110 protein-coding genes and 1 pseudogene (2 of these 111 cut by a window edge) are annotated in these 113,770 nt (G+C 65.2%); 69 read left to right on the plus strand and 42 right to left on the minus strand.

All coding sequences use genetic code 11. The features are described 5' to 3' along the window. Positions 1-465 carry the end of an acyl-CoA dehydrogenase family protein gene (locus F562_RS0102150; protein ID WP_026180935.1) on the plus strand. The gene continues 717 nt to the left of window position 1, outside the view, so the window shows 465 of its 1,182 coding nt (coding positions 718-1,182); its start codon lies off the left edge, out of view; the stop codon is at positions 463-465. Next, entirely contained in the window at positions 462-2,012 is a 1,551-nt protein-coding gene (locus F562_RS0102155) for an acyl-CoA carboxylase subunit beta (RefSeq protein WP_018155274.1), read from the plus strand. Before F562_RS0102150 ends, F562_RS0102155 begins: the two co-directional genes overlap by 4 nt. Before the next feature lie 254 nt (positions 2,013-2,266). On the opposite strand, the gene F562_RS0102160 is transcribed toward F562_RS0102155, so the two are convergent. From F562_RS0102160 to F562_RS0102210, 11 genes are all read right to left on the minus strand, one after another. Continuing rightward, positions 2,267-2,734: a hypothetical protein gene (locus F562_RS0102160; RefSeq protein WP_018155275.1), complete on the minus strand. Its 468-nt coding sequence runs from the start codon at positions 2,732-2,734 to the stop codon at positions 2,267-2,269. Between the two features lie 54 nt (positions 2,735-2,788). After that, on the minus strand, positions 2,789-3,415 hold the full coding sequence (locus tag F562_RS0102165) for a Maf family protein (RefSeq protein ID WP_018155276.1): 627 nt from the start codon (positions 3,413-3,415) through the stop codon (positions 2,789-2,791). 9 nt (positions 3,416-3,424) lie between these two features. After that, a complete protein-coding gene (locus tag F562_RS0102170; protein ID WP_018155277.1) occupies positions 3,425-4,501 on the minus strand; it encodes a pyridoxal-phosphate dependent enzyme in 1,077 nt (358 codons plus the stop codon). Beyond that, positions 4,488-5,717, minus strand: coding sequence for an MFS transporter (locus F562_RS0102175; RefSeq protein WP_018155278.1), 1,230 nt, complete (start codon positions 5,715-5,717; stop codon positions 4,488-4,490). The genes F562_RS0102170 and F562_RS0102175 overlap by 14 nt, the downstream gene beginning before the upstream one ends. Beyond that, a complete protein-coding gene (locus F562_RS0102180) occupies positions 5,714-6,511 on the minus strand; it encodes a Rossmann-like domain-containing protein (protein ID WP_018155279.1) in 798 nt (265 codons plus the stop codon). The genes F562_RS0102175 and F562_RS0102180 overlap by 4 nt, the downstream gene beginning before the upstream one ends. Next, entirely contained in the window at positions 6,508-7,527 is a 1,020-nt protein-coding gene (locus F562_RS0102185) for an ABC transporter substrate-binding protein (RefSeq protein WP_018155280.1), read from the minus strand. Before F562_RS0102185 ends, F562_RS0102180 begins: the two co-directional genes overlap by 4 nt. 42 nt (positions 7,528-7,569) lie before the next feature. Then, positions 7,570-8,322, minus strand: a complete 753-nt coding sequence (locus F562_RS0102190) for an ABC transporter ATP-binding protein (protein WP_018155281.1) — start codon at positions 8,320-8,322, stop codon at positions 7,570-7,572. Further along, entirely contained in the window at positions 8,319-9,404 is a 1,086-nt protein-coding gene (locus F562_RS0102195; RefSeq protein ID WP_245553597.1) for a FecCD family ABC transporter permease, read from the minus strand. The genes F562_RS0102190 and F562_RS0102195 overlap by 4 nt, the downstream gene beginning before the upstream one ends. 65 nt (positions 9,405-9,469) lie before the next feature. Beyond that, positions 9,470-11,332: a Na+/H+ antiporter gene (locus F562_RS0102200; RefSeq protein WP_018155283.1), complete on the minus strand. Its 1,863-nt coding sequence runs from the start codon at positions 11,330-11,332 to the stop codon at positions 9,470-9,472. A 19-nt stretch (positions 11,333-11,351) separates the two neighbouring features. Next, positions 11,352-12,077, minus strand: coding sequence for a uracil-DNA glycosylase (locus tag F562_RS0102205; protein WP_018155284.1), 726 nt, complete (start codon positions 12,075-12,077; stop codon positions 11,352-11,354). Between the two features lie 95 nt (positions 12,078-12,172). After that, on the minus strand, positions 12,173-13,855 hold the full coding sequence (locus F562_RS0102210; RefSeq protein WP_018155285.1) for a DUF885 domain-containing protein: 1,683 nt from the start codon (positions 13,853-13,855) through the stop codon (positions 12,173-12,175). Between the two features lie 95 nt (positions 13,856-13,950). On the opposite strand from F562_RS0102210, the gene F562_RS20000 reads away from it, so the two are divergent. Together F562_RS20000 and F562_RS0102220 are read left to right on the plus strand one after the other, a co-directional pair. Then, positions 13,951-14,166 (plus strand): hypothetical protein, encoded by a 216-nt coding sequence (locus tag F562_RS20000; protein WP_156822480.1) that lies wholly within the window; start codon positions 13,951-13,953, stop codon positions 14,164-14,166. Positions 14,167-14,182: 16 nt separating this feature from the next. Further along, entirely contained in the window at positions 14,183-14,845 is a 663-nt protein-coding gene (locus tag F562_RS0102220) for an MOSC domain-containing protein (RefSeq protein ID WP_040385162.1), read from the plus strand. Between the two features lie 3 nt (positions 14,846-14,848). On the opposite strand, the gene F562_RS20475 is transcribed toward F562_RS0102220, so the two are convergent. Next, a complete protein-coding gene (locus tag F562_RS20475) occupies positions 14,849-15,046 on the minus strand; it encodes an acyl-CoA carboxylase subunit epsilon (protein WP_211206421.1) in 198 nt (65 codons plus the stop codon). Further along, on the minus strand, positions 15,043-16,437 hold the full coding sequence (locus F562_RS0102225; protein WP_245553598.1) for an acyl-CoA carboxylase subunit beta: 1,395 nt from the start codon (positions 16,435-16,437) through the stop codon (positions 15,043-15,045). Before F562_RS0102225 ends, F562_RS20475 begins: the two co-directional genes overlap by 4 nt. A 24-nt stretch (positions 16,438-16,461) precedes the next feature. Between F562_RS0102225 and F562_RS17745 the strand changes: the two genes are divergently transcribed. From F562_RS17745 to F562_RS0102250, 5 genes are read left to right on the plus strand one after another with little or no spacing between them, the layout of a single operon-like run. Continuing rightward, complete coding sequence (locus tag F562_RS17745; protein ID WP_018155289.1) at positions 16,462-17,307, plus strand: biotin--[acetyl-CoA-carboxylase] ligase; 846 nt, start codon at positions 16,462-16,464, stop codon at positions 17,305-17,307. Further along, on the plus strand, positions 17,304-18,365 hold the full coding sequence (locus F562_RS0102235; RefSeq protein WP_156822481.1) for an adenylate/guanylate cyclase domain-containing protein: 1,062 nt from the start codon (positions 17,304-17,306) through the stop codon (positions 18,363-18,365). Before F562_RS17745 ends, F562_RS0102235 begins: the two co-directional genes overlap by 4 nt. Further along, on the plus strand, positions 18,338-19,141 hold the full coding sequence (locus F562_RS0102240; protein ID WP_018155291.1) for an enoyl-CoA hydratase/isomerase family protein: 804 nt from the start codon (positions 18,338-18,340) through the stop codon (positions 19,139-19,141). The genes F562_RS0102235 and F562_RS0102240 overlap by 28 nt, the downstream gene beginning before the upstream one ends. A 51-nt stretch (positions 19,142-19,192) precedes the next feature. Then, a complete protein-coding gene (locus F562_RS0102245; RefSeq protein WP_026180941.1) occupies positions 19,193-19,864 on the plus strand; it encodes a response regulator transcription factor in 672 nt (223 codons plus the stop codon). Continuing rightward, on the plus strand, positions 19,864-20,901 hold the full coding sequence (locus F562_RS0102250) for an ATP-binding protein (RefSeq protein WP_018155293.1): 1,038 nt from the start codon (positions 19,864-19,866) through the stop codon (positions 20,899-20,901). Before F562_RS0102245 ends, F562_RS0102250 begins: the two co-directional genes overlap by 1 nt. Here F562_RS0102250 and F562_RS17750 read toward each other — a convergent pair. Then, entirely contained in the window at positions 20,826-21,356 is a 531-nt protein-coding gene (locus F562_RS17750; RefSeq protein WP_245553599.1) for a GtrA family protein, read from the minus strand. The two genes, F562_RS0102250 and F562_RS17750, sit on opposite strands and share 76 nt — an antisense overlap. Before the next feature lie 92 nt (positions 21,357-21,448). Between F562_RS17750 and F562_RS0102260 the strand changes: the two genes are divergently transcribed. From F562_RS0102260 to F562_RS20005, 6 genes are all read left to right on the plus strand, one after another. Beyond that, positions 21,449-22,621: a 5-(carboxyamino)imidazole ribonucleotide synthase gene (locus F562_RS0102260; RefSeq protein ID WP_018155295.1), complete on the plus strand. Its 1,173-nt coding sequence runs from the start codon at positions 21,449-21,451 to the stop codon at positions 22,619-22,621. Next, positions 22,618-23,172, plus strand: a complete 555-nt coding sequence (gene purE, locus F562_RS0102265) for a 5-(carboxyamino)imidazole ribonucleotide mutase (protein WP_018155296.1) — start codon at positions 22,618-22,620, stop codon at positions 23,170-23,172. Before F562_RS0102260 ends, purE begins: the two co-directional genes overlap by 4 nt. 141 nt (positions 23,173-23,313) lie before the next feature. Beyond that, positions 23,314-23,838 (plus strand): hypothetical protein, encoded by a 525-nt coding sequence (locus F562_RS0102270; RefSeq protein ID WP_018155297.1) that lies wholly within the window; start codon positions 23,314-23,316, stop codon positions 23,836-23,838. A 17-nt stretch (positions 23,839-23,855) separates the two neighbouring features. Further along, the gene (locus F562_RS0102275; RefSeq protein WP_040385190.1) at positions 23,856-25,022 is read left to right on the plus strand and encodes an acyl-CoA dehydrogenase family protein; all 1,167 of its coding nucleotides are present in this window, start codon (positions 23,856-23,858) and stop codon (positions 25,020-25,022) included. Positions 25,023-25,178: 156 nt separating this feature from the next. After that, complete coding sequence (locus F562_RS17755) at positions 25,179-25,646, plus strand: DDE-type integrase/transposase/recombinase (RefSeq protein ID WP_211206422.1); 468 nt, start codon at positions 25,179-25,181, stop codon at positions 25,644-25,646. Between the two features lie 126 nt (positions 25,647-25,772). Next, on the plus strand, positions 25,773-27,251 hold the full coding sequence (locus F562_RS20005) for an HNH endonuclease signature motif containing protein (RefSeq protein ID WP_018155300.1): 1,479 nt from the start codon (positions 25,773-25,775) through the stop codon (positions 27,249-27,251). 107 nt (positions 27,252-27,358) lie between these two features. Here F562_RS20005 and F562_RS0102290 read toward each other — a convergent pair whose 3' ends face one another. Continuing rightward, on the minus strand, positions 27,359-27,850 hold the full coding sequence (locus tag F562_RS0102290; RefSeq protein WP_018155301.1) for an Lrp/AsnC family transcriptional regulator: 492 nt from the start codon (positions 27,848-27,850) through the stop codon (positions 27,359-27,361). 192 nt (positions 27,851-28,042) lie between these two features. On the opposite strand from F562_RS0102290, the gene F562_RS0102295 reads away from it, so the two are divergent. Genes F562_RS0102295 through F562_RS0102325 form a run of 7 tightly spaced genes read left to right on the plus strand, consistent with a single transcriptional unit; the run spans position 28,043 to position 36,688 of the window. Next, a complete protein-coding gene (locus F562_RS0102295; protein WP_018155302.1) occupies positions 28,043-29,542 on the plus strand; it encodes an aminobutyraldehyde dehydrogenase in 1,500 nt (499 codons plus the stop codon). A 3-nt stretch (positions 29,543-29,545) separates the two neighbouring features. Further along, positions 29,546-31,210, plus strand: a complete 1,665-nt coding sequence (locus tag F562_RS0102300; RefSeq protein WP_018155303.1) for an amidohydrolase — start codon at positions 29,546-29,548, stop codon at positions 31,208-31,210. 14 nt (positions 31,211-31,224) lie between these two features. Beyond that, a complete protein-coding gene (locus F562_RS0102305; protein ID WP_018155304.1) occupies positions 31,225-32,397 on the plus strand; it encodes an ABC transporter ATP-binding protein in 1,173 nt (390 codons plus the stop codon). Continuing rightward, positions 32,390-33,541: a polyamine ABC transporter substrate-binding protein gene (locus F562_RS0102310; protein ID WP_018155305.1), complete on the plus strand. Its 1,152-nt coding sequence runs from the start codon at positions 32,390-32,392 to the stop codon at positions 33,539-33,541. Before F562_RS0102305 ends, F562_RS0102310 begins: the two co-directional genes overlap by 8 nt. Beyond that, complete coding sequence (locus F562_RS0102315) at positions 33,538-34,452, plus strand: ABC transporter permease (protein ID WP_018155306.1); 915 nt, start codon at positions 33,538-33,540, stop codon at positions 34,450-34,452. Before F562_RS0102310 ends, F562_RS0102315 begins: the two co-directional genes overlap by 4 nt. Beyond that, on the plus strand, positions 34,449-35,309 hold the full coding sequence (locus F562_RS0102320; protein WP_018155307.1) for an ABC transporter permease: 861 nt from the start codon (positions 34,449-34,451) through the stop codon (positions 35,307-35,309). The genes F562_RS0102315 and F562_RS0102320 overlap by 4 nt, the downstream gene beginning before the upstream one ends. A 2-nt stretch (positions 35,310-35,311) precedes the next feature. Further along, entirely contained in the window at positions 35,312-36,688 is a 1,377-nt protein-coding gene (locus F562_RS0102325) for an NAD(P)/FAD-dependent oxidoreductase (protein ID WP_018155308.1), read from the plus strand. Between the two features lie 3 nt (positions 36,689-36,691). Here the strand turns inward: F562_RS0102325 and F562_RS17765 are convergent, their stop codons facing one another. After that, positions 36,692-37,864: an LCP family protein gene (locus F562_RS17765; protein WP_083915431.1), complete on the minus strand. Its 1,173-nt coding sequence runs from the start codon at positions 37,862-37,864 to the stop codon at positions 36,692-36,694. Positions 37,865-38,080: 216 nt separating this feature from the next. Here F562_RS17765 and F562_RS17770 point away from each other — a divergent pair, with 216 nt between their 5' ends. Genes F562_RS17770 through F562_RS0102345 form a run of 3 tightly spaced genes read left to right on the plus strand, consistent with a single transcriptional unit; the run spans position 38,081 to position 40,823 of the window. Next, entirely contained in the window at positions 38,081-39,160 is a 1,080-nt protein-coding gene (locus F562_RS17770; RefSeq protein ID WP_156822482.1) for a glycosyltransferase, read from the plus strand. 39 nt (positions 39,161-39,199) lie between these two features. Further along, positions 39,200-40,051, plus strand: a complete 852-nt coding sequence (locus tag F562_RS0102340) for an ABC transporter permease (RefSeq protein WP_156822483.1) — start codon at positions 39,200-39,202, stop codon at positions 40,049-40,051. Position 40,052: 1 nt separating this feature from the next. Further along, positions 40,053-40,823 carry an ABC transporter ATP-binding protein gene (locus F562_RS0102345; protein ID WP_018155313.1) on the plus strand — a complete coding sequence of 257 codons (771 nt, stop codon included), beginning with the start codon at positions 40,053-40,055 and terminating at the stop codon, positions 40,821-40,823. Here F562_RS0102345 and F562_RS0102350 read toward each other — a convergent pair whose 3' ends face one another. Genes F562_RS0102350 through F562_RS0102370 form a run of 5 tightly spaced genes read right to left on the minus strand, consistent with a single transcriptional unit; the run spans position 40,824 to position 45,595 of the window. Then, positions 40,824-41,468, minus strand: a complete 645-nt coding sequence (locus F562_RS0102350) for a CoA transferase subunit B (protein ID WP_026180943.1) — start codon at positions 41,466-41,468, stop codon at positions 40,824-40,826. Position 41,469: 1 nt separating this feature from the next. Next, positions 41,470-42,252: a CoA transferase subunit A gene (locus F562_RS0102355; RefSeq protein ID WP_018155315.1), complete on the minus strand. Its 783-nt coding sequence runs from the start codon at positions 42,250-42,252 to the stop codon at positions 41,470-41,472. Between the two features lie 22 nt (positions 42,253-42,274). Beyond that, complete coding sequence (locus tag F562_RS0102360) at positions 42,275-42,982, minus strand: TIGR03089 family protein (RefSeq protein WP_018155316.1); 708 nt, start codon at positions 42,980-42,982, stop codon at positions 42,275-42,277. 13 nt (positions 42,983-42,995) lie between these two features. Next, positions 42,996-44,531, minus strand: a complete 1,536-nt coding sequence (locus F562_RS0102365; protein ID WP_018155317.1) for an aldo/keto reductase — start codon at positions 44,529-44,531, stop codon at positions 42,996-42,998. Further along, the gene (locus F562_RS0102370) at positions 44,528-45,595 is read right to left on the minus strand and encodes a PseG/SpsG family protein (RefSeq protein WP_018155318.1); all 1,068 of its coding nucleotides are present in this window, start codon (positions 45,593-45,595) and stop codon (positions 44,528-44,530) included. The genes F562_RS0102365 and F562_RS0102370 overlap by 4 nt, the downstream gene beginning before the upstream one ends. 129 nt (positions 45,596-45,724) lie before the next feature. Here F562_RS0102370 and pseB point away from each other — a divergent pair, with 129 nt between their 5' ends. From pseB to F562_RS0102385, 3 genes are read left to right on the plus strand one after another with little or no spacing between them, the layout of a single operon-like run. Then, entirely contained in the window at positions 45,725-46,714 is a 990-nt protein-coding gene (gene pseB / locus F562_RS0102375) for a UDP-N-acetylglucosamine 4,6-dehydratase (inverting) (protein WP_018155319.1), read from the plus strand. 7 nt (positions 46,715-46,721) lie between these two features. Beyond that, the gene (locus F562_RS0102380) at positions 46,722-47,858 is read left to right on the plus strand and encodes a DegT/DnrJ/EryC1/StrS family aminotransferase (protein WP_018155320.1); all 1,137 of its coding nucleotides are present in this window, start codon (positions 46,722-46,724) and stop codon (positions 47,856-47,858) included. Next, entirely contained in the window at positions 47,858-48,706 is an 849-nt protein-coding gene (locus F562_RS0102385; RefSeq protein WP_018155321.1) for a hypothetical protein, read from the plus strand. The genes F562_RS0102380 and F562_RS0102385 overlap by 1 nt, the downstream gene beginning before the upstream one ends. Before the next feature lie 10 nt (positions 48,707-48,716). Here the strand turns inward: F562_RS0102385 and pseI are convergent, their stop codons facing one another. Both pseI and F562_RS0102395 read right to left on the minus strand, forming a co-directional pair. Continuing rightward, the gene (gene pseI, locus F562_RS0102390) at positions 48,717-49,769 is read right to left on the minus strand and encodes a pseudaminic acid synthase (RefSeq protein ID WP_018155322.1); all 1,053 of its coding nucleotides are present in this window, start codon (positions 49,767-49,769) and stop codon (positions 48,717-48,719) included. A 20-nt stretch (positions 49,770-49,789) separates the two neighbouring features. Next, on the minus strand, positions 49,790-50,293 hold the full coding sequence (locus tag F562_RS0102395; protein ID WP_018155323.1) for a GNAT family N-acetyltransferase: 504 nt from the start codon (positions 50,291-50,293) through the stop codon (positions 49,790-49,792). A gap of 94 nt (positions 50,294-50,387) precedes the next feature. Here F562_RS0102395 and F562_RS0102400 point away from each other — a divergent pair, with 94 nt between their 5' ends. From F562_RS0102400 to F562_RS20010, 6 genes are all read left to right on the plus strand, one after another. Further along, positions 50,388-50,639, plus strand: coding sequence for a phosphopantetheine-binding protein (locus tag F562_RS0102400; protein ID WP_018155324.1), 252 nt, complete (start codon positions 50,388-50,390; stop codon positions 50,637-50,639). Continuing rightward, positions 50,636-51,907 (plus strand): AMP-binding protein, encoded by a 1,272-nt coding sequence (locus tag F562_RS0102405; protein WP_018155325.1) that lies wholly within the window; start codon positions 50,636-50,638, stop codon positions 51,905-51,907. Before F562_RS0102400 ends, F562_RS0102405 begins: the two co-directional genes overlap by 4 nt. After that, positions 51,900-52,652: an SDR family NAD(P)-dependent oxidoreductase gene (locus F562_RS0102410; RefSeq protein WP_018155326.1), complete on the plus strand. Its 753-nt coding sequence runs from the start codon at positions 51,900-51,902 to the stop codon at positions 52,650-52,652. The genes F562_RS0102405 and F562_RS0102410 overlap by 8 nt, the downstream gene beginning before the upstream one ends. Positions 52,653-52,849: 197 nt before the next feature. Continuing rightward, complete coding sequence (locus F562_RS0102415; RefSeq protein WP_018155327.1) at positions 52,850-53,161, plus strand: hypothetical protein; 312 nt, start codon at positions 52,850-52,852, stop codon at positions 53,159-53,161. Continuing rightward, complete coding sequence (locus F562_RS0102420) at positions 53,154-54,917, plus strand: hypothetical protein (RefSeq protein ID WP_211206423.1); 1,764 nt, start codon at positions 53,154-53,156, stop codon at positions 54,915-54,917. The genes F562_RS0102415 and F562_RS0102420 overlap by 8 nt, the downstream gene beginning before the upstream one ends. A gap of 1 nt (position 54,918) precedes the next feature. Continuing rightward, positions 54,919-56,001, plus strand: a complete 1,083-nt coding sequence (locus F562_RS20010; protein WP_018155329.1) for a hypothetical protein — start codon at positions 54,919-54,921, stop codon at positions 55,999-56,001. Positions 56,002-56,038: 37 nt separating this feature from the next. Here the strand turns inward: F562_RS20010 and F562_RS0102430 are convergent, their stop codons facing one another. After that, complete coding sequence (locus tag F562_RS0102430) at positions 56,039-57,904, minus strand: hypothetical protein (protein ID WP_018155330.1); 1,866 nt, start codon at positions 57,902-57,904, stop codon at positions 56,039-56,041. Between the two features lie 130 nt (positions 57,905-58,034). Between F562_RS0102430 and F562_RS0102435 the strand changes: the two genes are divergently transcribed. The 4 genes from F562_RS0102435 to F562_RS0102450 all read left to right on the plus strand — a co-directional run bounded on the left by F562_RS0102435 (position 58,035) and on the right by F562_RS0102450 (position 61,762). Continuing rightward, positions 58,035-58,916: a glycosyltransferase family 2 protein gene (locus tag F562_RS0102435; RefSeq protein WP_026180944.1), complete on the plus strand. Its 882-nt coding sequence runs from the start codon at positions 58,035-58,037 to the stop codon at positions 58,914-58,916. Next, positions 58,916-59,902, plus strand: coding sequence for a hypothetical protein (locus F562_RS0102440; RefSeq protein WP_018155332.1), 987 nt, complete (start codon positions 58,916-58,918; stop codon positions 59,900-59,902). The genes F562_RS0102435 and F562_RS0102440 overlap by 1 nt, the downstream gene beginning before the upstream one ends. A 115-nt stretch (positions 59,903-60,017) precedes the next feature. Next, positions 60,018-60,845 carry a hypothetical protein gene (locus F562_RS0102445; protein ID WP_156822484.1) on the plus strand — a complete coding sequence of 276 codons (828 nt, stop codon included), beginning with the start codon at positions 60,018-60,020 and terminating at the stop codon, positions 60,843-60,845. After that, positions 60,842-61,762: a DNA-3-methyladenine glycosylase family protein gene (locus tag F562_RS0102450; RefSeq protein WP_018155334.1), complete on the plus strand. Its 921-nt coding sequence runs from the start codon at positions 60,842-60,844 to the stop codon at positions 61,760-61,762. Before F562_RS0102445 ends, F562_RS0102450 begins: the two co-directional genes overlap by 4 nt. 6 nt (positions 61,763-61,768) lie before the next feature. On the opposite strand, the gene cofE is transcribed toward F562_RS0102450, so the two are convergent. Together cofE and cofD are read right to left on the minus strand one after the other, a co-directional pair. Next, positions 61,769-62,803: a coenzyme F420-0:L-glutamate ligase gene (gene cofE / locus F562_RS17780; protein WP_018155335.1), complete on the minus strand. Its 1,035-nt coding sequence runs from the start codon at positions 62,801-62,803 to the stop codon at positions 61,769-61,771. Continuing rightward, positions 62,800-63,777, minus strand: a complete 978-nt coding sequence (gene cofD / locus F562_RS0102460) for a 2-phospho-L-lactate transferase (protein WP_018155336.1) — start codon at positions 63,775-63,777, stop codon at positions 62,800-62,802. The genes cofE and cofD overlap by 4 nt, the downstream gene beginning before the upstream one ends. 146 nt (positions 63,778-63,923) lie before the next feature. On the opposite strand from cofD, the gene F562_RS0102465 reads away from it, so the two are divergent. The 3 genes from F562_RS0102465 (at position 63,924) to F562_RS20015 (ending at position 69,014) form a co-directional block, all read left to right on the plus strand. After that, positions 63,924-64,172: a WhiB family transcriptional regulator gene (locus tag F562_RS0102465; protein WP_156822512.1), complete on the plus strand. Its 249-nt coding sequence runs from the start codon at positions 63,924-63,926 to the stop codon at positions 64,170-64,172. 91 nt (positions 64,173-64,263) lie between these two features. Further along, complete coding sequence (locus tag F562_RS0102470; protein ID WP_018155338.1) at positions 64,264-67,527, plus strand: glycosyltransferase; 3,264 nt, start codon at positions 64,264-64,266, stop codon at positions 67,525-67,527. Beyond that, positions 67,524-69,014, plus strand: coding sequence for a DUF5719 family protein (locus F562_RS20015; protein WP_018155339.1), 1,491 nt, complete (start codon positions 67,524-67,526; stop codon positions 69,012-69,014). The genes F562_RS0102470 and F562_RS20015 overlap by 4 nt, the downstream gene beginning before the upstream one ends. Here F562_RS20015 and F562_RS0102480 read toward each other — a convergent pair. Together F562_RS0102480 and F562_RS0102485 are read right to left on the minus strand one after the other, a co-directional pair. Beyond that, the gene (locus F562_RS0102480) at positions 69,004-69,846 is read right to left on the minus strand and encodes an SDR family oxidoreductase (RefSeq protein WP_018155340.1); all 843 of its coding nucleotides are present in this window, start codon (positions 69,844-69,846) and stop codon (positions 69,004-69,006) included. The two genes, F562_RS20015 and F562_RS0102480, sit on opposite strands and share 11 nt — an antisense overlap. Then, the gene (locus F562_RS0102485; RefSeq protein ID WP_018155341.1) at positions 69,843-70,172 is read right to left on the minus strand and encodes a metallopeptidase family protein; all 330 of its coding nucleotides are present in this window, start codon (positions 70,170-70,172) and stop codon (positions 69,843-69,845) included. The genes F562_RS0102480 and F562_RS0102485 overlap by 4 nt, the downstream gene beginning before the upstream one ends. Before the next feature lie 186 nt (positions 70,173-70,358). On the opposite strand from F562_RS0102485, the gene F562_RS0102490 reads away from it, so the two are divergent. The 6 genes from F562_RS0102490 to F562_RS0102515 are packed head-to-tail and all read left to right on the plus strand — an operon-like array spanning position 70,359 to position 75,721. Beyond that, complete coding sequence (locus F562_RS0102490) at positions 70,359-70,766, plus strand: DUF3499 domain-containing protein (RefSeq protein ID WP_018155342.1); 408 nt, start codon at positions 70,359-70,361, stop codon at positions 70,764-70,766. 45 nt (positions 70,767-70,811) lie between these two features. Further along, positions 70,812-72,218: a phosphomannomutase/phosphoglucomutase gene (locus tag F562_RS0102495; protein WP_018155343.1), complete on the plus strand. Its 1,407-nt coding sequence runs from the start codon at positions 70,812-70,814 to the stop codon at positions 72,216-72,218. A 27-nt stretch (positions 72,219-72,245) separates the two neighbouring features. After that, positions 72,246-72,446 carry a Trm112 family protein gene (locus F562_RS0102500; protein ID WP_018155344.1) on the plus strand — a complete coding sequence of 67 codons (201 nt, stop codon included), beginning with the start codon at positions 72,246-72,248 and terminating at the stop codon, positions 72,444-72,446. 1 nt (position 72,447) lies between these two features. Further along, positions 72,448-73,617 carry an SIS domain-containing protein gene (locus F562_RS0102505; RefSeq protein ID WP_018155345.1) on the plus strand — a complete coding sequence of 390 codons (1,170 nt, stop codon included), beginning with the start codon at positions 72,448-72,450 and terminating at the stop codon, positions 73,615-73,617. A gap of 50 nt (positions 73,618-73,667) precedes the next feature. Further along, positions 73,668-74,462: a tryptophan 2,3-dioxygenase gene (locus F562_RS0102510; RefSeq protein ID WP_245553608.1), complete on the plus strand. Its 795-nt coding sequence runs from the start codon at positions 73,668-73,670 to the stop codon at positions 74,460-74,462. 20 nt (positions 74,463-74,482) lie between these two features. Next, a complete protein-coding gene (locus F562_RS0102515; protein ID WP_018155347.1) occupies positions 74,483-75,721 on the plus strand; it encodes a kynureninase in 1,239 nt (412 codons plus the stop codon). Here F562_RS0102515 and F562_RS17800 read toward each other — a convergent pair. Both F562_RS17800 and F562_RS0102525 read right to left on the minus strand, forming a co-directional pair. Continuing rightward, positions 75,700-76,428, minus strand: a complete 729-nt coding sequence (locus F562_RS17800; protein WP_018155348.1) for a C40 family peptidase — start codon at positions 76,426-76,428, stop codon at positions 75,700-75,702. The genes F562_RS0102515 and F562_RS17800 overlap by 22 nt on opposite strands. Further along, positions 76,422-77,423, minus strand: coding sequence for an EamA family transporter (locus tag F562_RS0102525; protein WP_018155349.1), 1,002 nt, complete (start codon positions 77,421-77,423; stop codon positions 76,422-76,424). The genes F562_RS17800 and F562_RS0102525 overlap by 7 nt, the downstream gene beginning before the upstream one ends. A gap of 71 nt (positions 77,424-77,494) precedes the next feature. On the opposite strand from F562_RS0102525, the gene F562_RS0102530 reads away from it, so the two are divergent. Then, complete coding sequence (locus F562_RS0102530; RefSeq protein WP_018155350.1) at positions 77,495-78,379, plus strand: LysR family transcriptional regulator; 885 nt, start codon at positions 77,495-77,497, stop codon at positions 78,377-78,379. Here F562_RS0102530 and F562_RS0102535 read toward each other — a convergent pair. Next, on the minus strand, positions 78,345-78,827 hold the full coding sequence (locus F562_RS0102535) for a hypothetical protein (RefSeq protein ID WP_018155351.1): 483 nt from the start codon (positions 78,825-78,827) through the stop codon (positions 78,345-78,347). The genes F562_RS0102530 and F562_RS0102535 overlap by 35 nt on opposite strands. A 57-nt stretch (positions 78,828-78,884) precedes the next feature. On the opposite strand from F562_RS0102535, the gene mtr reads away from it, so the two are divergent. Continuing rightward, positions 78,885-80,273: a mycothione reductase gene (mtr, locus tag F562_RS0102540; protein ID WP_018155352.1), complete on the plus strand. Its 1,389-nt coding sequence runs from the start codon at positions 78,885-78,887 to the stop codon at positions 80,271-80,273. Between the two features lie 94 nt (positions 80,274-80,367). Beyond that, the gene (locus F562_RS0102545) at positions 80,368-81,306 is read left to right on the plus strand and encodes a DUF808 domain-containing protein (RefSeq protein WP_018155353.1); all 939 of its coding nucleotides are present in this window, start codon (positions 80,368-80,370) and stop codon (positions 81,304-81,306) included. 141 nt (positions 81,307-81,447) lie between these two features. On the opposite strand, the gene F562_RS0102550 is transcribed toward F562_RS0102545, so the two are convergent. Next, entirely contained in the window at positions 81,448-82,671 is a 1,224-nt protein-coding gene (locus F562_RS0102550; protein WP_018155354.1) for an MFS transporter, read from the minus strand. A 129-nt stretch (positions 82,672-82,800) separates the two neighbouring features. Here F562_RS0102550 and F562_RS0102555 point away from each other — a divergent pair, with 129 nt between their 5' ends. From F562_RS0102555 to mtrA, 4 genes are all read left to right on the plus strand, one after another. Then, positions 82,801-83,472, plus strand: coding sequence for a phosphatidylserine decarboxylase (locus tag F562_RS0102555; RefSeq protein WP_018155355.1), 672 nt, complete (start codon positions 82,801-82,803; stop codon positions 83,470-83,472). After that, on the plus strand, positions 83,463-84,362 hold the full coding sequence (pssA, locus tag F562_RS17805; protein ID WP_018155356.1) for a CDP-diacylglycerol--serine O-phosphatidyltransferase: 900 nt from the start codon (positions 83,463-83,465) through the stop codon (positions 84,360-84,362). Before F562_RS0102555 ends, pssA begins: the two co-directional genes overlap by 10 nt. Before the next feature lie 128 nt (positions 84,363-84,490). Continuing rightward, a complete protein-coding gene (ahcY, locus tag F562_RS0102565; RefSeq protein WP_018155357.1) occupies positions 84,491-85,927 on the plus strand; it encodes an adenosylhomocysteinase in 1,437 nt (478 codons plus the stop codon). A gap of 155 nt (positions 85,928-86,082) precedes the next feature. Beyond that, complete coding sequence (gene mtrA, locus F562_RS0102570; RefSeq protein ID WP_018155358.1) at positions 86,083-86,760, plus strand: MtrAB system response regulator MtrA; 678 nt, start codon at positions 86,083-86,085, stop codon at positions 86,758-86,760. Here mtrA and F562_RS21125 read toward each other — a convergent pair. Continuing rightward, positions 86,757-86,915, minus strand: a complete 159-nt coding sequence (locus F562_RS21125; protein WP_245553602.1) for a hypothetical protein — start codon at positions 86,913-86,915, stop codon at positions 86,757-86,759. The two genes, mtrA and F562_RS21125, sit on opposite strands and share 4 nt — an antisense overlap. On the opposite strand from F562_RS21125, the gene mtrB reads away from it, so the two are divergent. The 4 genes from mtrB (at position 86,914) to hpf (ending at position 91,865) form a co-directional block, all read left to right on the plus strand. Then, entirely contained in the window at positions 86,914-88,446 is a 1,533-nt protein-coding gene (mtrB, locus tag F562_RS17810) for an MtrAB system histidine kinase MtrB (protein ID WP_245553603.1), read from the plus strand. The genes F562_RS21125 and mtrB overlap by 2 nt on opposite strands. Beyond that, positions 88,443-90,272 carry an LpqB family beta-propeller domain-containing protein gene (locus F562_RS0102580; protein ID WP_083915434.1) on the plus strand — a complete coding sequence of 610 codons (1,830 nt, stop codon included), beginning with the start codon at positions 88,443-88,445 and terminating at the stop codon, positions 90,270-90,272. Before mtrB ends, F562_RS0102580 begins: the two co-directional genes overlap by 4 nt. Then, complete coding sequence (locus F562_RS17815) at positions 90,238-91,080, plus strand: ComF family protein (RefSeq protein ID WP_156822486.1); 843 nt, start codon at positions 90,238-90,240, stop codon at positions 91,078-91,080. The genes F562_RS0102580 and F562_RS17815 overlap by 35 nt, the downstream gene beginning before the upstream one ends. A 140-nt stretch (positions 91,081-91,220) precedes the next feature. After that, the gene (gene hpf, locus F562_RS0102590; RefSeq protein WP_018155363.1) at positions 91,221-91,865 is read left to right on the plus strand and encodes a ribosome hibernation-promoting factor, HPF/YfiA family; all 645 of its coding nucleotides are present in this window, start codon (positions 91,221-91,223) and stop codon (positions 91,863-91,865) included. Between the two features lie 70 nt (positions 91,866-91,935). Here the strand turns inward: hpf and F562_RS0102595 are convergent, their stop codons facing one another. Next, positions 91,936-94,212, minus strand: a complete 2,277-nt coding sequence (locus tag F562_RS0102595; RefSeq protein WP_018155364.1) for a GNAT family N-acetyltransferase — start codon at positions 94,210-94,212, stop codon at positions 91,936-91,938. Positions 94,213-94,496: 284 nt separating this feature from the next. Between F562_RS0102595 and secA the strand changes: the two are divergent. Beyond that, positions 94,497-97,017 (plus strand): annotated as a pseudogene (gene secA / locus F562_RS0102600) (preprotein translocase subunit SecA); the annotation flags it as partial. Positions 97,018-97,289: 272 nt separating this feature from the next. On the opposite strand, the gene F562_RS17820 reads toward secA, so the two are convergent. Continuing rightward, complete coding sequence (locus F562_RS17820; protein ID WP_018155366.1) at positions 97,290-97,835, minus strand: Rv3235 family protein; 546 nt, start codon at positions 97,833-97,835, stop codon at positions 97,290-97,292. Then, positions 97,832-98,626: a LysM peptidoglycan-binding domain-containing protein gene (locus F562_RS0102610; RefSeq protein ID WP_018155367.1), complete on the minus strand. Its 795-nt coding sequence runs from the start codon at positions 98,624-98,626 to the stop codon at positions 97,832-97,834. Before F562_RS0102610 ends, F562_RS17820 begins: the two co-directional genes overlap by 4 nt. 96 nt (positions 98,627-98,722) lie before the next feature. Here F562_RS0102610 and F562_RS0102615 point away from each other — a divergent pair, with 96 nt between their 5' ends. Then, the gene (locus F562_RS0102615) at positions 98,723-99,268 is read left to right on the plus strand and encodes a hypothetical protein (RefSeq protein WP_026180947.1); all 546 of its coding nucleotides are present in this window, start codon (positions 98,723-98,725) and stop codon (positions 99,266-99,268) included. Positions 99,269-99,271: 3 nt separating this feature from the next. Here the strand turns inward: F562_RS0102615 and F562_RS0102620 are convergent, their stop codons facing one another. Continuing rightward, positions 99,272-99,526, minus strand: coding sequence for a helix-turn-helix domain-containing protein (locus F562_RS0102620; RefSeq protein WP_018155369.1), 255 nt, complete (start codon positions 99,524-99,526; stop codon positions 99,272-99,274). Between the two features lie 185 nt (positions 99,527-99,711). Between F562_RS0102620 and F562_RS0102625 the strand changes: the two genes are divergently transcribed. The 6 genes from F562_RS0102625 to F562_RS0102645 are packed head-to-tail and all read left to right on the plus strand — an operon-like array spanning position 99,712 to position 104,199. Beyond that, positions 99,712-100,407, plus strand: a complete 696-nt coding sequence (locus F562_RS0102625; RefSeq protein WP_018155370.1) for a CpaB family protein — start codon at positions 99,712-99,714, stop codon at positions 100,405-100,407. Further along, a complete protein-coding gene (locus F562_RS17825) occupies positions 100,404-101,753 on the plus strand; it encodes a CpaE/TadZ family protein (protein ID WP_018155371.1) in 1,350 nt (449 codons plus the stop codon). The genes F562_RS0102625 and F562_RS17825 overlap by 4 nt, the downstream gene beginning before the upstream one ends. Before the next feature lie 19 nt (positions 101,754-101,772). Further along, entirely contained in the window at positions 101,773-103,188 is a 1,416-nt protein-coding gene (locus tag F562_RS0102635) for a WS/DGAT/MGAT family O-acyltransferase (RefSeq protein ID WP_018155372.1), read from the plus strand. Beyond that, entirely contained in the window at positions 103,189-103,596 is a 408-nt protein-coding gene (locus tag F562_RS20020) for a DUF6912 family protein (RefSeq protein ID WP_018155373.1), read from the plus strand. It abuts the gene before it with no gap. A gap of 53 nt (positions 103,597-103,649) precedes the next feature. Then, positions 103,650-103,841, plus strand: coding sequence for a nucleotidyltransferase domain-containing protein (locus tag F562_RS21350; protein WP_425386846.1), 192 nt, complete (start codon positions 103,650-103,652; stop codon positions 103,839-103,841). Continuing rightward, positions 103,777-104,199 carry a hypothetical protein gene (locus F562_RS0102645; RefSeq protein ID WP_169333353.1) on the plus strand — a complete coding sequence of 141 codons (423 nt, stop codon included), beginning with the start codon at positions 103,777-103,779 and terminating at the stop codon, positions 104,197-104,199. Before F562_RS21350 ends, F562_RS0102645 begins: the two co-directional genes overlap by 65 nt. Here the strand turns inward: F562_RS0102645 and F562_RS0102650 are convergent. Beyond that, positions 104,184-104,675 (minus strand): DUF2505 domain-containing protein, encoded by a 492-nt coding sequence (locus F562_RS0102650; protein ID WP_018155375.1) that lies wholly within the window; start codon positions 104,673-104,675, stop codon positions 104,184-104,186. The two genes, F562_RS0102645 and F562_RS0102650, sit on opposite strands and share 16 nt — an antisense overlap. A gap of 9 nt (positions 104,676-104,684) precedes the next feature. Beyond that, positions 104,685-105,278 carry a hypothetical protein gene (locus F562_RS0102655; RefSeq protein WP_156822487.1) on the minus strand — a complete coding sequence of 198 codons (594 nt, stop codon included), beginning with the start codon at positions 105,276-105,278 and terminating at the stop codon, positions 104,685-104,687. A 163-nt stretch (positions 105,279-105,441) separates the two neighbouring features. Between F562_RS0102655 and F562_RS0102660 the strand changes: the two genes are divergently transcribed. Both F562_RS0102660 and F562_RS0102665 read left to right on the plus strand, forming a co-directional pair. Then, the gene (locus F562_RS0102660) at positions 105,442-110,307 is read left to right on the plus strand and encodes an NAD-glutamate dehydrogenase (protein ID WP_018155377.1); all 4,866 of its coding nucleotides are present in this window, start codon (positions 105,442-105,444) and stop codon (positions 110,305-110,307) included. 47 nt (positions 110,308-110,354) lie between these two features. After that, positions 110,355-111,863, plus strand: coding sequence for a sensor histidine kinase (locus F562_RS0102665; RefSeq protein ID WP_018155378.1), 1,509 nt, complete (start codon positions 110,355-110,357; stop codon positions 111,861-111,863). A gap of 55 nt (positions 111,864-111,918) precedes the next feature. On the opposite strand, the gene F562_RS0102670 is transcribed toward F562_RS0102665, so the two are convergent. Beyond that, entirely contained in the window at positions 111,919-112,167 is a 249-nt protein-coding gene (locus F562_RS0102670; protein WP_018155379.1) for a WhiB family transcriptional regulator, read from the minus strand. Positions 112,168-112,463: 296 nt separating this feature from the next. On the opposite strand from F562_RS0102670, the gene F562_RS17835 reads away from it, so the two are divergent. Continuing rightward, the gene (locus F562_RS17835; protein ID WP_156822488.1) at positions 112,464-112,853 is read left to right on the plus strand and encodes a hypothetical protein; all 390 of its coding nucleotides are present in this window, start codon (positions 112,464-112,466) and stop codon (positions 112,851-112,853) included. Positions 112,854-112,866: 13 nt separating this feature from the next. On the opposite strand, the gene F562_RS0102680 is transcribed toward F562_RS17835, so the two are convergent. Both F562_RS0102680 and F562_RS0102685 read right to left on the minus strand, forming a co-directional pair. Next, positions 112,867-113,658 carry a hypothetical protein gene (locus F562_RS0102680; protein ID WP_156822489.1) on the minus strand — a complete coding sequence of 264 codons (792 nt, stop codon included), beginning with the start codon at positions 113,656-113,658 and terminating at the stop codon, positions 112,867-112,869. A gap of 76 nt (positions 113,659-113,734) precedes the next feature. Next, positions 113,735-113,770, minus strand: the final stretch of a protein-coding gene (locus tag F562_RS0102685) for a hypothetical protein (RefSeq protein WP_018155382.1). Its footprint extends 711 nt past the window's final position; only the last 36 of its 747 coding nucleotides appear in the window; its start codon lies off the right edge, out of view — the gene reads right to left on this strand; its stop codon occupies positions 113,735-113,737.

The following is a 113,770-nucleotide window of genomic DNA, read 5'->3' on the forward strand; positions in this document are numbered from 1 at the left end:
TTCCTGAAGACACTCGATGACGGCCGGATTGCGATCAGCGCGTTGTCTGTCGGTCTGGCGCAGGCGTGCCTGGAGGCAGCGACCGACTATGCGAAGACGCGCATCGCGTTCGGTCGGCCTATCGGTGTCAACCAGGGTGTCTCGTTCCAGGTCTCTGACCTGGCGGTGATGGTCGAGGCGGCCCGGTTGCTGACCTACAAGGCGGCTTGGCTTAAGGACGAGCACGATGCCGGGCGGCGGTCGGTGGCTGAGGTGAAGCAGGCGGCAGCGATTGCCAAATTGCACTCCACCGAAGCGGCAGTGACCGCGACGCGAATCGCGACACAGATCTTCGGCGGCAACGGCTTCATGGAGGAGTTCCCCGTGACACGCTTCTATCGCGATGCCAAGATTTTGGAGATCGGCGAAGGGACCTCGGAGGTGCAACGCATGGTGATTGCCCGCGGGCTAGGACTTCCGCAATGAGTCAGCCCACTGACCCGCACGTGGTCGACGTTCGTGCGCGGTTGGAGGCGTCGTACGCCGCGACGGAGGAGCCCACCGAGAAGGCCAAGGCCAAACTCGACAGCCAAAACAAGCTCTACGTCCGGGACCGCATCGCCTTGCTCTTTGATGAGGGAACGTTCGTCGAAGACGGCCGCTACGCCAACGCCAGCGCCGAAGGACTCCCCGCCGACGGGGTCGTGACCGGGCGCGGCATGGTCGACGGGCGCGCAGCCGTCGTCATCGCGAATGACCCTGCGGTGAAAGCAGGTTCGTGGGGTGCGCGAACTGTCGAGAAGATTGTGCGCGCCACCGAGACTGCGCTGCGCGAAGAACTTCCGGTGTTCTGGTTCGTGGACTCGGCAGGCGCTCGGATCACTGACCAGGTGGAGATGTTTCCCGGTCGGCGGGGCGCTGGTCGCATCTTCCACAACCAGGTAGCGCTGTCGGGCAAGGTCCCGCAGATCTGTTGTCTCTTTGGCCCGTCCGCGGCCGGTGGCGCCTACATCCCGAGTTTCTGCGACACCATCATCATGGTCGAAGGAAATGCGTCGATGTACCTCGGCAGCCCTCGCATGGCCGAGATGGTCGTGGGGGAGAAGGTGTCGTTGGAAGAGATGGGCGGTGCGCGAATGCACTGCACTGTCAGCGGAGTTGGCGACCTGCTTGCTGAGGATGACACCGAGGCCATCGAGCTGGCCAAATTGTTCTTCTCCTATGTTCCGAGCACCTGGCACGACGACGTGCCGAGGTACGAATCTGAGGCGCCGGCCGAGCCGCTCAGTCGCGAGACTGTGCCACAAGTCGAGTCGCAGCCATTCGACGTGCACGACGTCATCGACGGACTGGTCGACGACGACAGTTTCTTTGAGGTCAAGCCGCTGTTCGCCGCCGAGCTCGTCGTCGGATTCGGGCGCATGGACGGCCAAGCGGTCGGCATCGTGGCCAACAACTCGGCCGTGAAGGGCGGGGTGCTGTTCACCGATAGTGCCGACAAGGCCGCGCGGTTCATTTGGATGTGCGATGCGTACGGCATTCCCCTTCTCTACCTCGCGGACGTCCCGGGCTTCATGATCGGCTCGGAAGTCGAGCGCGGCGGCATCATTCGTCACGGGGCCAAGATGGTGTCGGCGGTCGCGTCGGCGACCGTTCCGCAGTTCTGCGTCGTGCTCCGGAAGGCCTATGGCGCTGGCCTGTATGCGATGGGTGGGCCGGGCTTCGGGCCGGACGCCACCCTGGCGTTGCCGACTGCACGCATCGCGGTGATGGGTCCTGAGGCAGCGGTCAATGCGGTCTATGCCAACAAGATCGCTGCGATTGAGGATGAGTCTGAGCGCGAGGCCTTCATCGCGGCCAAGCGTGAGGAATATGTCGCCGATGTGGACATCGAGCGACTGGCGTCCGATCTCGTCATCGACGGGATCGTGGAGGCGGATGCCCTGCGCGATGAGCTCCTCCGCCGCCTGGCGTATGCCCATCGCCGCGACCGCCACTTCTCCACGCGGAGGCGGTCCATCCCGCCGGTGTGATCCGTACCGATCCGCCGGTCGATGGCTTATGGAAGGCCGAGATCGTCTTTTCCAGGTAGGCCCATGCACTGCGCCGTAGTACTCGGCGACCACGCGCTGGTCCGGCCAGAGGAAGTCGACGCAGGCCAGCCAGCCCGAACGGTCGTAGAGATCGGCATTCAAGTGCGGCTCTGGCAGACCCCATGCGGCAAAGTGCAGGCGGGTCCCCGCCGCCGTCGCGCACCAGCGACGACCGAGCTGAGGCGATCAAGGTCTCATCCGTCGCGGTTCAGGATGGGGTCGCCAGCTTGGACGAGTTGGGTGAGAGTCAACGCCGGTGCGAGGTCACACCAGGTGTCGCCGAGATCAGTAACGCTCAACCCGTTTGGCAGGTGCGCGATGCGACGATCGGCAACGTGGCCAACAACTCCGCGGTGTTCGATGCGGTGGCGATCCGAGGAGACCACCTGGTGAACGACCCTGTCTCTCTCCATGTGTAGCGGCAGCGGGAGGTGCCACAGCACGCCGGCGGTGTGATGGCTGAAAGCAGCCGTCGGCGTGACCCGTTGCAGCGCGCGGAGTTGGGCTAGCCGATCGTCGACGAGGCCGGCCGGAAGACGTACGCCGTGGAAGGGTGCCACCAGGTCGCGAGCGTGGGTGCGTCCTTGTGAAACCCCCAAGGCGCGAGCCTCGGCCACGGTGAAGGGCTCGGGTAGGGCTTGGGGCAAGGGCGTACGCAGCATCCAGCGACCTTGGCAGATCGGGCATACGCGCGCTCTTGGCTGTCCACCGGCGGGTCAGGGGGTACGCAGGTCGTGCCAGGGGATGTCGAGCTCGCCGAGGAGCTCTCGCAGCAGTGGCAAGGACACCCCTACGACGTTGTGGTGGTCGCCTTCGATACCGGTGACATACGCGCCGCCGAGGCCATCGATGGTGAACCCGCCGGCCACGTGGAGGGGCTCGCCGCTGGCGACATATGCCTCGATCTCTTCATCGCTGAGTTTGGCGAAGTGCACCGTGGTGGAGGCTACCGCGCCCAGCGTTGCGCCGGTGCCGTCCTCCCGCTCGTCGATGAGCCAGTGCCCGCTGTGCAGGACGCCAGACCGGCCGCGCATGCGGTGCCAGCGATCAGTCGCCTCGGCTACGTCAGCTGGCTTGCCGTGCACCTCGCCATCGACCTCCAGCACCGAGTCGCAGCCAAGCACGAGGGTGTCCTCCTCGACCTTGGCCGCGACGGCCTCGCACTTGGCCCGGGCCAGGAGGAGGGCGACATCCTCGGCGGCCAGCGGTCCATGGCTGTCTTCGGCGCGCGCGAGAGTTGCCGGCTCATCCACGTCCGACACCTGGACCGTGGGCTCTATTCCGGCAGAGCGCAGCGTGGCTAGACGGGCGGGGGACTTCGAGGCGAGTGTCAGCGAGGTCATGTGATCACGCTATCCGCGCATCTGTGGTTCGTGGGCAACGGCCTGAGCTGGAGCCGGGCGGCCGTTCCACTCCATTCGACTCCACGGACGCGCCAGGTCGGCGGTGTCGGTCACGGTGATCGGTGCGTACGACGACAACGGACCGTGCTCGGCGTGCCGCGCGTGAACGGCGATGGCATAGCGATGACCGGTGTCGGGGGCGATGACAACGGTCCCGGGATTCCCTTGAGGCTGGTCAGCAAGGCTCCGCTCGTAGCGCGCGGCGGCCCATGCGGCGCCGCTGGAAAGACCTGCAAACAAAGCGTGTTCGCGCATCAGCGTTGTCGTGGCGGTGCACGCCACGTCGTGGCCAATCCAGTGAATTGTCGAATAGGCCTGGTGTCGCACATTGCCGAATGGAATTGAAGATCCAATACCGGCAATGATGATCTCGGGGTCATCGACATGGTCTGCGCCGAAGGTGACGCTTCCGAACGGTTGGACGCCGGTTACGGTGGACGGAAGGATGCGTGAAATGCCTTGCGCCACAGCAAAACTGGAGACGCCGGAGCCAACTGGGGCGACCAGATTGATCGAGTCGTGCCCGCGCGCCATGAGTGATTTGGCGACGGCCGCACCCACGGGAAGGTAGCCCGCGTCGTGCACCGGATCGTGGTATTGGCGCATCCAGTGGATCTCGGGCTCGGCGGCCAGGATTTCACGGATGCGGGCGACTCGCCGCGACTGGTCCAGTTCCAGCGACGAGGTTGAGGGCATCCGTTCCAGTTCGACGCCGAGCAGTTCCAACTCGGCTTCCATGACTGCGTCAATCGTGGTGGAGCCGATAATCCGGCAGCGCACGCCAAGTTCGTGACACGCCAGTGCCAGCGCGCGAGCATAGATGCCGGACGAGGAGTCCACCACGGTGTCTCCCGGTTTGACCTTCCCAGTGGTGATGAGGTGGTGCAACGCGGCACGCGCTGACAGCACCTTCATCGTTTCGAAGCGCAGCACGAAAAGACCAGGTTCGAGCGCAATCAAGTCGGGTGCACCGACTGCGGCCCCGGCGTGATCGAGGATTTCAAGCTGAAGTTCAGCGGTCGACATGGTGTTCCTTCGCAGGGAGAGGTTTGATGGCTTGGCCAGCGATCGCGCAGCCCGCCATGAGGAGCGCCAAGGTGACGCCAGTGGCCCGCCAACCGCCTAGCGCAAGAGTTGTTCCGACAAGCGCGGCGCCAGCGAAGACGCCGAGTGACTGGCCAGATCCGTTGAGGGACATGAGAGTTCCTCTTACCTCACCAGCCCGGCGGACTAACAACGTAATGACGCCCGCTGCCAGTAGCGCATGACCGATCGAACTGAGTGCGGTGCCGGCCAGGGCCAGGGGGAGGGAACTGGTGAGGAATAGCGCGGTATGGCCGACGGCAGCGAGGGCGCCACCGGCGCTGAGCACTGCCGGCGCCAATCGCAAGTTCCGGTCCTGGGCCAGGAATCGGCCCGACCACCAGGTCCCCACGAAGAACGCCGTCCCAGAAAGGGTCCACACCAGTGAGAAGGTCGTGGGGGAGAGGTCGTGGACCTGGTCGTAGTACGCCGCGACATAAGCAAGTTGGCCCATGAAGCAGGCGGTTCGGACGCAGGACAGTGCGATCAGCAGCACGGCACCAGGGACCCGTAGGGCGGTACGGAAGGCCTCGACATAGCCCGGCGCCGGGCCACGATCCGCGGGTCGTTTTTCAGGCCGTCGCACCAGCACAAGAGCAACGACCGAGCACAGGAGGGCCGCTCCGATCATGTCCCCCTGCCAGCCCCAGATCACCGCAGGGGCGGCGAGCAACGGGGCCGCCAGCATCGCGGTCAGCGTGGTGGTGGACGTCACCAGGGTGGCGGCCCGCCCCGATGCTGCCTCGGAGGAGTAACGGTCGGCGGCCATCGCCGATACGGCCGGGTTCAGTAATGACGTGCCGACACCGACCAGAAGGCAGAAGGCAATCCACCCAGCGGTGGCGGAGAGGAGACTGCCCAGGCACGCGATCGCCAATGTTGCCAGGGCAATTCCCGCAACCTTGTTTCGCGGTATGCGGTCAATGAGTGGCGCGGCAGTCGCGCCGAGCACCAACGCGGCGATGCCTCCAAGCCCACGGAAGCTTCCGATCACCTCGACTGGACTATCGGCGTCCTGCGCGATCGGAGCGAGGAAGTTGCCCATGATCGTGAAAGGAACCAAGCCAAGCGCCGCGGCGAGCAGAAGGGGCCACAACTCGCGCACCAACTGGCGATCGGGGGGAACCGCCGCCGTCGCTGGAACGGGATCGGTCGTCATGACTGGCGCGGGTAGAGGTAAAGAGCGGTCTCCTCGGCGCTCATCTGGGACAGGGGAAAGGGCTCAGCGGATACCGCCCGTACGCCATTGCCCAGGAAGGCGCGCGCCACCGCTGCACCTGTCTGCGCGTAGATGGTCAGCGGAATGGACCGCTCGGCACATCTCTCCCGGAGACGATCGAAGCTGCCGTTTCCCAGCGTCATTCCCGTTGCAAGGACTGAATCGGCTTGATCAACAACCCGGTTCATGTCTCGGTCGACCGGATCACCCCACTGTGTCTGATCGAGCGTCAGGTCGCACGGCAGACACTCGCCGCCACGCTCACGGATCGCCGCGACTAGCGGATTCACGACACCAATCAGCGCGACGCGTTGTCCTGGCGTGATCTCGAGGAGGTCCGCGATCGCCTTATCGCGCGCCACCGCGCGCTCATCCGGCGTGCCCGCAGGCAGGACGATGCGTTGGGCGCGAGCGTCGTGGCGATGCGGAGAGACGGCACCAAGATAGGCATCGAGTGCCGCGACACGCACCGGAAGGCGGTGGTCCGCGAGCAGGTCGGCGATCGGGGTGCCAGAGAGCTCGATGATCTCCTCGTCCACGACTCCCGCGTCGACGGCGCAGACGCCGAAGGCGCTCTCGCATCGAATCAGGATGTAGCGGTTGCGGAAGACCTGAGGGCTGCCGGCCAGCCTGGTTCCGTGCTGGAGCCAATGAACGCTCCTGGCGATCAGCGCCCGGGGACCAGTTGACGTGGCATCAGTGAGGGTCTCGGCGATGAGTTCGTCAACGGTCACTTGAACCCCTTCTTGTCGAAGTACGCCGAAAGTTCCTCGGCTGCATCGAGATTGCGCGGTCCACTCACAGCCTTGCCGTAGTCCATGACGTGAATGTGGTTGTTCTTCACTGCTGGAGAGTTCTTGATCGGGGACTGGTTGCGCAGGTAGGCGATCTTGTCCTTGACGGGAGTGTCGTCGTAGTCGATCACGACGATGACGTCCGGATCGGCCTTGGCGACGGACTCCCAACCCATCGTGGCCCAGCGCGCATCGATCTTCTCCCCAATGTTGCGTCCGCCCGCGAGGTCGATGATGTCCTGCGGCGCGGTTCGGCGACCCGAGGTGTAGGGGTCGGTTGTCCCAGAGTCGTAGACGAAAACGTCAGGGGTGGCGGTGCGCTCAGGACGCTCCGTCAATTCAGAAGCGCGCTTCTTGAGGCTCGTGACCAGCTTCTTGGCTTTGTCCTGAACGCCGAAGATAGCGCCAAGGTTGGTCAAGTCCGCATAGGTGTTCTCGAGCGCGTAGTGCGAGCCGGGGGCGACAGGTTTTCCGGCGGTCTTTCCCTTGTCGTAGTTGAAGCAGGTCTCTTGTTGGATGTAGCTGCCAATGTCCAACTTCTTCAACGACGCCGGAGTGATGCCACGCTCCGGGCTAAACCCCGCCTGCCATCCGGCAAAGACCCAATCTGACTTGGCCGCCACGACTTGCTCCTGGCTCAGAACATCGTCACCGATCTTGGGAGTCGCGGCGTAGTCCTTGTTGAAAGTGGAACGCTTCGCGCTGCTGTTGGCGGTCGCAGGAAGCACAATTTTCATGTCCGGTGCCAGACCCAGGGCGAACATCTTCTCGATCGCGCTCATGTCGTACGCCACGGGCGTCGTCGGGCGCTTGACGCTGGTTTGCACCCCACAACTGGTGATCGTGGCGGATGAGCTCGAATTGTCTGCGGCTTCCTTCACCTCTGCACCGCACCCAGCGGTGATCAGGATCGGTGGAACGAGGGCAACAGCCATGGTGCGACGGGTGGGCAACATGCGAGTTCCTTTCAAGAACAACGAGTTCGGGCTGAGCGGGGATCAGGACGGAGCAAAGAGGAGATGGTGTGTGCCATCGCCCGGATGGCGCACTATCACCGGGCGAATTCCGTAGACCTCATAGATGAGATCGGGCCTGAGGGTCGATATCGGAGGGCCGGTAGCCACTGCTCGACCGTGGTCGAGCACGAGCACAAGATCACAGACGGCGGTCGCGAGGTTGAGGTCGTGAAGCGCCATCACCACGGTGCGATCAGAGCGTGCGACGCGCGAGATGACCTGCAATTGGTGCCGCAAGTCGAGGTGGTTAGTCGGCTCGTCCAGCACGAGCACGGGCGTGGTCTGGGCCAGAGCGCGCGCCAGCATGACACGTTGCCGTTCGCCGCCGGACAGGCTCAGGATGCTGCGATGGGCGAGGGGGGAGACGTCCGTCCATTCCATGGCCTGGGTCACGGCATGCGCGTCGGCCTCTGCATCGCGAGGGTGTGGGTGACGTCCGAGTTCGATGACCTCCCGCGCGGTGAAGTCCAGGTCGCCAGGATGGTCCTGTGCCAGAACCGCAAGGTGTCGAGCCGAGCGTAGAACGTCTGCGCTTCGGACGTCCTCGCCGTCGACCAGCGCCGCACCCCGAGTCGGCGTCAATGATCGGTACAAGCAGCGCAGCAGGGTGGATTTTCCACTTCCGTTGGGTCCGAGGATGCCGAGCGTTTGACCAGACGGGACGGTGATGCTGATGTCGTCGACCAGCGTTGCGGCATCGACCGTGACGCCGACTTGGGCGAAGTCCACCTTCATCGCGCACCCCCGAAGGTGTATCCGCGACGACGGATGAGGTGCAGGAAGATCGGCACACCGATGGCTGCGGTGATCACCCCGAGGGGAATCTCCCGAGGGGGCACTGCCACCCTGCAGACCAGGTCAACCCAGACGAGAAAGATCGCTCCGACGAGCGGGGCGTACAACAGCACCAGCCGGTGTCCCGGGCCGACGACGAGGCGGACTACGTGAGGGACGATCAGCCCGATAAAGCCCACGGCACCGCTGACCGCGACCATGGCACCGGTACCAAGTGCAGTGAGAATGAACAGGTTTCGGCGAAGTTTGCTGGGGTCGACTCCGGTGGAAAGCGCCGTCGCATCCCCGAGGGAGAGCACATCCAGTTCGCGCGCGTGCCGCATGAGCCACACCGCCGTGATCAAAAGCGCGACGACAGCCACGGGAACCGAAGTCCAATTGGCTCCGCCAAGGCTGCCGAGCAGCCAGAACATGACCGTACGAGCCGCGTCGCCACGCGGCTCGATGAAGACGATGATGCTCATCAGGGACTGGAAGCCGTAGGCGAGTACCACCCCGGTCAGGACGAGGCGCATGGGTGCGATGCCGTCGGTGCCGCGGGCAGCGAGATGAACAAGTAACGAGGCGGCCAGTGCACCGATGAATGCCGCTACCGATAGGCCGTAGATCCCGAACCCACTGAACAGGCCAAAGGCCACGACGGCGCTGGCGCCGACCGAGGCGCCCGAGGAAACGCCCAGAATGAACGGGTCGGCAAGGGGGTTGCGGACCATGGCCTGCGCTGCGACGCCGAGGATGCCCAGGCCCGCTCCGACCGTGGCGGCGAGCAAGACCCGAGGCGTGCGAATGTCCCAGATGACCGTGTAGTTGGTGGCTTCGGCAGCGCTGACAGATCCGCCGGTCAGCGCGGCGCGGAGGAAGTACAGCGTGTCGCTGAGCGCCATGGACGTTCCACCCCAGGCGATAGCCAGCGCCATGGATACCAGCAACACAACGACCAGAGCCAGGGTTGCCCGGGCGCGAGCACCCCGTGTGGCTAACGGCCGACGGACATCCGCCGTGGGCGTGGGTGCGGTGGTCACGAGTCAGAACGATAACTATTATCACTCTCGCGTCAAACTCGCCCCGCCTTTCGGGCGGGGTCAGGTCAGCCTGGAAGCTGATGCACGTAGCACCAGCGCCACTCTTCGCCCGGCTCGAACGTTCGCATGACTGGGTGACCTGTTTCCTCGAAGTGACGCCGGGAATGCTGGCCCTCCGAAGAGTCGCAACAGCCGACAAATCCGCACGTCAGGCACAGTCTGATCTGCACGGGGTCGACTCCGTCGGCCGCGCACTCTGGACAGGTGTCGTCATGGGTGAGCGGGTCAACAGCCGTCGGTGCGTGTTGAAGGTCGGGGCAATCGCCTTTACGGGCTTCAGGAGTGAGCAAGACATGCTCCCGCATCTCCGCGTCGCGGGTATCAAGGGTGGTGAGCATGGCCTCTTCGATGTCGAGCGCATTCATGACACCGGCCAGCACCTCGTGGTCGACGGTGCCCTCGGAGCGGAAGTGCAGGACTTTCTCACGCTCGGCAGCGAGCATGTCCAGGCGAAGCCGTCGGTAGGTCGCCGTGGGGGACTCGCCAGTCTCCTGGGTGCTCCGCCCGAGGCGCTCCCACGCGAGGTTAGTGCGGCGATCCGCCTGTTGTTGAAGGGAGTTCACGATCGCGCGCGGCGGATCTGTCTCCTCGACTTGCTGCGCAAGGTTATGGCTCCCGGCGCTCACTGCGGCCTGCAGGAGTTGGGCATGCTGGAGCGCGTCTTCACGAGGGTCGGGGCCGTGGAGTTGAAGGCGTCGCGCCAACCAGGGGAGCGAGAATCCTTGAATCGCAAGCGTGCCAATGGTGACTACCAAAGCGATATAGATCAGCACATCACGTTGTTCGATATCGGGTGTGATGAGGAACGCCGCGGCCAGCGTCACCACCCCGCGCATGCCAGCCCATCCGGCGATAACGCTCTCCCGCCCGCCCAACGATTCGTGCTCCCATGGAAGTAGACGCAGGATCGCAAACCAAGCGAAGCGCAACACCATCACCACGAGCAGAATGACCACGGCAATGAAGGTGGCGAATCCGAACCCGACAGGACCTTCGATCACGCGTTCTGCGATCGTTCGTGCCTGCAGGCCGATGAGGAGGAAAACCATGTTCTCCAAAAGGAACTGCACGCTCGCCCAGTTCTGACGAGTCGCCACACGAGAGGTTGCCGACTGAATGTACGGCGCCTTGTGGGCCAGGAGCAGACCGCAGATGACAACTGCGATCACGCCGGAGGCATGCACTTCTTCGGCGGGCAGGTAGGCCACCCATGGAGCCATGAAGGACAGCAAGACCGAACTGACCGGGTCGTTCACACGCCGCTGCACCCAGGCCAGAATGACGAATGCGATGAAGCCGATAGCGGCGCCGCCGACGGCTGCCAGCAGGAAGTCCAAGCCAGCACCCAGGAGCGTGACTCCACTTCCAGCGGCAGCGAGCGCGGTTCGTAGTAGCACCAAAGCGGTCGCGTCGTTGAACAGTGACTCGCCCTCCAGGATCGACACCACGCGACGCGGTAAACCGATGCGTCGCGCGATAGCGGTCGCCGCGACGGCATCGGGCGGCCCGACGACCGCGCCGAGAGCCAAGGCGGCGGCGAACGGAATGTCGAGGAGATACCACGCCACCAATGCCACACCAAACGCGGTGAAGAGCACCAGCCCTACCGAGAGCCGCAGGATTTGCTTGCGCTCCCGTCCGAGGTCCAGCAAGGAGGTCTGGCTGGCGGCGGCATAGAGCAAGGGTGGAAGGAACCCCAGCAGGATGAGTTCGGACTCGATCTCGACGTGGGGGAAGCCGGGGGCGACGCTCAGGAGAGCGCCAATCGCCGTCAGAAGCAAGGGTGCGGACATGTTGGCTCGGCGAGCAATCGCGGAGCCAGCGAGGACGACGGCCACAAGGCCGAGAATGGGGAGGGCGACGTGCATGGAGCGAATGTAGTTCGTATTAGAGGTCGGCGATCACCGCATCCAGCATCGACTCGGTCAGCCTTCCGGTGAAGGTGTTCTGCTGGCTGACGTGATAGCAGCCATGGAGGCGGACGTCGCGACCGTCCGGCACGGCGAGAAGGACCTCGGCGCCATGGCCAAAGGCGGGGCTCGGTCGGGGTACGTCCCAGCCGAGACGCCGAGCGGCGGTCAGCGTCGCGTTCCATCCGATCGAGCCGAGCGCCATGATCGAGCGCAGGTATGGCAACGACAGGGTGAGGTCACGGTCGAGCCACGGCGCGCACGTTGAGCGCTCCTCGCCGGTGGGCTTATTGGCCGGGGGCGCGCAGCGAACCGCCGAGATGATGCGAATCCCATGGAGTTCCAAACCATCCCCGCTGGCCCACGAGTCGGGTTGACTCGCGTAGCCCGCGCGGTGAAGGGCGGCATACAGCCAGTCACCGGATCGATCGCCGGTGAACATCCGACCGGTGCGGTTGGCGCCGTTGGCCGCGGGGGCCAGACCCACGATCAGGGTCGGGGCTTTGGGGTCGCCGAAGGCTGGCACAGGTCGGCCCCAGTAGGGCTGGTCGGCGAATGATGCGCGGCGCCCCGTCGTCGCGACCTCCTCGCGCCAGTCGACCAGGCGTTCGCACGCGCGGCATACCGAGATCCGTGCGTCAAGGGTGGCCTGGTCGGGTGCCGAGGTGGCCAGCTGCGCCACCTCGTCGGCGTCCCTGGCCATGGGGGTACGCGACGTTGCGACCTCACCCGGCCACCCGCGGCCTGGTGGTACGGGAGACTCGAAGGCTGCGCCGCTGACGGGGTGTGGGTGCGTGGTCAGCCCAGCACCGCTTCCCGAAGGGTGTCGAGCCCCACCCCGCCGATGTCGAGCGCGCGACGGTGAAAAGCCTTGAGGTCAAAGGCATCTCCCTCGCGGGTTCGTACCTCATCGCGCAGTTGTAGCCACAACCTCTCGCCGATCTTGTAGGACGGTGCCTGACCCGGCCAGCCGAGGTAGCGGTCGAGTTCGAAGCGCAAGAATCCTTCGTCCATGTCGCAGTGCGCGTTCAAGAACTGCCATGCCTTGTCATAGGTCCACGCGCCGCCGCCCACTTCGGCTGGAGCCTCGAATCCGCAATGAACACCGATATCGAGCACCACGCGAGCCGCGCGCAACGATTGGCCATCGAGCATGCCGAGCTTGTTTCCGGGGTCCCCGAGGTAACCCAGCTCTTCCATCAGGCGCTCGGCATACAGCGCCCAGCCTTCGCCGTGCCCCGACGTCCAGGCGTCCATGCGGCGCCACGAGTTGAGCAACTCGGAGCGGTACATGGTCTGCGCCACCTGAAGGTGATGCCCGGGTACGCCCTCGTGATAGACCGTCGTCAACTCGCGCCAGGTGCCGAACTGCTCAACCCCCTTGGGTACCGACCACCACATGCGTCCGGGGCGAGAGAAGTCTTCACTAGGCCCGGTGTAATAGATGCCGCCCGACTGCGTGGGAGCGATCATGCACTCGATCGTGCGGACCGGGTCGGGAATATCGAAGTGACGTCCGCCCAACTCGGAGATCGCCTCATCCGCCTTCTCCTGCATCCACGCCTTGAGGGCGTCAGTCCCATGCAACTGATAGGTCGGGTCGGCATCGAGAGCCGCCATGGCGTCCTTCACAGACGCGCCGGAACTCACCTGATCGGCAACGGATTCCATCTCTGCCGTGATGCGGGCCAACTCTTCCTGGCCCCAGTCGTAGGTTTCCTCCAGGTCGATGCTCGATCCAAGGAATTGGCGGGAGAACAGCGGATAGATCTCCCGGCCGCAGCCATCGGCCTCGCGAGCGTGCGGCAGGACGTCTTCCCGCAGGCGCGCGCCGGCACATGAGTAGGCCTCAGCAGCGAGACGTACCGCCTCCTCTAGGTCGTTGCGTACGCCCTCGGAGAGGTCGTCATCGCCAGCCCGCGCACCCCTCGCCAGCCCGGCAAAGTAGCCGTCTTCGGCCGTATGATCTTGCGTCTGGCCGATGCAGGCCTCCACCTGCCGACGGGCCGCGACATTGCCTTGCTGGCGGGCGACTTCCAGTGACTCGAACCACTGATCTAGCGCCGTGGGCATGGCGCGGAGCCGGCTCGCGATGGTCGACCAATCCTCGTCTGTGTTCATCGGCATGAGGTCAAGGACATCGCGCACTTCCTGGAGCGGGGCTGCGATGTTGTTCAAGGTCGCGAGGTCTTGGCCAGCCTCGTGAATATCGCGCTCCAGTCCCAGGCGTTCAGTCATCGCCGAGATCGTGATCCGGTCGACATCGTCTTGGGGTTCCGCTCCCGCGAGCTTGCCGAGGGTGGTGTTCACCAGGTTGGCTCGCGCCTCGAAACCGGCTGGTGAGAAGTCGTCCAATTCGCCGTCATGGCCTGGAACTCCAAGGTAGGTCGCGGCAATCGGGCTGAGCTTGAGGGTCTCGGCGTGATGCTCTTCGGCGATGTGGTCGACGGCGGTCGTCTTGCGGGCTGGAGTCTGGGTCACGAGATGACTCTAGGGAGCGAACATGCTCGATGCCACTGAGTTGGGCTGAACGTCAATTTCCCGCGCTCGACCGTCGCGCCGTGTCAGGATGGGTGATGGCTTTTATCTGTGATCAGTGTGAGAAGCGACAGGGTGGGCGAGCGGTCACGACCGTGACGGGGCGGACCGTGTGTGCGCGATGTGATCGCGACACGCAGAGCGCGGCGGCTGGGGTCATGGCCGCAGAGTCGACAGGGGGCTCGCCGGTGGGTGGCGCGATCGCCACGATGGGTTGGCGGGAGAGATTCCGCCGCGCCGTCGGCAAGAAGTAATGCCACAGGCGGCCGAATGACCGCTCAGGTGCTGTCGGTCAATGTGGGGGCTCCAAGCCCGCCGCTGGGTAAGGGCACCTGGACAGGCATTGGCAAGCAGCCGGTGGCTCAGGCAACGGTTCGAGCTCCCGGACCCAAAGACGGCGGGCTGGGCAGTGGGCTGGTGGGGGACTTCATCGGGGACCGCGCATCGCACGGTGGCGACCACCAAGCGGTGTACGCCGTCGCCCGGGAAGAACTCGATTTCTGGCAGACCCAGCTCGGGCAGGATCTGCCGAACGGTTGGTTTGGCGAGAACCTCACCACGCTTGGCCTTGATGTTGACGCGGCGATCCTCGGCCAGGAGTGGGCGATCGGGGAAGACGTCGTGCTCCGCGTTGACGGACCGCGGGTCCCGTGTGTCACCTTCGCTACTCGCATGGGCGTTCCGGGTTGGCTGAAGTCTTTTACCGCGCATGAGCGCCCCGGCGCCTACCTATCGGTGGTGCGCCCGGGCACGATCCGGCCTGGTGATGTGGTGGTCGCTGCCGCCGCACCTGCGCACGGCATTGACGTCAGCACAGCTTTCCGCGCCTGGATGGGGAATGCGCAGGCGGCACGCAACGCGCTCGCCGCCGGAGTGATGGCGACCGAGAAAGACCATCTTGAGCGGGTCGCTGCCCGCGCCTCGTCAGCTTAATTCTCAGCGGGGCAGCGCGGATCGTGCCCATGCCCCGGGCCCTGGGCGAATGCCCGCACCGACCTGACGGGCGGCATGGCCCCAGACCTGTACCGGAGCTGCTCCCTCCGGGTTGGTCCCGCCCAGCGTGGACAACACCGCGACAACGGCGGCGATGTCCTGCGGTGTCGCGGCTCCGCGAATGATGAGTGGCGTACTCACAGCGGCAGATTTCCGAACTTCTTGGGCGGTCGGGAGTGCTGCTTGGACGCCAGCATGCGCAACGCTCGCGCGACAGTGGGTCGGGTCTCGGAGGGGGCGATGAGGCCGTCGATATCGCCGCGCTCGACTGCGGCATACAGGCTGGTCTCCTCGGCAGCGCCAAGACGGGCCGACGGCCAGGCGAAGCAGAGGTCCGCGCCCAAACTCTTGGAGCCCATCACCTCGAACGCGTCGCTGCGCGCATTGCGAGTCACCACCGTGATGAGTGGCACGGTGGCCTCGGCATAGGCAAAGGCCAACGTGGCACCCCGACGCACCATCACACCGTGTTCCTCGCTCGAAATCGGTTGTAGCCCAATCGAATCGATGAATGTCACCACGGGGAGGTTGAACGCGTCGCAGGTGCGGACGAAGCGGGCGCCCTTCTCGGATGCGTTGAGGTCGAGGGCTGCACCCCCATACAGCGGTTGATTGGCGACGACACCCACTGGTCGCCCGTCGACCCGGCCGAAGCCAGTGACCAGGTGAGGTGCGAAATGCGTTTGGGTCTGGAGGAATTCGCCGTCGTCCAGGATGCCCCGGACGGCCGTGGTGACGTCATACGGAAGGTTCGCCGAGTCTGGAATCAAGACATCCAAGGCGAGGTCGTCCTCGGTGGCCGCTGGGTCGGTCACCTCGTCGCTCGGTGCCGGGGCATCGAGGTTGTTAGAGGGCAGATAGGTCAGTAGATCGACGACGAAGGCCGTGGCGTCCGCCTCGTTCGCTGCGAGGTAGTGCGCGACACCGGTCGTGCTCGCGTGCAGGTGAGCACCGCCGAAGTTCTCCGTTCCGCTGTCCTCATCGAAAAGGATCGACAGGACTTCAGGGGAGGCCATCGCCAGGTGAGAGTTCTCATCCACCATGACCACGAAATCGCCCATCGTGGGGAGAAAGGTCTCCGCTCCGAGGCCGGAGCCCAGCACGAGGGAAAGGTGGGGGATCACCCCAGAGGCGCGCGCTCGCCGCCGCAGCAGGCCCGCTATCACTCCGGGCTCAGGGGCCGGGCCAAAGTCGTGGATGCCGACCACCGGCGAGCCAATGGTCAACGCGAGGTCCATGACCGCCCCGATGCGCGCCGCCCCTCGCTCCCCGAGAGGCTGAGGGCCCTGGGCAAAGATGCACACGGTGCGGCCGTCGACCAGGCCGTGCCCGGTGCGTACTCCGTCGGCGGCGAACTCGTCGAGGCTCGTCCACGACCCTTCATCGACCAGACGATTGATGCGATCTTGGGCGGCTGACGGCCTCTCAGCGGCTCGATGCTCGCGCAGATCAGCCAGATCGCTGGCGGTGGTGTGAGCGTCTGGCCGGTCGACGCCGGAGCGAGGGCAGCCGCCTGGTTCGGGCATCGGCATGCGCCAGACAATAGTCTTAGTGGTGTGAGCCACAGTGACCTGACCGCGAAGTCACTCCGGCGACCCCTCGATCAGCAGCGCCTCGCCGCACGGCTCGAGGGCACCAGATGGCTCGCCGCCGAGGTTTTCGACTCCATCGGCTCTACGAATGAAGAGGCCGCCAAGAACGCGATCCCCGGACGCGTTCTGGTCGCCTCCCACCAGACCAGCGGGCGGGGGCGCCTTGCCCGACCCTGGGTCGCGCCGCCGCATGCTTCGGTGGCGATCTCCGTCGTCCTTCCTCTGCCGGTGGACTCTGCCCAGTGGGGGTGGGCGCCGCTTCTCGTGGGAATCGTCGTACGCCGCGCCCTCGCACCGCGTGCTCCTCAGGTGGGAATGAAGTGGCCCAATGACCTGCTCGCCCGGGCTGAAGACGATGACGAATGGCGCAAACTCGTGGGCATCCTGTGCCAGACGTCGGTGGGTCCTGATGGCCCGGTATTGGTAGTCGGCGTCGGCATCAACACCGACGTGCGCCTGGAGGAGCGACCGGTAGACACCGCCACGTCTCTACGCATGCTTGGCCAGCCGGTCGACGATCCGGAGGACCTGGTCGCCGATGTGCTTGATGGTCTTGCTGAGGTCGAACAGTGGTTGCACGCTGCCCCAGCCGCACTGGAGCAGCACAAGATGGCCTATCGGCGAGAGTGCCTGACCATTGGACTCGCCGTGCGCGTCGAGACTCCGGAAGGGAACCTCGAAGGCATTGCGCACGCCATCGACGACGCAGGCCGCCTGGTTGTACGCCACGCCGCCGGGGACACCGCGCTCGCCGTCGGTGACGTCGTGCATGTCCGACCCGGGGCCGGAAGCGGGAGTGGGTGGCGATGACAACTCCCCATGGATTCCGAGATGGCGATGACCGCGCCAGGTTTGTCGATGCGATTCACGAACGAGTGATGCAGTCGCCCCGGACGCTGCGCCGCGCCGAGATTGCCGAACGGGCAGGTGTCGACCCAGAACGCACCCGGGAGTTATGGCGAGCTCTGGGATTCGCCAACGCCCGCGATGACGACATCATCTTTACGGAGCGGGACGCTGAGGCGCTGCGGCAGGTGACTGACCTCGTGGGTGATGACGTCATCTCCGAGGCGACGACGCGCGGGCTCGCGCGCGCATACGGCCGCAGCATGGATCGCCTGGCGATGTGGCAGACGCAGGTTTTGAGCGACCTGGTGACGGGCGAACAACTGGCCCTCGACAGCGAATCCGCGCGACGCACCGCAGAGTTGACGGCTGACCTCGCGGATCGTCTCGAACCGCTGCTGGTCTATGTGTGGCGCCGCAATGTCGCGCAAGCGGTGTCCCGACTCGTGGCAGACAGCGAGCCGGAAAGTCACTTGGGCGTCCGCCGCACGGTGGGCTTCGCGGACCTGGTCAGTTTTACCTCGTTGGTGCGCAGACTCAGTGAACGGGATTTGGCCGAACTGGTCACTCGATTCGAGGCGCTGGCCTCGGACATGGTGAGTCTCCATGGCGGAGCGCTGATTAAGACCGTGGGAGATGAAATTCTCTTCACCCACGAGTCACCTGCGGATGCGGCGGCTATTGCGTTGGATCTGGTTGACGCGGTCGACCGAGACGATCTGATCCCGCACCTTCGGGTTGGACTTTCCCAGGGCCGCGTGTTGGCGCGTCAAGGGGATGTCTACGGTGACACCGTCAACAGGGCAGCACGGTTGACAGCGACGGCGCGCCCCGGCGGTGTGCTCGTCGACCACGACGTCGCATGGTCGATAGCCACGCACCCGCGTTTCACCGTCGAGGAACTCGACGCGATTGATCTCGCGGGTATTGGCACCCTGCGTCCGTGGACGTTGACGCGAGGGCCGGGCGGTCCGACCGACGAAGAGGAGACAGCATGGTTGAAGGTGCAGGAGAACCTCTAGTACGCCTGCAGCGGCATGGTGAGGGCGGGCACGTTGCGGAACTGATCCTGGACCGTCCGTCGGCGATGAACGCCGTGTCGACCCAGATGGCCGAAGCCATCGCGGAAGCAACACGCGAGCTTGCGGCAGACGACCAGGTACGTTGCGTGGTCCTCACCTCGACGCACGAGCGGGCCTTTTGTGTCGGCGCCGATCTCAAGGAGCGCGCTTCTTTCTCGGACGCTGACCTGGTGCGCCAACGACCCATTGCCCGACGTGCGTATGGCGGAGTGCTGGACCTGCCCATGCCCGTCATCGCGGCGGTGGATGGCTTCGCACTCGGCGGCGGCCTCGAACTCGCCCTCGCCTGCGATGTCATCGTCTGTGGCGACGGCGCGCTCGTCGGGTTGCCGGAGGTGTCTGTCGGTGTGATCCCCGGTGGAGGAGGCACGCAACTTCTGGTTCGGCGCGTTGGGTGGTCTCGGGCGAGCCGTCTCATCTTTTCCGCCGCCAAAGTGTCGGCGCAGGAGGCGTACGACCTCGGGGTGGTAGATGAACTCGTTCCCTCGGGAACGGCTAGGGACGCCGCACTGGGGTTGGCGACGACGATCGGCGCCAACTCACCGGTCGGCCTTCGCAACGCGAAGAAAGCGATGCGCCTAGGCGGCGATGCTGGCCTCGCCGCTGGCCTGGAGATTGAAGATGCTTGCTGGCGCGCAACAGCGTTTTCCGGCGACCGAATCGAGGGCGTTCGCGCCTTCGCCGAGAAGCGGCCACCACAGTGGCCGGGACAGTGAGAGCGGATGAGCGACAGCGCGATGGGCAGCAGAACCGCGACGACCGGGCCGATGACCCGAGTTCTCCTTGCAGAGGATGACCCGGCGATCTCGGAGCCACTGGCGCGCGCGCTGCGCCGTGAAGGTTATGAGGTGGACATTTGCCCGGATGGCCAGTCGGCGCTGGATGCCGCTGAGCGATCCCCTGACCTTGTCCTGCTCGACCTCGGGCTCCCTGTAATCGACGGCCTGGAGGTATGCCGTCGGATGCGCAGCGACGGGCGAACCTTCCCCGTCCTCATCCTCACCGCGCGGGCCGACGAGGTCGACACCGTGGTCGGTCTCGATGCGGGGGCTGACGACTATGTCACCAAACCGTTCCGGCTGGCTGAGCTGCTGGCACGCGTCCGGGCGCTCCTGCGTCGGGCGCCCATCGAGATGGAGCAGGAAGCCGTTCACCTCGACACCGATGCGCGCCGGGCCTTCCTGGGGGACAGCGAACTTCAGTTGACCGCCAAGGAATACGACCTGCTGCGGGTGCTGGTCCGCGAGTCCGGAAAGGTGGTCTCGCGCGAACAACTCATGCGCGAGGTGTGGGACACCCAATGGGTGGGATCAACCAAGACCCTCGACATGCACGTGTCCATCTTGCGTCGCAAACTTGGCGAGGACGCCTCGGAACCCAAGTTCATCACGACCATCCGCGGGGTTGGTTTCCGCTTTGATCCGGAGGGAACCATCTAGTGTCCCTGCGCGACCGGCTGCTGCGGTCGAGTTTCTTGACGCTTGTCGTCGCGGCGACGATCGCGGTTGCTCCCGTCGTGGTTTTCGGCGCGGTGTATGCCGTGCTGGCGTGGCCGCTCAGCCAGATCGCCGTCATGAACCTCGTGGTCCTCGGTGGCTGGCTGGTGCTGGCGCTCTGCGGGCTTGCTGTGGGTCGGAGGATGGCGCGTCGCGCGGCCGAAGACATCGCGGAGCCGATGACCGACTTGGCAGTCCAGGCCGGGGCGATCGGCCGACGTCCCCCTCCTAAGCACTCGCTGGAGTCTGGGATCGAGGAGGTCGACGCGGTATCCGAAGTGCTGAGACAGCGTGCCCTGGAGATTACCCAGCGATTGGCGAGTGAGCGCGAATTCGCCTCGGACGCGTCACATCAGTTGCGGACTCCGTTGACGGCGTTGCTGATTCGCCTGGAAGAGATCACGCTGCTCGACGACCCGGTGGAGATGCGCGAGGAGGCTGCGGTCTGTATCACCCAGGTGGAGCGGTTGACGAGGGTTGTCGATGACCTTTTGCGGCGGACCCCGGCTGGACCTGACGGCGAACTCGCTGACACGCCACTGGATTCGGTGTTGGCGGAGTTGCAACAGGAGTGGCAGCCGACGTACGCGCGTGCTCGGCGCAGCATCAAGGTCGTCGGTCAGCGCGGCCTCCGATTGCATGCACGACGTGATGACCTGCTGCAAATCATCTCTACTCTGCTGGAGAACTCGCTCAAACATGGTGCAGGCCTGGTTGAGGTCGGCGCCGAACAGAGCGGTCCTTCAGTCGTGCTTGAAGTCGGTGATGAAGGTCAAGGCGTTGACCTGGCGCTGGCTCCGTACATCTTTGAGCGGCGTGTCACAACGGGCGGGACCGGTTTGGGTCTGGGCTTGGCTCGGGACCTGGCCCAGGCGAACGGTGGCCGCCTGGAACTGGTCGAGGCTCAGCCCGCGCGGTTCGGGCTATTTCTCTCGGCGTCGGCCGATCCGCCGGAGGAGTTCGATCCCTCACTGCTGTGAAGGTCATCGGGTTCTGGGTCGCCGACGTATTCATGGGCGAAGACGACTTGCCGGTACGCCCAGAAGCGGAACAGTGTGCCGAGGCCGATGCCGATGAACGCGTTGACGTTGGTGGCGAGCACGCTGTCCATGCCCAGCGCGTAGTGAGTGAAAGCTAGCCAGGCAGCGGAGATGGCGAGGCCGATCCCGTTCACTCCGAAAAAGAGCGTGACCTCGTGGGCGACGGGTCGGTTGTTGCGGTGGCGGAAGGTCCACCAACGATTGCCAATCCAGGCGACCACGGTCGCGACCGCGCCGCTGAGGATTTTGGCGGTGGTGACTTTGTCATCGAGTGGTCCGTGAGACAGCAGATTGAAGCCGCCCATGTCGACGACGAATGCGACAGCGCCGACGATGCCGAACTTCGCTGCCTCACGCCACAGAATGCCCATGGCGCCCCGGAGGCGGTCAAGCACGAGTGGACCCCTTGCGATTCGGTGCTGACGTCAGTACGGACCGACAGTACGCGACGCGGGCGGCGCCTCATAGGCTGGCGCCTGTGACTGGCATGCCTCTGCGCGCTCCCGGATCGTTTCCCGTCGTGGGCATCATCGGCGGTGGACAACTCGCCCGGATGACTCAACCTCCCGCGATCAACCTGTCCATCACCCTGTCGGTGCTCGCCGAGAGCGAGGAGGCCAGTGCGGCGTTGGCCGTGCCATCGGCACCGGTGGGCGCCTGTAGCGACCTCGAGGCCGTACGCGCCTTCGCGCGCACTTGCGATGTGGTGACCTTCGACCACGAACAGGTGCCGGCTGAGGTGTTGGCTGCGCTCCAGGAGGACGGCGTGGTGATGCATCCTTCGCCGGAAGCCCTGGTGTTTGCGCAGGACAAGCTGGCGATGCGTCGGCGCTTGAGTGCCGCTGGGCTGCCCTGCCCAGCGTGGGCGGAAGTCGCGAATCTCGCAGCACTGGAGACCTTTGGGCAGGAACACGGTTGGCCGGTCATCGTGAAGACCCCACGGGGCGGCTATGACGGCAAGGGCGTCCGCGTCGTGCAGTCGGCGGCCGAGGCGTCCGACTGGTTTGAGCGCTCAGCCGGGCAGCCGTTGCTGGCCGAAGAGAAGGTGGCCTTCACGCGCGAGTTAGCGGTGATGGTGGCCCGTAGCCCCTCTGGGCAGGCTGCGGTGTGGCCGGTCGCGGAGACCGTTCAGGTCGACGGCATCTGTACCGAGGTCCTGGCCCCCGCTCCTGAGCTTGACTCCGAGCTCGCCGCGCAGGTGGCCGCCGATGCGTTGACGATTGCGGGCGATCTCGACGTCACCGGGGTGATGGCCGTGGAGATCTTTGAAACGGTGGGCTCTGACGGGGGCGCGACGTACGTCATCAATGAGTTGGCTATGCGGCCGCACAACAGCGGGCACTGGACGATTGACGGGTCGGTCACCAGCCAGTTCGAGCAGCACCTGCGAGCGGTGCTCGACCTGCCCCTGGGCGATCCCTCGCCGCGGTCCCGCTGGACCGTGATGGGCAATGTCCTCGGCGGCGACTATCCCGAGTTGTATCCGGCGTACCGACACCTTCTGGCGCGAGACCCCGGGCTGAAGGTCCATCTCTATGGCAAGGGTGTCCGTCCGGGCCGAAAGATCGGACACGTCAATGTGTCCGGTGACAACCTCAACGATCTTCGCGAGCGGGCGCGCCACGCCGCTGACTACTTCCAGGGAGTGATTACCGAATGAACGCGGTCACACATCAGGAGGATTCACCCACGGTGGGCCTGGTCATGGGCAGTGACAGTGACTGGCCGGTGATGCAGAAGGCAGCCGAGGCGCTGCGGGAGTTCGGGGTGCCCTTTGAGGCCGATGTCGTCTCCGCTCACCGAATGCCGCACGAGATGATCGACTACGGCAGTCAGGCGGCGGACCGCGGCGTGCGCGTGATCATCGCGGGAGCTGGGGGAGCGGCGCACCTTCCCGGCATGCTCGCGGCCGTGACACCGCTTCCAGTGATCGGAGTGCCGGTGCCCCTCAAGCACTTGGACGGCATGGACTCGCTGCTGTCGATCGTGCAGATGCCTGCAGGTGTGCCCGTAGCGACCGTCTCCATCGGTGGTGCGCGCAACGCTGGCCTGCTCGCCGTACAGATCCTCGCGGCAGGCACCGACGAGCGGGCCGTCGGCCTGCGTCAGGCGATGGTCGAATTTCAGAGGAGTCTCAAAGACTCCGCCTATGCCAAGGGTGAGGCGTTGCGACGCCAGGTTGCCGAGCAGGCTGGCCCCCGCCAGGCCTGAGTCGCGGGCACGGTTCTGTCCACAGGCGATGCCGTGCGCCTGCCTCGGTCGGCGAGTTGTCCACAGCCCACCCTGATGCAGGCGCGATCTGGCCGCGGAGCACTGAGAGTTGAACTCCCTTCACATCATCGGGAGTTGACCATGAGAATTCGTATCCTCGTCCTTGCAGTTCTGGCGACATTGCTCACCGCCGCGCCGGCCGCGGCGTTCGACCTTGGGCGGGTGAGTCCACCGGCGCCACGCTGGGATGCCGGGCAGGTGGTCGAAGTCGGCGCGGTGCGCGTCGCGGGCATTCCCACCGCGCTCGGAACGCCGCAGGTCTTCGCCTCGCAGGGCGACGACGATGAGCAGATTGAGACGGCGGTGTGGGAGCGCCGGGCGGGGGATGGCTGGCAGGTGGCCGGATCGGCAACGGTGGTTCGTGCTCCTTGGCTTGCGGGAGCCAGCGCGTCGGTCCGGTGGTTTATTGCCTGGCAGGAGCGTCCCGCAGCCGAGGCGGTGTATCGCCGGGTGACTCTGGCCAACGGGGGAACTGCCTGGGTGGCAAAGGATCAGATCATCTGGCAGCCCGAACCGGGAGCGATCGCCTCCGTCCGGCTGCATCGGCACTTCGCCAGCGTCGAGCGCTTCCGGCGCATCGCCGGGTGGAGCACGGTCGTCGGCTGATCGGTAAGGTGCCATTTGTGACTGGCAACCCAGACTTCGACCTGTTCAAGATCTCCGAGGACCACGAGATGCTGCGCGACGCCGTACGCGCCGTGGCTGAGGACAAGATCGCGCCGCATGCGGCTGATGTCGACGAGAAGAGCCGCTTCCCACAAGAAGCCCTCGACGCGCTCGTCGCGGCCGACTTTCACGCGCCGCACATCGCCGAAGAGTACGACGGCGTCGGTGCCGATGCTCTCGCGACCTGCATCGTCATTGAAGAGGTGGCTCGGGTCTGCGTGTCGTCTTCGCTCATCCCTGCGGTCAACAAACTGGGTTCGATGCCGGTGATCCTCGGCGCGTCCGAGGAGATTAAGGCGAAGTACCTCACGCCGGTCGCCAAGGGCGAGGCGATGTTCTCCTATGGGCTCTCCGAGCGGGAGGCTGGCTCCGACACTGCGGCCATGCGCTGTAAGGCGACGGCCGATGGTGATGACTTCATCCTCAACGGGCAGAAGTCCTGGATCACCAACGCCGGAGAGTCCCGGTTCTACACGGTGATGGCGGTGACTGACCCTGATGGCGAGCGCGGCCGCAACATCAGCGCGTTCGTGGTGGAGAAGGACGACGACGGCTTTAGTTTCAGCGAGCCGGAGCGCAAGCTCGGGATCAAGGGAAGCCCGACTCGTGAGCTGCACTTCGACAACTGCCGTATCCCGGGCGATCGCATGATTGGTGCGCGCGGCGAGGGCCTCAAGATCGCCCTGCGCACGCTGGATCACACGCGTGTCACCATCGGCGCCCAGGCGGTGGGAGTCGCACAGGGTGCACTCGACTACGCGCTGGGTTACGTGAAGGAGCGCAAGCAATTCGGCAAGGCGATCGCCGAGTTCCAGGGCCTGCAGTTCATGCTCGCCGACATGGGGATGAAGGTCGAGACCGCACGTCAGATGGTCTACGCCGCAGCCGCGAAGTCTGAGCGCGGTGACAAAGATCTGACCTTCTTCGGTGCGGCCGCTAAGTGCTATGCCTCCGACATCGCCATGGAGGTCACGACCGACGCCGTGCAGCTTCTGGGTGGCGCGGGATACGTCAAGGATCATCCGGTCGAGCGGATGATGCGCGATGCCAAGATCACCCAGATCTACGAAGGCACCAACCAGATCCAGCGCATGGTGATGGCACGTCAGCTGCTCAAGGGCTGATCCCGGGCGAGTGGTGCACACGCGGCCGCACCACCCGTGAGAGCCCGTCGATGCTGACCGACCAGATCAAGGGCCAGGCCGTCGCCGTGCGCGCCTCGCTGGAGGCCTCCGGCCTGGACCACGGACCGATCCAGTGTGCACGACAAGATGCATGCGATGGGACCGCCGGTGGTGCCCTCCACGGCCTCGCTGGCCCGGGTCTTCCGTGCGGCCAGCGTCGCTCGCGTGCAGCCGAAGAAGAAGCCGCGTTCGGCGTGGCGACGGCTCGTGTACCCGGCGCCGAACGCGTGCTGGCAGCTCGACGCCACCGAGCACGTGCTGACCCGTGGCCGCAGGTGCGTGATCTTCCAACTCATCGATGACCACTCCCGCTACGCCGTGGCATCGCGCGTCGCTCGGGGCGAGACCGTCAAGGACGCGATCGCGGTCTTCGACACTGCCGTGGTCGCCCACGGGGTGCCACAACGGCTGCTGTCGGACAACGGGCTCGCACTGAACCGTCCCGGCGCGGGTTTGCGCCCGGCACCGAGTATGTCGGCAACGGACGTCCCCCCCAGGGGCCCGTCCGAAGATCCAGCGACTGTCAGCGAACTCCTGACACACCAACCGTCACCGATGTCCTGAGATAGACCTGTCACCGATCTCCTGAGACATCACAAGGAATGCGCGACCAACCCTTGACTAACCTCGAACGTATGTTCGATAATGAAGGTACGTCGAACCCATCAATCATCGTCGGAGGTGTCCCCAGTGAATGCTCACAGTTCGCCGCCTGCTGATGTGGGGACTGAGTTGGTGATGAGCGCCGCTGAGTGCGCGCGGCTCGTGCTCGATGGTCTTGCTGGGCTCGCGACGGTGGACACCGTTCGACACCAATTAGGTACTCGCGATCTCGCCATCTTCACGCGAAATGTGTTGGCAGTGCTGCAAATTGCTGAGACTGCGGCGGTGGCGTTGGTTGCTGAGGCGATTCAGCGTGGCGTCGTGGTCGAATCCACTGCGGCGGGTGCTGCGCAGTGGGTTTCGCGACTGAGCACGGGCGAGGCAATCGAAGGGTTGTTGCCTTCGACCAGCCCCGGGACCGCTGGGCCGCTGGTGCGTCTCGATGGCGCCCCCGAATGCCCCGTGGCAGAAGATACGGACCCCTCGGAAGGTGGGGCGCCTACTCTGCCGGGGGTAGAGCTCGCGGTAGCGACACGAATCGCCAAGGTCGCGTCCGCTTGCACCGAGCCCCGCAACGAGTTGTTGGCGACAGCGCTCGCCACTAACCATGTCGGGGTGGCCGGTGCGCGCACTGCCCTGATCGAGGTCGACAAGGTCATGCCCGTCCTGCCCGAGGGTACGCGAGACGCGGTCCTCGGGCATTTTCTGTCGCTCCCTGCTGGTTCGGGGGCTAGGGCGATCCGTGAGCTTTCGGGGCGGGTGATCGCAACCTATGCCGATGAAACCTTTCTTGAAGACCTTGACGACAAACTCGACGCGGCCGAGTCCGTGACGTGGTCTGAACTGCCTAACGGTATGCACCGTCTGACCGCAGAACTCGGGCCGTTACACGCCGCGCAGGTGAAGCATGCGATCGACGCGCTCTCTGCGCCCGCGATCGGCAGCACGTGTTGTGACGACGTCTTCCATCGTCACGCGGGTGGCGAGAAGACCGGTGAGATCGACGCGCGTACGGCTGGCAAGCGTCGCGCTGATGGGTTCGTGCTGCTGGTCACTCGTGGCAGCGCGGCCATTGACGACGACGGCGCGACCCCCACGAGCGGTCCGGCCAGGATCGTCGTCACCATCGACCACGACGTGCTCGCCGGTCGGCTTCGCGGCCACGGTCGCACTGACGTCGGCACCTCCCTTGGTGCACATCAGGTTCGTCGAATCGCGTGCGACGCCGACATTCTGCCCATGGTCCTGGGGTCCCGGGGTGAACCTCTCGATGTCGGGCGATCTAAACGCCTGGTCACCCGAAGTCTTCGCGCGGCCGTGGCCGAACGCGATCGATGTTGCACCTACCCAGGATGCGACCGCCCGCCAAGTTGGTGCCAGGTCCACCACATCGTGCCCTGGTCCGAAGGCGGCCCGACCTCACTGGACAACTCTGCCCTCCTCTGCCAGCGACACCACACCGTCGTGCACCGCGAGGAATACACCGCGAAGGCAGACGCGGTCGGTGTCACCTGGGACCTGCGGCCCGGCTCCATGCGTCACCATGCCGCCGAAGATGCAGCATGAGGCAGCATGAGAACGAGGGTTGTGATGGTCTCGATGCGGCGGGTCACGATCGGGCTCGCGCTCCGGGGCTCGCCTACTCGGCCGTGCTGGCGGCGTCGGCGCCGAGATCAGCGAGTGCCCCAGTTATAGCGCTGACTCCATAGGGCCAGATAGGGCATCGTCTCGGTGTCCGTGACTCCGGGAATGCGGCGCACGGCACCGAGCAGATCGACGAGTTCAGCGTCGTCGCTACACACGACCTCGGCGACGATGTCGAAGTTGCCCGCTGTCACGACGACATAGGTGACCTGCTCTAAGGCGGTCACAGCATCGGCCGCCGCCGAGACTTCCCCGGCGACTTTGATGCCGACGAGCGCAATGCGACCAAAGCCGACCTGGAAGGGGTTGGTGACGGCCACGATCTGGAGCGTGCCGTTGCTGATCAGCTTGCCGACCCGTTGGCGTACGGCCGCCTCAGATAGGCCGACGGCCCGCCCAATCTCGCCATAGGTCGCGCGCCCATCGCGCTGCAACTCCTCGATGATCCGCTTGGCCTTGTCGTCAAGGGGTGCCTCATCGACTGCTCGATAACTCCGCGTGCTGTGGGGCTGCTCTGCCATGGCCTCAACCTTCTGATATCACTCCATTAAGACAACGATATTCGGAGAATAACCTATCTTGGCGACGAAATACGTCTCGAAAGACAACCAAAGTTGCGAATACGGTGGTCATGGTGCCGCTGACCCTGTAGCGTGATGTGCCTCACGTAATGGCAAGAACAGCGGGCGGTACAGCGCCGGGAGGGTCCACAGATGCAGTTCATTGCAGGCGAATACCGACAGGGTCATGGAGCCGAGCACGTGCTCGTCAATCCAGCCACGGGAAACGAATTGGGGCGCTACCCGTTGGCGAACGATCGCGATGTCGACCTCGCGGTCGCTGCGGCTAAGGATGCCTACCCCGCCTGGCGGGATGCGACTCCTGGCGATCGGGCCGATGCGCTGCTCGCGCTCGCCACGGGGCTTCAGGAGCGGGCGCAGGAGTTGGCGACAGTGGAATCCCAGCAGACAGGCAAGTCCATTCGGCTGGCGGGCGAGTTCGACGTCCCGGGAACCATCGACAACGCCAAGTTCTTTGCGGGCGCGGCCCGCCACCTCACGGGCTTGGCCGCGGGGTCGTACTGGCCCAACTCGACCTCCTTCACGCGTCGCGAGCCCCTCGGTGTCGTCGGGTCTATCGCGCCGTGGAACTACCCGCTCCAGATGGCTGCTTGGAAGATCTTTCCCGCGGTGGCGGCCGGCAACACCATCGTGCTCAAGACGTCAGAGTTGACTCCGGGGACCTCGCTTCTGCTCGCCGAGATCGCCACTGAGGTGGGTATGCCGCCTGGGGTCATCAATGTCCTTGCTGGCGACGGCGCGCACTGCGGAGAGGCGCTGGTGCGCCACCCCGATGTGGTGATGACCTCCTTCACCGGATCGACCAAAGTGGGACGTCGGATCATGGAAATGGCAGCGTCCAAGGGCGCGCGAGTCCATCTCGAACTCGGCGGCAAGGCGCCTCTTGTCGTGTATGACGACGCTGACCTGGAGGCCGCCGCCCGGGGCGCTGTTGCAGGTTCGATCATCAACGGCGGCCAGGACTGCACTGCGGCGACCCGTGCCATCGTGCATTCGTCACTACACGACCAATTTGTCGAGCGGGTCGCGGCCATTATGAACGACGTCGTGATCGGACCGCCGGACGACGTCACCACCGATCTGGGCTCGTTGATCTCGACCGTTCACCGGGATCGTGTGGCGGCGATCGTGGATCGAGCGCGCTCGCACGGCGCGACTATCGTCTGTGGCGGCGGGATTCCCTCGGATTGGAACGCCCCGGAGACCGCCTACTTCCAGCCCACGTTGATCGCGAATGTCGCACCCAGCGATGAGGTGTGGCGCGAGGAGATCTTCGGACCGGTGCTGGTCACGACGCCCTTCGAGACCGACGAGGAAGCCATCGCGCTCGCCAACGACACGCCGTACGGCCTAGCCGCAAGCGCCTGGACGACCTCGACGCGACGAGCCCTTGACGCGGCGGCGCGGATCGAGGCCGGATGCGTCTGGATCAACGAGCACATCCCGATCGTCTCGGATATGCCCCACGGCGGCTATAAGGCATCAGGCTTCGGCAAGGACATGTCGCAGTTCTCGTTCGAGGAGTACACCCAGGTGAAGCACGTCCTCATCGACCAGACCGACAGTCCGAGGCGGGAGTGGCAGGACATCGTCTTCACCACGCGCGGCACCAACACGGTGAGCGGAGCCTGAGGCGTGAGTTCTGAAGCAGCAGCGGTTGATTCGGGCGCCAACCTCGTCATCCGCAACGCCGTGCTGTGGGACGGCATGGAACGGCTCGACGCCGATAGCCTCGTCGTCACGGACGGCATCCTGGCCGAGGTCGGATATGACGTCGCGTCCTCATCTGCGCACGAGGTTGTTGACGCGCGTGGCGGCCTGGTCACCCCCGGTTTCGTGGATGCCCACGCCCACCCGGTGATGGCAGGCGTCGAGGCGCTCTCGTTGGATGTCTCCGCCTGCGACTCCGCGCAGGAGACGCTGCGTCAGATTGGTTCCGCCCTCCAGGCAGGGAGTGGCTGGTTGACCGGTGGCGGCTGGTCCATGTCCGACTTTCCCGGTGGCGCCCCGACAGCGGCCGCGCTCGACCGGCTCGCCATGGACCTCGGCGAGGCAGCAGCCCGCCGGCCGGTATGCCTGGTGAGCGCCGACCATCACTCCCTCTGGGTCAACAGCGTGGCCTTGCGTTGTGCCGGGATCGACCGCGCGACCGATGTACCCGAAGGGGGAGTCATCGAGCGGGACACCCATGGCGAACCCACCGGGACCCTGCACGAGTCGGCCATGGACCTGATGTCCGCGCATCTTCCGACCCGTACGCCAGCCGAGCTGCGCGCTGGACTGTTGGAGGGGCAGCGGCGCCTGCATGAAGTGGGCGTCACGGGTTACAACGACGCCATTGTGGGCGATTATGGCGGCCACACGAGTGCATACGACACCTACCGGCAGGCGGAGCTCGATGGCGACCTGACGGTCGAGGTGACGGCCTCGCTGTGGTGGCCACGCGGCCTGACCGAGGACGATGTCGACCAACAGGTCGCTGTGCTGCGTGGACAGAAGGTCGACGGCCCTCGGTTCCGCGCCACCAACGTCAAGTTCATGTTGGATGGCATCGTCGAGTCACGCACCGCGTCGATGAGCGCGCCCTATCGCTGCGATTGCGCAGGCGAAGGAACGAGCTACTTCACCCGCAACCACTTGCGGCGGGCCTTTGCCGCGGTCGAGGCAGCGGGTTTCGACATCCACTGTCACGCGATCGGGGACCGCGCGACACGAGATGCGCTCGATGCTCTGGAGGGCATCGTGTCGGCCCGAAGGCGTTCCGACGTCAGGCATCACCTGGCTCACGTGCAAGTCGTGGATCCGCGCGACATCCCGCGCTTTGCCGCCCTCGGGGTGAGCGCCAATCTGCAGGCGTTGTGGGCGCATTACGACGATCAGATGGTCGCGCTCAACCTTCCGCTCCTGGGCGACGATCGCGTCCAGTGGCTGTACCCGTTCGGTGATCTGGCCGCCAGTGGGGCGCACTTCGCGATGGGCTCGGATTGGCCGGTGAGTTCGCCGGATCCCTGGCAGGCGATGCATGTCGCGGTCAACCGCACCCACCCGACCGGTGTCCGCCCGGAGCCACTTCTGGCGCAGCAGGCGATTGATCTGGCGACGGCTCTGCGGGCCTACACCACGGGCTCAGCCCACTTGGGGCGTACCCGGACCGCCGGACGCTGGTCGCTCGGCGCTCCCGCCGACCTTGCCCTGGCGAGTTCAAACCCATTCACCACACCGGTGGATCACATTCATGAGGTGACCAACGCTGCCACCGTTGCCGGGGGCCGGCTTGTCCATCGCGCTGCGGACGTCTGAGAAGGAGACCAACCATGCCGACGACCACCGATGAAAACGCCACTGCCACAGACCATCCGGACGAAAATTCGGGTGGCGCGCTGACACTTCGCAGTGTGCGCAAGGACTTTGGCGGGGTTACCGCGCTCACGGCGATCGACCTGGAGATTAGGGCTGGTGAGTTCCTCTCGCTCCTTGGTCCCTCTGGCTGTGGCAAGACCACCTTGCTGCGGATGATTGCGGGATTCGAGGCACCCACCTCGGGCTCTATCGAGCTCGACGGCCAGGACCTCACTGCGCTGCCGCCCTACCGCCGCCCGGTCAACACGGTCTTTCAGTCGTACGCGCTCTTCCCGCATATGACAGTCGCCGACAACGTGGCCTATGGGCTGAAGCGCTCGGGTGTGCCCCGGCGCGAGATTGGCGCACAAGTGATGGAGGGCTTGCGGCTGGTGCGGATGGAGTCTTTCGCCGACCGAAAGCCGGCAATGCTGTCGGGCGGTCAACAGCAGCGAGTGGCGTTGGCTCGGGCTCTGGTCAACCGACCCCGCGTCCTTCTGCTCGATGAGCCGATGAGCGCGCTCGACCGCAAACTCCGTGAGGAGATGCAACTTGAACTCATCCGGTTGCACTCCGAACTCGGACTGACCTTCATCTTCGTCACCCATGACCAGGAAGAAGCGCTGGCCATGAGCGATCGGATCGTCGTGCTCGAGGGCGGGATGGTGCAGCAGATCGGCGGGGCAGAGGACATCTACCGCGCGCCAGCTAACGCCTTCGTCGCTGGCTTCATCGGGCGGCAGAACTTCCTCGACGTCACATTCGATGCGGTCTCCGGCGATATGGCACAGCTGCGCGCAGAGCACGGTGTGCTGACCGTGCCGGCCGCGCTGGTGACCGACCGTGCACCGGGGGAAAAGCTGCGCGCGACGGTGCGCCCAGAGACCATCCGGGTGGCGAATGCCGAGGGAAGTCAAGGTGTTTCGAGTGCGACGGACACGTCGAACGAGGTAGTCGGCACGCTGATGGGCGAGTCATTCCTTGGCGATGTGGTGCAGTACCTCGTGCGCCTGCCGAACGGCCAGGAGGTCGTGGCCCGGGCCAGCGCTGTGGCGGCGCCCACGGTTCACGAGGGGCGTCCGGTTCGCCTGAGTTGGGCGTCGGAGGCGGTCGCCGTCTTCAACGCCGTAGGCGCGAGCGATGACTGAGCGAGTGCGAGTCCTGGGATCTGCAGGGCTCAGCCATCGACTCACCCGACGCGGCATGTTGACGGGGCTGGCCGCTGCCGGAGTCGGCGTCGTCAGTGGTTGCGGGAGCGGAAAGGTCGCATCCTCGCCGCCACTCGACGGCGAGCGTGAAGACCAACTGACCATGTACTCCTGGGGTGACTACGACGACCCCGCGGTCCTGAAGGCATTCCGGAGGAAGTTCGACGTCCTCCTCCAGGTCGACTCTTTCGGGTCCAACGAAGAGATGATGGCCAAACTGGGCGCTTCTCGCGGTACCTCGGGCTACGACATCGTGGTGCCCACGGGCTTGGTCATCCCGCAGATGGTCAAACACGATCAGCTGCAAAAACTCGACAAGTCCCTGTTGCCCAACTTGTCCACGATGGATCCCAACTTCCTTGGGCAACCCTTTGACCCCAAGAACACCTACTCGGTGTGCAAGAACTGGGGTACGACCGGCTTTGTCTTCGACAAGACCGTCCACCGAGGCCGCTACACCAGTTGGAAGGACTTCTTGGACCTTGCCAAGGGCCCCGCTTCCGGCAAGACGTCGCTCCTCGAAGACCCGTGGGAGGTGTGCTCGATTGCTCTCGGGATCAGCGGGTACGACTTGAATACCGTTGATGCCCAAGAACTTTCGAAATGTCGGGACATAGTTGTCAACCAGTTGGCGCCGCACGTTCGAGCCTACTTGAGCAACGTGTCGACCCCGATGGGCCAAGGAGGCTTCACACTGATGCAAGCCTTCAACGGCGACGCCCGCCTCGGCATGCAGGAGAGCGACAATCCCGAGCGATGGGCCTTCGTCTTTCCCTCCCCGTCTGCGAATTTGTGGACGGACAACTGGTGTCTCGCCACGGGTGCGCCGCACCCGGATGCCGCGCACGACTTCATCAACTACATCATCGCGCCTGACCAGGCCATGGCCGAGGTGGATTATCACGGCTATCCGACCGGGTCGAAGGTGTTCTTGGACCCGAAGGTCGCGTCCAAGTTTGACCTGTCGGAGTTGATTTTTCCCACCCAGAAGGTGCTCGACCGACTGACCGTGTCGGAGTTCGGCAGCGGTCAGCAGGCGAGAGTCGACATCCTCACCCGCGCCAAGGTCAGGAGCGGAGCATGAAACGAATCGCCGAACGATTCATGGGCCCGGGCGCATTGGCCTTCCCGACGTGGGCATATGCCGTCTTCTTCTTCGTCGTGCCCGTCGCCCTCGTGCTCTTCTATAGCTTTGGTTACAAGCCCGACGAGTTCACCGCTGTCGCAACGGACTCGCTCACCTTCGACCGATACGGCGAGGCGCTCAGCGGGACCTTCCTCACGACGTTCGGCCATACCCTTCGGATCTCGATCTTGGGGACGGCGTTGTGCCTGCTGATCTCCGTGCCGTTCGCCTATTGGCTCGCGGTGAAGGTGTCGCCGGGGCGCCGCGGATTGTTGCTCGCTCTGGTCATGATTCCGTTCTGGACCAACTTCCTGGTGCGCACCCTGGGCTGGCAGATCATGCTCTCGCCGCAGGGATTCCTCTCCGACGGTCTGCAGTCCCTTGGACTCACGGATTCACCGCTTGAGATCTTGTACACGCGGCTCGCGGTTCAGATTGGTGTGGTTTACAACTATCTGCCGCTCATGGTGCTCCCGCTCTTCGTTGCCATGGACTCCGCTGGCAAGTCATTGCGTGAAGCGAGCCAAGACCTAGGAGCCGCTCGCTGGTCGACCTTTCGACACATCACGCTCCCGATGGCGATGCCGGGCGTGGTCAGTGGGTGCCTGCTGGTGTTCATCCCGCTGACCGGAGATTACGTGACCGCCTCCGTACTCGGTGGTGCGAGCGGCTCGATGATCGGACAGAGCATTGCGGATCAATTCAATACGGCACAGAACTGGGCGCTAGGTGCAGCAATGGCTGTCGTCCTGGTGCTCGCCACCGTCACCGTCCTGGCCCTTGCGGCAATCCTGAGTTGGGTTATCCGTCGAGTTCTGGCCCGTATCAACCGCATTGAGCTGCCGACGAGCGAAGGAGCAGGCGCATGACCATGCACAGTCGTCGGCGATCGTGGACCGATATCGGCCTTTTGCTGTGGGGATGCGCGGTCTTCGTGTTCCTCTTCTTGCCGATCGCGGTCATCGTCGTCTACTCCTTCAACAACGGCCGCATCCTGACCAACCTGTCCGGGTTCGGGCTCAATGCGTACGACAGCGCCCTCAACAACGAGATCATCCGGTCATCAGTGGCGACCTCTCTCAAGGCGGCCGCCGGTTCAGCAGCGCTTGCCACGGTGCTTGGTACGGCGGGCGGTATCGCCCTGGCGCGAGCCAGGCGTGGAGCGTGGTGGGCCGTCGGTCTCACCGTCCTCCTTGGCCTGACCCTGGTCACCCCGGAAATTGTGGACGGTGTGTCCTTCTTGCCCTGGTTCGTGACGCTGGGTGTTGACGGCGGCCTGACACCGTTCAACAACGGCATGGTTCGTCTGGTCATCTCGCACGCGATGTTCTCGGTGGCCGTGGTCACCTTCATCGTGCGGGCACGGATGGCCGGCGTCGACCGGTCGCTGGAAGAAGCCGCCGGTGACCTCGGCGCCAATGGGTGGCGTGCGTTCAAGGACGTCACCTTGCCTATCGCAGCGCCTGGCGTACTGGCGGGTGCGCTGATGGCGTTTACGCTCAGCCTGGACAACACGATCTTGTCGAGTTTTGTCCAGCAGCCTGGCTACACCCCGTGGCCGGTCTACATCTTCTCCTCGCTCCGGGTCGGTTTGCGGCCCGAAGTGGCGGCGATGTCCACCATCATGTTGCTCCTGACCTTGGTGGCACTTGCCGTGGTGGCGGTGGTCTTGCGCCGATCCGGAGATTCATCAACAGCCATCGTCAAGGCGATGGCGGGGAGTTAGGCATGAAGAGTGCGCTCGAGGGTATTTCCACCCTTCCCTTCTGGCTCGATGACCCGGCGCGGCCGGAGCCGACCCCACCTCTGATCGGCCCCCGTGGCGCCGACCTGGCAATCGTGGGTGGTGGATTCACCGGATTGTGGACCGCGTTGCAGGCCAAAGAAGCCGATCCAGATCGGTCCGTGGTGCTGCTTGAAGCCGAGACCGTCGGATGGGCGGCATCGGGGCGCAATGGCGGCTTCTGCTCAGCCAGCCTCACCCACGGGGCCGACAACGGTGCGGCCCACCTGCCGGGCGAGAACGCGCGCTTGATCGAGTTGGGGTTGGAGAACCTCGATGCCATCGAAGCGAGTGTGGCCCGTTACGACCTCGACTGCGAGTTCGAACGGACTGGCGAAATCACGATCGCGACCGAAGCGTACCAAGTCGAGGACTTGCGCGCTGGGCACGACCCGGCCCACGGGATCTACTGGCTGGACCGGGACGAACTCGCTGCCCGGGTGCGCTCTCCTCAATACCTTGGCGGACTGTGGGACTCACGCGGTAACGCCATGATCAACCCAGCGAAACTCTGTTGGGAGCTCCGCCGAGTCCTCCTCGAGCTCGGCGTCACCGTCCACGAGAACAGCCCGGTGCGTTCGCTGACCGCAGACTCCACGAGCGTCACGCTGAAGACCGATCGCGGTTTGGTCAAAGCGAACCGAGTTGCCTTGGGCACCAACGTTTTTCCGTCACTGCTGCGCCGAACCCGGCTGCACACCGTTCCGGTTTACGACTACGCCCTCATGACTGAGCCCCTGAGCGCCGAGCAGCTCGAAGCGATCGGTTGGCACGGGAGAGAAGGCCTCAACGACAGTGCCAATAGATTCCACTACTTCCGGCTCAGCGCGGACAACCGCATCCTGTGGGGTGGCTGGGACGCCGTCTACCACTTCGGGGGTAAGGTCCAATCCCGCTACGACCAGCGCCAAGAAACCTTCGAGACCCTGTCGCGGCAGTTCTTCGAGACCTTCCCCGACTTGCGCGGGCTGCGGTTTACGCACGCCTGGGGTGGAGCCATCGACACCTGCACCAGGTTTTTCCCGTTTTTCACCACCGCGCACGACGGTCGGGTTGCCTACACCGCCGGATTCACCGGCCTCGGTGTCGGTGCCAGTCGGTTCGCAGGTCGGGTGATGCTCGATCTGCTGTCGGAGACAGACACCGAACTCACCCAGTTGGAGATGGTGCGCTCCAAGCCGCTGCCGTTCCCACCCGAGCCCTTTGCCTGGGCAGGGATCACGGCCACGACCAAAGCCTTGATTGCGGCCGATGAGAACCAGGGTCGGCGCGGTCTGCTGTTGCGGACCTTGGACCGGTTCGGGCTTGGCTTCGACAGCTAACCGCTAGGGCTGGACGTTGGGCGACTGGTCGTTGTTCAACGCGTTGAATAACGCCTTTGCCTTCGGCTCGTCCCAAAACACATAGTTGCCCGTGCGGGACTCATCGATCGGCACCTGGATCGACTGACCCGACCCGCCACTCACCTTGCGCAGCGCCATGAGGATCCGGAAGGCATTCCACGGCGACTGCTCCTGGTCCACGGCGACCCCCTGGGCGCCCTCGACGCCCATGTTGCGCAGCTTCCACGGGTTCAGCACATTCTGCGGCGAGGCCATTTTTTTGGTGAGTGCACCGAGGAACTCGCGCTGGCGTTCGGCGCGGCCGAGGTCGCCCCGCGGGTCGGAATAGCGCGCCCGGACATAGCCAAGTGCGTTCTTCCCGTCGAGTTCCTGGCAACCGGCCGGCAGGTCGATGTGGGCCTTCTCGTCCTTCATGGGCTTGTCGAGGCACATCTCCACGCCGCCGACAGCGTCCACCACGGAGGCGAACCCACCGAAGCCGATCTCCATATAGCGCTCGATCCGCAAACCGGTCTCTTGCTCCACAGTCTGGGTGAGCAGTTTTGGCCCGCCTCGCGCATAGGCCGCGTTGATGCGGCTTTCACCGCGGCCAGGAACCTGGACGAGGGAGTCGCGGGGCAGAGACACCAGCGTGGGGTCACCACTTTCGGGCATGTGCAAGACCATGATCGAGTCGGTACGCCGCCCCGCAGCAGACCCCGTGCCCAGTTCCTTGCGTTCTTCGCCGCTCAAACCCTCGCGTGAGTCCGATCCCACGAGCAGGACATTGGTGCCCTTGCCTTCCGCGGGCCGATTGTCCGTGGGAATCGCATCCACCTTCTCCACGGACTTCCAGGCGGAGTTGGCGGCCCACAGGATCGCGCCGATCCAGAGCAGCAGGACCACCAGGATTCCGGCGATCCACTTGCGTGCTCGTCCCCGGCGTCGCCGAGGAGGACGCGGCGGGCGAGGTGGCTGGCCTCCACCTGGTCGCTGGGGCGGGCGACCACCTGCTGGGGGAGGCGCGGGACGCCCGGTAGGAAGTTGCTGCGTGCGATCGGGGCCGTACCCCTGGTCGAAGTCACCACTCTGCTGACTTGGGGCGTACTGCGGACGGGAGCCAGGTGGAATGGCCTGAGTGTCATCGGCTGCGGCCCGACGGGGGCGCTGCGGCATCGGCCGAGCGTCGTCACGGGGCGGCGGTGCTGGGCGTCCAGTGGGCATCGCCTCGGTGTTATCAGAGGCCGGGTGTCGCGGGAGGCGGCGGCGGGGCTGATCATCTGCAGGCACCACGGAAGGGTAGCGGCCAACACTGGACATTCGCGGGACGTGAGGTAACGGGCAGGTCGACTGATGATCGGAGCGCTCGCTCCGGGTAACCTCAGGGGCGCGATGAAAGCACACGAAGACACGCCACCCGGCACGACACGGCAGACCACAGCAAGCAGCCCCGTCAGTTCAGCGATCTCGGTCGTCATGCCCATCCTCAATGAGGAGACGCACCTGGCTGAGTCGGTGGCGGCCGTGCTCGCGCAAGAGGTCGATGGCGATATCGAGGTCGTGCTCGCAGTTGGACCTTCCCAGGACCAGACCATGGAGGTCGCGCAGCGGCTCGCGGCGGCCGATCCCCGGGTCACGGTGATCGCTAATCCCAGCGGACGCACCCCTGATGCGTTGAACGCCGCGCTCGGCGTGGCCCGCCATCCGGTGATCGCGCGCGTGGACGGGCACGGCATCCTGTCGCCGCGATATCTGCAGACGGCGTTGGAAACGTTGGCGCAGACTGGTGCCGCCAATGTCGGTGGGATCATGGATGCCGTCGGCGTCACCGCTTTTGAGAAGGCCGTCGCCCTGGCCATGAAGTCGCCCGTCGGGGTCGGCGGGGCGCGATTCAAACTGGGCGGCGAGGCAGGGGAGTCCGAGACGGTCTATCTCGGGGTGTTCCGCCGTGAGTGGTTGGAGCGGGTCGGCGGCTACGACTCCCGGTTCACCCGCGCCCAGGATTGGGAGATGAACTTCCGGATCCGCCAGCAGGGTGGCGTCGTGTGGTTTACCCCCGACCTGAAGGTCGAATACCGTCCACGCGGTTCGTTCCGTGCGTTGGCCCGCCAGTACCTCGAGTACGGCCGCTGGCGCCGGGTCGTGGCCCGTCAACACTCTGGATCGATCAACCTGCGCTACCTGGCACCGCCTGCAGCCACCGCGGCGATCGCCGCTGGCGCGGTCGGCGGCTTGTGGTGGCGCCCGCTGTGGGTCATCCCTGGCGGATACCTGAGTGCCATCACGCTCGCTGGTGCGGTGATCTCCCGGGGTGCCCCGGCACCGGTCGCCGTGCGCGTGGCCCCAGTGCTGGCGACGATGCACCTCACGTGGGGATATGGCTTCCTGACTTCTCGCATCAACCTGGCCGACGACGTGTCGACCGACACACCGCAGGCTCCGCTTCCGGACCCGACTGGCCCGATAACCTGAGCCCGGCACTTCCTGCACCGACGAGCCGCAGGATTTCCGATGACAAAGGACGCTATGGACCTTCGAGTGCGCGCGGCCAGGATGTGGCAGGACCGAAAGATCCTGGACACGCTGGTACGCCGTGACTTGCGGGTCCGCTATGCCCGCAGCGCGCTGGGCTACCTGTGGACCCTGATCGATCCGCTCGCGATGGGTTTCATCTACTTCTTTGTTTTCGGTCTCATCCTCAATGCCGACCGAGGCACACCGATGCCCTTCATCGTGTTCTTGCTCGCGGGTCTGCTGCCCTGGAACTGGTTCAACACCAGCGTGACCGAGACCGCCCGCGCGCTGAACGCCGAGCGAAAATTGGTCCGGTCGACCAACATTCCGCGCGAATTCTGGGTCATGCGAGTCGTGCTAGCCAAGGGCGTGGAGTTCTTACTGTCGCTGCCGGTGCTGGCCTTCTTCATCGTGCTGGCAATGGCTGGCGTACCCCACATCAGTACCGGCGGAAGCATCGGGCTGAACTGGTACCTCCTGATGGTTCCGGTGGCTCTGGTCATTCAGTTGATGTTGTGCATCGGCATTGGCCTGATCATGGCGCCGCTGGGCTCGTTGGCGGACGACTTCGTCCGGCTGGTCCGCATCCTGCTGCGGATGATGTTCTATCTCTCGGCGATCCTGTATCCGATGAGTTTGGTGGAAGAGAAGGCTCCAGAGTGGGCCGCTACCCTGCTCTCGTTCAACCCGATGATTGGCATCATCGACATGTACCGGATGGGGCTTGCAAACGGCCAGAGTCCGAATCTGCTGGCTTGGGGTGCGGCAGCGGTCATCGCGATCTTCTGGCTGTTCTTCGGGCTGTGGGTGTTCCGGCGCCTGGAGCCGGCCGTACTGAAGGAGATCTGACGTGAGCTTGGAGTGGAAGACGTCAGTGGGCGAGCCCGTCATCAGTGTGGAGAACCTGGGAATCGAGTTTCTGCGCGGGCGAAAGCGCAAACTGTCCTTGCGCGAGATGGTCTACACCCGCAAGACGACCCACAACAAGGACACCTTCTGGCCACTGGAAGACATCAGCTTTGAGGTGGGTCGGGGCGAAGGCGTGGGACTGGTCGGTGGCAATGGCGAGGGGAAGTCCACCCTGCTCAAACTCATTGCCGGAACCTTGCTCCCAGATCGCGGTCGGGCCGTTGTACGCGAAGGCGTGGCACCGCTGATTGAACTCACCGGTGGGTTCGTGGGTGACCTCTCGGCCCGGGAGAATGTCTATCTCACTGCGGCGTTGCACGGCATGTCCGAGGAGCAGATCGAGGAGCGCTTCGAGGAGATCGTGAAATTCGCCGGGCCGCAGGTGAAGGCCGGCCTGGACGCACCCTTCCGGCACTTCTCCTCGGGCATGCAGGTCCGGCTGGGCTTTGCCGTGATCACGTGCCTCGACGAGCCGATCATCTTGGTCGATGAGGTGCTTGCCGTGGGTGACAAGAAGTTCCGCGAGAAGTGCTATGACCGGATGGAAGGGCTGCTGGAGGAAGGGCGGACACTGTTCTTGGTCTCGCACAACGAGCGTGACCTGAAGCGGTTCTGTACCCGCGGTATCTATCTGCGGCAGGGACTGGTCGCAGCCGACGGCCAGATGAACGACGTCATCGCGCAATACAACGAGGACATCCTCTCCTCCTGACTAGGCCGGGAGGAGATCCACCGTCAACGGCGGCTGCGTCTTGTCGCGGATCTCTTCCTCGGTGACCCCAGGCGCGAGTTCGCGCAGGACGAGCCCCTCGGGTGTCACGTCGATGACGGCCAGGTCGGTGATGATCCGGTCGACCACGCCCTTCCCGGTGAAAGGCAGCGAGCACTCGTTGACGATCTTGTGCGTACCGTCTTTGGCGACGTGATCCATGAGCACGATGACGCGCCGAGCGCCGTGCACGAGATCCATGGCGCCACCCATGCCCTTGACCATCTTTCCGGGGATCATCCAGTTGGCGATGTCGCCGACTCGGGAGACCTGCATGGCGCCCAGGATGGCGGCGTCGACCTTGCCGCCACGGATCATGCCGAACGATGTGGCCGAGTCGAAGACGGACGCGCCGCGGCGCAAGGTGACCGTCTCCTTGCCCGCATTGATGAGGTCCGGATCTTCCTCTCCCGCAAGGGGATAGGCGCCGACGCCCAAGAGACCGTTCTCCGACTGGAGGACGAGTTCAACATCGTCGTCGACGTAGTTGGGCACCAAGGTCGGCATGCCGATCCCAAGGTTGACGTAGTCGCCGTCGGCGAGTTCGCGCGCCGCGCGCGCTGCCATCTGCTCTCGGGTCAAGGCCATGTCAGCGTCCATCCTCGGGGTTGCGCACGGTGCGCTTCTCGATCTGCTTGTCGCGGGCTTGTTCGGGAGTGAGGGCCAGGACCCGTTGCACATAAATGCCCGGCAGGTGCACCTCATCAGGGTCGAGATCACCTGGTTCCACCAGTTCCTCGACTTCGGCGATAGAGATACGGGCCGCCATCGCGCAGAGCGGGTTGAAGTTGCGGGCGCTGGCGTGGAAGACCAGGTTGCCGTGCCGGTCGCCCTTCCAGGCGCGTACGAGACCGAAGTCGGTGGCGATTGAGTCCTCCAGGACGTACTCCTGGCTGGCTCCCGCGAAGTCGATGGTGCGGGTCTCCTTGGCGGGGGAGGCAAGCACGACCTGCCCCTCGGCGTCATAGCGCCACGGCATACCACCCTCGGCGACCTGGGTGCCAACACCCGTTCGCGTGAAAAATGCTGGGATGCCGGCCCCTGCGGCCCGCAACTTCTCGGCGAGAGTTCCTTGCGGAGTGAGGCGAACTTCGATCTCGCCCTGGAGGTACTGCCGGGCGAACTCCTTGTTCTCGCCGACGTAGGAGGCGGTCACCATCGAGATGCGCTGATCGGCGAGCAGGAGACCAAGCCCGGCGCCGTCGACGCCGCAGTTGTTGGAGACCACCCTCAGCTCTCGAGGGCCCGCTTCGTGCAGCGCTCTAATGAGAACGTTGGGAACTCCGGAGAGCCCGAATCCGCCAACGGACAGCGACGCTCCGTCGCCGATTCCCTCGATGGCAGCCGCGGGGGATGAGACCACTTTGTCCATGCCGTCGACCTTAGCCTCAGGCCTACTCCAACGTGATGGGGCCCATATCCTGCGCGCCTTCAGATCGGCGGCGGCTGGCCCGCACGGCCGGATCGGTGGTGCCCCGCAAGATCACCACTGAGCCACCGGCGCTCCACAGCGCCAACGAGGTACGCAGCACCTCGGCGAGCGATCCAGAGACGACCGCCCGTACCGGCGATGTCGCCGCGGGCACGAGGTTGGCATACGTCCAGGATTCGTCCCGGGTTTGGAGCGCGAGGTCATCGGCGTCGGCCTCCTCGACCACCTCCAGCACGTCGGGGTACGTGGGAAGCTCCCGCGCCTCGTCGAGGGCGCCGGCCGGGATCTCGCCGGGGAAGGATCGGGCCAGGGCTGCAAGGGTGGTCACTGCGAGTTCGGTGGGTTGGGCGCCTTTCGGGTTGGTGCTGATCACGACATCAGCCCCGTCTGGGTCATCGGACACCGTGCCGCCGACAGCCCAGACGCCCAGGGCCCAGTAGAGCGTCCGCCAGTGCTCAGGCGGCAGGTCGAGCGCGACGGTTCGTCCGGGTTCGACGTCGAAGTGCTCCGCCAGGAGGTTGCCAGCCTTGGCCACCCAATTGTTCAGGACCTTCCCCGAGAGTTCGATGCGCTCGCCCTGGGTCGACCCTGGGGTGTCGTCATAGAAGGTGATGCGCGGTGCGGCCGGGTCTTCCCGGAGCAGGCGGGGCAGTACCTCGTGGGGATGCACGGAACTCCTTCGGTCAGGTACGCGCAGCCTCGATCGCGCGACGTACCTGGGTGATCTGGTCCAAGGTCAGGCTAGGGCGGGTCGCCCACTCCAGATTGTCCCGTACCTGTTCCAGGGTGTCGGCGCCGACGGCCATCGAGGTCACGAAGTCATGGCCCAGGACGAAGGCGATGGCTAGATCGGCGATTCCGGTGCGCCCGAATTGCTCCGCGAGGCGAGTGAGTGTCGTGGCGAGCGGGTGGTCTGGTGCGAACAGTCGGCCGCCGCCAAATCCGCCGTATGTCGTCACGACAACATCCCGCTCGGACAGATCAGCGCCGAGGTCAGCCCACGGCGGGTCGACCACCGACATCGGGATCTCGAGGTATCCCAACTCTGGGAGGGCGAGCGCGTCGCGTAGTTCGCTGGGCGAGGTGACGGTGACACCAACTCTGCCGACGACGCCCTCCGCGTGGTAGTCGAGGAGGCGTTGCCAGGCCGCACCTGAGCCAGCGTGCGCGTCGGTCACGGAGGGAAACAAGGCTGCGGCCATGGACCGCCGGCCGAGACTGGCAAAACTGCGCTCCAGGTGTGCGCTGACCGATTGAGTAACCGTCTCATCATGGTTGGCGTCGGCCGGTGCCAGTCGGCAGATGACCGAGAGGCGTCGGGTCAGTTGTGGATCGGCGTTCTGCTGGAGGACGCCTTCTGCTCGACCGTCGTCCTGCAGGAGGTCGACGTGCGTGACTCCACGATTGACCGCGGCCGCCAGCATGGCGCGGATGACCTCCGCGCGCGGTGCAGGCGAGTTTGCCAATTGGTCTCCACCGATCACTACGGCGCTTTGACCCAGCTCTGATCGGTCGCGGACCGGGACGCTGGGGCCGTCGGTGAATTCGGCTTGGGCAAGACGCCGAATGATCGAGGGCCACGGTGCCGCGACGGGATCGGTGAGGTCGGCAAAGACACGGCAGACGCGGTCGTAGTCGGCCAGGACGTCCACGGTGCATCGATAACGGCGAGGGTCGCCAGGGTTATCGACGGGCACGTAGTCCAGGGTGGGAATGTTGCGTCGCAGCCACGGAGTGACGTGCTCGCGGTCATACGAATCAGTGGCGTGGGCGCCCGCGCTGCGAAGGTCCTTGACCGAGAACACTTCACAACCCAAGCCCTCGGGCACGTGGGCCACGTCGACGCGGCCATAGCCATAGCCGCCCGCGGACATGGCCGCTGCGAGTTCGTCGATCAACGTCGCGTCGCCGACGGGGTTGTCACCGGTCAGCCGGACGACGGTGTCGACATCGCTGAGATCGCTTGTCGCTGCGAGGAACCGGCCGAGGACATCATCAAGATCTCCGCGGACCACATCGATGCCAGCGCGAGACAAGTGGTCGGCGATTCGGCTGTCGTAGTGTTCCTGGCTGGTGGCAACCACGACCTCGTGCCCGCTGCGCGAGGCTCGTCGTGCCACCAATTCGATGAGGGGCATCCCGGCGATTGTCAGCAGCGCCTTGCCGGGAAGGCGCGATGAGTTGAGCCGGGATTGGATGACAACGCGGGTGCGGGTCACGCGTCCCTCCGCGGGTCGGTGGTGGACAAGAGACGTTCGATGTCGGTCACGACACGTTGCCGACCACGACCATCGACGAGGCGTTGGCCGCGCTGGCTCAGAGTCTGTCGCTGCGCTGGGTCACTGAGGAGCCGCCTCAGCGTATCGACCGCTGCGCGACGCGCATCAGGTTGTTGTCGCAGGTCATCCAGAAGCCCAAGGCCAGCGACAACACCGTGCTCAACAGTGGCGCGGTAGCCCGGCGCCTGGTTATCGACGACGCACACCGCTGCGGTCGGGACTCCCAAGCAGAGCAATTCCCAGATCGAGGATCCGGACGCTGAGACGGCGAGGTCGGAGTTCGCCGCGATCCGTGCGAGATCAGGGTCGGGCGGTATGGCGTGCACGGCCTGTTCGGGACCATGGTCAAGGTCGCTCAAAGCTGCCCGGACGTTGGAGTCGGATGCTATGGCAGTCACGGACACCGGGCGCTCGGTCTCTAAGAGAAGTGGCACGACGGCGCCTGAGGCTTCGAAGGGGTCGGTGCCGCCAAACACTGTCAGGACCCGGAGCGGAGCCTCCGTCGTGCGTGGCGGGGTAGCCGCAATGCGCGCGAGCACCGAGTCGCGAAACAGTGCGTACTCGATCCCGGCCAGCGCCGAGGAGTGCTGGGGCAGCGGATCCGGCGGTTTGGCGCCGAGGTTCTGATCGACATAGAGATGCGCGAACTGGGCTGAACCAAAATCGTGGTCAACCATCGCCACTACGAATATGCCTGCAGCGCGGAGGGATTCGCCAGAGTCGAGGTCGAGGTCGTACCCATCGAGCACGACGACATCCAGACCGAGCCGGTGCGCGAGGTCAGCGAGACTGGAGGGGGCCGATGGGGCGTCGTGAATCTCGATCCCGTGATCGGCGTAGGCGGCCGCAAGCCAGGGCACATCAATCACCCCCAGCGCGACGATCGTGCAGCCGCGCTGTGCGAGCTCCTCAGCGAGAGCGAGCAGCCGGACGGCATGGCCCACGCCCGTGCCGTGCCCAGCATCACAGCGAAGGCCGACGCGCGTCGCGGCGAGCGGCTGCATGGAGTCCTTTCGGTGGTGGCGGGTGAATAGGTCGGATCAATTCTCAATGTTAGCCTCGGCGTTGTCTTAGGCAAATGCCGGAGGCACTATTGCTCGCGCCACACTCAAGCAGCCACAGGAGCTAGTACATTGAGCGTTCTGGAAGGGTCGTCCATCCTTGTCACCGGGGGCACCGGGTCGTTTGGAAAGGCGCTGATCCGGCGCTTGCTTGACGAGGTCAAGCCACAGCGGATCGTTGTCTATTCGCGCGACGAATTAAAGCAATGGGAAGTTCGCCAACTGTTCAACGACGATTCACGTTTGCGATTCTTCATTGGCGATGTCCGAGACCTGGATCGGCTCAACCGCGCGACGCACGGCGTCGACTACGTCGTTCACGCGGCTGCGCTCAAGCAGGTAGACACCGGCGAGTACAACCCGTCAGAATTCGTCAAGACCAACGTTCACGGTAGCCAGAACGTGATCGAGGCGTGCATCAACAACAATGTCAAGAAGGTTGTCGCCCTCTCGACGGACAAGGCATCCAGCCCGATCAATCTGTACGGTGCGACGAAACTGACCGCGGACAAGTTGTTCACGCTCGGAAACCACTATGCTGCGGCCTACGACACACGATTTGCGGTCGTACGCTACGGAAACGTCACCGGTTCGCGCGGATCAATCATTCCGAAGTTCAAGGCGCTCCACGAGGCAGGGAAGTCCTTGCCTATCACTGACTTGCGGTGCACCCGCTTCCTCATCACCTTGCCCCAGGCCGTCGATATGGTCCTGGACACCTTTGAGTTGATGCAGGGCGGTGAGTTGGTGGTACCGCACATCCCGTCCCACAAGGTGACCGACCTCGCCCAGGCCATCGCTCCCGGCGCGAAGATGCATGACATCGGCCTCCGTCCGGGGGAGAAGCTGCACGAAGAGATGATCTCGCCGGAAGAGGGCCGTCGGGCGATCACGGTGATGGATGGCAAGTACTACATCCTGGAACCCGAGCTGGCGACCTGGGGCTACGTCAAGCGTACGGACGGGACACCTGTCGAGGACGGCTTCCACTGCGCCTCCGACAAGAACGACATCTGGTATGACGCGGAGGACATTCGCGAGATCCTGAACCTCGAAGTCTGAGGCGCCCATGTCGATGCTTCCCTATGGGCGTCAGTCCATCTCGGACGATGATGTCAAGGCTGTCGCGGAGGTCCTTCGAGGCGATTGGTTGACCACCGGTCCGGCCGTGGACAGGTTCGAGAAGGAATTGGGGGCCGTCGCTGGACAGTCGAACCCGGCTGTCGCTGTCACTTCAGGGACCGCCGCTTTGCACGTCGCGTATGCAGCGGCAGGCGTTGGACCGGGGGATGAAGTCATCACGAGTCCGTTGACGTTCCTCGCGACCGCGACGAGCGCTGCCATTCACGGCGCTACGGTCGTCTTCGCGGACGTCTGCGAGGACACCGGAAATCTTGACCCCGCCGCCGTTGAGGCGCTCGTGACGGACCGGACCAAAGTCATCAGTGGAGTCGACTTTGCGGGCCATCCCATGGACGCGCCTGGACTGCGTGCCGTCGCGGATCAAGCGGGCGCCCTCCTCCTGGAGGATGCTGCGCATTCCATTGGCGGCAGCCTGGACGGGCGTCCGGTCGGGTCGCTTGCGGACCTGACCACGTTCTCGTTCTTCCCGACCAAGAACCTGACCACGGCCGAAGGCGGTGCCGTGGTCGCCCTGGACCCTGACATCGCGCGTAAGGCGCGGACGTTCAAGGGCATCGGAATGGTCCGGGACCCCGATCGGCTCCGGACGACTGACGAAGGCCCGTGGTGGTACGAGATGCCTGACCTCGGGCTCAACTACCGACTTCCCGATGTGCTGTGCGCACTCGGCTCCAGCCAATTGACCCGACTGTCACAGTTCAAGGCCCGCCGCGCGCAGATCACCCAGCGCTACCACGAGGGCCTGGCTGACGTCCCCGGCCTGCGGCTGCCGACCCAACGCGTAGGTGCGGATCCGGTCTGGCACTTCTACCCGCTGCGGGTCCTGGATGGGCGCCGCCGTGGGTTGTTTGAGCGCCTACGTGCCGAAGGAATCGGCGTCCAGGTGAACTATATTCCCGTCCATTGGCAGCCGTGGTTTGCTGACCGTGGCTATCAGCGGGGAAGTTGTCCAGTGGCCGAGACCTACTACGAGCAGGAGATCAGTTTGCCCATGTTCCCTGACCTGTTGGATGCGGACGTCGATCGGGTGATCGACGGCATTCGTAGACACTTCGGAGCCTGATGCACCACGCCAACCACTTCTACGGGCACGCGCACATCATGGCGCGCTACACCGGCTTGGCCGAGGTGCCGCGCATCTGGGGCTACCTGCAACATGGCTGGAATACCTACGACGGGTTTGCTGTCGGCACCAAGTTCGCGCCGAATTATCCACGCCTGGTGTGGAGTTCGTCGGTAGCGCGTCGCGCCTGGAGCCTTGGCCTGCGACAGAACATCGTGGTTGCCGCACCCTGGGCATACTTGCTGGAGTTGGAAGGGGTCAGCACGGCCAATGCCGGGATAGACGACCGCGAGGGCACGATTGTCTACCCCTTCCATGGGTGGGAGGGTCAGAGCATCATCGGCGACCACGAGCTCTACCTCCAGCAAGTGCGGGAGGTAGAGGGCGATGTGCCGATCACGATGTGTCTCTACTGGAACGAATATCGCGACCCGGCGGTCCGGTCGATCTATGAGGATGCGGGCTTCCGGGTGATCTCCCACGGCGAGCGCGGGTACCTGTGGAAGGACACCGATGTGCACTTCCTCGACAAGCAGCTCGCTGAGGTGCGGCGGCATAAGCGAGTCGTCAGTAACCGCCTAGGAAGCGCTCTGATCTACGGCGCCAGTGTGGGGTGCGAAGTCGGAATCTATGGCGATCCGATGATCCTAGAAGCCGAGCGAGTGGCGCTCGGCGGTCGCGAGAAACAAATCCGGCTGTTCCCCGAGCTGCACCAACCCTTCGTGCCGCAGGACTACGCGCAGGCGCTCGCGCGCGCCGAGTTGGGGCAGGACGAGATGTTGTGCGCGGAGGAGATTCGTGACCTCTTCGGCTGGCGCGATGCCGTGCGCGGCTCGCTGGAATCGTAGCCCGAGCGCGTTAGACCAAGTCCCAGGTGAACGCCGTGCCCTTCGCGACGTCATGTTGGAAGGTGCGTCCTTCAACGCGCGAAAACTCCTCTGGCGCAATCCCGTTGGCCGGTCGGATGGATCGGACGTTGTCTGGCCCCACGATGTCGCCGGCGGCAACGTCCGTCACGACGTAGAGCGACCGGCGGAACCGTAGACCTTCCTTCTCCTGCTGTCGCGCACCGATGCGGGCCTGGCCGAGGCACTGCCACCCGATCTCGGTCTGTTGAACTAGCGAGGCGAGCTCGGCAGGCTCCGAGGAGAACGATGAATCAACGCCGCCCCCGTCACGCTGCATCGTGACGTGCTTCTCCACGACACAGGCGCCGAGCGCGACGGCAGCGACCGCAGCACCGATCCCGACAGTGTGATCGGAGTAGCCGACCAAGGTGCCAAAGGCATCAGCCATGACCGGGATGCCTCGCAGGTTGGACTCGCTGGGGTCGGCCGGGTAGTTGGCCGTGCACGCCAGGACGACGATCTGGTCGTTGCCCGTGCTTCGCGCTGCGTCGACCGCAGCGCTGATCTCCTGGAGTGATGCCATCCCGGTCGAGATGATGATCGGCTTGCCTTTGCTGGCGGCGAGTCTGATCAGAGGGAGATCGACGATCTCTGATGAGGCGATCTTGTAGGCCGGAGTGCCGAGGTCCTCGAGGAGATCAATCGCGGTGGGGTCGAAGGGGGAGGAGAAGACGGTGATGCCCGCCTTGTGCGCTTCTTCGAAAATGGGGGCGTGCCACGCCCACGGCGTGTGTGCCTCGGTATAGAGATCCCACAGTGTCCGGCCGCCCCACAAGTCATGATCCTGCGACAGCCGGAAATCGGGGGCATCAGAGTCGATCGTGATGGTCTGCGGTGTGTACGTCTGCAGTTTGACCGCGTCGGCGCCCTGTTCGGCGGCCATTCGGACGATCGCTAGCGCTTGGTCGAGCGATCCGTCGTGGTTGCCCGACATTTCGGCAATGATGTAGGGCTTCTGATTCGGTCCGATGGTTCGACCGGCAAGGGTGATGCTCCGCGTCATAGGACCACAATAACCTGCGGTCAGCGTTGCGGACGCACCCGCCGAATTCGATAGACCGTGACTAACTCGTCGAGAATTCGACGCTTATCCATGCGGATTTCCTCGAAGCCATTTCTCGAGTTCATACTCCGTACACCTTCGTTGCTCTCGATGACCTCGCCCTCGAGGGCGTCAAGATTGAGCTGCTCGTCGGCGTAGCGGACCGCCTCGCGTTGGATCTTGATCCAGGCAGGGAGCAGCTCGCCGCGCTCCGACAACCCCGCATTATCAAGGTAGTAGCCCCACATGGCTTGCCGCCGACCGTCGTGCTCGGCGATGTCGAAGAAGGTCACCACTCCCGCAGGTGCTCCGTTGCGCTCGTACACAAGGACCTGGCGAGTGTCGTCCGATTCGACCGCTTCCCACCAGGCGGAATGCATCTCGGCGGTGATTTCCTCGCGGTTCAGCGAGACCGCCTGAACCTCGGGGTGATTGCGCCAGCGTCGAATTGCCTCCAAGTCAGCGGAGGTGGCTGGTCGAAGCATGATGGATCCCGCCTATTTGGTCATTTCTGTAGTTCTCCTAGACTATATGCAAGTCCGCAAGGCAGTTTTTGATCACCGACGTTTGTGAGGATAGATGAGCGCGCTCAGCCGGGACCAGATTCGCACGATGATGGATGAGGTTCTGACCGCCCAAGGTAAGGAACTGCCAGCCGACGACTCCACCGCGCTGGCTGAGATCGGCTTCCGATCGCTGGATTTCTCAGAACTCGCACTCCGCGTCGAGGACGAGCTGGACGAGGAGCTCAACTTTGATGCGCCTGGCCTACGGTCGATCGAGACCGTCGGGGATGTCCTGGACCTCCTCGATCGGTTGCAGAACGCGTGACCGCAGTGCTGCCCGCGGGCGCACATAACCGGGTCGTGGTGGCAGACGACACGGTCTTCGATGGCGCCTGGAGCGATCTTGCGCCGTGGTCAGGCGTTCCGGCGGTTGCCGCATTCTTGACGCGCGACTTGTTGGCGCCAGCTCGTGCCGCATGGTTGGCGGCGAGCGAACCCCATCGGGAAACCCTGATCGCCACCGCCGCGCGCGTAGGTATCGCGCAGCAGCAGGAATGGCGCGACGGCGGGATGGCGATCGTGCGGTGGCCCACGGCGCAGCCCGACGCAGGCCACGATGACCAGCACGTCGACCACCCTGAGGCGCCGCGCGAGCCGGATGCCGGCCGCGTGTGGCTCCTCACCTCCGGATCGACTGGCCGACCCAAGCAGGTGGCGCACACGATTGACTCGCTCACCACGGTGGCCACAGACCAGCCGCCCCGCACCTGGCTGTGCCCCTACACGCCGGGCGCCTATGCGTGGTGGCAGGTCGTGACGCTCTCGCTCTCGGTGCCAGGTCAGGACATCGTGTTCGTCGATGGCGCTCGCGCGGACATCTGGCCGCATCGCGCACTAGAGGCCGGTGTGACGGCCGCGTCCGGCACACCCACGTTTTGGCGGCAGGCGATTTTCCGCTCGGGGGAGACGCTCGCTCAGTTGCCTTTGGAACAGATCACGCTGGGCGGCGAGCCCGTCGATCAGGCAATCCTCGATCAGCTCGGCGAGATGTTTCCGGACGCTCGGCTTTCCTGGATCTACGCCTCCTCCGAGGCGGGCGCGGCGATTGCCGTCCACGATGGCCAGGCCGGGTTCCCCTCGGCCTGGCTGGATCGGCACACGCCCGGTCGACCTCAGGTGCGGGTCGTCGACGGCGAACTGGTGATCGTTGCCACGCATGGCGCACAAGGCATGGACACCGAGATCCGTACCGGTGACCGAGCCGATACCCATGGTGATCGGGTCCTGATTACGGGTCGTCTTGCCTCGGATGAGATCAACGTTGGCGGGGCCAAAGTCTCGGCTGCCGAGGTGCGCGGTGTGCTGCTCCAACACCCAGAGGTCCTATGGGCCCACGTTCGGGGACGTAAGGCGCCGATCGTGGGACAGATGGTCCAGGCGGAAGTCGTCCCCGCGGGCGCTGCGGCGACTGATGGATTGACCGACCGACTCACGCGCTGGTGCCGTGACCGATTGCCCGAGTATGCGGTGCCCCGACGTATCCGCGTCCTGTCCGAAATTCCGATCAAGGAGACGCTGAAGAGCGATGTCTGACTTCACCCAAACCCCCATCCCGGCAGCGTCCTGCGTCCTTATCTCTGGCGGCTCCCGTGGGCTGGGATTGAGCCTGGTCGAGGATGCGCTGAAGCAGGGTGCCAAGGTGGCGACTTTCGCGCGTACGGTCACACCTGAACTCGAGAAGCTTGCGGCTGATCGCCCTGGTGAGGTCTTCGTCGGCTCGGTCGATATCACCGATGCCAAAGCTCAGACCGCCTTCATCAAGGCCGCTGCCGCCGAGTTGGGCCCGATCGACGCCTTGGTCAACAACGCGGCGATCGGTCAGGACTCGATGTTGCTGCACACCAGCCCGGAGCGCATCGGTCAGATCATCGAGACCAACCTGACCGCCACCCTGGTCCTGACCCGCGCCTTCCTTCGGCACGCCATGGCCAAAGCCGGTCGCGGTCGGGTTGTCTTCGTCACCTCCGTGTGCGGCCAGCGGGGCTACGCCGGGTTGTCGGCGTACTCCGCCACCAAGGGTGGTCTTGATGCGGCGATGCGAACTCTCGCTCGGGAGATGCACGGCCGGTTCCTGGTGAACTCAGTCGCGCCGGGGTTCTTCGCTTCGGAGATGTCGAGTGTGCTTGGCACCGAACAACTTTCGACGATCACGCGGCGTACTCCCTCCGGCCGACTCGTGGAGCCGGAGAACATCGCGCCGGTTGTGCGATCGCTGTTGTTCGAGGACACCAATCTCAATGGGCAATCGCTCACGATCGATGGGGGCGGATCCATCTGAGCACGTTGATAGCGCGCCAGGTCCATGGAGATCTACCCCATGACCTCCTGCGCGAGCTCGAATCTCCTTCTTTGAGAGGTGAATCGAGCCACTTGCGGGTAGTCGATAGCACGGCTTCCTCGACTAATAAGCCACGGACCTACCTGGCGAATGGGCATCGCATCACTTGGCAGTTGAGTGCCTGGCCGGGTTGGCGAGTGGCTGTCGATGCCGAGCTGGCCGACCAGCAGGTGCCGGAGCACATCCGATCCCGGAGCCAACTTGACCCGGACGCGACGGACCGGGAAATCCTCGTGGCCTGGACCCAATCCGAAGTGCTCGCAAAACTAACCGACGAGCCAATTCTGTTGCGACTCAGGCGATGTGGACTGCGCATAGACGATCTTCCGCAGCGAGCACCGATCGGGCTCGTCACCGTGCAACATGAAGGGAATGTGACCACCGTGGGAGCAGCCGCGTGTGCCGTACACGACATTGAGGAACCTGAGGCCGGTGGTCAGCGTGGCTAACGCCGCTAAGGCGGAGACCTCCGCACCGTCGACCGACCCACGACTCGCCGCGCGGCGCGCAGCGGCGAGCCCGCAGAAGCTCGGCCCTAAGTTCGATCAGTTCTGCGAGGCCGCCACCCAATTTTGGCCGCAGAACACCCTGCCTTCGCGGGATGCCACCATCCTGGTCGAACTCATGACCGAGGACATCCGAGTGGGCATTCGGAGCCTGACGATCGCCAACGCGATCCGTCGGGTCACCCCGGCCCGAGTCGTCGTCTACCTGGGCGCGGATGCGGACTGGAGCAGTTTCCAGTGGACCTACTACGACCGGGAGGGCCTGGAGAAGCTCGCTCGGGCGTACGGCGCGGACGATGTGATCGACGTTCACGAGATCGTCGATGACGGGCTGCACGATCGCGAGGGCAGCGTCGAAATCGCCGGCAAGACAATCCCACTCGATCAACCCTCCCGCATCGCAGCCGACACCCTGGACCAACTCGTGGATGCGACAGCTGCACGGGTGATGCGCGTACCCCGTGTCACCGACGAGGTTCGAGCGACCGAGAAATATGCCGAGGTCCGGGCCCGGAGTGAAGCGTTCGCCCGCCTTTATGACGGGATGATGACCGAGCTGAATCCGGTGGCACTGGTCTCGAGCCACATCGACTACAACCATTGGGGGTTGGCCGTCGAGGCGGCGATTCGTACGGGCGTTCCTACTATCCACGTGCAGACCACAGGCGGACTGAAGGCCTACCTGCTGACCCCGGAGCAAGCACAGGGTCGCGAGGGCACGTTCCGGATGCACCTGACCCGGCAGATCGCCGAGTTCTTTGAGAGCTATCTGTGGTCCAACCGGGATCTCCTGCGTCGCGGTGCCGAACTCACCGCGTGGCGCTCGAAGAGCAATCTTGGGCGACCGTCGTGGTGGCGGGGCGGGGGCGTCGTGTCGTCGCTGGAATTGAGCAATCCGCTGGAACGTCAGAACGTGCGAGAGCACGCGATGCAGCGACTGGGATTTGATCCGGACAAGCCGGTCGTCGTGGTGTTTAACCACGCGGTGTCTGACGCGCTCGGAACCAACCACGAACTCTTCGATGATCTCGCGCACTGGTTTGAGGAGACGGCTGCCTACGCGGCTAATGACACGACCGTGAACTGGCTGTTCCAAGATCATCCAGCCCAGTTCCTCTACGACGTCACCGGATTCTTCGACACCGTCAAAGAGCGCTACGCCGACCGGCCACACATGCAGTTCCGGCGTTCGTTCGACATGAGCAAGAACATCATCTGGAGCCTGGTGGACCTCGGTGTCACGGTGCGCGGTTCGGTCAGCGCAGAACTACCGGTCTATGGGATTCCCGCAATCCAGGCGGGCTGGTCGGAGTGGAGCGGTTGTGGATTCTCGCTCGTCGCCAAAGACCGCGAGGACTACTGGCGCCTCCTGAAGGAGACCACCGACAAGATTCGCGCTGGGATCTCGCCGATCAGCAAAGAACAGGTTGAGCGCGCTCGCCTATGGCAGTGGTTCTATCGAAGCGGGGGTGATGTGGCGTCCCACCTAGTCCAACACTGGGACCTTGGCCAAAACAACGAACTGTTCCGGGCGCTCACCGTGGCCATGCGTCACGTCGAGAGCGACGGTGAAGCGGGCCTGGAAGCGACCCAACGAATGTGGCGACAGGGTGACCCGATCTTGACCCGGGTGGACTTCACCGGCGGATCTGAGCAATTGGCTCGTCAACTCGGTGTCTTGGCAGAAGTGGAAGTGTGACATGACGACAGATGAACACCCTCCCGTCGACGTGGAGCAGCGGCTGGCCAGCTCCCCTCAGCTCACCTTTGACACCATCTTTGACGAACCGGTGCCGACCCTCCAGGTTCCATGCACCCTGACCGAGGGACAGCGACCTGAGGTCAAGGTGGTCGATCGATTCACCCGAGGTCTGGCGATCGTCGGACGATTCGCGCTTGAGCCGAGCTTGATCGGTCTGAAGGTGACACCCGGATCAACAGACGCCGTCCGGGTGCTCGTCCAGTTCAGCGTCGATGCCGTCACCGACACCTGGTGGAGCAAGCGCACACCAGCCGACACGGTCAGATCGGACGATGCCACGGCCCGGATGTTCGTACTGCGTTCGCAGGGCAAGACCCGTGCTGCCGTCGCCCTCGCCGCGCCAGACATGACGCCCGACGGGCCCATCCGCGCCCAGGTGGAGTTCGATTGCGAACCGGGCGCCGTCAACCCCGACGGGTTGCTCATTCTGGAAGTGCTGCAGCCGGAGGGATTGCCTCGGTGGGCGGCGCGGCGGGTCATGCCCTACGCACCCGTCGGCGTGCGAATCGACAAGATCTCACTGCTCGAGGCGCAGGGCGAAGCGCCGCAAGTGCGGCCCTTCGTCATCAATCACCAGGACCCGACTCAGTGGCAGATCCTGACCCTCCACCCGGATGCCGCGGGCGCCGCGGGGAGCGTACGGGTTCGGCGCCATTACCGTCGGCCACCCGATCTGCTGACGCGCGCGGCCCGTAAGGCGGTCCGGGAAGGGCGGTCGCGGATCTTGCGTCAGAACGATTCGGCTCACGCTATGCAGGAGGTTGTGCAGGGTTGGCTCGATCGGGACGAACTCGAGGTGACGGCAGTGGCCCTCGCGGACGGTCGACCGGTGTCCATTGAAGTTCGGCCGGGGAGCGGAAATGGCAACCGTGACCATGCCTTTGTCAGGTTCCACGTCGCTGACTCCGGCACTGGTCCGGTGGTGGTCGGGCTGCGGCACCGGGACAAGGCCATTGCCGATCGTCCCGAGGTGGGGCATCGCCTGGTGACCTGGGAGGTCACTGCGGACTGGCGAGGCTGACCCTCCCAGGTCCCGCGCAGCACGAAGGTGGCGAAACCTATATCCCGAGACGGGTGAGCACCCGCTCGAGTTGGGCTGTGCGCTGTGGCGGGGCGATCGCGAAGGCCGTGCGTTTGGCGCGGGTCACCACGCGTTCTCCGACGCGGCGTCCTGGAGCGGTCAACCGCCGTCCCAGGACGTAACTGGGGGAGCTTTGAAGGCGGGCGAGGCGGCGCTCCAAGTCTCGTACCGACTGATCGCGTTGCCTCACGGCCGACTCCAGCCAGGTCACTTGATCTCCGCGGGTGTGGAGTTCCTGCGACATGCGACCTAGCGATGACATCGCCTCGCGATACCCGCGTGAGGGGGACGAGGTGGCCGTAAACTGGGAGGCGCCGTTCGCAAGGTTCTCCGCGAGTAACTGACTTTCGGTGGTCGCCCCTCCGCCGTGGATCACGACGGAGAGCTCGGCTTCGCGTGATGCGATCTGACTCGCGACATCAGGGGACCAGGGCTTGCCGACCATGGCCAGCAGCGTCTGGGTCAGGGCATCCGGGCTGATGTCCGGCTGCCACGGGTGTTCTCCGCCGGACTGCAGGAGCCGACGGGCGAACTCGCGCAGGCCGCGCGCGAGACACAGATCCGCGTCCAGGTCTTCAGTCCAGGACCAACTCTCGTCGAAGAGCTCCATCGAACCATCGGGTCCAAGCACGACATTGTTCGGCCCGGCAAAGAAGCGCTTGGTCAGTCCGCCGTCCCGCCAGACTGCGTCGTCGCTGAGGAAGGCCGCGTAATCACGAGTGAGTCGGCGGACGCCGGTGAGATTCCCTCGGGCGCACTCGGCGCGCAGGGCCGCCTCCAAAAGGTCGCCACTTGGCAATCGGCCACCCACCAGGGAGAGGTCCCGGGAGACGCGCCGCTCAAACATGGGCCCAGCGTGGTGAAGCGGCAGGATCGACCGCTCCCAGCCGTCCGCGTCCTGGCTCGCCGTCATGATGCCGGACCACTGCGGGCTCACACCGTCTTCGCTCTGGAGAAGTTGCGGTCGATCTGCAGTGGCCGTTTCCGAGGATGCTTCGCCCTTGCGGGCCTCCACGACCCAGCCTGCGGCCGTGTGTGGGCCGAGGCCGGCCGCCAAGAATCGCCGTGACATGGAATAGAGGTCGATCAGACTGCGATGTCCGTGAGCCTGATCGGACTCAATCTTCGCAATGAGCGACTCCAATCCGGCGCGACCGGTTGAATCCTCCGCAATGGCGGGGTCTACCAATAGTGACATTTGGTTGAATATTGGGTAACCACTGTATAGACGATCGATTGATAATCCTGCGGCAGAAACGATCTCGGGAAGTTCGGGATACAGGGGATTTCGGGACTCGAACTCGTCCGCGCCGCGATGCCATGAGGTGTCGTCGTCGAACAGAGTGCGCATTTCGAGCCGGAAAACGTGATCCATCGCGAGATCGTTAGCGACTGCCACAATGGCCCGCCCACGATCTCCGAGAAATTCGCCGGACCGCTTGATCGTCTCTGCGTAGGTCAGCGGTGTCGAGTCCGGGGTCAGGAGGCCCTGGGGGCCGTCGAGGTTGACCACCACGTCGTACGGAGCACCTGGCTTGAAGCGCTCAAAACCGCCAGCGAAAACACGCAGATGTTGGCGTTCCTGGGCGTGGCTCGCCAATTCGCGAGCATCGACCAGGGAGCGCACCAGAATGTCAACGGGACGATCGGGGCGGACGACGTCCACGAGAGTTGCCGCGTGAGGTCCGATTAGTGCAACGCGACCAGGATGTTCTCCCAGCACAGAATGCAGCAGATAGGCAATCGCTCCGGGGCGAGAAAGGCGCGAGAAGTCTTCGGTCATGACCTCGCCGCCGATGAGGCGAACTCCCGAGGAGGTGTCGATAGCGTGTTGTTCGGTCAAGGAAATGCCTCTCAGGTGGTGTCTACTCGCGGGCACAGCCTACCCGTTGAAAGATTCGGCCGGTTCGAGTCGGCGCGGGTGTGCAGATAGCGGGTGTGCGGATAGCGGGTGCGCAGATAGGCTGTCGGGCGTGGGCGATCAAAAGGCGCGGCCAAAGATCGGTGTTGTGATCCTTCATATGGGGGATCGGCCCGATGAATTTCAGCGTGCGATGGCCGACGTGCTCAAGCAAGAAGGCGTCGACCTCGACGTGGTCGTCGTCGGCAACGGATGGCGGCCGACCAATCTGCCGGATGGTGTCCGCGGCCACTTCCTGCCTAAGAACGTTGGAATTCCCGAAGGGCGCAACGTCGGGGCGCGTGCGGTCAGCGGGGACTACATCTTCTACCTCGACGACGATGCGTCGATCGTGAAGACAGACGTCCTGGCAAGACTGGCGACGGCCATCGAGGCACGCGACAAGGTGGCCCTCGTGCAGCCGCGATTGAGTGACCCGGTGACGGACCAGGCGCCGAGACGCTGGGTACCGCGCCTGATCGTGGGTCGAGGCATTGGTCGCGCCGGCCGAGTGGCCGTCTTCTCCGAAGGGGTCGTGCTGATCCGCCGGAGCGCCTTCGAGGAAGTTGGGGGATGGCCGGGGCAGTTCTTTTTCGGGCACGAAGGGATCGAGGTCGCCTGGCAACTCACCCATCGCGGATGGACGATGTGGTACGACCCCACGATCTCGGTGCACCACCCGTACACCGAGGCGAGTCGGCACCCAACACACTTCTTCACCAACGCGCGTAATCGGGTCTGGGTCGCGCGTCGCAACCTTCCCGCGGTGCTGATCCCGCCCTACCTGATGTCCTGGGCAGGCATCACCGCTGCACGAACTCGTGACCTCGACTCCATGCGGACGTGGGCCAGCGGCTTCGCCGCCGGGGTGCGTGAGCCTGCCGGTCAGCGGCGGGTCATCTCGTGGCGAACGGTCGCCACGCTGATTCGTATCGGTCGGCCACCGGTCGTCTGATGGCCACGCGGCAGGCGGTGCTGATCACCGGGCTCGCTAACCCGACCCATCTCATCTATGTCGGCTCCTACCTGCGGCAGTTGGCGTGGTCCGGCCCGATCGAGTTGTTCGCGCCGCCGGGGCAGCGGATCGACCTGCGGTCCGAATCTGCACAGCGCCTTCTCCCGCACGACCTGGATCTCACGGTCGCCGTTGGCGACGACTGGATGGCGACCCAGAAGGCACTGGTCTATGTATCCGTTGGGGCTCCGGGTCTTCGGGCCTACACCGCACTGCGGCGTCGCGCCCCACGGCGTGCGATCGAGGTGGTCGTCACCGATGAGGGCCTCGGGACCTATGGCACCTGGCGGACCCGACGGCAAGCGGGGGCGCGCGAGGGTGTTCGGGAACCCTGGCGCACCGTCCGGCCGCTCGCCGTGAGCGCCGGAGCGCGCCTTCTGACCTCCCGCCGGTGGCCGCTCTACGCTCGGAATGCGGGCCGCTGGACGGTATGCGATGACGTTGCTGAGGAGTTCAGGCGACATATCTCTGATCGTTGGGCGAGCGCACCGGACCGGGGACGTGTCGTGTTGTTGACTCAACCGTGGCCGGAACTTGGGGTGCTCTCCGAGCGTGACTATCTCGCGCACGTGGACGACACTGCTGCTGTTGTCGCGCAGGCCGGGCGAACTCTGTCGGTCTGTCCGCATCCGCTCGAACGGCCGGGCAGGTATGCCGACTGTGACGCCCTTGACCCCCACACGCCTGCCGAGCTCAATCCTGTTGTCGTGCATGCAGCGGCGGTGCTTGGTGGGCCAAGCACCGCACTACTCAACCTGGCCGCTGTGCATGGCGTGCCCGCCGTGCGCATCGGGGTGCCCGGCCGACCCGACCTCGACGACGATTTGTGCACGTCCCAACGCACCCTGCTGCAGGAGTTCGTTGGTGCGCCGGTCGCGCGGGCCGAGCTTGCCGGCACGCTGGCAGACCGCGCTCGCCGCTCATAAGGAGCCCAGTTCGTCACTTCGGTCAGACCGTCCGGGAGCATAAGCGCACGGATGGTCTGACCGAACTCGTCAGTCAATCGAGTGTGTTGTCAGCCTCAGCCGTTAGGCTCATGACGTGAGCAGTACCTCCCGATCACGACGTACGCGCCCGGCAAGCCCGCCCGTTAGTCCCGCCTCCCGGATGGCCCGCGCGGCCGATCTGGCCGGTGATGAAGTGCGGCGCCTGGCGACCAGACCCGGTGTGCGCCGTGCCGTGCGTCGAGCCGGGGAGGTAGCGCGCGGCACGGCGAGTCGACTGCCGCGCCAGCGCGACGAGATCACCCTGCTGGCCTCAGACCTGGCTGGTGTCGCGACGACCGGGATCCTCGTCGACGGCGCCCAGGCTGCGCAGGCGCGGCGCACGGCGCGATCGCTCGGATTGCCGCGCACGATGGACAGCGTGAGCGCCTGGAACGCTCTCGGTGCGCTGGCCGCATTGATCCAGGTCGCCGACGACGGACGTCGTCGCGCCGTCGTGATCGATGCGTCGGGTCCGCGCTCGGTCTTTAGCCGGTGGGCCACGGCGGCGGGCTTTGCGCCGGTCGCTCTTGATGTGGCGGAGCCCGAGGTCGTGGGGGAGCGCATCGACGCTGGCGCTGCTGACCTGGTCGCGCTGCTGTACCCGCGAACGGTCGACCCTGCCGACCTTGATGTCGAGTTGGCACACGCTAGTCGCGCGGTGCGCAAGGGCGGCCTCGTGTGTTCCACCGTGCAACTGGGCCCCGAACGTACCGGTGGGCTCGGGGTGGCCGACCTACGAGCATTCATGGCGCGCGCTGGTGAGCAAGGTTTGGCAACGGTCGGGAACCTCGACCTGCAGGACGCGGCCCGGGCGCGCGCAGCACAGTCAGAACACCAAGACCGTCCCGTCGGCCTGGCTCTCCTGACCTTCCGGCGTACGTGACGGAGTCGCCCGCAGCGGAGGTGACGTACGCCCCAGGGCGCGTCGTCCCACTCCGAGCGATCATCGGCCCGATGCGGCGGGGGCCTGGCGATCCAACGTTTGCGGCCGACGGGTCCGCGATTCTGCTAGGTCAGCGCACGCCCGAGGGCCCTGCCACGCTACGGATCGACCAGCCCGCAGCCGAGGTCGTGCATCTCCGGGCATGGGGCCCGGGAGCCGGGTGGTCGATACGTCAAGCGCCCGCCTTGCTTGGCGACCGGGACGACCCCAGCGGCTTTGCCCCGTCCCATCCACTCTTGCGGCGGCTACACCACGAGCATCCCCACGACCGGGTGCCCAGGTCGGGTCTGGTGGTGCCCGAGTTGGTACCGGTCATCCTCGAACAACGGGTGACCGGCGCCCAGGCGTTTGCCGCCTACCGGCGCTTGGTCCGCACCTATGGCGAGGTGGCACCTGGTCCTGGCGCGACGCTGCGCCTGATGGTCGCGCCGACGGTCGAAGGGTGGCGGCAGATCCCGTCCTGGGAGTGGCTACGCGCTGGCGTCGATGCTCAACGCTCGGACACGGTGATGCGGGCGCTGCGTGTCGCGCACCGACTTGATGAATGTGTCGACCTGCCGCTGGCTGACGCACACCGACGGCTGCGGGCGGTGCCCGGGATCGGGGCGTGGACGGTCGCGGAGGTAGCGCAGCGTGCTCTCGGCGACGCCGACGCCGTCAGTGTTGGCGACTATCACGTCGCGAAGAACATCACCTATGCCCTCGAAGGCACGGTGGGTGATGATGCCCGGATGCTCGAACTGTTGCGTCCCTATGCGGGTCATCGCTTTCGGGTGCAGCGACTCATCGGGCGTTCTGGCCGTGGCCGCCCGAGGCGCGGTCCACGGCTGAGCCTTCCCACCCACCTGCCTGCGTAGGTCAGTTCAGCGCTCCCGCACGGTGAGGAGCACCTGATGTGGCCGGGAATCGCGGACCTGTGTCGTCAGACGCTCGCCGGCCAACGCCACCTCGACGCGAGCCCAGGAGCGTCCCAAGAGCAGCGAGTTGTCGGATGTCCCGGTGAGGTCCGCACCGTTCACCTCCCACTGCACGGTGTCCGTCTCGGAGTACGCCGCGACCCGGAGCGCCCGCTCGATGCGTTCGCTCAATGACTCGGGATGGACCGACTCAATTCCAACGAACGTCGAGGCATCCGAGCCCGCGGTGATGCCAAGCGCATCACGAACGGCTTCCGCGCGCCCCAACGCGAACCAGTCCTCTGGACCGGCGCGCACCAGATTGCGGGCAGCATCTCCGTTCTCGGTGACCACCACGGTGCCCAGGCCGCGTACGACCGCTGCCGGGACGGCCTCGACCTTGCCTTTGACCAGGTCGGCGGCGGCGGCGATCTCGTCGGCGAGGCACCGGATCGTGACCGCCATTTCTCGGCCATCAACATCATGAGCGCCGCGCAGATCGTCAAGGGCGCGAATGCCGGCGAGGCCTAGCGCGAAATCGGTGAGCCCACCCCGCCACGGGCGGCCAGCGGTGTCGCTCAGGACGACGCCGACCCGGTCAGGGGCACCCGCGTCCCGGAGCTGACTTCGTACGACATGCGCAGCGCCATCGGGGTCGTGGGGGAGGAGCAGCGCTTCGTAGTCACCCACGTTGGAGGCGTCGATTCCCGCGCCGGCCATGACTGGACCGGCGAGTGCGGCCACAACTCTGGTGACGCCCGTTGAGGTCGATCGCTCGGACACGACCCGTGAAGACTCGCGCAACACCAGGTCGGTGCGTTCGGCGTCGGTGGCGAGTAGCCCGTCGGCCTTGGAGACGATCTTGCTCGTCACGACCAGGATGTCGCCCTCGACTAAAGCCTCACCTGAGGCGGTCAAGGCACGCATCAGGAGGTCGCCGACGTTGTCGCCGCCCCTGACTTCCGGAACGCCGAGGATCGGACGAACCTCCAGGACCGTCATCGTGGGGCCAGCTCGACAGCGAGGTCGAGCGCCGCGCCGGCAATGTTGGCGGAGGCATCGAGATCGGTCATGAGCAGGGGCCGGGAGCGGACCACCGCCTCCTGCCCAGCGGGGAGTTGAAGATCGGCGTCGGCGGTATCGACCAGCCAGCCCTGTAGGAAATCGGCATACAGGCCGGCCACTGCGCTCGCGGTGGGCTCGAGGTCCAGTGCGGCCAGGCAAGCGTCGGCGTGCCCGCGCACCGGTGCACCACCGACGATGGGAGACACTCCGACGACGGGGGTGGGGGTGCCACGGAGCGCGTCCCGAACGCCAGGAACACCCAGGATGATGCCGATCGACACGACCGGATTGCTCGGCGGCAGGAGGACAACGTCGGCCGAGCGCAGGGCATCTAGGACGCCCGGTGCCGCGTTGGCCTGGTCTAGTCCGGCCACAACGAAGCGCTGTGCGGGGATTTTGGCCTGGTGGCGAACCCACCACTCCTGGAAGTGGATGGCCCGTTGCTCACCATCAGCCTCAACTACAACGTGAGTCTCGACGGGCACGTCAGTCATCGGGAGGAGGCGTACGCCGCGCTCGGGCAACCCCCATCGCTGTGCCAACCGCTCGGTGACCTGGGACAAGGTGATTCCCTGGTTGAGCCATTGGGTACGCGCCACGTGGGTGCCAATATCGCGGTCTCCCAGCCGGAACCACTGGGGAGTGACGCCGTAGGCGGTCAGTTCCTCTTGGACGGCGAAGGTCTCGTCCTGGCGTCCCCAGCCCTGTTGCTCATGCACGCCGTTGCCCAAGGTGTAGAGCACCGTGTCGAGGTCGGGGCAGACCCGCAGGCCGTACAGCGTGATGTCATCGCCAGTGTTTCCGATGACCGTGACGTCGTGCGGGCCATCGTCGCGGTGGTCAAGGTGGTGAAGCAGACCGCGCAGGAAACGAGCCCCGCCGACCCCTCCGGTCAGTGCAGTGATGTGCATGGCAGCAGCCTTCCGGAGATTCCCAGGCTTGACGAATCGTGAACTACCGCAGTGTAATAACAGCGTTGTAGTTTGCGCTGCAGCACGACCGAAGACACAAAGTGCGATCGCGAGGAGGAGCCGTGCACGAGCTGAGCTTGATCAGCATGCACGACGATGCGCTCGACGACGACGGGGAACTGTCGTGGCAAGAGCGAGCGCTGTGCGCACAAACTGACCCTGAAGCATTCTTCCCCGAAAAGGGAGGTTCGACACGCGAGGCTAAGAAGGTTTGCGTGGGCTGCGAGGTCAAGGCCGAGTGCCTGGAATATGCGCTGGAACACGACGAGCGGTTCGGTATCTGGGGTGGTCTGTCCGAGCGTGAGCGTCGCAAACTCAAGAAGCGCGCGGTCTGACGATCGCGCCGCACGGCCCGCGGCGGGGGTCGCGGACCCATCAGTTTTGTGCTCTATGAGCCACTTCAACGACATCAGCAGGTGAGAGGCGATGGCGATAGCGACAACGCCTCCCGCCGCATCCCCAGACCACACAGCCTGGCGGGCAGAGGTCGATTCCTCCCCGACCCCCGTCACCGTCACGGCCTTGCTGGTGGTCCAGGATCCCAACGATCCGCGGCTCGCCGACACCTTGGGCGCGTTGTCCAGGCAGGTGCAGCGACCCGAACGTCTAGTCGTCATCGACGCGACCCCCGAGCGGGCGATACGTGCCGCGATTGACGCAGGCGCCGGTGATGTCGGTGATGCGGACGCGCCATGGCGCACGGTCTTTCCCGATCTATCCGTTGTCGTGGTGCCGCCAGGCTCCCCGTTCGCTGAGATCGTCGACACGGCGGTTGATGCGTTGCCTGGACCCGGTGAAGACCTGGTCGTCACCAGGCGTCCGCGGGAACGCGCGCGCCAGCGGACCGTACGCGTTCGGGACAAGCGCGAATGGTTTTGGTTGCTCCACGAGGACTCAGCACCCAGCCCAGGGGCCTTGCGCGCCCTCATGCGCGAGGCCGCGCGCTCCGATCGGGTGGGCATCGCCGGGTGCAAGGTCGTCGAGGCTGCACGCCCGACCCATCTCATCAACGTCGGGCTTGGTCTGACCCGGACGGGTCGCCACGTCGGCGCTCACGTCGAAGGCGAACCCGACCAGGGACAGCACGACGAGCGTCGCGACGTTCTGTCGGTCAGCAGCGCAGGCATGTTGATCCGGCGTGATGTCTATTTGACGCTGGGGGGTTTTGACCCGGCTTTCGATGGCGATGGTGACGGTCTCGACCTGTGCTGGCGTACTCACCTCTTGGGCTTTCAGGTGGTGGTGATTCCGACCGCTCGAGTGCAGCAGGCGCTGGTCGAGGACAACGCCGATAAGCCTGGTGAACATCGCCCTGGGCGGGGCGATGTTGACCGCCCGCGACCGCGTTCGGGCCGAACACTGCGTCGCCACCGTCAGGTGGCGTTGGCGCGATGTTCGCTCATCGCGCTGCCCTTTGCGGCGCTGTGGGTGGCCCTGAGCAGCGTGTTTGTCGCTGTCGTCATGCTGCTGCTCAAGCGTCCGCGTCGGGCCGTGGCCGAAGCAGCACAGGCCACCGCACCGCTGGGTGTCGGCAAGATCGTGAGCGCCCGGCGCCGGTTCCGTGGTCGGGGCGAGACGCGGCGGCGCCACCTTGAGGCACTGTTTATTCCTACGAGCATCGCGATCCGCGATGCATGGGACGCCGTACTCGTGGCGCTCACACCCGAACCCGATCTCGACAGCCCGCCCCGCACCGTGAGCGCCGATCGGCGCAGTCTGACGGCGCGCGCGCTGACTAACCCCGGTCTGTGGCTGACCCTGGCCCTGACGGTTGCTGCTGTGGTGCGGTGGCGACCGCTTCTTGGGTCGGGGGTCGTCCGCGGCTCTGCCGATGGCCTGAGCGGCGGCCAACTCTTGCCCTTCGGCACGGATGCCGAGGGCATCTGGCGGCTGTGGCGGGATCATTGGAGTGGCCCTGGTCTGGGTGCGATGAACCCCGAGCAGCCCTTCCTCCCCGTTCTCGCATTCTTGGCCCGCGTCGCGGAGATACTCCCGTGGGTGGAGGACTCCACCTCCGGAGCCACCGTGGTGGCGTGGGTGCTCATTGGCGCCATTCCAGCGTCGGGACTCGCCGCCTATCTGGCCGGCCGCGCGGCGACGAAGGCGCCGTGGCCTCGTGCTGTTGCTGGTCTGGTGTGGGCCGGTTTGGCGACGGTCACGACCGCCAGTGCCCAGGGGCGACTCGGCCCGGTCGTCGCACACATCCTGATCCCGCTCGTGCTCGCCGGAACGCTGACCGTGGCCCGTCGGAAGGCTGGTGCACCGAGCACCTTCGGCACGGTGTTCGTTGCTGCCGTCTTGGGCGCCTTCGCGCCCTTGGCCCTGATCCTGACGTCCTTCATCGCCCTTGGCGTCGTGCTGCTGGGACAGGGCTGGGCGCGCGGTCGTGGGGCGCTGGTGCTGGTGGGCCCTTGGCTGTTGCTCGGACCGTGGACCTTCGTGCGCGCAGTGGAGGAGCCTCGGGCGCTCCTTGCCGGCCCGGGTGCCCTCACGTCGGTGAGCGCACCCGAAGGGTGGCAGTTAGCTTTGGCGCACCCTGGTGGCCCCGGCTCGTACGTCACCTGGTGGACGGCCCCGTTCTTGGCGCTTGGAGTCCTGGCCCTTCTTGTTCCCGCGCGGGGACAGGCGCGGGCGATGGCCGGGTTGGCCCTGGCTGCGCTGCTAGGCCTTGCCGCCGCACTCGCCGCCCCACACATCACCGTGACCGCCCTCGATGGAGTTGACCGGATGCCCTGGGCGGGCGTCCCGCTCGATGTCATGGCGGCGGCGCTGCTGGGTCTTGGCTTGCTTGTGGTCGGTCCAACATTCCGTCGCCCACTCGTGGAGCGCTCGGCGTGGGCGCATGCCTCGCTGGCTGTCCTTTTGGTCCTGACGGGTGTCGGGGCCGCGGCGGTCATCGGGGTGCCCGCCTGGCAACAGCCGGTGCGGTCGATGGCGGAGGCGACACCACCCACGCCAGGGGTCGCCGCGCACCTGGCGCACGGCTCGCGCGCGACCCGGATGCTCACCCTTAATGTGAGCGAGAGCGGCGCGGTGACCTATCGCTTGGACGGCCGTGAGCGGGGCGCGCCCGCACGCGATCTTGACGTCCCGCGGCGCTCGGATCGTCTCATCGAGTCAACGGTGCAAAGCATCCTCGCTGCTGGGGCGAGCGGCGATGCTGCCGTGCCAACCCAACTGGGCCAGTTGGCGGTGGGTTTCATCGGCGTGACCGGACCTGGCGACCGTACCGTGGTGACGACGGCGCTCGCGGGCACCGACGGGTTGTCGCCCATGGCCAGCAGTTCGGCGAATTCGCTGTGGCGAGTGCAGCCGACGAGCCAGGGAGAATCCGTCCCGGTGTCGCGCTTGAGCATTACGCGCGGTGATGAGTTGCTCGCGGCGGTGCCCATGGACGACCCCAATGCCCGTACGTCGCAGTCGATTTCGGATGGCCCCGCAGGTCGGATCTTGCAGATTGCCGAGGCACCAGGTTGGGGCTGGGATGCCACCGTGACGCTCAACGGTGCGGCCCTGGAGCGCCTGCCGGGCGCGACGCCGAGATATGCGCTTCCCGCTCAAGGCGGCCAACTCGAAGTCGCACCGGCGACGGCATTTCCCACCTGGCGGTGGGCCCAAGGCGCCGCGCTTGCCGCCTGTGTTTTCCTGGCGATTCCGTTCGGTAACGCCCGATCACGGAGGCGCGCATGACCAGCGGGATGGGACGGTTCGTGGCCCGCGCCGCGCGCGCGGTCGCATTCGCTGGTGCGGGCGTTGGCCTGGTATGGGGCGCGGGTCAGGTCGACGGTGGCCTTGACCTGGCGCAAGCCAGCGATACACCTCCCGCGCGGTCCGATGTGGCCACAGTCGGCCGTTCTGAGTTGGTCTGCCCCGGTCCGGACCGCCCGGGGGTCCCGGGGGTCCCGGACCCTCAGCAGACCGCGACGATCATCACCGGCAGTGCGCCGCCGTCCCTGTTGGAGAGCGAGCCCAAGGGCGAGGGCAGCGCCACGGCAACGACCTTGCCTGGGGCGCAGCGAGTGCCGGGTGTGATCGCGACGCGCGGTGGCACGCGGCCAGTGCGGATCGATGGTCCGGCGGGCATCGACCTGTCCGCCAAGGGTGCTTTGGCTCCGGGACTATCCGCGCTCCAAGTGGGTGTCGAACAGGCGGCCTCAGTCAAGGGACTCACGATGCTGCCGTGCGCTGCGCCCGTGTCCACGTCCTATCTTTTGGCGGGTGGCGCAGCGGCCGGACAGGCAGAACGCATCGTGCTCACCAACCCGGCGCCCAACCCGGCGCAGGTCACGCTGTCGGTGCTCGGAACGTCGGGGCGCCAGCAGGTCGTGGTGCCATCGCGATCACGCAAGGTGGTGGTCTTGGGCAGTATCGATGACACGGCCAAGGCGCCGGTGGTACGCGTCTCCGCGCCGCGCGGTCCGGTTGCGGCTGCGATGGTCGAGTCGAGGTTCGCGGGAGCAGTTGCGCGTGGCACCGAAGCCGTGGGGCCAGCTCAGGCCCCAGCTCGCACCCAGGTCATTCCGTCCCTGGTGAAGTCCGAAAAGGGTGACGCCGGTGTGCGCGTTGGCGTCCCCGGCGGCCGCGATGCCGTCGTGCGTTTGTCAGTGATCGGCCCGGAAGGCGCGGATGTTCCTGACGATGTCGTCCGGACCGTTCGCGCAGGGTCGAGCGCCGATATCGGAATCCCGTCCCTACCGCCCGGCAACTACGCAATACGGGTGAGCAGCGATGAGCCGGTAGTGACCGCTGGGCGTTCGCGTCAGGTCGCCTCGCAGTCATCTCCCACCGATGTGCTGTGGAGCCCGGCAACTGCTCCGATGACAGGCCTCGGGGGCCTTCCGGTACCCAAAACTCCCGGCGGGAAGGCCACCCTCGTGCTGGCCGCTCCAGGAAACCAGGACGTCTCAGCGAAGGTGTCCACGGTCACGACCAGCGGCGACGTCAAGTCCGTCACGGTCGCCCTGGTTGCGGGCCAGACCCGCACTATGGCGGTGGACTCAGCGGCCTCGGTGTGGGTCGAGCCCCAGGCCAAACCGGTGTCGGCCGCCTTGGTCGTCAACGGTATGGACGGCAAGCAGCCATTGCTCTCTGGTGCACCTCTACCCGTTGCCCCGATGGCTACTGGCTCAACAGCTGCACCGGTACGCCCAGCGGACCAGGCCGGCGCTACCGACTGATGCCCTGTTGGGCTAACCACTCGGCGTAGGTCAGTCCGCCGCGCTCAGCGGTCGGTCCAGGCAGATTCGATCCGCGCGCGAAGGCACTCAGCACGCCGCCCACGGCTGGAATCGGGACGATGCGCGGTCTGGCTTGACCGCGGACCCTAGCCGTCAAGACCGCCACCTCGCGTGCAGTCAACGTCTCTGGTCCAGCGATCTCCACGGGTGTTTCTCGTGGGTCGGAGAGCGCGACGTCGACCGCGCGTACGGCCACATGCGCAGGGTCGACGCTCGCGAACCGCAGTCCGCGTACCCCAAGGCCAAGCCCTAGCGGACCGACCCGTGCGTGGGTGAGTTGTTCGACGAGCGAATGGAATTGGGTCGCTCGCAGGATCGTGTGTGGACCCGCCCAACCTGTCACGACCGTCTCGGCGGCGACCTTGGCTTGGTAGTACTTCAGCGGGTTGGCACTGGCGCCGACAATGCTCACCAGCACCAGGTGCGCGGTGGGAGTGTGCGCGCTCAGCGCCTCGGTTAGTCGCTGGGTGCCCGCGACGTCGATGGCGCTGGCATGGGCGGGGTCTGTGGCGCAGTGGATGATGGCTTGGACGCCCGTGACGGCTTCGCGCAGACCCGCGCCGGTCCCCAGATCGCCGGTGACCCAGGTGGTGGCGCCGTCAGTGGGCTCCGGTTGATTCGACCGGGTGAGGACGCGCGCGGGGACTTGAGATCGATGCAATTCGGCGACGACCTGACGGCCGAGTGTTCCGGAACCGCCCGTCACCAGGACGGGTTCGGCGTCGACGGCATATCCCTCAACCCACGACGGGGTGTCCGTGGCCTTGCTCACGGGCCGTCCTCGAGGTCGTCCGGATTGATGCCTAGCAAGGTCGCGACTTGCTCGGCGACGACAGCCTGGACGAGCATCCGGAGTTCGTCCTCGCCAGCCGCTCTGCTCGCCACCGGGCGGCGGTAGACCACCAACCGGGGGGCGGTACGTCCTTCGGCAGGGAATAGCCGACCGAGGGGGATAGCCGATTCCCACGCAGCGGGGTCACTGGGCGGTATGTCCTCGACAGCGACTTCGAGTTGTTGAAGAGACTGCCCGACACGATGCTCGACACGTTCGAGGGCATCGAGCACGAGTTCATCGAAGCCATCTCTTCGAGTGCGCATTGCGGGCACGCGGGGCCACGCCAACGGTCCGCGTGGTCCGCGCCCGTGGCGGTCGCGACGTCCGCGTCGGGTCGCAGCCGGCGCTGCGGGGGAGCGCCGAGGAGGATGCACCCCACCAGCCTAGTTCGGGCGGTGCACGGCGTGGCCGTACGTCGGCTGTCACCGTGCTGGCCTACCCTCAGGCCCGTGACTAGCGCTGTAGCCCGCACCCGTACCTGCTCCCGAGCGGCCTGCGGTGCTGCTGCTGTTGCGACGCTGACCTACGTTTACGCCGACCAGACGGCAGTCTTGGGCCCGCTGGCCACCTTCGCTGAGCCGCACACCTATGACCTGTGCAGCACGCATGCCACCCGGCTCACCGCACCGCGCGGGTGGGACGTCGTGAAGTTGGCGGTGGATTTGAGCGAGCCCTCTCCGTCCGAGGACGACCTGTCAGCGTTGGCCGACGCGGTCCGCGCCGCGGGCACCGCCGAACGTCAGCCAACCCCGGCGCCAGCCGCACGGCCCGACCCAGCAGCCCAGGAGGCTGCGACCGAGGAACTTCTCGCCGGATCGGGGCGACGGCGCCACCTTCGCCTGCTGCCAGAGGACTAGGACCGGCGCCCGGCGCCCGCGGAAGCCCACATAAGGTCGAATGCTGTGAGTGATCAGCCCCGCCTGGACGACTTCGTCAAGGCCTACGACGTGCGCGGACTTGTCCCGGCGCAACTCAACCCTGAGGTGGCTCGTGCGCTGGGCACGGCCTATGCGCGCGTCGTGGTCCGCGCCGAGGGCGGCTCCGGACTAGTCGTCGGGCACGACATGCGAGAGAGCTCTCCCAGCCTGTCCTACGCCTTCGCGGAGGGGGCCGCAGCTGAGGGCGTGGACGTCACGCTCATCGGCTTGTGCTCGACCGACGGGCTCTATTACGCCAGTGGCGCCCTTGACCTGGCGGGAGCGATGTTCACTGCGTCGCACAACCCAGCCCGCTACAACGGCATCAAGCTGTGCCGTCCGGGGGCACGTCCGGTCAGCATGGACTCCGGCTTAGCGCAGGTCCGCGATCTGGCGCAGAGCCTCCTGGATCAGGGCGGTGCTGATTCCATCCACGCGCCCGGGAACCTCACGCAGCGCGATGTGCTCGGCGACTACGCCGCGTTCCTGCGGGGTTTGGTCGACCTCTCGGCGACGCGGCCCGTGGCGGTGGTGGTCGATGCAGGCAACGGCATGGCGGGGCATACCGCCCCGGCCGTGTTTGACCCGCTGCCACTGCAGGTCTCCCCGCTCTACTTTGAGCTCGACGGCACCTTCCCGAACCACGAAGCTAACCCGCTCGAGCCAGAGAACCTGCGGGACCTGCAAGCGGCGGTACGCGAGCGCGGCGCAGACCTTGGCCTCGCGTTCGACGGGGACGCCGATCGCTGCTTCGTGGTCGATGAACGCGGCGAACCGGTGAGCCCGTCGGCAATCACCGCGCTGATCGCGACCCGCGAAATTGCCCGGGCTCGCGCGGCGGGGGAGCGCGACGTGGCCGTCGTCCACAGCCTGATTTCTTCACTAGCCGTTCCCGAGATCATCGCCGAGCGCGGCGGCCGTCCCGTCCGGACCCGCGTGGGGCATTCCTACATCAAGGCCGAGATGGCCAGTGCTGACGCGGTGTTCGGCGGGGAGCACTCGGCGCACTACTACTTCCGTGATTTTTGGTTTGCCGACAGCGGCATGTTGGCTGCCCTCCACGTGCTGGCGGCACTCGGGGAGTCTGGCGGCACGCTGTCGGAGTTGATGGCCGGCTACGAGCGCTATGTCGCCTCCGGCGAGATCAACTCGACCGTGGCTGACGTCCCGGCTGCGGTCGACCGGGTGCGTGCCTGGGCGCGTAGTCAGGGTGAGCTCGTCGTGGATGAGTTGGACGGTTTGACCCTCACCCATCCCACCACCCCGACGTGGTGGTTGAACCTGCGCTCCAGCAATACCGAGCCGCTTCTTCGGCTTAACGTTGAGGCCGATAATGCTGAGACACTGGCGCAGGTGCGGGACGCGGCACTGGGCGCGGTCCGAGCGTCCTGAATCATTCCGATCTACAAGGAGATCCGCATGAGCACGATTGAGCCCTGGTTGCGGGAAATCCTGCGCTGCCCGGTGACCCAGCAGGAACTGGTCGATGGGACAGGTCCAGACGGTCAGGCTGAGTTGCAGGCTCGCGAAGCCGACGCAGACGGGGTGCGGCGGGCTTATCGCATCGAGGATGGCATTCCCGTGCTGTTGGCCGAGGAAGCCCGGATCATTCAGGACTGACGTGCCGCACATCGAAGAATCCATCCTGGACGATGCCGACCTGCTCGCCCGCCGGGACTCTCAAGGCACGCTGCGAGCCCTCGCCACTGCGGGGGCGCAGGTCCGCGAGGCCATCGTCTTAGCCGAGGAGGCGGGGGTCGAGCGCGTTGCGTGGGGTGAACGCCCGCGGTCGGTGTTGGTGGGTGCCCTCGGAGGATCGGCCATTGTCGGCGACATCCTCGACTTGCTCGCCGAGCCCGGCTCGCCCGTCCCGGTGACCGCGCGCCGCGACCTCCCGCTTCCCGGATGGGTCGGCCCACTCGACCTGGTCGTCGCGGTCTCCTTGTCAGGTAGGGCACCTGGCCCGCTGGCACTGGCCGCCGAAGCTGCCCGTCGCGGGTGCGCCCTCTTGACCGTGGGCGCTGAAGACTCACCCCTTGCGGACGTGTGCCACCGGGCGCGCGGCGTCCATATCGGCATCGGGCGCGGCCGTCAGTCGAGCCGAACGTCGCTCTGGACGTTGCTGGCCCCGGTGCTGCTCGCGGCCGGACAGCTGCGACTCGTCGATGTCGATGCCGAGGTCATGTCGGCCGTGGCCGATCGTCTCGACGACCAAGCCGAGCAATGTCGTCCAGCATCCGAGGCCTTCCTCAATCCTGCCAAGAACGGCGCGCTGGTTCTTGCCGAGACCGTGCCGATGACCCTGGGCGATAACGCCCTATCTGGTGTGGCGGCCCGACGGGCCGGAAACATGCTGGCGCGCACGGCGCGGATCCCGGCCACCTCAGGCGAACTCCCGCACGCCGCCTCACAGGTTGTGGCGTGCTTCGACGGACCCTTCACGGCAGGTGGTGGCAGTGGTGCTCCCGCCGCAGGGATCTTTGCCGACCCCTTCCTCGATGCGCCCGCGCAGCCCAAGTTGGGGTTGTTGATGCTGCGGGACCAGCCGGAAGCGTCCGCGGCGCAGGAACAGGCGCAGGGCTTGGCCGACGCGCTGCTGGAAACAGCCAGAGAAGCCGGCGTTCGCGTGGTCGAGCAGCGTGCCGAACCAGGGCACAGCGTCGTGCGGCTGGCCGAACTGATGGCGGCGGGAGACTATTTGTCGACCTATCTCGCGTTGGGCCTCGGCGTGGACCCATCGGTCTCCCCGCATATTGCGACGCTGCGTGACCGGACTCGGGGCGCACGGTGAGCCCGGAACGGCCACTGGAAGATGGCGTACGCCGTGACTTCCGCCAGGCGATGTCCTACGGCGACTACCTGGGGCTGGACCGACTGCTGAGCGCGCAGACTCCGCTGGCCGAGCCGCCCCAGCACGATGAGTTGCTCTTCATCATCCAGCACCAGACTAGTGAACTCTGGCTCAAACTGGTGCTGCACGAGTTGCGGGCGGCACGGGAGAACTTTCGTGCCGGACGGCTCGCGGATGCGCTCAAGCAACTCGCCCGGGTGAAGCACATCCAGGCGACGTTGACCGAGCAGTGGTCCGTGCTGGCGACGCTCACACCGAGCGAATATGCCCAGTTCCGAGACTTTCTCGCGACTTCGTCAGGATTTCAGAGCTACCAATACCGCGCGGTCGAGTTCTTGCTCGGCAACAAGAACGCCCGGATGATCCCGGTCTTCGACCACGATCCACCAGCGCAGCGGACGCTGCAGGAGTTGCTGGACGAGCCGAGTCTTTACGACGAGTTCATTGCCCTCTTGGCCAGTCGCGGGTTCGATGTTCCCGCCGAATTGCTTGATCGGGACTGGTCGCTGTCCCGCGAACCGCACGACGGCCTCATCGCTGTCATGCACCAGATCTATGCCGACCCGCACGCCCATTGGGACGCTTATGAGACGTGCGAGGAGCTCGTGGATCTGGAGGACAACTTTCAGTTGTGGCGCTTCCGACACCTCAAGACGGTCGAACGCATCATCGGCACGGCACCCGGAACCGGGGGTAGCAGTGGTGTGCCGTTCCTCCGAAAAGCGTTGGAGCAGAGCTTCTTTCCCGAGTTGTACGCGGTGCGCGGGCAGATCGCCCAAGGCTGAAGGACCATCGAGGAGTGACGATGACCGACTTTCGCGCGCTTGCAGCGACGCTGGACGCTACCGACTCGTTGGCGGGATATCGGGCGGAGTTCGTCCCGGCACACGAAGGCCGTCTGCGCGCCTACCTCGACGGCAACTCGTTGGGGCGGCCCTTGACTCGGACTGCGCCGGCGCTCGCCGACGTGGTCGCCGGGTCATGGGGGAGCGAGCTGATTCGGTCCTGGACAGAAGGCGACCAGCCGTGGATGGGCTGGCCAGAACGCGTCGGTGACGAGGTCGCCGCCGCGGCCCTGGGCGCGGCCAAGGGACAAACAGTCGTAGCCGATTCGACCACTGTGCTGCTTTATAAACTAGCGCGCGCCGCCGTTGATGCAGCGGCGGCCGGGCGCGACGAGATTGTCCTTGACACCGACAATTTTCCGACGGATCGCTATGTCCTGGAAGGGATTGCGGCCGAAAGAGGATGCACGCTGCGTTGGATTGAGACCGACCCCGGGGCCGGAGTAACTGCTGAGCAGGTGACTGCCGTGGTGGGGGAGCGCACCGCTCTGGTGGTGATGAGCCATGTCGCCTATCGGTCAGGCTGGTTGGCCGACGCCGCTGAGATCACCCGCCTGGTGCACGAGGCTGGAGGCTTCATGCTGTGGGACCTGTGCCACTCGGCCGGATCGGTGCCCGTCGAACTCGACGCGTGGGGTACGGATCTGGCGGTCGGGTGCACCTACAAGTACCTCAACGGTGGGCCGGGTTCGCCTGCCTTCGGCTACGTCCGCGCCGATCTGCAGGAGCGCCTTCGGCAGCCGATTCAGGGGTGGATGGGGCGCGCGGATCCGTTCACCATGGGGCCTGGTTATCGTCCGGCGCCAGGCATCCGATCGGTCGTATCCGGCACGCCGCCAATCCTGGGAATGGTGCCGATCAGAGTCGGCGTTGAGCAGTTGACCAGAGCCGGTATTGATGCCGTCCGGGAGAAGTCAATTGCCTTGACCTCGTTGGCGATTGAGGTCGTTGACTCGTGGCCGTCGGAGTGGGGCGTGCGTGTCGCCTCGCCGCGCGATGCTGCGCGACGAGGCGGACACGTGACGATCGTTCACCCGGACTTTGAGTCGATCATCCGCGACCTGTGGGCCGACGGTGTGATCCCGGACTATCGGGACCCACACGGACTGCGACTCGGGCTGGCCCCGCTGTCGACGTCGTACGCCGAGGTGGTCGATGCACTCGAGGTGCTCGCGGACTACTTGATGACGCGGAAGTAGCGAGCGGACTTGCCTTCGTAGGAGTAGACGTTGCGTTGCGCCACCTTCCCCTTGCTGCGCGCGGCGTCGATCAACTGGCCATTGCCGATGTAGATGCCCACGTGGGTCTTGCCGGTCCACCAGATGAGGTCACCGGCCTTGCGGTTGCCAGCTGACACCTCGGTGAGGCCCTGGTGCTGGGAGGTCGACTTGCGCGCGAGCGTGATGCCGACCTGCTTGTAGGCCATCTGGGTGAGGCCAGAGCAGTCCCAGGTGCTGGAGCCTTCGGCGCCGTACACGTACTTTTCACCGAGTTGCGCCTTGGCAAAGCTGATGACCTTGTTGACCTTCTCGTCACGGCTTGAGGTGCTACCGGAGTCCCCGCCGGTCTTTGACACGAGCTTGGCCCAGGTGCTGCTGCCGACCACTCCGTCCGAGGTCAAGCCGTTCTTGCTCTGGAAATCGCGTACGGCCTTGTCTGTGCTGGATCCGAAGACGCCGTCGACCTTGAGGCCGTAGCCCAGGATGTTGAGGCGGCACTGGGCTTCTTTGACCGAGTCGATTCCACGGAAGCCTTTGTCAATCTTGACCCGTGCGGATTTCACGCAGTCGGCGGCCTGCGCCGGCCCAGCGGCGGCGACCGTGGCGGCGCCAAGGCCGCCCATCGAGAGAGCCGCGACTGCGGCGAGTGAGCTGACCTTGGCGGTGAGGCGCTGTGATTTCAACATGGTTGTCTCCTTCGTGCGGCGCGCTGTCCGGTGCGGAGGCGCTGCTCTGTGGTTGGTGAATCAACAGTCACCTGAGCGGGGTCGAAGTACCACGGAGAAGTCAAAGAGCCGAAATGTCCGGGTTGTACGGGTTCGGTCGCTGTTCTGGTGCGAGAGGTCAGCAGGACTCCACTGACCACGACCACGCAGCCCAGTAGTTCGATGGTGTTCGCCGTCTCGCCCAGGACAATCCAGGCGCTCGTGAGTCCAACGACAGGGACGAGCATCGAGTACGGGGCGACGGTGCTCGCCGGGTGCCGGGACATCAGCCAGGTCCAGATTCCACTACCGGCGACGCTCCCCAGGAGGCAGGTGTAGAGCAGGCCCGCCCAGGCAGCCCAGGCGTCCCCTGATCCCAGCAAGGAGTCCGTGATGCGCGCCGGCCCCTCGACCAGCAGGGCAAGCGCCAGCATGGGAAGCGGGGGGACCACGGTCATCCAGAGGGTCAGGTGGAGCGGTTTGGCTGGCTGAGCGAGCTTGCTGGAGATGTTGCCAAGCGCCCAGCCGAAGGCTGCGCACACGGTGAGAAGAAACGGCAGCCAACTGGCGCCGCCGAGGTGTTGGGAACCGACAATGCCAAGTCCGGCGACGGCGATCACAATGCCGACGGCACGCTGCGCAGACAGGCGCTCGCCGATCAGGAGCCCGAGCAGAACGGTGAACGGGGCAGAGCTCTGCAGGACGAGCGAGGCGAGGCCGGCGGGCATTCCTGCGTCCATAGCGGCATACAGGAAGGCAAACTGCAGGACGCCGAAGCCCATGCCATAGCCGATGAGGTAGCGCAGCGGCACCCTTGGGCGGGGAACCAAAATGATTGTGGGGATCGCGATGAGCGTCCATCGGAGCGCGACGAGGAAGAAGGGTGGGAACTGCTCGAGGGAGTAGTGAATGGCCAGAAAGTTCAATCCCCAGAAGATGGCGACAAGGCCAGCGAGGAGGCGGTGACGGATCGGCATGTCTCGATCTTGCGACCTAGAAGTACAAAGGTCTAGCGAATGTTTCTTGACTTATTACTTAGGCTAACTTCATGGACGCGAAGCACCTGACCTTGCTGCGTGAACTGCGTGACCGCGGGAGTGTGGCCGCAGTTGCGACCGCGACGTACCGCACCCCTTCGGCGATCTCGCAGCAGTTGCGCACCGCGGAACGTGACCTCGGTGTGCGATTAGTTGAGCCACAGGGGCGCGGCATACGCCTCACGGACGAGGCGGAGCTTCTCGCCGAGGCGGCGTTAGACGTCGAATCTGCCATTGCGACAGCACAATCCACGCTTGACGAGTTCCGAGGAGAGGTTTCCGGGGAGGTGAGTGTCGCTGGACTGCCGAGTGCATTGGAGTACGTCGCGCCAGGAGTTTTGGTCGCACTGCGCGAACTGCCAATCACCGTACGTTTCGATGATCTCGACGTGACTGAGGAGCGCTTCGAGCAGCTCGCCGACGACTACGACATTGTCGTGGCTCATTCGATGCATTCGAGCCTGTCGCGCCGCCGGGGACTAGTCGTGCGAACAGTCGTCCGTGAGCCGCTCGACATCGCGGTGGCTGTCAGTCACCGGTGGGGCCGGCGCCGCACGATTCGAGCCAACGATGTGATGGGCGAGCGGTGGATCGCCCCGCCGCCCGGCTATCCCTTTCGCACGCTGCTGGAGGGGATGGAACGGATGACCGGCCAGCAAGCCAACGTCGTGCAGGAGGTGCGCGACAACCGTACGGTCGAAGCGCTGGTCGCGGCAGGCGTGGGAATTGCCCTGCTGGCGAGGTTTACGACGAGTCAGAACCCGGAGCTGAATCTGCTCCACCTGCGCGATGTCAACTCCGCACGCCACGTGTTCGTCATGGCGCGCCGAGACCGGGCCGCTCGAGTCGCGGTACGCCGGGTCATGGACGAGCTGATCGCGGCGGCTCCGGCGTAAGGGCGCTCACCACCGTGTCGGGGTCCTGCACGCTGACGCCGAGCCGACCACCGTCATGAACGATGGTGACCATCGGGCCGCCGAGGCGTACCGCTCGGCGGCCTCGTCCTTCCCATCGATAGCCGTAACCGAAGCCGTATCCATCAACCTGGTCGCGCGGCAGCACTTCGGTGATGGTGGCGCGGGGGATCCGAGTGGTGGTCGGCCAGTACGCGACGACGACGTCCTCCGCGACCAGGCATACCCGCACTGGGACGGACATCAAGTGCCAGCCGACGAGGAGCACGGGCAAGAGCAGAAGAGTGACCAGACCCACCTCGAGCACGCTGGCGCCCGAACCGACAACGATCCCGAAGGTGAGCCCGAGGCACAGGACAAGGAGCGTGAGACCAAGCACGCGCAAGAAGCGGTGTGGGTAGACAGTCGACAGGAGATGCTCGCCGGTCATGAAACGTGAGTCTAAGGCGAGTGAACGCCGTCAGCGCCGCGCCGTAGTGTTTCGGTTGTGACCCACTACGACCTCGTGATCATCGGTACCGGCTCCGGCAACTCCCTCGTGACACCCGACTTCAACGACAAGCGGGTTGCGGTCATTGAGAAGGGGCTGTTTGGTGGCACCTGCCTCAATGTCGGGTGCATTCCGACCAAGATGTTCGTCTATGCCGCTGAGGTGGCGACCGCCATCCGGGGCGCCTCTCGCTATGGCGTCGATGCCAGCCTCGATCAGGTGCGCTGGGCTGATATCCGGGACCGCGTTTTTGGCCGCATTGACCCGATCGCCGCCGGTGGCAAGAACTACCGCGTCTCAGGCGGGGATGCGCAAAACACCACGGCCTATCTCGGGACGGCCACGTTCACCGGTCCTCGCGAACTATCCGTCGAGGTGGACGGCGTCACCGAGCAGGTCACCGGCGATCAGGTGGTCATCGCGACCGGCTCCTATGCCACGGTTCCTCCGGTTGTTGAAGCCTCCGGCGTGGCTTATGAGACCAGCGACACCGTCATGCGGCTGGACGCGTTGCCGGCCTCGATGGTGATCCTCGGCGGTGGCTTCATCGCCACGGAATTCGCCCATGTGTTCTCCTCGCTGGGTGTCGAGGTGACCATCGTCAACCGTGGGGCGCAGTTGTTGCGCAAGGAAGACACCGAGATCTCCGAGGCGTTCACCCAGATCGCTCAGGACACCTGGGACGTACGGCTCAACCGCACCGTGTCCACTCTCGCGTCAGACGACCGCGGCGTGCACCTCACGTTGGATGACGGCACTACCGCTGACGGGGAGGTCCTGCTCGTGGCCACTGGCCGTGCACCCGCCACGGCCGATCTCGGCCTCGACCTGGCGGGGGTAGAACGCCACGACGACGGACGGGTACGCGTCGATGAGTTCGGCCGTACCAACGCCGAGGGCGTGTGGTCGCTCGGAGACGCCTCCAACGCCTACCAGCTCAAGCACGTGGCCAACGCCGAGGCGCGCGCGATCGCGCACAACCTCACCCACCCCGATGATCTGCGCGAGTTGAACCATCGTCATGTCCCCGCCGGAGTCTTCACTCACCCGCAAATCGCGTCCGTCGGGATGACTGAGGAGCAGGCGCGCGAAGCCGGGCACGACGTCACGGTCAAGACGCAGGCCTACGGCGACACGGCATACGGCTGGGCCATGGAAGACACCACCAGCCTGTGCAAGCTGGTCGCCGACCGCGCCACCGGACAGCTTCTGGGAGCCCACATCATGGGACCCAACGCGACGACCGTCATTCAGCCGGTCATTCAGGCGATGAACTTTGGGTTGAGTGCTGCTGACATGGCGCGGGGCCAATACTGGATCCACCCCGCGATGATCGAAGTGCTGGAGAACGCACTGCTCGGGCTGGACGTGCCGCACGGCGAGTGATCCGGGAACGTCCGGTGCGCTCGGTACGCTTGAGGTCAGGGGGAGAATTCTTCCACCTGCCTGACCCCGTCCACCCGAAGATGAGGAACTGCTGATGGCCAGCGGCTTGTTCGCCCTGTTCGATGATGTTGCCGTGCTCGCGAAGGCTGCTGCGGCATCCATCGACGACATCGGCGCCGCAACAGGAAAGGCCAGCGCCAAGGCGGCTGGTGTGATCGTGGACGACACAGCGGTGACGCCGCGCTACGTCCAGGGCCTGGCTGCCGAGCGTGAGCTGCCGATTATCAAGAAGATCGCCATCGGTTCGCTGCGCAACAAGTTGCTGTTCATCCTCCCGGCTGCGTTGCTACTCAGTCAGTTCCTGCCCTGGGCGCTGACCCCGCTGCTGATGCTGGGCGGCACCTACCTGTGCTTTGAGGGCGCCGAGAAGATCTGGGAACACTTCTCCGGTCACGCGAAGGAGGAGCAGGCCCCTGGAGAGGTTGACGAGAAGACCATCGTCAGCAACGCGGTCCGTACCGACTTCATTCTCTCGGCAGAGATCATGGTTATTTCGCTGAACGAGGTCGCCAACGAGCCGTTCGTCATGCGCGCGATCATCTTGATTGTGGTGGCATTTTTCATCACGGTGTTGGTGTACGGCGTAGTCGGACTCATCGTGAAAATGGACGACATCGGCCTACACCTTGCGCAGGGCGGGGCATCGTTCAAGCAGAAGTTCGGCAACGGGCTGGTGGCCTTCATGCCCAAACTGCTGTCGGCGCTGTCGCTCATCGGCGTCGCCGCCATGATCTGGGTCGGTGGGCACATCCTGCTGGTGGGCACCGACGATTTGGGCTGGCACGGGCTGTACGACTTGGTGCACCACCTTGAAGAGGGAGTCCACGGCATCGCAGGTGTCGGCGGCATCCTGGCATGGATCGTCAACACCCTGTGCTCGGCGGTGATCGGCCTGATCGTCGGAGGGATCGTCGTGGCCGTGATGCACCTGATTCCGCGGAAGGACAAGGACGCAGAGGCGCACGCCGCGTGACCACCCGGCTGGCTGACCTCCGACATCGCACGGGAGTTCCGTCCTCGTTGGTGAATTGTTCACTGGGTGGTGCGCTACTTCGCGCCAACCAGTGAAGAACCCGCCATCCTGGGCGACCGGCGTCAGTGTGTGGTGCGACGATCAGGTCGTTTCCGTGAAGGCTCCAAGGCGGGCCTCACGAAATGGGCTGTGCCACAAGCCGATCGCCGCAGCAGCAAAGAGCCCGGCCGCAACAACCAGCATCGCCGAGACACCAGTCTGTGTGGCGAGCACGCCCACGACCGGAGCGACGACCACCACGACCGCCCGGTTCATGGAACGCATCGTGGTGTTGGTGCGTGCCTGCAACTCATCAGGGGTAAGCAACTGTCGGTACGCCATCTCATGGGAGTTGCTGGCACCCATGGCAAAGCCATGCATGGTCTGTCCGAGCCCGAGGAGCGCGAGTGTCCCGGCGGGCGGGAAGGCCTGGGCGCAGACCATGGCGGCCACACCACCCGCGCTGAGCAGATGGACGCCAATGACCGTACGGCCACTGCCAAAGCGGCGACCGAGCGCGGGCGAGGTGAGTGCACCCAGCAGCGCCCCGACGCCCGCGCCCGCCGTCACGAGCGCGAAGGTCAACGGCGACAAACCGAGTGATTCGAGCAGGTAGACCGCGAGGACCGCGCCCAGCGTCGCCTGACCGGCGAACCACACGTGGGTCCAGATCGCGAGGTGGAACAGCACTCCGCCCCGATAGACCCAGCGGAGTCCAGCCGCGATCTCCGCCCGCAGGTTGCGGTCCTGCGCAGGTGGCGGTGCTGGCTCAGGCACGCGGATCATGGCGACTGCGGCTGCCGAGAACAGGGCCGAGGCAGCGGTGGCGATGAGAGCGATCGGGGCCGCGACCACCGTCACGATGAGACCGGCCAGCGAGGGGCCAGCGACTTCGGAGACCGCGCTCGTGCCGTCGAGTCGTGAATGCGCAGGCTGAAGGTGCTCCCGCGAGACCAGTCGCGGAAGGAAGGAAAGAGACGCTGCATCGTTGACCAGGGTCACCAGTGCGGTCAGCGCGACCAGCGCCAGCACCAGGGGCAGGGAGAGCGCATCAAGCCACCACGCGAGGGGTATCAGCACGGTCAGGCCTGCTCGGGCGAGGTCAGATCCAATCATGACCGGGCGCCGGGCGTACCGATCGACGAGGGCGCCGATCAAGAGCCCGAAGAGCAAGTACGGCAGCCAGCGAGCGGCGCTGAGCAGTCCGGTCCCCACTGATCCGGCCTGCAGGGTCGTCACCACGATCACCTGGAGGATGACAAAGGAGATCCAGCTTCCGAGTCCGGACACGGCTTCGCCCGCCCAGAACCAGCGGAAGGGAGACACGCCTGCATCCTCCCTCACGAACGGGCGCCTCCGACCAGCCCAGGTAACTACTCACCAGGCCTCGCCTGTGAGCATGACGAGGTCTAAGCCGCTACGGTTGCGGAACCTGACCGCACCCGGAGACCACACATGCCTTTCCTGCCCCCGATCGATCGGGAGGCCGCGCTGCCCGCGGCACTTGGCGCGACACCTGCTGCCGTCGCGCTGTTGGCCGGTCGACGCCGTACCGCCACCGCGCTGCTTGCGCTCCCGGCCGCCCTGGCGTTGTTCTTCCGAGACCCGGAGCGCTCTGCGGATGTCGCGGAGGTCCCGGTCGATGAGGTACGCGCACCGGCCGACGGGCGCGTGATGTATGTCGGCCCGGTGCAACCCGAGGTCGCCGTAGGGCTCGACCCTGAGGTCGACTGGCAGCAGGTCAGCATCTTCCTGTCGGTCTTCAACGTTCACATCAACCGCGCGCCGTATGCCGGTGTCGTGGAGTCAGTGTCCTACCGCCCGGGCAACTGGCACGCCGCCTATCGCTATGAGAGCGCGTTCGAAAATGAGCGCTCCGACATCGTGGTGTCGCGCTCCGTGGCTGGCCAGCAGCGCCGGTACGTCGTTCGCCAGATCGTCGGTTTGCTGGCTCGACGGGTCGTCACCCGAATCGAGGCGGGCGACACGCTGGCAACGGGCGAGCGCATTGGTCTGATGAAGTTCGGTTCGCGAATGGATGTCTTCCTTCCGCCAGAGGTCGAACTGTCGGTTGGCCAGGGCGCGCGGGTGGTTGCCGGTGAGTCGGTGATCGCACGATGGAAGTAAACGAACGCCGGACCACCAAGCGGGTCCTCGATCATTGGCGCCTGGAGTCGCACTCTGGTGCGGAAGTCGTCTCGCTACGCCAACTGAGCACCAGGGAAAAGTGCCGGGTCACCGCCCCGAGCGTGTTGACGACGGGCAACATGGCGTGCGGCTTCTCGGCGCTGCTCCTGGCGATGAATGAGCACCCCGTTGCCGCAGCGGCGTTGATCGTCGGCGCGATCGTCCTCGACATCGCCGACGGTGCAGTGGCCCGCGCCGTGGGCGCGACCTCGCCGTTCGGCGTCCAGATGGACTCACTAGCCGACCTGATCTCATTCGGCGTGGCACCTGCTCTGATCGTCTACACCTGGGTTCTTCCCGAGTGGCCTGTGATCGCCTGGCTCGGCGCGTTCGTCTGGTTGGCGTGCGCGGCGTTCCGGCTGGCGAGATTCAACTTCACCGTCGACCCGACGGCAGACAAGCGCTATTTCGTGGGTTTGCCGAGTCCCGGCGCCGCCGCCGTCGTGGCCGCCACGGTCTTCGCGCTCAGTGATCCAGACATCACTGGTCCAGACTTTCGGGCCGGCCCGGCCATCTTGCTCCCGGCCGTGATCAGCCTGGTGCCCGCCTTCTTGATGGTGAGCACGATCCGCTTCCGGTCCTTCCGGGATCTGATCTCCCCGAAGACCACGCAAACCCGAGTCATCACCGGGCTCTCGCTCGTCGCTGTGCTGATCGGGTTGGTCATCGCGCCAGCCACGACCGCCTTAATCCTGGCCTACCTCTATGTCCTGACCGCCCCGCTGGGCGTGCTGACCGCGCCGCTGCGCCGCCAGATCTTCGGGCCGGAGTCCATCGCGCCGCCGCGCCGTCGCCAGCAGTCGGTGTTCCTGCCGGTTCAAGACGACTGACACACCAGGCACGGGGCGCCGCGAACGGTGGTGGGCGGCGCTATCCTGACAAGGCCGGCGTGGGCGATAACCCGCGGATGGCCCAGAGGGGCGCGCCGAGCCAACCGAAGCGCAAGGAGTTTGACCATATGTCGTTCGACTACAACGTCCGCGATCTGAGCCTGGCCGAGGCTGGCCGCCACCAGTTGCGGCTCGCCGAGCACGAAATGCCCGGTCTGATGTCAATCCGTGAAGAGTTTTCCGCGAGCCAGCCGCTGAAGGGCGCAAGGATCGCCGGCTCGCTGCACATGACCGTTCAGACCGCGGTGCTGATCGAGACGCTCACCGCGCTGGGAGCGGAGGTTCGCTGGGCCTCCTGCAACATTTACTCCACTCAGGACGAGGCTGCTGCGGCCGCAGTCGTCGGCCCGGACGGCACCGCTCAGGACCCCAAGGGTGCGCCGGTATTCGCCTGGAAGGGCGAGACCCTCGATGAGTACTGGGACTGCACCAACCAGATCCTGACCTGGCCGAATGGCGAAGGCCCCAACATGATCCTGGACGACGGTGGCGACGCCACCATGCTCGTCCACAAGGGCCGTGAGTGGGAGCAGGCTGGCCAGGTGCCACCGACCACTGAAGAGGACTCCGAGGAGTTCCAGGTCTTCAAGGCCCTGGTGCGCAAGAGCCTCGCTGAGGACCCGCAGAAGTGGACCCGAATCTCTGAAGGCATCAAGGGCGTCACCGAGGAGACCACCACTGGGGTGCACCGCCTTTATGAGCTGGCAAAGACCGGCGAGCTGTTGTTCCCCGCCATTAACGTCAACGACTCGGTCACCAAGTCCAAGTTCGACAACAAGTACGGCTGCCGGCACAGCCTGGTGGACGGACTCAACCGCGCCACCGACGTCCTCATCGGCGGCAAGGTTGCCGTGGTCTGTGGCTACGGCGACGTCGGCAAGGGCTGCGCGGAGTCCCTCGCTGGTCAGGGCGCTCGCGTCATCGTGACCGAGGTCGACCCGATCTGTGCGCTGCAGGCTGCAATGGAGGGCTTCCAGGTCGCGCGACTCGACGATGTTGTCGGCATCGCCGATATCTTCGTCACGACGACCGGCTGCTTCGACGTCATCACCGCCGAGCACATGTCGAAGATGAAGAACAAGGCAATCGTGTCCAACATCGGTCACTTCGACAATGAGATCGACATGGCCGGGCTGGCCAAGCTCTCGGGCATCGAGAAGGTCGAAATCAAGCCACAGGTGCACGAGTGGACATTCGCCGATGGCCACAGCATCATCGTGCTGTCCGAGGGGCGTCTGATGAACCTCGGCAACGCCACGGGTCACCCCAGCTTCGTGATGTCGAACTCGTTCGCCAACCAGACGATCGCTCAGATCGAACTGTTCACCAAGCCCGACGAGTACGACAAGCAGGTCTACGTGTTGCCCAAGCACCTCGACGAGAAGGTCGCCCGGCTGCACCTGGCTGCGCTTGGCGTCGAACTCACCGAGCTGACCAAGGAGCAGGCTGAGTACCTCGGCGTTGACGTGGCCGGGCCGTACAAGCCCGAGCACTATCGCTACTGAGTCGACCTGACCTCGACTCACCACACGGCCCGGGACACGCGCACCGCAGCGAGTGTCCCGGGCCGCGGTGTGCGCGTCGAGGGCATGGAATGTTGCGCGCCGTGTGAAGATACTCCGAGAGCCGAATGATCTGATGCCTGATGGGAGGCTGTCGCGTGAAGGGTCGAGTACTCGTCGTTGATGACGACCCGGCATTGTCGGAGATGTTGGGCATCATCCTGCATAACGAAGGCCTTGAGGTCGCCAACTGCGCCGATGGGGCCGCTGCCGTTCAGGCTTTCCGGGACAGCAAACCCGATGTGGTGCTGCTCGATGTGATGCTTCCCGGGATCGATGGTGTCGAGGTGTGTCGGCGCATCCGCGTGGAATCCGTGACCCCGATCATCATGTTGACCGCGCGCACCGACACCGTTGATGTCGTGCTCGGCCTGGAGTCGGGCGCAGACGACTACATCAGCAAGCCGTTCAAACCCCAAGAACTCGTGGCCCGCGTACGCGCTCGGTTGCGCCGCGGGGACGAGCCTGACCCGGAGCGGTTGACGATCGCCGACCTTTCCATCGACGTCGCTGGGCACAGTGTCACCCGCGATGGCAAGCAAATCTCGTTGACTCCCTTGGAGTTTGACCTGCTCGTGGCCTTAGCCAGAAAGCCCTGGCAGGTCTTCACCCGCGAGGTCCTACTGGAGCAGGTGTGGGGATACCGGCACGCCGGTGATACACGTCTGGTCAACGTGCACGTACAGCGGCTGCGCTCCAAGGTAGAGATCGATCCCGAGCACCCCGAGGTTGTCCTGACCGTCCGCGGCGTCGGATATAAAGCAGGTCCGAGCTAGTCGATGGTCACGGCCCAGACCGAGCCCTTGGCCCGCCCGGAGCCGACGGGCACTGAACGGGCCCGGTCGTCACGGGTGCGTGCTGGCCGCTCGTTGCGCAGCGCCATGTCGACGCTACTGCGGCCCTGGCGACGCTCCTTGCACCTGCGGGTCATGACCATCACCGCCTTACTCGGAATGGTGGTCACGTTCGCGCTCGGCGCCTTCATGTACGAGCGCATCTCCGACGGGTTGGTGTCGGCCAAAGTTGAGTCGGCGACGGTGGATGCTTCGGTTCGTCGCGCGGACGCTCAGGACTCGTTCTCGCAGGTGGACAAAACCGACACCAGCACCTTGCAGCAGACCTCGAAAGACATTGTGTCGGACCTGTCCTCAGTCGATGACCTCTCGCGAGGCGCAATCCTGCAGCGGGCGATCGACAACCCCACCCAAGCCGTACCTCCCACTGGGTCCCGGGGGATGGCCACGGAGGTGATCCCCAACGACCTTCGGCGTGCTTTGGCGAGAGACCCGGAACACCAACAGACCACATACATCGAGGTGCCGGGGCGCGATGGATCCTGGGTGCCGGCGGTCCTGGTGGGCTCGCGCCTTGAGGTACCCAACGCGGGCGCCTACGACCTCTATCTGATCTATCCGATGGCGCAAGAAGTCGAGACGATCTCGATCATTCGGCAGTCCTTCGTTTTTGGTGGGTTCGCGCTCGTGGTCATTCTGGCGGGCCTGGCCTACATGGTGACCCGCATGGTGGTGACGCCCGTACGCCAAGCGCGCCACGTCGCCGAACGGCTCTCGGCCGGAGCGCTCAACGAGCGGATGCACGTCGCCGGGGAGGATGACCTGGCACGACTGGCGAACTCGTTCAACACGATGGCGGGAAATCTGCAGAAGCAGATCCGTCAGTTGGAGGAGCTGTCGGTGGTGCAGCAGCGGTTTACCAGCGACGTCTCCCACGAACTACGCACCCCGCTCACCACGATTCGGATGGCCGCGGACCTGCTTTATACCAGCCGAGAGGATTTCCCCGCGCCCACGGCACGCTCAGCCGAGCTGCTGAACAAAGAGCTCGATCGTTTCGAGTCGCTGCTGGCCGACCTGTTGGAGATCAGCCGATTCGATGCTGGCGCGGCCAACCTCGACCGCACCAGTACCGACCTGAGCGATCTGGTTCGCCAGGTCGTCGACGCCTACTCGCCGCTTGCCGAGCGTTTGGGAACCCGAGTGACGGTTGATGCCCCGACGGTCTGCATCGCGGAGATGGACGTACGCCGAGTCGAGCGCATCGTGCGCAACCTGGTCACCAACGCCATCGAGCACAGCGAGGGAAAGCCGATCAAGGTCACGGTGCGTGCCGGGGAAAGCGCTGTGGCAGTGGCGGTTCGGGACCACGGCGTCGGTATGTCACCCACGGAAATGGCTCAGGTCTTTACCCGGTTCTGGCGCGCCGACCCCGCCCGCGCCCGCACCACGGGAGGCACCGGACTCGGGCTGTCGATCGCGTTGGAAGACGCGCGTCTGCACGCCGGGTGGCTCCAAGCGTGGGGGGAGCCCGGTGAAGGCTCGTGCTTCCGGTTGACGCTGCCGTTGGCTGAGGGTGAGCCCATCCGTCGTTCGCCAGTCCGGTTGCTTGACGACAGCGACCAGACCGGACCGATCGTGATCCCTGAAGAGGTGCGTCTGCGATGAGGTCATGGTTACTCGCCGCGGTGCTCCTGCTTGTCGGTGCTCTCCTGCTCTCCGGCTGTTCCGGTCTGCCAACCGATGGCGTTCCGCAGACGGGGCGGGCGGTCGACAACCAGGACAGTCGACCCGGTGTCGTGCAGCAGCCAGAGCCGCCGGAGCCAGGAACACCGATGGAGGCCGTTGCCGAGGGTTTCCTGCGAGCGCACATCGGCGCAGCGGAAGGGTTCAGCACCGCTCGAGAGTTCCTCGGCGGCAGCGCGAAGAAGGACTGGGATCCCGACCAGCGCATCCTGCTACTAGACAGCAGCAACCTCGATACTCGTCGTGCCGCGGGGTCCAGGATCGTGGTCAGCGCGACGGCGGTCGGTGAAGTTGATGCGACCGGTCATCTCACCGAATTCCCTAACCTGCAGCGGCGCCGGCTGGATCTGGAACTGAAGCAGATTGATGGTGAGTGGCGAGTCACCTCAGTGCCGGGAGACCTCGGCATTTGGTTGGGCGTCGCGGATTTCCGCCGAAACTACGCGCCACACAGTGTCTACTTCGCGGCCCGCCGAGGGTTGGCGCCGGCCACTGCACTCGTCCCAGATCGTCGGTGGTACCCCGAGAGTGGTCTGGCCACGGCGTTGGCGCGAGCGGTCATCGGACCACCGCCAGCCTGGTTGTCCAAGACCGTACGCCGCCCTGTTCCAGCCTCCACCCGGCTGCAGCCCAGAACGGTGTCCGTCTCCAGTCGGACCGAGACCGCGACAGTCACCCTGTCCCGAGAGGCACTCGAGGCGAGTCCGGAAGATCGCAAGGCACTCTGGGCGGTGATGCTGGAAACTCTCGGGCAGGTCCCTGACGTGACGCGCGTCGACATTCGGGTCGGCAAGTCAACGCTGCAGACGGCTGGAATCGGGGGCGAGCGCTCCGTTCAGAAGTTGGGGTATGCCAGCCCGACAGGTCCGAAGGGTCCGATGGTGATCCGAGAGGGCAATCGCCTTCAATGGCTCACCACCGTGAACAAGAACGCGGACCGGGGCCGCCCCAACGATCAACGGTCCGACTTGGACAGTCTGCCCGTGCTTTCCGGTGGGTGGTCTGACATTGCCGTCGACGTTCATGGACGGGAGGTGGCCGCCATCTCGGGGGATAAGAAGCAAGTGGGTCGGTGGATCGGTGGTCGGCTGACCGATCTGCCCTCGTTCGGGACGCAGTTGGTCCGCCCGTCCTTTGATGATCAGCGCAGTCTTTGGGTAGCAGGCCGGGCGACCATCCCACCTGAGGGCTCAAAGGACGCCTCCGCGGACCGCGCCAAGGAGGAGGGCGCGCCGGCAATCTGGACGATCGACACGCGTACCTCAGTGAGTCAGGCAAAGCCGGTGCGTGTTGCGGCACCGTGGTTGGGCTCGCGCCGCGTGCTGTCGATCTCGGTATCGCCCGGCGGGCATCGAGTGGCCTTGGTGGTCGAGAACCGCACGGGACGAAGCAGTGTGCTGTTGTCGGGCGTGGTCAGGAACGAGAGCGGTGCCGTCAGCAGTCTCGCGACACCTGTGGAAGCCAATCCGTCTGTGCAGGAACCCACTTCGGTGACCTGGACGACGCCTGACACGTTGGCCGTGATCGGAAAGTCCGCCACCACGGCCGATGAGCAACCCCTCGTGGTGCCGCTGGGCGGCCTGGCCGAGTTGCTCGGACCGATTGCTGGCGCGACGCAAGTTGTGGGCAGTTCGATTCCGCAAGACAGGGTCTTCGTGGTGACTGACCGCCCGTCGATCGTGCACCGGTTGGGGCGCTCGTGGGATCGCCTCGGTGTCGTCGAAGATATCGCTGCACCCGCTGGCTGATCGTCCACAGGACCTAAGAGCCGCAGGCGTCCGTCCACACCGTGACGCCCGCACCTGGACGCCCGCGTCCTACTGCGGTGGCCTGAGTGGTGTGCTCGGAGTTGTCGCAGACCTCATGGCGCCCGTCATCTGTGCCGGCTGCGGTATGCGGGGGCTAGACCTGTGCCCCGGGTGCCGGGCCGCGCTGCGCCGGGTCGCGCGAGGAGACTCCAAGCCGACCTGCCCAACGCCTGCACCAGACATGATGCCGAGAGCCTGGGCGCTGACCGAGTATGCCGGGACCGTTCGCCAGGTGATCGTCGCCCATAAGGACGAGGGACGCGTTGCCATGGCGACGGAGCTGGCGTGCTTATGGCGGGCCGCCTTGGCAGGCGCGGTGGCGGACGACCCCGTCCTGGCGAGCGCTATCGTCAACCGTCGTGTGCTGGTGATCCCCATCCCGTCGCGGCCTGCCTCGCTGCGCGAGCGTGGCCGCGATCCGTGGCGGGAAGTGTTGAAGGTCGCGCTTGCTCCCGAGCCGCGGCTGCAGCTCAACCCGATCCTTGCAGTACGCCGCCGGGTCGTCGACCAGGCCGGATTGAGCGCATCTGAGCGGATCGTCAACCTCACCGGAGCCATGGGTGCGCGGGGGAGGCCCGACCTCACCGGGTGGCTGTGCGTACTGGCTGACGACGTCCTGACGACGGGGGCGACACTGTCCGAAGCCGCACGGGTCGTCCGCGGGCTTGGGGCAGTAGACCTGCGCGCCATTGTGATCGCCGCGACGGTCAGGAACGGATCACAGAGACATCACATGAACAATCCATAGACGTTGCCAAACGCGTGGACTAACGTGTTGTCATGGAGCCAATCTCTCTGGGAGGCGGTGAAATCCGCTGTTGACTACCGTCCGGGTGTGGCAAGCCCCCAAGTAGATCGTCACTGGTTGAGAAGCACCTGGAGGTGCCCATGGAGATCACGATTACTGGACGTCACACCGAGGTTCCTGATCGGTTCCGTCGCCACATCGAAGACAAGTTGAGCAAGGTGTCTCAACTCGACTCACGAGTCGGTCGATGCGATGTGGTTATCTCCCACGAGTCCAACCCCCGCCAGTCCAAGGCCGCAGAGCGCGTGGAGATCACGTGCCGCGCTCGCCGGACAGTGTTCCGGGCCGAGGCCAGCGCCGACGAGCCTTATGCGGCCCTCGATATGGCCATGGCCCGCCTGTTGGAACGCATGCGACGTAAAAATGACAAGCGCCGCGTCCACCGTGGACGCCAACGTCCGCTCTCGGTCGCCGAGGCCACCGCCGGACTCCCCACCGACCTCGACGTCGAGGAGCCGAGCGCGATTCGTCCCGATGCCGCCAAGGTTGGCGGCGACGAAGACTGCCCCGTGCACCTGCGCGAAAAGGTCCACCACACCCATCCCATGTCGGTCGATGAGGCCCTCAGCCAGATGGAACTGGTCGGTCACGACTTTTACCTCTACCACGACGCCGACACCGACAAGGCGTCCGTGATCTACCGCCGCCGGGGCTGGAGCTACGGCGTTATCCACCTCGACGTCGACGACAGCCCGGCGCGCTCGCGTGACGAGGAGTCGGCCTAACCCCCAGAGTCCCTTACTGCGTTAGGTGCCCTTGACCGGGAAATTTCCCGGTCAAGGGCACCTAACTCGGTTAGGGACGGTCAGTGCGGAGCAGTTCGAAGCGGTGCATCGAAACCCGGCTGCCGTCGCCAAGTACCTCAGCGTCGTGATCAGTTCCCGTGTGCCGGAAGCCACTGCGCTCGGCGACGGTCATCGATCCGTGGTTGCCGTCGGCGGCAATCAACACGACTCGTTGTCGGCCCAGGCCGCCCTCGGATGATGGCGCGAACGCATGGCGTACCGCCAGGCTCACCGCCTCCGTGATCACCCCACGGCCACGAGCCTCGGGGTGGGCCCAATATCCGATCGCGGCGGTGTCCGGTCGGGGTCCGCGCAACTCGGCGGCCTCCAACGATCCGACGGCTAGGTCGGTGGTCACATCCGCGACGCACCAGGTGACGCTGCGGCCGGCGGCGGCATCCTCGCGGGTGCTGTGGATGTAGGCCCGCGCCACGTTCTCGTCGTAGTCCCGCGGTAGTTGAGGCAACCAGTGGCGGGTGGTCGCATCTGCGCACGCCTCGACCACCCGTGGTGCATCACTCATCCGCCAGGGGCGTAGGCGGACGCGCTCGCCCTCGATCGCTGGGATGGCCAGGGCCGATGCCTGAGAGGCCCACGTCTGCCTCAACAGTTCGTACGACACTCCGTCACGGCAGACACCGTCGGCCGAAACAAAGGCCTGGTGGTCCTCGCCAATGAGCCGAAAACCCGCCCGAAGTAAGGCGCCGCGGGAGGCGTAGTTGTCCAGGACGGCCCCCGCATGGAGGCGGACCAGACCAGCACCACCATCGGCCTCTAGCGTGAAGGCATGCGCCACGATGGCGGTGAGTGCTTCGTCGAGGATCCCGTGGCCGCGTGCCGCCGGATAGAGCCAGTAGCCCACGCCACCATCGCCGACCTTGCGGTCGATCCCGAAAATCGCGATAGACCCCAGCGGTTGATCGCTGTCCCGGTTGGCGATGCAGAAGTCGTGTACCCCGGCGTCGCGCAGGCGTCCTCGGCGGGCTAGCCAGGTCTGCCAGTTGTCCGGCGTTGGCATGACATTGGCGCTCATGTAGGCCAGGGCTGGTGCATCCGGCATGACCTCTGGTCGGTCGCTCGGATGCCAGGGTCGCAGCCGCAGACGGTCGGTCAGGACGTCCTTCGCGGGAGCAGGGTGCACCCGTTGGGCGTCGCGATCGTCGGTCGCCAGCAGTTCAAAGGTCAAGGCGCCGGCATGGGTGCCGTCGGGTCGCGCCAGCACCTCCTGCTCCTCGGCCACCTGCCGGAAGCCGGCGCGGCGCAGTACCCGTTGGGACGACCGGTTGTCCAGGTCGGTGCCGGCCTGGAGCCGGTGCAGGCCCAAACCGCTCAGTCCGGCGGTGTCGGTGCGCGGCGCGAAGGCATGGGGGATGAGGAGTTCGAGTGCGCGGCCGAGGACCCCGCGTCCTCGCACCGCCGGGTATGCCCAGTAGCCGACCAGCCCAGACCCGTGGATGAAGTCGACGTTGAGCCGGATGATCTGGACGTGCCCCAACGGTTCATCCGTCGAGGAGTCCACAACACACCAAAAGACCCCTTCGCCGTGCGCCATGCGGTTTTGGCGCCAGGACCACCAGGTCGCATATCCCCCTGGCGAGGGTTGCATCCCCTCACTGAACGCCGTGGACGCCTCGTCAGGACCTTCTGGAATGGCATCATCTGCACGCCATGGGCGCAGCCGAATCCCGTTGCCCTCCAATACGGCTGGCTCCCACCACGCGTGCGCCGGCTCACGGGGTGCGCCCCGGTGGAGGTGACCGAACAGGCAGTCGTCCAGCGTGCCGTCGCTGTTCGGGTGGCCGTCCGGCAGCACACCATCGACGACGAAGCCGTTGGCCCAGGCCGCTCGGCGGGAGGCAAAGTTACGGGCGTTGGCTCGCCATCTGAGCGATCGCACACCCCACGTGTCGAAGGCGTGGTCGACGACGAGGCGTACCGCCCGGGTCGCGATGCCACGACCGCGAAGGTCGGGATGCAAGCCATAGCCAATCTCGCCGACCGGGCCGTCCGCTGTGTCCTGGCGGGAACAATTGACTGTGCCCGCGAAGTCGCCGTCGACGTCAATCGACCAGAGACAGCCCTGGCCGCTGGCCCAGTCCAGGCCGTTCGCCAGGAAGGTGCGGGCATCGTCCTCGCCATAAGGCACCGGCACGCCGGAGGTCATGGCGAGCGTCCGCGGATCACGGCATTGCTCGACGATGCGCGGTATGTCGATCTCTAGCGGGGCGCGCAGGCGTACCTCACCGTCGACGAGAGTCGGGACAGTGCCGCCAGGGGGTGAGTCCATGGCGAAACTCAAGCAGGTTCAGTGGGCGCGCTCCACCCGTTTCTCCGCTGAGTCGGCGTGTCGTGCTAGCGCCACGCCCGCGTAACTAGCGCGACACGCCGACTCAGGGTCAACCGGGCGGCAGAATCAAGATTGGGTTCGGCACTGATGAGGTACGCCACACGTTGACCGTCTAACCTGGGTAGGCCTGGCGCGGCGACATCGATGATGCCTGCCCGCCGTGCGTACCGAAGTTCGACCATCCGTTCTCACCCGAGCGGTGATATTTCTCAGGAGCCAGTAGCGTGCCGAAGTTCGTCGAGAAGGCCCTCCGTGCCGGTGAAGGACGTTTGCTCAAGCGCCTCGAAGGCATCGCCGCACAGGTGAATCTGCTTGAGGAGGACTTCGAGAAGCTCACCGACACCGAGTTGAAGAACGAAACCTCCGCCTTTAAGAAGCGTCTCAAGGACGGCGAAACCCTCGACGACCTGATGCCCGAGGCCTTTGCCGCCGTTCGCGAGGCAGCCAAGCGCACCGTCGGACTCCGTCCGTTCGACGTGCAGTTGATGGGTGGCGCTGCCCTGCACATGGGCAATGTGGCCGAGATGCGCACCGGTGAGGGCAAGACCCTGGTGGCAACACTGCCGAGTTATCTCAACGCGCTGGCGGGCAAGGGCGTCCACGTCGTCACCACCAATGACTACCTGGCCGAATACCAGGCCGAGCTCATGGGCCGCATCCACCGCGTCCTCGGACTCGAAACCGGAGTCATCCTGTCGTCCATGACGCCCGACCAGCGTCGCGAGCAGTACGCCAAGGACATCACCTACGGCACCAACAACGAGTTCGGCTTCGACTACCTGCGCGACAACATGGCGTGGTCGACCGATGAGATGGTCCAACGCGAGCACTACTTCGCCGTTGTCGACGAGGTCGACTCGATCCTGATTGATGAGGCTCGGACGCCGCTGATCATTAGCGGTCCGGCCGACGAGGCGACCAAGTGGTACGTCGAGTTCTCCAAGATTGTGGATCGCCTGAAGCGCGCCAAGAAGGACACTGACGGCAAGGTCGTGCAGGGCAGCGGCGACTACGAGGTGGACGAGAAGAAGAAGACGGTCGGTCTGCTAGAGAGCGGGATCGAGAAAATCGAGGACATCCTCGGCATCGAAAACCTCTACGAGGCCGAGAACACGCCCCTGATCGGATACGTCAACAACGCGATCAAGGCCAAAGAGCTCTTCAAGCGCGACAAGGACTACGTCTCCATCGATGGCGAGATCCTCATCGTCGACGAGCACACCGGTCGTATGTTGGCCGGGCGTCGCTACAACGAGGGCATGCACCAGGCGATCGAGGCCAAAGAGGGCGTCGAGATCCAGAACGAGAACCAAACGCTGGCCACCGTGACCCTGCAGAACTACTTCCGGATGTACGACAAGCTCTCCGGAATGACGGGTACCGCCCAGACGGAGGCGGCCGAGCTCTACTCCATCTACAAGCTTGGCGTCGTGACCATTCCGACGAACAAGCCGATGGTCCGCAAGGACCAGCGCGACCTCGTCTACCGCACGGAGAAGGGCAAGTTCTCCGCCGTCGTAGAAGACATCGCCGAAGCCCACAAAGAGGGTCAGCCCGTGCTGATCGGTACCACCTCCGTGGCCAAGAGCGAATATCTCTCAGATATGTTGAAGCGCAAGGGAATTCCCCACGAGGTCCTCAACGCGAAGTACCACGAGCAGGAAGCCACGATCGTGGCGCAGGCGGGCCGCAAGGGTGCGGTGACGGTGTCGACCAATATGGCCGGTCGAGGCACTGACATCATGCTGGGCGGCAACCCGGAGTTCACGGCCGTCGCCACCCTCAAGGCCAAGGGCCTCGACCCGCAGGAGACCCCCGAGGAATACGAAGCGCAGTGGGATGAGGCGCTTGCCAAGGCAAAGAAGCAGGTGAAATCCGCGCACGAGGAGATCGTTGAACTCGGCGGGCTCTACGTTCTGGGCACTGAGCGGCACGAGTCCCGGCGCATCGACAACCAGTTGCGCGGACGCTCCGGTCGTCAGGGAGACCCCGGCAAGAGCAGGTTTTACCTCTCCCTCGAAGACGACCTCATGCGCATGTTCAACGCTAACCTGGTCGACCGCTTCATGCAGTCCGCCAAGCTCGAAGAAGAAGTTCCGATTGAGTCCAAGATGGTCACCCGCTCGATCCAGAGCGCCCAGGGCCAGGTCGAGTCGCGCAACTTCGAGATTCGTAAGAACGTCCTGAAGTACGACGACGTGCTTAACCGCCAGCGCGAAACCATCTACGGCGAGCGCAAGCGGGTCCTGGAGGGCGAGAACCTCGAGGACCAGGTCCGCTACTTCATCAACGACACCATTGATGCCTATGTCGAGGGAGCCACGGCCGAGGGCTTCGCCGACGACTGGGACCTGGACACCCTGTGGAAGGCTCTGCAGGATCTTTACCCTGTCTCGATCACCCTCGATCAGCTCGACTCCGAGGTGGGCGGCCGCGCTGGCCTGACGCAGGACATGCTTCTGGAGGAACTGCGTTCGGATGCCCAGCACGCGTACGACGCTCGGGTTGAGCAGTTCGGTGGCCGGGTTATGCGCGAGGTCGAGCGACGCGTTGTGCTCTCGGTGCTGGATCGCAAGTGGCGCGAGCACCTCTACGAGATGGATTACCTCAAGGAGGGAATCCAGCTGCGGCAGATGGCTCAGCGTGACCCGCTCGTGGAGTACCAGCGCGAGGGTTACCAGCTCTTTGAGGCGATGAACGACGCCATCAAGGAAGATTCAGTACGCCACCTCTTCCACGTCGAGATCGACCCCGAAGAGGTCGAGGCGTCGCTGCCTGCGCCCAAGAGCACGATGCATCTGTCCGCGCCGACCGAGGATGGCAGCATCGCCCAGCGCGACGTCGACGACGAGGGCAACGTCGTGGACGAAGACGCCTCCCTCTCGCGCTCGCAGCGCCGGGCCAAGACCAAGCAGGAGAAGGCCGGGGCCAAGGGCACCGGTGGTTCGAAGTCGAAGTCCAAGAAGAAGGCAAAGGCCGGGCGTAACTGAGGTTGCCTCGGACTGCGGCCGTCCCCGTCAGCCAATGACGAGGACGGTCGTCAGCCATCGCCCATCAGCACCGTTGAGGCGCATCGCGATCGCGCATGGGCGTCCTTCGAGGAGCACAACGGCACTCACTTCGGCCACGCCATCGGTGGGCTCGCAGACGCGGACCCGCCTGATCGCGGTGGGATGCAGTGCACCCCCGCGACGCACTGATGTGAGGTGTCGCTGAGCCACCAGTTGCTGGCACTCCGGAGTCATCCACCGCAGGAGTTGCTTGGGCGAGCGAGCCCCGTGCGCACATTCCACCAGCATCGCCACCAGTTGCGTGGCCCACTGGCGCGGTTCGGGCAGGTTGGCGCGCGGGGTGGCTTGCGGGCCGAAGTGCGGGTCGTATTCGGCGGTGCGGAAGTCCATCGCCAAACTGCCCTGGACGTAGGTCGCCTGATGGCTCAAGCGAAGACCGCCCCGGTGGGCTTTCGCGTAGCGCGCTCGGACCGCCTCGTGGGACAAAGCCGGCGGCTCCACATCGGGACGAGGCCGGATCGACATCTTGCTGCTATCGGTCAGTGTGGTCATCGCAGAACCTCCTGAGTGGGTCGGTGCAACGTTGTTCCGGGCAGGATCAGTTCGGGGTCGGGGCCGATGGCGTCCCGGTTGGCGGCGTACCAGCGCGGCCAGGTCTCCGCAATGACCCGTGCGCTGGCGTCGGGACCGAGGTCACGCTCGACGATGGACCAGAGCGAGTCGCCTCGAAGGACCACTACTTCATCGCCCGCGCGCTTCGGTGCGCAGCGCCCCAAGAGTCCGACTTGGTCGGTCGAGGACCGCGCCTGTAGGCCCGGCCCTGACGAGGTCCAGCCCGGCTCTGGGACGCTGCATACCGGGGCGGTCGCGGTCGCATCGGGAGTGGCGGGCGCAAAGTCGGGGACCGGCGCCCCGTGACCATCGCTGGCCTGGACGCTGATCGACGCGGGGGCGGCGGTCGCCGTGCTGTGCGTGCTGGACATGGCGGTCAAAGCCGTGGCGGTCAGCAGCAGTGCGGCGATGCGTACCGCGAAAGGTGATCCCACCTGAGGGGCTTCTGTGAACGGCGTCTTCGGGGACGGTGCGATCAGCCCCCAACAACTAGCCACCGTGACAATCGCCAACCAGCACACCGCGGTCAGTAACACGATCAGCGCGACGAGGGGGACCGCATCGTCGACCGCAAGCCGTGGCTGGGCCGCCAGTTCGCGGCGCTCCGTCAGCAAGGCCACGGTGGTCAGGGTGGCGACGGTGCCCAAGCCGAGCACGATGAGTGCGCCCAGAGCGGCGGCCCGGCAACGGTGCCCGAGGGAGGCCTGTGTGAGGTCGATCTGCTGTGCCATATGACGACTATGCCACAACAATGTCGATCTATGTCGATTTATACCTAAATACGTCGAATGATGGTCATCAGGATGCGGTCGGGTAGGATTTGGTGGGTGCGTTGGCAAGACCTATTTGCAGACCTTGAGGCTCAGCTCCGCCATGCGCAGCAGCGTGAGCAAGACGTTGAGGTGTCCGATCGCACCCGTCGTGAGCGAGCGGAAATTCGCTGGGCCGACCGCGTCGCTGGCTCGATCGGGGCCGAGTTGTCGGTGACCACCCCTGTGGGCACGACGCGGGGACGGCTGGATGACCTCGGAAAAGATTGGCTTCTGCTCGCGGACGAGCGCGGGCTGGGGGCAACACTGATCCCGACCTCAGCGGTGTTGACGGTGTCCGGAGCGACGCGTCTGGTCGATGCGGAGCAGGGTTTTGGTCGCCGCTTCGGTGTGGGTGTGGCACTGCGGGCGATCAGCCGTGACCGCGCCGCGGTGGAGGTCTTCGATCTAGCCGGCGGACAAACGTCCGGGACGATCGACGTGGTGGGTGCGGACTATCTGGAGGTCGCTGAGCACCCAGCCGATCTGCCGCGTCGCTCGGAGGCGGTGACGGGACGGCGACTCGTGGTGTTTTCGTCCCTAGCGGCCGTGCGGCGCCGCTAGGGACTACAGGCTGTCCTGCTCGATCTCAGACTTGGTCTGGGCGTACTGACGCTGGATGTAGTTCTCCAGTTCGTCCGTCTCGATCCGCCAACCGCCTAGCACCTTGATCGCAGGTAGCTCCCCGCTCTTCACCAGGGCATAGGCCTGCCGGGAGGAGATATTAAGCGTCTCGGCCACGTCGGCGATGGGGACGAAGCGGGGCACGTCGGTCTCCTTCGAGGCACTCAGGGTCGGCTGACGTCTCCTATTCTGGCTCATGCGCTGGCTCGGGTGCTGCGCGACCTGTGGATGAGTCCTCGCAGGTTTGTTGTGGATAACTCCCATCCGGACGGCACGAAGTTATCTACAGTCAGAGCGCCCGGACTTTTCCAGGATCTCCGACGAGGCATCTGGAGCACGTGAAGTGCCGGGGTGGTGGCGCGGACGACAGGAAGAAGGACCCGATGGGGGACCGTAGGAAGAAGCGTGACGAGGCGGGGCTGCCAGCCCGGAAGGCGCAGCGGCTGCAGAAGCCGTCGTGGAAAGACAGTCGCCTGGTGATTGGCGTTGTCCTCATCGCCGCATCAACGCTCGGCGGAGTGATGCTCGCCGATCGTCTCGACAGCAGCGTCGAGGTCTACCAAGCCGCCTCAGGATTGGTGCCGGGCCAGGAGCTGACCAACGACGACGTGACGACGGTCAAGGCGCGAATCGGTGACGGTTCCGAGGGCTATCTCATGGCCGATAAGCCGTTGCCATCCGGCCGGGTGGTGCGTGAAGTACGAAAAGGGGAGTTGCTACCCGCGTCCACCATCGGAAAGCCCTCCACGGTCGGCCTCAAAGCAGTCTCCGTCGACGTCGAGCCGTCCTTTGCCGCGACACTGGTGCGCGGATCGACGGTCGACCTCTGGGTAAGCGAACGTCGCGAGACCACCGGCGCGGCCGAGTTTGCTAAGCCCGGACGTGTCGTGCCCCGCGCCTACGTGTTGCGTGTCCCCACCACAAACACCGGTGGCTTGAGCGTCGCCAGCAGCCAGGCTGTCGCCGTCCAGGTTCTGGTCCCGGACGACCTGGTCGACGAAGTCATTGGCGCCGTCAACTCAGAGTCGAAGATCACCTTGGTTGCCACCGCTGACTCGCCGATGCGGAGCAGCCAGTGACGGCGCTGCTCACCGCGGTGACGCCTGCGCTGGAAGCCGGTGTCGCCACCCGGGTCGAGGCCACCCGGGAGCTGCGCTTGGCCCGCCGCTGCGCGGACATCCCCGACCTGCTGGCGAGCGCAGCCTCCCATGTCGCGCAGGCAGCGGTGGTGTCGGCTGACTTTCCGGGACTAGAACGCCGCGTCGTCGGAGCTCTGGCTGGCGATGGCGTGCGCGTCGTGGGGGTCTTCGCCCCGGGCGACGAAGAAGCTCAGCGCAGGCTGCGACAGCTGGGCATCGATCGGGTGATCTCGGCCGCTGCCTCTCCTGAGGAGTGGACGAGCTTGGCGATGAGTCTCGCCGAACCTCAGCACGAACTCGATCCTGACTCGACATCGTCCGAGGATCGCGACGCCTCCGATGTGGATACCGCGATCGCCCGCGAGATTCTCGGCGCGCAGGCCACTGATCCGGGGGACGGTGCCGCCGACAACGATGACGATGGGGAGTCTGCAGGCACCGGGCGCATCGTGGCTGTATGGGGCCCCACTGGGTCGCCCGGACGCACCACCGTGGCCATCAACGTGGCGTGCGAAGTCGCGCGGCTGGGCAAATCCGTCTTGCTGATTGACGGCGACACGTACGGCGCGTCGGTGGCACAGGCGATGGCACTGCTGGACGAAGCACCCGGTCTCGCAGCAGCGACCCGCCTTGCTGAGACCGGCGATCTCGACGTGCCAAGACTGGCCGCGGTAGCACCGGAGGCGACGAACGGCGTACGGGTCCTGACGGGCCTTCCGCGGGCCGACCGGTGGAGTGAGGTCCGTGAAGATTCCTTTGCTGAGGTGCTCACGGTGGCCCGACTCCTGGTCGACCTTGTGGTGATCGATACCGGGTTCTGCCTTGAGGAGGACGAAGAGCTGTCCTACGACACTCGTGCACCGCGCCGCAATGTCACGACGACCATCGCGCTGCGTGACGCCGATGAGGTCATCGCCGTGGGTTCTGGCGACCCGGTCGGCCTGCAGCGCTTGGTCAGGGGGCTTGATGAGTTGTCTCGCATCACTGCGGCGGGCCGGGTCGTGGTTAACCGGGTCCGAGCCTCAGCCGTCGGGACACACCCGGAGCGCCGGGTGAGTGAAACCCTAGAGCGCTTCGCTGGGGTGGCTGAGCCGGTCATCGTGCCTGACGATCGACCTACTCTCGATGGCGCGATGCTGGCCGGACAATCACTCGCCGAAGCGGCACCCGGCTCGGAGGTGCGTCGCGTGCTTGCCGAGCTGGCGGGCGCAGTCGCCGGGGTCGACGTCGTCCTTCGTCGGCGTGGAATTGGACGTCGTCTCGTGTCTCGAACCTCGAGCGGGTAGCGAGTGGCAGGATGACCCGGTGACCGATCGACTGAGTGCGCAAGATGCCGCCACCCTCTACCTCGAGGACTCCGGAACACCGATGCACGTGGGCTCGGTCATGATCTTTGCGCCCGGGGAGAGTGACTTCAACCTCGAGCGATTGCTGGCACTCGTGACCAGCCGGATCGCCTACGTCCCGCGCTACCGGCAGCGGGTGCGCAGTGTGCCTGGAGGCCTGGCGAATCCGGTGTGGGTGGACGACGCGGAGTTCGACCTCAGTTACCACGTGCGGCGTTCTGCGCTGCCGCGTCCGGGCACCACGACCCAGTTGGAGGAGTTCGCGGCCCGGACTTTGGCGCGTCCGCTGGACCGGCACCGGCCACTGTGGGAGCTCTATCTCGTGGAGGGCCTGGCGGACGGTCAGTTCGCGATCATCACCAAGTCGCACCAGATCTTGGTGGACGGAGTGCACGCTATTGATCTGGCTCAGGTCATCGTCGACGCTGCGGCTGATCGGGGTGACCCCGTACCCCACACGTGGAGTGCTGATCGGGAGCCATCGGGCGTCGAGTTGATGGCGGGCGCGGCCCTGGATGCGGTCCGGCAACCGACCCAAGTGGTCGACAGCCTCCGGTCGGGTTCTCAGGACGTCCGTAGGGTCGCTGGTGCGGTCAAGAAGGTCGGTGTACTAGCGCTCAATACGGTCGCGCGGACGGCCGCGCGACCCGCGCCGAGTAGCCCGCTTAATGTCGAGATCGGCCCGCATCGTCGGGTCCTCATGCTGAGCACCTCGCTGAAGGACTACCAAGCGATCCGCACCCGCGTGAACTCATCACGAGGTGGCCTCGATGTCAGCGTGCACGATGTGATGCTCGCGGTGATTGCCGGTGGTCTGCGCAACTGGCTGCTGAATCGTGGTGAGGCCGTGTCAGGGGCAGAGTCTGTACGCGCGATGGTTCCGGTGAGCACGCTGACCCACGAGGACCCCGACGAGCAGGTCGCTGGTCTGGTGATTGACCTGCCCGTCGGCGAGCCACGCCCCACCATGCGTCTGCACCAGGTGGCGTACGCCATGCATCAGCAGATGGAGAGCTCGGCTGGGGGAGTCGTCACCGCCAGTTCACTGCGCGAGATCGCCGGGTTCGCGCCGCCGACCTTGCATCTCCTGGGTGCCCGGGTTGGTAGTGCCATGTCGCGGCGCATGTTCAATCTCGTCGTGACTAACGTGCCTGGGCCGCAGCAGCCGCTTTATGTCGGCGACGCGCGAATGGTCGCGAGCTTCCCGGTGATTCCGCTGAGCAAGTCACGGGCGCTCAGCATCGGCCTGACGTCGTACGACGGCGGCGTCTATTTTGGACTCAATGCTGACCGGTCTGCCATGCCTGACCTGGACGTTTTGGCACAGTGCCTCAGCGATGCGCTCGCCGAACTTGCCGAGGACGAGGAGTTGTAGATGAGCACGGTGACCAGGATCTATGTCGCCCTCACACCGCCGCAGTTGGAGGTGCTTGCCGTCGACGGACAGTTGTCTGAGGTCGCGGCGACGGCTGTCACACCCGCGCTGCGTGCTGCCTACCCACACGAGGATCAGGAGGGGTTGGAGCACGAAGCGATTCAAGAAGCCGCAGCAGCAACGCTGGCAGGCCAGCGAGTCCTGATCGCGGCCGCCGATGTCACCACCCCCGTCGACCCGAGCACCGCCGCGACTCCCGCGCGAGTGGCAGCCGGGCCGGTCGCCCTGGACCGGGTGGTGAGTTTTCATGTGGGCGACCCTGGGGTCGTTCCGGATTCAGGGCAAGATATCGACCTCAGCTGGTACGACATCACCGAACTCGCGGATGTGAGAAGGCTATTCGCCTGATGAGTCGGTTCCCCCTAGCGCAACGCGACGCGCTCGACTTCGCGAAAGTGCTCATGGGCGAGCGGTTCCGTGAGCCGGTGTGTGGCTGGCTGACGGGCAGTGTGGTCACGGGGGAGGCCACCTCGACGTCCGACCTTGATGTGGTCGTGCTGCTCGACGGTCCGGATGCTCGCCCAGGGTGTGCCCCTGATTCCGGTTCCGCAGATTGCCGCGAATCTCGTCGAAGAATGTACCGCAGAACTTGAACGAGGCCCAGATCCCTTGCCGCAAAACGCGATTGACGCTGCGCGCTATGCCGTGACCGACCTGCGCGCTGATCTTGTCGGCGCTGAGTCTGCCGCCGAGCGTGCGGTCATCTCTGCGGCACTGTGGGATGCAGGCGCCCGACTTCTCCTCGACGTGGATCGCTGCTGGCAGGGCACCGGGAAGGGTCTTCTGCGCAGTCTCCGTGAGCGGGACCGCATCGCGGCAGACGGCCTTGCGTCCGAACTCATCTCAGGCTTGGAGTGCAGCGCGTCAGATCCCGATGCGCTGAGACGAGCGATTGACGGAGTCCTGAGCCACGCCGGTGGCGCGTTGTTCGAGAACTATTCCGTCAGGTAGGCCTGGCCCTCGCGCGCCTCGACGCGAATTCCCGAAACAATCGCTGGGGCTGCAGCCTTCTCGATCTGACCACCGACGAGGGGGATGCCGGCCTTGAGATCCGCGTCGATCGCGACATGTGTGGTTTCACCGTCAGCGGTCAGTGTCAACGAGCCTCGCATTGCTGCGGGGGTGCCCTTGATCAGCACTGTGATGGTTCCCCGCCGAGATCCGTTGGCGTCGGCTTCCTCCCATGCTTGGGTTTCCACGACGGTCAGCCCGCCGCTCAAGAAGCGCTTGACCTGACTGGGCAGGTCGTCGGTTGGCATCTCGCGACTGACTTCGATGGTGGCCTTCTCGGCGCCACCATCAATCGAGGTGTCATAGGACAGGGCGCCCGATGCGGCGCACTTTCGCTCTTGGAACGCCGGGTCAATGAGCATGTCCCACACCTGGTTAGCGGGTGCGTCATAACTCCAGGTCTCACTGATCTTCATGAGGGCAATCTAGTAAATGGTGTTCCGTCGCGGGTGACCAACACCATCGGCTGTACGACGGAGGGCTTGCTCGGCCCGCCCGATCACGCGTGCGGCACGGTGGGCGTCGGGTACGGGCTGGCGTCGCTCGGCGGTGGCGGCCACGCCGACCTGTGCCACAGCCGCGGCGAGCGCGTGAAGGTCCTGCGCGATATCCGCGCCCCGCGCGCCCAGGCGTTCGGCATCACTCACCGTTCGGGCTCCGCCGAGGCTCCCATCGGCCACCGCATCCGCGTGCCGAGCGACATCCCTGGCAACCCAGTCCACTTCGCGTGCGCTGACCTGAGTTGCCACCGCGATCTGCTCGAGCGCTCCAAGGTCCAGTTCACGTGGGGGCGATCCAGAGAGGGACGGACCCGGGTCGGGCCGTTGTGCGCGACCGGCATGATCGGGCTCCCCGCTGACGATGGCGTCATGCCAGGTCACCAGCGCGTCGGCGAGACGCTCGATGGCGTACGCCACGGCCTCGCTGGTGGCTGCCTCAGCCGCGTCCAGTTGAACCCCGAGGAGCCGGATCGAGCACGCTGGGATTCGTGTTTCCGGAGTCGAGGGATTAGACCGCACTGTCCCACTCTAGGTGGACGCGGTGACGAGCGCTGAGCACCGGAACGAGCTGGGGACGGGAACCTGAACCCGACCGCCTGAGCACCGGTGTCTGCGGTAGCGTCAGCCATGACGTCCACAACGAGGTGGGGGTCAAGTTTGCGCCTGCGAGGAACCAGCGTCGATGACACTTGCTCAGTCTCAGTCTCAGTCCGAGTCCCGAACCGAGCTTCTGAAGGCGGCGGCCAAGCACGCGCCGCCCGGTTCTGACGGCGACGATTTGTGCACCGAGTTCTATCGAGGACTTGAATCGGCCGAGTTGGCGGACTACGGCTCGGACCATCTTGCGGGCATCTTCCGCAGTCACCTGCAGTTGGCGCAAAAGCGACTTCCCGGCGAATCCACCGTGCGGGTATTCCGCCCCAACCTCGACCGCGACGGCTGGGTCGCGCCGTACGCCGTCCTTCAGATCGTCACCGACGACATGCCTTTTCTCGTCGATTCGGTCACGGCCGCCTTGAGCCGTGAAGACCGCGACGTGCATCTGCTGCTGCACCCGCAGATGAGCGTCCGCCGCGATGCCGATGGTGCGCTGCAGGAGGTCACTCCCGCGAGCGGACGAGCCGGCGTCGGAACGGTCGAGTCATGGATGCACTTGGAAATTGACCTCGCCAACGACGAGGACAGCGACCGCTCTCTCGAGGCCACACTGCGCAAGGTGCTTTCGGACGTGCGTGCCGCGGTGGAGGACTGGGAGGAGATGCGGGATGCCTGCACCAACCTGGTCAAGGTCCTTGGTGCCGACCCGCCCCTTGGCATTCCGGAGAGCATTGTGGAGCGCACGCGCGGCTTCCTTCGCTGGCTCGCGGACGACCACTTCACGTTCCTTGGCTACAAGGAATACGAGCTCGATACCGTCGATGGCGAGGATGTCCTCCGGTCTGTACCAGCGTCGGGCCTTGGGGTGCTGCGCGGCGACGATGGCGAGTCTCGCTCGTTCCGCAGGCTGACCGGAGAGGTGCGTTCACAGGCGCGCGAGCCCCAACTCCTGATTCTGACGAAGGCCAACTCACGGGCCACCGTTCACCGCGGGACCTACTTCGACTACATCGGCGTCAAGACGTTCGACGTCAACGGAAACGTCGTGGGAGAGCGTCGTTTCCTGGGCCTCTACACCTCGACGGCCTACACCGATTCCGTGCGTCGGGTTCCCGTCGTACGTGAGCGCATCGAAAAAGTGTTGCAGCGCAGCGGTTTCCACCCCTCAAGCCATTCCGGCAAGGACTTGCTGACGGTGCTGGAAAACTACCCGCGCGACGAGTTGCTGCAGACCGGTTCCGATGAGTTGTACGACATTTCCACCAAGGTGTTGCGACTCACCGAGCGTCGCCAGTCTCAGCTCTTTCTGCGCAAGGACGACTACGGCCGCTACATGTCGGCCATGTTCTACCTGCCTCGGGACCGATACAACACCGCGGTGCGGTTGCGCATGGAAGGGATCCTGCGCGAGGAGTTCAATGCCGACAGCGTCGACTTCACCACCAGCGTCGATGAGTCTGTACTCGCCCGCATTCATTTCGTCGTGCGCGTCAAGCCTGGCGAGTCGCTGCCCGAGGTCGAGCCCCAGGCACTGCAGGCTCGACTGGTCGATGCGACGCGCACGTGGGGGGAGCGGTTGTCCGCTCAGGCCGAGGTCGAAGACGGCAGCATCGCCGCCGCGCGCGTCGCGTCGCTGTATTCACGGGCATTCCCCGAGTCCTACAAGGAGGACTTCAGCGCCCGTCAGGCGGTGGCTGACCTTCGTCGGTTGGAGGCTCTTGAAGGCCCCCTCGACACCGAGTTCACGCTCTATCGCGAGCCTGGCGCGGACCCGCATGTTCGCCGCTTCAAGCTCTTCCGACGCTCCCCGGTGATGCTGACTTCGGTCATGCCGATCTTCACGGACTTAGGTGTCGGAGTCACCGACGAGCGCCCCTATGAGATGGATCGCGCCGACGGCGAAACGGTATACATCTACGACTTCGGTCTGCGCGCCGACGACCCAGATGTCTGGGGCACTGGCGAAGACGAGATCGCGGCCGTCCGAGAGGTCTTCCAGGACGCCTTCGCTGAGGTCTGGGATGGCCGGGCCGAGAGCGATGGCTTCAACGCGCTGGTTCTGCGGGCCGGTATGCGTGCGAGGGAAGTCACGGCGTTGCGTGCGATCGCGCACTACCTGCGCCAGGCAGGAAGTACCTTCAGCCTGAATTACATGATCGAGGCCACGCTGGCCAACATCAATCTCGCTCGTGCCGTCATCGAGTTGGTTGACGCCCGCTTCGATCCGGAGCTGAACCTGGACATGGAGGCGCGCGAGGCGGCGGAGCAAGAGGTCCTGGGCCGCATTGAGGCGGGGCTGGAGAACGTCGCCAGCCTCGACCACGACCGCATCATCCGCTCCTTCGTTGGCGTGGTGCGAGCGGTGTTGCGTACCAACGGGTTCCAGCGTGACGAGCAGGGTCGTCCGCGGGACGTGTTGTCGTTCAAGATCGACTGCGCGAAGGTGCCAGGACTGCCCAGCCCGAAGCCGATGTTCGAGATCTGGGTCTACAGCCCTCGCGTCGAGGGCGTTCACCTGCGCTTCGGGAAGGTGGCCCGCGGCGGACTGCGTTGGAGCGACCGTCGTGAGGACTTCCGCACCGAGGTTCTTGGCCTGGTCAAAGCCCAGATGGTCAAGAACGCCGTCATCGTGCCGACCGGTTCCAAGGGCGGCTTCGTCGCGAAGCAACTGCCCGACCCTGCCGACCGGGAGGCCTGGCTCAATGAGGGCATCGCGGCTTACAAGGCCTTCATCGCCGGGATGCTCGACCTGACGGACAATTTGGTCGACGGTGCGGTCGTGCCGCCGGCGCAGGTCGTACGCCACGACCCCGACGACACCTATCTCGTCGTGGCTGCCGACAAGGGCACCGCAGCCTTCTCGGACATCGCCAACGGGGTGGCGCAGTCGTACGGCTTCTGGCTGGACGACGCCTTCGCCAGCGGTGGATCGGCGGGATACGACCACAAGGAGATGGGCATCACTGCCCGCGGTGCATGGGAGTCGGTCAAGCGCCATTTCCGTGACATGGGAGTCGACTGCCAAACCGAGGATTTCACCGCCGCAGGTGTCGGTGACATGAGCGGCGACGTCTTCGGCAACGGGATGCTGTTGTCGGAGCACATTCGCTTGGTTGGCGCCTTCGACCATCGGCACATCTTCATCGATCCCACGCCCGACGCAGCAACGACCTTCGTTGAACGCCAGCGGTTGTTCGAACTGCCGCGCAGCTCGTGGGCCGACTACGACACGTCGTTGATCTCAACGGGCGGTGGAATCTGGCCGCGTTCGGCGAAGTCGATTCCGGTCAGCGCCCAGATGCGGCAGGCCCTTGGGCTCGACGACGGCGTCACGTCGATGACGCCGAACGAACTGATGCAGGCCGTGCTGCTGGCTCCAGTAGACCTGTTCTGGAATGGCGGCATCGGTACCTACATCAAGTCCAAGAGCGAGAGCCACCACGAGATTGGCGATCGCGCTAACGACGCGATCCGGGTCGATGGAAATTCGTTGCGCTGCAAGGTGATTGGCGAAGGCGGAAACCTCGGAGCGAGTCAACTTGGCCGCATCGAGGCAGCCATGGCAGGGGTCCGCGTCAACACTGACGCCATCGACAACTCGGCGGGCGTCGACAGTTCTGACCACGAAGTCAATATCAAGATCCTGTTGACCGAGCAGATGCGTTCTGGCGCCCTGACCCTCGAAGAACGCAACACCCTTCTGGCGTCGATGACTGACGAGGTGGGATCGCGGGTCCTGCGCGATAACTACCGCCAGAACACGCTGCTTGGCAACGCTCGCGCCCAGCACGGTTCGATGGCCACCGTGCACCAACGTCTGATCCGTTCTCTCGAAGAGCGGGGTGAACTCAACCGGGCGCTTGAGTTTCTCCCAACCGATGCCGAGTTGGACGAGCGCGAGGCTGCTGGTGAGGGGTTGACCTCACCCGAGCTGTCCGTCCTGTTGTCCTACGCAAAATTGGCGCTCAAGGCGGATCTGTCGGAGAGCGAGTTCACCTCGGATACCTGGTTCGACCAGACGCTGGTCGAGTATTTCCCGGAGCCGCTGCAGGAGCGTTATCGGGACGCCATCCTCGAGCATCCACTGCGCGATCAGATCATCATCAACTCGGTGGTCAACTCCGTCGTCAACCGCGGCGGGATGACGTTCGCCTTCCGGGTGGGCGAAGAGACTGGTGCGGATGCCGTTCAGGTTGTTCGGGCCTTCGTGGTGGCCAGGGAGGTCTTCGGGCTCGCCGACTTCATTCGGCAGGTTGACGCGCTCGACAACACCGTGCCGACATCGGTTCAGACGACCCTCTATCTAGAGTTCCGACGCCTGATCGACCGGGCGACCCGCTGGTTGCTGCACTCTCGGCCGTCGCACTTGGACGTGGGCCGGGAGATCGAGCGCTTCCAAGGCGAGGTGCAGAGGCTGAGTTCGGCCGTGCCCGGTTTGCTTCGGGGCGCCGAGCGTCAGCGCTGGGAGGCGAGCGTTGCGGGGCTGGTCGAAAAGGGAGTACCCCAGGACTTGGCCGAGCAGACCGCCGCGCTGCTGGACACGTTCTCGTTGCTCGACATCGTGGAACTCAGCCAGTCGCGCGAGCTGGACGCCGATCGCATCGCGGAGGTCTACTACGCGCTCAGCGAGCGGCTGGGCATCGACCGGTTCTTGGTGGCGGTGGCTCAGCTTCCACGCGAAGACCGGTGGGACGCGCTCGCGCGGGGTGCCGTACGCGACGATCTCTACTCGGTGCTGAACAGTCTGACCTCGACAGTGCTCGACGCGACGGACAGTGACCTGTCGGCCCTTGAGCGAGTCGAACAGTGGGCCCTAGACAACGAGACTGCGACGACGCGTGGAACGCAGGCGCTCGCGGGCATCCTTGACCTGGAACAGCCGACGTTGGCCTCGCTCTCGGTGGCGTTGCGGACGCTCCGGTCGGTGATCCGCTCGGGTTCGGCGTCCTGACGTCGGCGGCTGACTCGGCCGCCAACACCGGGAACTAACCTGAGTCCGTGCCCACGCTGAACGATGTCCTCGACAAGGAGACTGCACTCGACGAGGCGTCCACCGAGTGGCTGCACGCCTTGGTTGGAGATTGGCAACTGTTGTCCGACCTGTCGTTCGGGGACTTGGTGCTGTGGGTACGACGGACGGGTGGGGCCGAACGCCCGACCTGGATCGCCGCGGCACACGTACGACCGACCACGGGCGTAGGGATCTTCGTTCAGGATCTCGTCGGTCAGGTTGCCGATGCGCAGCAGGTGCCGATGATCGAGCGTGCCTATCAACAGCAGCAGTGTGTTCCAGGTTTACGTCCCGCTTTCCACCGAGACGCACCGGTGCGCGAGGAGGCCGTCCCGGTCATTCCGCGTTGGGTCGCTCAGCCCATTGCGATCGTCACGCGGCACAGCAGTCATGTCTCACTTCGTACGCCAAGCCGTCTCGAAGTCACGTACCTCGCCACTGCCGACGCGCTGACCCGAATGATCGCTCAGGGTCAATTCCCCACTCCAAGTGGGCAAACCGGAAGGCGTCGCGGTGCTCCGCGAGTTGGTGATGGTGTCATGCGCCTCGCCGCCGATGGGACCGTGACGTACGCCAGCCCCAACGCGGTGTCGGCTATCAACCGGCTTGGCTTCGATGGAGTCCTCCCCGGGGCGCGCTTGATCGAAGTGGTGTCGCCGCTGATCAGAGAAGCCGATGAGGAGCAGGCGCCGGCGCTGACTGGTCAGCTGCCGTGGGCGACCGAAGTGAGGTCACCAAGTGCCACCATGACAGTGCGCGCAATTCCGTTGCACGACGGCGGAACTCGTGTTGGTTCCTTACTTCTCGTGCGAGACGTAAGCGAGGTGCGTCGACGTGAGCGGGAGCTTCTCACCAAGGACGCGACGATCCGCGAGATCCATCACCGGGTCAAGAACAACCTGCAAACGGTTGCCGCGGTGCTGCGGCTTCAAGGGAGGCGCTTGGAAGACCCTGATGCCCGCGCTGCTCTCAACGATGCGGGCCGACGAGTGGCCACGATCGCGCTGGTGCACGAATCCTTGAGCCAACATCTCGTCGACGCGGTGGACTTCACCGACATCGCCCGTCGCGGTCTCAAGGCCGCGATCGACGTGGCAAACCGGTCCGAGGCCAAAGTGCATGGGCGAGTGAGTGGCACCTTCGGAGCGATGCGCTCCGAGGATGCCACGGTCATCGCGATGGTGCTGGCGGAGCTGGTCCAGAACGCCGTCGAGCACGGCAGCGTCAGCGGCGGCACCGTGACCGTGCATGCTGCGCGTTCCCCACTGCCGGGACGTGATGAGCGGGAGCAACTGGAAGTGCAGGTGAGCGACCAGGGCCCGGGATTACCGCCGGGATTCCAGCCCGGCCAGGGCGGGCTCGGCCTGCGCATCGTGTTGTCTTTGGTGCAGGACCTGGGCGGTGACATTGAGTGGTCAACGCGTCCTGAGGGAGGAACAGTCGTGCGCTGTGTGACCCCATTGCGTCGAGTCGACCCGGCTCCGCCGGTGCCGTGACATGTCGAAGCCCCTGATCCGGTCGGATCAGGGGCTCAGGCAGTGCGTTCGGAGGTCAGCCAGCGCGTCGTGCGCGAGCGTTGCGACGCTTCAGGGCGCGGCGCTCATCTTCTGAGAGACCGCCCCAGACGCCTGCATCTTGGCCGCTTTCCAGCGCCCACTTCAAACAGGTGTCAATGACGTCACAACGACGGCAGACCGCTTTGGCGTCTTCGACCTGCTGGATCGCCGGGCCTGTGTTCCCAATGGGGAAGAACAGTTCCGGGTCTTCTTCCAGGCAGGCAGCGCGATCGCGCCAATCCATCGGCGGTGCTCCTCAAGTCATCTTGTTGATAGCGCGCAAAGGCGCCTTGATCAGGTGTCGTACGGGTACCGCGGCCAGATAATGCTCACCAATCATTCGGGCAGAAAATCAGGTGATTGCCGGTCTGGCGCTCGCGTGTCCCTCCACTCTCACAGATCGTGAACGCGTTCACAAGGGTTTGTGGACAAAAACTGCCGCACAGCGGTGAGTCCTTCGTCACAGTGGTTTTAGCCCGCTGACCTGCACGGACGCGGCCCTGTGCCGGTGATCTCGGGTGATATCCGTAGGCTGCGGGGGTGACAACCGGACCCACCAGCGCCGCCTCGGACACCGGACGTAGCGCCGCACTCTTAATGCTCGTGCAAGCCACGATCCTGATGATCCTCGCGGGAATCTTGGTGCTTGATGTCGTGCGCGGTAAGGCCGACGGCACGACTCAGGCCTTGACCGAGGCCGGCCTGGTGCTGGTCTTTGTGGCGGCTGCACTGGCATTGGCGCGTGGGCTCGTGGGCGGCTCTGGTTGGGCACGGACACCGAGCGTGGTGTGGAACGTGCTGCTTCTTCCGGTGGCGTTCTCGATGTTCGGCGCGGGCCAGGCACTGGTGGGCACGTTCGTGCTCGTCATGGCGGTGCTCACCCTGGTCATGGTGTGGCGAACTCCGCCGCTGGATATCAGCGAGGACTAGGTGCCCGGCGAGGTTACCTTGGCGCAGGCGCCATCTTTGCCCCGAGCAACTTGACGAGCGCCGGGGTGATCCGGTCCCGGAAGTCGGCGCGCGAGGCGGAGTAGGTGGACTTGAGGGTCGTGAAGCCGACACCGCTAAACCAAATCTCGCCCGCACTCCCCGGTCGCTGCAAGAGCACGCGCGCCGTCGTGCCATCGGTGAACGCACTGCTGACGCCCAATGAACCATTGCGGTAGTAGGAATAGCGCCCCGAGGTGTTGGTGCTCTTCTGCTGGATCTTCGCGAGACGGGTAGACCACGTCGTCCCGATCTCCTCCGGAGTGCCGAAGCCGGAAATATTGACAATCAACCGGCTCGCGCGAGATGCCGGCTCACCTTTGATGGTGAGCAGAAGTTCGCAGCGGGCGGCATGGGTGGTTTCGCGTCCACCGCTGAGTTCATTGGGGCGACAACCTGTCGCTTTGACTGCAGTGAGGCCCGGGATGACCTCGGTGAGTTCGGTCTGTGAGAAGACCTCTGCCGCATCGGGCCACGTCGCGTCGGGACGCTTGCCAACCGTCGGTGTCGGGTCAACGGAGAACCGGGTGGTGGGCGTAATGGTCGTGACGTTTTTTGGGTCGACCGCCTGGGGGAGTGCTGGTGCCGAGTAGGAAGCGGGTGCGGATGACCGCGACCCGTTGCTTCCTGCGCCGCCGCCGGCGGCATCTTCCTCCGCCTCCCGCTGCGCCGTGGGTGGGCTGGTGGCGGTGCTCAGAGTGCTTGTCGTCACAGCGGGCACGGCATTGCTCGACGCGCCCGAGGACATCGCAGCGACGGTCGGCACGCCAACGGCGCAGGCCGTCGCGGTGCAAAGAGCTAACGTCCGTCGGTGAGTCATCGCGTCACTTCTCTCGGGGTAGGTAGGCCACCATCGTTTC

The sequence above is a fragment of the Demetria terragena DSM 11295 genome (assembly GCF_000376825.1).
Lineage (GTDB): Bacteria > Actinomycetota > Actinomycetes > Actinomycetales > Dermatophilaceae > Demetria > Demetria terragena.

Excerpts from the sequence above, each read along its gene's own strand:
- F562_RS0102580 (WP_083915434.1), top strand. The coding sequence starts at position 88,443 with ATGAGGTCATGGTTACTCGCCGCGGTGCTCCTGCTTGTCGGTGCTCTC.
- ahcY (WP_018155357.1), top strand. The coding sequence starts at position 84,491 with ATGTCGTTCGACTACAACGTCCGCGATCTGAGCCTGGCCGAGGCTGGC.
- F562_RS0102315 (WP_018155306.1), top strand. The coding sequence starts at position 33,538 with ATGAAACGAATCGCCGAACGATTCATGGGCCCGGGCGCATTGGCCTTC.
- F562_RS0102270 (WP_018155297.1), top strand. The coding sequence starts at position 23,314 with ATGAGAATTCGTATCCTCGTCCTTGCAGTTCTGGCGACATTGCTCACC.
- mtrB (WP_245553603.1), top strand. The coding sequence starts at position 86,914 with ATGACCATCACCGCCTTACTCGGAATGGTGGTCACGTTCGCGCTCGGC.
- F562_RS0102500 (WP_018155344.1), top strand. The coding sequence starts at position 72,246 with ATGAGCACGATTGAGCCCTGGTTGCGGGAAATCCTGCGCTGCCCGGTG.
- F562_RS20000 (WP_156822480.1), top strand. The coding sequence starts at position 13,951 with ATGGCTTTTATCTGTGATCAGTGTGAGAAGCGACAGGGTGGGCGAGCG.
- F562_RS0102205 (WP_018155284.1), bottom strand. The coding sequence starts at position 12,077 with ATGGCCAGGGACGCCGACGAGGTGGCGCAGCTGGCCACCTCGGCACCC.
- cofD (WP_018155336.1), bottom strand. The coding sequence starts at position 63,777 with ATGCACATCACTGCACTGACCGGAGGGGTCGGCGGGGCTCGTTTCCTG.
- F562_RS0102190 (WP_018155281.1), bottom strand. The coding sequence starts at position 8,322 with ATGAAGGTGGACTTCGCCCAAGTCGGCGTCACGGTCGATGCCGCAACG.
- F562_RS0102555 (WP_018155355.1), top strand. The coding sequence starts at position 82,801 with ATGCCTTTCCTGCCCCCGATCGATCGGGAGGCCGCGCTGCCCGCGGCA.
- F562_RS0102535 (WP_018155351.1), bottom strand. The coding sequence starts at position 78,827 with ATGACCGGCGAGCATCTCCTGTCGACTGTCTACCCACACCGCTTCTTG.
- pssA (WP_018155356.1), top strand. The coding sequence starts at position 83,463 with ATGGAAGTAAACGAACGCCGGACCACCAAGCGGGTCCTCGATCATTGG.
- F562_RS0102525 (WP_018155349.1), bottom strand. The coding sequence starts at position 77,423 with ATGCCGATCCGTCACCGCCTCCTCGCTGGCCTTGTCGCCATCTTCTGG.
- F562_RS0102680 (WP_156822489.1), bottom strand. The coding sequence starts at position 113,658 with ATGTCCTCGGGCGCGTCGAGCAATGCCGTGCCCGCTGTGACGACAAGC.
- F562_RS21125 (WP_245553602.1), bottom strand. The coding sequence starts at position 86,915 with ATGACCCGCAGGTGCAAGGAGCGTCGCCAGGGCCGCAGTAGCGTCGAC.
- F562_RS17770 (WP_156822482.1), top strand. The coding sequence starts at position 38,081 with ATGAAAGCACACGAAGACACGCCACCCGGCACGACACGGCAGACCACA.
- F562_RS0102310 (WP_018155305.1), top strand. The coding sequence starts at position 32,390 with ATGACTGAGCGAGTGCGAGTCCTGGGATCTGCAGGGCTCAGCCATCGA.
- F562_RS0102485 (WP_018155341.1), bottom strand. The coding sequence starts at position 70,172 with ATGCGCACTCGAAGAGATGGCTTCGATGAACTCGTGCTCGATGCCCTC.
- F562_RS0102295 (WP_018155302.1), top strand. The coding sequence starts at position 28,043 with ATGCAGTTCATTGCAGGCGAATACCGACAGGGTCATGGAGCCGAGCAC.
- F562_RS0102185 (WP_018155280.1), bottom strand. The coding sequence starts at position 7,527 with ATGTTGCCCACCCGTCGCACCATGGCTGTTGCCCTCGTTCCACCGATC.
- F562_RS0102320 (WP_018155307.1), top strand. The coding sequence starts at position 34,449 with ATGACCATGCACAGTCGTCGGCGATCGTGGACCGATATCGGCCTTTTG.
- F562_RS0102225 (WP_245553598.1), bottom strand. The coding sequence starts at position 16,437 with ATGCCGATGCCCGAACCAGGCGGCTGCCCTCGCTCCGGCGTCGACCGG.
- F562_RS0102515 (WP_018155347.1), top strand. The coding sequence starts at position 74,483 with ATGACCGACTTTCGCGCGCTTGCAGCGACGCTGGACGCTACCGACTCG.
- F562_RS0102305 (WP_018155304.1), top strand. The coding sequence starts at position 31,225 with ATGCCGACGACCACCGATGAAAACGCCACTGCCACAGACCATCCGGAC.
- F562_RS0102385 (WP_018155321.1), top strand. The coding sequence starts at position 47,858 with ATGCACCACGCCAACCACTTCTACGGGCACGCGCACATCATGGCGCGC.
- F562_RS0102355 (WP_018155315.1), bottom strand. The coding sequence starts at position 42,252 with ATGGACAAAGTGGTCTCATCCCCCGCGGCTGCCATCGAGGGAATCGGC.
- F562_RS0102470 (WP_018155338.1), top strand. The coding sequence starts at position 64,264 with ATGGCGATAGCGACAACGCCTCCCGCCGCATCCCCAGACCACACAGCC.
- F562_RS0102510 (WP_245553608.1), top strand. The coding sequence starts at position 73,668 with ATGTCCTACGGCGACTACCTGGGGCTGGACCGACTGCTGAGCGCGCAG.
- F562_RS20010 (WP_018155329.1), top strand. The coding sequence starts at position 54,919 with ATGACGACAGATGAACACCCTCCCGTCGACGTGGAGCAGCGGCTGGCC.
- F562_RS0102380 (WP_018155320.1), top strand. The coding sequence starts at position 46,722 with ATGTCGATGCTTCCCTATGGGCGTCAGTCCATCTCGGACGATGATGTC.
- F562_RS0102325 (WP_018155308.1), top strand. The coding sequence starts at position 35,312 with ATGAAGAGTGCGCTCGAGGGTATTTCCACCCTTCCCTTCTGGCTCGAT.
- F562_RS0102660 (WP_018155377.1), top strand. The coding sequence starts at position 105,442 with ATGACACTTGCTCAGTCTCAGTCTCAGTCCGAGTCCCGAACCGAGCTT.
- pseI (WP_018155322.1), bottom strand. The coding sequence starts at position 49,769 with ATGACGCGGAGCATCACCCTTGCCGGTCGAACCATCGGACCGAATCAG.
- F562_RS0102465 (WP_156822512.1), top strand. The coding sequence starts at position 63,924 with ATGCACGACGATGCGCTCGACGACGACGGGGAACTGTCGTGGCAAGAG.
- F562_RS21350 (WP_425386846.1), top strand. The coding sequence starts at position 103,650 with ATGGGCGAGCGGTTCCGTGAGCCGGTGTGTGGCTGGCTGACGGGCAGT.
- F562_RS0102530 (WP_018155350.1), top strand. The coding sequence starts at position 77,495 with ATGGACGCGAAGCACCTGACCTTGCTGCGTGAACTGCGTGACCGCGGG.
- F562_RS0102220 (WP_040385162.1), top strand. The coding sequence starts at position 14,183 with ATGACCGCTCAGGTGCTGTCGGTCAATGTGGGGGCTCCAAGCCCGCCG.
- F562_RS0102155 (WP_018155274.1), top strand. The coding sequence starts at position 462 with ATGAGTCAGCCCACTGACCCGCACGTGGTCGACGTTCGTGCGCGGTTG.
- F562_RS0102650 (WP_018155375.1), bottom strand. The coding sequence starts at position 104,675 with ATGAAGATCAGTGAGACCTGGAGTTATGACGCACCCGCTAACCAGGTG.
- F562_RS0102410 (WP_018155326.1), top strand. The coding sequence starts at position 51,900 with ATGTCTGACTTCACCCAAACCCCCATCCCGGCAGCGTCCTGCGTCCTT.
- F562_RS0102165 (WP_018155276.1), bottom strand. The coding sequence starts at position 3,415 with ATGACCTCGCTGACACTCGCCTCGAAGTCCCCCGCCCGTCTAGCCACG.
- F562_RS0102620 (WP_018155369.1), bottom strand. The coding sequence starts at position 99,526 with ATGAGCCAGAATAGGAGACGTCAGCCGACCCTGAGTGCCTCGAAGGAG.
- F562_RS17800 (WP_018155348.1), bottom strand. The coding sequence starts at position 76,428 with ATGTTGAAATCACAGCGCCTCACCGCCAAGGTCAGCTCACTCGCCGCA.
- F562_RS20015 (WP_018155339.1), top strand. The coding sequence starts at position 67,524 with ATGACCAGCGGGATGGGACGGTTCGTGGCCCGCGCCGCGCGCGCGGTC.
- F562_RS17765 (WP_083915431.1), bottom strand. The coding sequence starts at position 37,864 with ATGCCGCAGCGCCCCCGTCGGGCCGCAGCCGATGACACTCAGGCCATT.
- F562_RS0102370 (WP_018155318.1), bottom strand. The coding sequence starts at position 45,595 with ATGCAGCCGCTCGCCGCGACGCGCGTCGGCCTTCGCTGTGATGCTGGG.
- F562_RS0102290 (WP_018155301.1), bottom strand. The coding sequence starts at position 27,850 with ATGGCAGAGCAGCCCCACAGCACGCGGAGTTATCGAGCAGTCGATGAG.
- F562_RS0102350 (WP_026180943.1), bottom strand. The coding sequence starts at position 41,468 with ATGGCCTTGACCCGAGAGCAGATGGCAGCGCGCGCGGCGCGCGAACTC.
- F562_RS0102545 (WP_018155353.1), top strand. The coding sequence starts at position 80,368 with ATGGCCAGCGGCTTGTTCGCCCTGTTCGATGATGTTGCCGTGCTCGCG.
- F562_RS0102400 (WP_018155324.1), top strand. The coding sequence starts at position 50,388 with ATGAGCGCGCTCAGCCGGGACCAGATTCGCACGATGATGGATGAGGTT.
- cofE (WP_018155335.1), bottom strand. The coding sequence starts at position 62,803 with ATGACGGTCCTGGAGGTTCGTCCGATCCTCGGCGTTCCGGAAGTCAGG.
- F562_RS0102440 (WP_018155332.1), top strand. The coding sequence starts at position 58,916 with ATGGCCACGCGGCAGGCGGTGCTGATCACCGGGCTCGCTAACCCGACC.
- F562_RS0102395 (WP_018155323.1), bottom strand. The coding sequence starts at position 50,293 with ATGCTTCGACCAGCCACCTCCGCTGACTTGGAGGCAATTCGACGCTGG.
- F562_RS0102245 (WP_026180941.1), top strand. The coding sequence starts at position 19,193 with ATGACCCGAGTTCTCCTTGCAGAGGATGACCCGGCGATCTCGGAGCCA.
- F562_RS0102340 (WP_156822483.1), top strand. The coding sequence starts at position 39,200 with ATGACAAAGGACGCTATGGACCTTCGAGTGCGCGCGGCCAGGATGTGG.
- F562_RS0102235 (WP_156822481.1), top strand. The coding sequence starts at position 17,304 with ATGACAACTCCCCATGGATTCCGAGATGGCGATGACCGCGCCAGGTTT.
- F562_RS0102175 (WP_018155278.1), bottom strand. The coding sequence starts at position 5,717 with ATGACGACCGATCCCGTTCCAGCGACGGCGGCGGTTCCCCCCGATCGC.
- F562_RS0102160 (WP_018155275.1), bottom strand. The coding sequence starts at position 2,734 with ATGCTGCGTACGCCCTTGCCCCAAGCCCTACCCGAGCCCTTCACCGTG.
- F562_RS17820 (WP_018155366.1), bottom strand. The coding sequence starts at position 97,835 with ATGACCACACTGACCGATAGCAGCAAGATGTCGATCCGGCCTCGTCCC.
- purE (WP_018155296.1), top strand. The coding sequence starts at position 22,618 with ATGAACGCGGTCACACATCAGGAGGATTCACCCACGGTGGGCCTGGTC.
- F562_RS0102170 (WP_018155277.1), bottom strand. The coding sequence starts at position 4,501 with ATGTCGACCGCTGAACTTCAGCTTGAAATCCTCGATCACGCCGGGGCC.
- F562_RS0102625 (WP_018155370.1), top strand. The coding sequence starts at position 99,712 with ATGGGGGACCGTAGGAAGAAGCGTGACGAGGCGGGGCTGCCAGCCCGG.
- F562_RS0102595 (WP_018155364.1), bottom strand. The coding sequence starts at position 94,212 with ATGGACTCACCCCCTGGCGGCACTGTCCCGACTCTCGTCGACGGTGAG.
- F562_RS0102200 (WP_018155283.1), bottom strand. The coding sequence starts at position 11,332 with ATGCACGTCGCCCTCCCCATTCTCGGCCTTGTGGCCGTCGTCCTCGCT.
- F562_RS20020 (WP_018155373.1), top strand. The coding sequence starts at position 103,189 with ATGAGCACGGTGACCAGGATCTATGTCGCCCTCACACCGCCGCAGTTG.
- F562_RS17755 (WP_211206422.1), top strand. The coding sequence starts at position 25,179 with ATGGGACCGCCGGTGGTGCCCTCCACGGCCTCGCTGGCCCGGGTCTTC.
- F562_RS0102240 (WP_018155291.1), top strand. The coding sequence starts at position 18,338 with ATGGTTGAAGGTGCAGGAGAACCTCTAGTACGCCTGCAGCGGCATGGT.
- hpf (WP_018155363.1), top strand. The coding sequence starts at position 91,221 with ATGGAGATCACGATTACTGGACGTCACACCGAGGTTCCTGATCGGTTC.
- F562_RS0102260 (WP_018155295.1), top strand. The coding sequence starts at position 21,449 with ATGCCTCTGCGCGCTCCCGGATCGTTTCCCGTCGTGGGCATCATCGGC.
- F562_RS0102610 (WP_018155367.1), bottom strand. The coding sequence starts at position 98,626 with ATGGCACAGCAGATCGACCTCACACAGGCCTCCCTCGGGCACCGTTGC.
- F562_RS0102670 (WP_018155379.1), bottom strand. The coding sequence starts at position 112,167 with ATGGATTGGCGCGATCGCGCTGCCTGCCTGGAAGAAGACCCGGAACTG.